This window comes from Flavobacterium eburneipallidum, from assembly GCF_027111355.2.
Taxonomy (GTDB): Bacteria; Bacteroidota; Bacteroidia; order Flavobacteriales; family Flavobacteriaceae; genus Flavobacterium; species Flavobacterium eburneipallidum.
Window position 1 is genome coordinate 1,903,158 of record NZ_CP114291.2, and the last position, 115,343, is coordinate 2,018,500.

99 protein-coding genes and 2 other RNA genes (2 of these 101 cut by a window edge) are annotated in these 115,343 nt (G+C 33.5%); 45 read left to right on the top strand and 56 right to left on the bottom strand.

Annotated elements, in window-relative coordinates:
- The 3 genes from lon to cmk all read left to right on the top strand — a co-directional run.
- Positions 1-1,688 carry the 3' portion of an endopeptidase La gene (gene lon / locus OZP15_RS07825; RefSeq protein ID WP_281337460.1) on the top strand. The gene continues 760 nt to the left of window position 1, outside the view, so the window shows 1,688 of its 2,448 coding nt (coding positions 761-2,448); its start codon lies off the left edge, out of view; its stop codon occupies positions 1,686-1,688.
- 153 nt (positions 1,689-1,841) lie between these two features.
- On the top strand, positions 1,842-2,861 hold the full coding sequence (gene porQ, locus OZP15_RS07830; protein WP_269224964.1) for a type IX secretion system protein PorQ: 1,020 nt from the start codon (positions 1,842-1,844) through the stop codon (positions 2,859-2,861).
- Between the two features lie 7 nt (positions 2,862-2,868).
- Positions 2,869-3,549, top strand: coding sequence for a (d)CMP kinase (cmk, locus tag OZP15_RS07835; RefSeq protein ID WP_269224965.1), 681 nt, complete (start codon positions 2,869-2,871; stop codon positions 3,547-3,549).
- A gap of 3 nt (positions 3,550-3,552) precedes the next feature.
- Here the strand turns inward: cmk and OZP15_RS07840 are convergent, their stop codons facing one another.
- The 7 genes from OZP15_RS07840 to OZP15_RS07870 all read right to left on the bottom strand — a co-directional run bounded on the left by OZP15_RS07840 (position 3,553) and on the right by OZP15_RS07870 (position 7,226).
- On the bottom strand, positions 3,553-3,966 hold the full coding sequence (locus OZP15_RS07840; protein WP_269224966.1) for a thiol-disulfide oxidoreductase DCC family protein: 414 nt from the start codon (positions 3,964-3,966) through the stop codon (positions 3,553-3,555).
- A 149-nt stretch (positions 3,967-4,115) separates the two neighbouring features.
- Positions 4,116-4,496: a PH domain-containing protein gene (locus tag OZP15_RS07845; RefSeq protein WP_281337461.1), complete on the bottom strand. Its 381-nt coding sequence runs from the start codon at positions 4,494-4,496 to the stop codon at positions 4,116-4,118.
- 55 nt (positions 4,497-4,551) lie between these two features.
- Positions 4,552-5,058, bottom strand: a complete 507-nt coding sequence (locus OZP15_RS07850) for a DinB family protein (protein WP_269224968.1) — start codon at positions 5,056-5,058, stop codon at positions 4,552-4,554.
- Positions 5,051-5,629, bottom strand: coding sequence for a DUF1572 domain-containing protein (locus tag OZP15_RS07855; RefSeq protein WP_269224969.1), 579 nt, complete (start codon positions 5,627-5,629; stop codon positions 5,051-5,053). Before OZP15_RS07855 ends, OZP15_RS07850 begins: the two co-directional genes overlap by 8 nt.
- A gap of 22 nt (positions 5,630-5,651) precedes the next feature.
- Positions 5,652-5,933, bottom strand: coding sequence for an antibiotic biosynthesis monooxygenase (locus tag OZP15_RS07860; RefSeq protein ID WP_269224970.1), 282 nt, complete (start codon positions 5,931-5,933; stop codon positions 5,652-5,654).
- 50 nt (positions 5,934-5,983) lie between these two features.
- A complete protein-coding gene (locus tag OZP15_RS07865) occupies positions 5,984-6,574 on the bottom strand; it encodes a TetR/AcrR family transcriptional regulator (RefSeq protein WP_281337462.1) in 591 nt (196 codons plus the stop codon).
- Positions 6,575-6,662: 88 nt separating this feature from the next.
- Positions 6,663-7,226, bottom strand: a complete 564-nt coding sequence (locus tag OZP15_RS07870; protein ID WP_269224972.1) for a DUF6642 family protein — start codon at positions 7,224-7,226, stop codon at positions 6,663-6,665.
- Between the two features lie 164 nt (positions 7,227-7,390).
- Here OZP15_RS07870 and corA point away from each other — a divergent pair, with 164 nt between their 5' ends.
- The 4 genes from corA (at position 7,391) to OZP15_RS07890 (ending at position 12,533) form a co-directional block, all read left to right on the top strand.
- Positions 7,391-8,461: a magnesium/cobalt transporter CorA gene (gene corA, locus OZP15_RS07875; protein WP_281337463.1), complete on the top strand. Its 1,071-nt coding sequence runs from the start codon at positions 7,391-7,393 to the stop codon at positions 8,459-8,461.
- Between the two features lie 37 nt (positions 8,462-8,498).
- The gene (gene pta, locus OZP15_RS07880) at positions 8,499-10,592 is read left to right on the top strand and encodes a phosphate acetyltransferase (RefSeq protein WP_281337464.1); all 2,094 of its coding nucleotides are present in this window, start codon (positions 8,499-8,501) and stop codon (positions 10,590-10,592) included.
- 85 nt (positions 10,593-10,677) lie between these two features.
- On the top strand, positions 10,678-11,862 hold the full coding sequence (locus OZP15_RS07885) for an acetate/propionate family kinase (protein WP_269224973.1): 1,185 nt from the start codon (positions 10,678-10,680) through the stop codon (positions 11,860-11,862).
- 14 nt (positions 11,863-11,876) lie between these two features.
- Positions 11,877-12,533 (top strand): M15 family metallopeptidase, encoded by a 657-nt coding sequence (locus OZP15_RS07890; protein ID WP_281337465.1) that lies wholly within the window; start codon positions 11,877-11,879, stop codon positions 12,531-12,533.
- Here the strand turns inward: OZP15_RS07890 and OZP15_RS07895 are convergent.
- The 6 genes from OZP15_RS07895 to tsaD are packed head-to-tail and all read right to left on the bottom strand — an operon-like array spanning position 12,530 to position 17,855.
- A complete protein-coding gene (locus OZP15_RS07895) occupies positions 12,530-13,099 on the bottom strand; it encodes a hypothetical protein (RefSeq protein ID WP_269224974.1) in 570 nt (189 codons plus the stop codon). The genes OZP15_RS07890 and OZP15_RS07895 overlap by 4 nt on opposite strands.
- Complete coding sequence (locus OZP15_RS07900; RefSeq protein ID WP_269227893.1) at positions 13,092-14,282, bottom strand: class I SAM-dependent methyltransferase; 1,191 nt, start codon at positions 14,280-14,282, stop codon at positions 13,092-13,094. The genes OZP15_RS07895 and OZP15_RS07900 overlap by 8 nt, the downstream gene beginning before the upstream one ends.
- 2 nt (positions 14,283-14,284) lie before the next feature.
- On the bottom strand, positions 14,285-15,376 hold the full coding sequence (locus tag OZP15_RS07905; RefSeq protein WP_281337477.1) for an AI-2E family transporter: 1,092 nt from the start codon (positions 15,374-15,376) through the stop codon (positions 14,285-14,287).
- A 52-nt stretch (positions 15,377-15,428) separates the two neighbouring features.
- The gene (locus tag OZP15_RS07910; RefSeq protein ID WP_281337466.1) at positions 15,429-16,067 is read right to left on the bottom strand and encodes a DUF4159 domain-containing protein; all 639 of its coding nucleotides are present in this window, start codon (positions 16,065-16,067) and stop codon (positions 15,429-15,431) included.
- A 57-nt stretch (positions 16,068-16,124) separates the two neighbouring features.
- On the bottom strand, positions 16,125-16,829 hold the full coding sequence (locus tag OZP15_RS07915; RefSeq protein ID WP_269224975.1) for a 16S rRNA (uracil(1498)-N(3))-methyltransferase: 705 nt from the start codon (positions 16,827-16,829) through the stop codon (positions 16,125-16,127).
- 3 nt (positions 16,830-16,832) lie between these two features.
- Entirely contained in the window at positions 16,833-17,855 is a 1,023-nt protein-coding gene (gene tsaD / locus OZP15_RS07920; protein ID WP_281337467.1) for a tRNA (adenosine(37)-N6)-threonylcarbamoyltransferase complex transferase subunit TsaD, read from the bottom strand.
- Positions 17,856-18,033: 178 nt separating this feature from the next.
- Between tsaD and OZP15_RS07925 the strand changes: the two genes are divergently transcribed.
- The 4 genes from OZP15_RS07925 (at position 18,034) to OZP15_RS07940 (ending at position 25,836) form a co-directional block, all read left to right on the top strand.
- Complete coding sequence (locus OZP15_RS07925) at positions 18,034-22,488, top strand: translocation/assembly module TamB domain-containing protein (RefSeq protein ID WP_349293295.1); 4,455 nt, start codon at positions 18,034-18,036, stop codon at positions 22,486-22,488.
- A 193-nt stretch (positions 22,489-22,681) separates the two neighbouring features.
- Entirely contained in the window at positions 22,682-23,668 is a 987-nt protein-coding gene (pfkA, locus tag OZP15_RS07930) for a 6-phosphofructokinase (protein ID WP_281335812.1), read from the top strand.
- A gap of 78 nt (positions 23,669-23,746) precedes the next feature.
- A complete protein-coding gene (gene gap / locus OZP15_RS07935) occupies positions 23,747-24,751 on the top strand; it encodes a type I glyceraldehyde-3-phosphate dehydrogenase (RefSeq protein WP_110345282.1) in 1,005 nt (334 codons plus the stop codon).
- A gap of 233 nt (positions 24,752-24,984) precedes the next feature.
- The gene (locus OZP15_RS07940) at positions 24,985-25,836 is read left to right on the top strand and encodes an N-acetylglucosamine kinase (RefSeq protein WP_269224977.1); all 852 of its coding nucleotides are present in this window, start codon (positions 24,985-24,987) and stop codon (positions 25,834-25,836) included.
- Between the two features lie 82 nt (positions 25,837-25,918).
- Here the strand turns inward: OZP15_RS07940 and rimK are convergent, their stop codons facing one another.
- The 6 genes from rimK to OZP15_RS07970 all read right to left on the bottom strand — a co-directional run bounded on the left by rimK (position 25,919) and on the right by OZP15_RS07970 (position 33,843).
- On the bottom strand, positions 25,919-27,325 hold the full coding sequence (gene rimK, locus OZP15_RS07945) for a 30S ribosomal protein S6--L-glutamate ligase (protein ID WP_281335813.1): 1,407 nt from the start codon (positions 27,323-27,325) through the stop codon (positions 25,919-25,921).
- Positions 27,326-27,673: 348 nt separating this feature from the next.
- Entirely contained in the window at positions 27,674-28,543 is an 870-nt protein-coding gene (locus tag OZP15_RS07950) for a DUF808 domain-containing protein (protein ID WP_281335814.1), read from the bottom strand.
- A 62-nt stretch (positions 28,544-28,605) separates the two neighbouring features.
- The gene (locus OZP15_RS07955) at positions 28,606-30,030 is read right to left on the bottom strand and encodes a glycoside hydrolase family 88 protein (protein WP_281335815.1); all 1,425 of its coding nucleotides are present in this window, start codon (positions 30,028-30,030) and stop codon (positions 28,606-28,608) included.
- Positions 30,031-30,117: 87 nt separating this feature from the next.
- The gene (locus tag OZP15_RS07960) at positions 30,118-30,495 is read right to left on the bottom strand and encodes a lysozyme inhibitor LprI family protein (RefSeq protein WP_281335816.1); all 378 of its coding nucleotides are present in this window, start codon (positions 30,493-30,495) and stop codon (positions 30,118-30,120) included.
- Positions 30,496-30,636: 141 nt separating this feature from the next.
- Positions 30,637-31,749, bottom strand: a complete 1,113-nt coding sequence (locus OZP15_RS07965) for a hypothetical protein (RefSeq protein ID WP_269224980.1) — start codon at positions 31,747-31,749, stop codon at positions 30,637-30,639.
- Positions 31,750-31,980: 231 nt separating this feature from the next.
- Entirely contained in the window at positions 31,981-33,843 is a 1,863-nt protein-coding gene (locus OZP15_RS07970; RefSeq protein WP_269224981.1) for an ABC-F family ATP-binding cassette domain-containing protein, read from the bottom strand.
- 163 nt (positions 33,844-34,006) lie between these two features.
- Here OZP15_RS07970 and OZP15_RS07975 point away from each other — a divergent pair, with 163 nt between their 5' ends.
- The 6 genes from OZP15_RS07975 (at position 34,007) to OZP15_RS08000 (ending at position 40,908) form a co-directional block, all read left to right on the top strand.
- Positions 34,007-35,428 (top strand): ATP-dependent DNA helicase, encoded by a 1,422-nt coding sequence (locus OZP15_RS07975; RefSeq protein ID WP_269224982.1) that lies wholly within the window; start codon positions 34,007-34,009, stop codon positions 35,426-35,428.
- A 145-nt stretch (positions 35,429-35,573) separates the two neighbouring features.
- The gene (ygiD, locus tag OZP15_RS07980) at positions 35,574-36,404 is read left to right on the top strand and encodes a 4,5-DOPA-extradiol-dioxygenase (RefSeq protein WP_269224983.1); all 831 of its coding nucleotides are present in this window, start codon (positions 35,574-35,576) and stop codon (positions 36,402-36,404) included.
- 67 nt (positions 36,405-36,471) lie between these two features.
- Positions 36,472-37,401, top strand: coding sequence for a restriction endonuclease (locus tag OZP15_RS07985; RefSeq protein WP_269224984.1), 930 nt, complete (start codon positions 36,472-36,474; stop codon positions 37,399-37,401).
- Between the two features lie 56 nt (positions 37,402-37,457).
- Positions 37,458-38,183 carry a 3-deoxy-manno-octulosonate cytidylyltransferase gene (gene kdsB / locus OZP15_RS07990; RefSeq protein ID WP_269224985.1) on the top strand — a complete coding sequence of 242 codons (726 nt, stop codon included), beginning with the start codon at positions 37,458-37,460 and terminating at the stop codon, positions 38,181-38,183.
- Between the two features lie 10 nt (positions 38,184-38,193).
- Positions 38,194-39,507: a M16 family metallopeptidase gene (locus tag OZP15_RS07995; RefSeq protein ID WP_281335817.1), complete on the top strand. Its 1,314-nt coding sequence runs from the start codon at positions 38,194-38,196 to the stop codon at positions 39,505-39,507.
- A gap of 3 nt (positions 39,508-39,510) precedes the next feature.
- On the top strand, positions 39,511-40,908 hold the full coding sequence (locus tag OZP15_RS08000) for a M16 family metallopeptidase (RefSeq protein WP_269224988.1): 1,398 nt from the start codon (positions 39,511-39,513) through the stop codon (positions 40,906-40,908).
- Positions 40,909-41,128: 220 nt separating this feature from the next.
- Here OZP15_RS08000 and pheT read toward each other — a convergent pair whose 3' ends face one another.
- The 6 genes from pheT to OZP15_RS08030 all read right to left on the bottom strand — a co-directional run bounded on the left by pheT (position 41,129) and on the right by OZP15_RS08030 (position 51,039).
- Entirely contained in the window at positions 41,129-43,549 is a 2,421-nt protein-coding gene (pheT, locus tag OZP15_RS08005; protein WP_281335818.1) for a phenylalanine--tRNA ligase subunit beta, read from the bottom strand.
- 396 nt (positions 43,550-43,945) lie between these two features.
- Positions 43,946-44,467 carry a MepB family protein gene (locus OZP15_RS08010; RefSeq protein WP_281335819.1) on the bottom strand — a complete coding sequence of 174 codons (522 nt, stop codon included), beginning with the start codon at positions 44,465-44,467 and terminating at the stop codon, positions 43,946-43,948.
- Between the two features lie 10 nt (positions 44,468-44,477).
- Positions 44,478-45,341 carry a bestrophin family protein gene (locus OZP15_RS08015; RefSeq protein WP_281335820.1) on the bottom strand — a complete coding sequence of 288 codons (864 nt, stop codon included), beginning with the start codon at positions 45,339-45,341 and terminating at the stop codon, positions 44,478-44,480.
- A 26-nt stretch (positions 45,342-45,367) separates the two neighbouring features.
- Positions 45,368-46,678, bottom strand: a complete 1,311-nt coding sequence (locus OZP15_RS08020) for a TolC family protein (protein WP_269224989.1) — start codon at positions 46,676-46,678, stop codon at positions 45,368-45,370.
- 122 nt (positions 46,679-46,800) lie between these two features.
- Positions 46,801-49,896: an efflux RND transporter permease subunit gene (locus OZP15_RS08025; protein WP_281335821.1), complete on the bottom strand. Its 3,096-nt coding sequence runs from the start codon at positions 49,894-49,896 to the stop codon at positions 46,801-46,803.
- Positions 49,897-49,983: 87 nt separating this feature from the next.
- Positions 49,984-51,039: an efflux RND transporter periplasmic adaptor subunit gene (locus OZP15_RS08030; RefSeq protein WP_281335822.1), complete on the bottom strand. Its 1,056-nt coding sequence runs from the start codon at positions 51,037-51,039 to the stop codon at positions 49,984-49,986.
- Positions 51,040-51,419: 380 nt separating this feature from the next.
- On the opposite strand from OZP15_RS08030, the gene OZP15_RS08035 reads away from it, so the two are divergent.
- The 3 genes from OZP15_RS08035 to OZP15_RS08045 all read left to right on the top strand — a co-directional run bounded on the left by OZP15_RS08035 (position 51,420) and on the right by OZP15_RS08045 (position 53,130).
- A complete protein-coding gene (locus OZP15_RS08035; RefSeq protein WP_269224990.1) occupies positions 51,420-52,469 on the top strand; it encodes a DUF2806 domain-containing protein in 1,050 nt (349 codons plus the stop codon).
- 147 nt (positions 52,470-52,616) lie between these two features.
- A complete protein-coding gene (locus tag OZP15_RS08040) occupies positions 52,617-52,871 on the top strand; it encodes a type II toxin-antitoxin system Phd/YefM family antitoxin (RefSeq protein WP_269224991.1) in 255 nt (84 codons plus the stop codon).
- A 1-nt stretch (position 52,872) separates the two neighbouring features.
- Positions 52,873-53,130: a Txe/YoeB family addiction module toxin gene (locus tag OZP15_RS08045; protein WP_125014257.1), complete on the top strand. Its 258-nt coding sequence runs from the start codon at positions 52,873-52,875 to the stop codon at positions 53,128-53,130.
- Positions 53,131-53,388: 258 nt separating this feature from the next.
- On the opposite strand, the gene recG is transcribed toward OZP15_RS08045, so the two are convergent.
- Together recG and OZP15_RS08055 are read right to left on the bottom strand one after the other, a co-directional pair.
- Positions 53,389-55,497, bottom strand: coding sequence for an ATP-dependent DNA helicase RecG (recG, locus tag OZP15_RS08050; protein ID WP_281335823.1), 2,109 nt, complete (start codon positions 55,495-55,497; stop codon positions 53,389-53,391).
- 229 nt (positions 55,498-55,726) lie between these two features.
- Positions 55,727-56,140, bottom strand: a complete 414-nt coding sequence (locus tag OZP15_RS08055; protein ID WP_281335824.1) for a DUF4293 domain-containing protein — start codon at positions 56,138-56,140, stop codon at positions 55,727-55,729.
- A 182-nt stretch (positions 56,141-56,322) separates the two neighbouring features.
- Between OZP15_RS08055 and rho the strand changes: the two genes are divergently transcribed.
- Positions 56,323-58,134: a transcription termination factor Rho gene (gene rho / locus OZP15_RS08060; RefSeq protein WP_281335825.1), complete on the top strand. Its 1,812-nt coding sequence runs from the start codon at positions 56,323-56,325 to the stop codon at positions 58,132-58,134.
- Positions 58,135-58,209: 75 nt separating this feature from the next.
- On the opposite strand, the gene OZP15_RS08065 is transcribed toward rho, so the two are convergent.
- From OZP15_RS08065 to OZP15_RS08075, 3 genes are all read right to left on the bottom strand, one after another.
- Positions 58,210-61,284: a PAS domain S-box protein gene (locus OZP15_RS08065; protein ID WP_281335826.1), complete on the bottom strand. Its 3,075-nt coding sequence runs from the start codon at positions 61,282-61,284 to the stop codon at positions 58,210-58,212.
- Positions 61,285-61,503: 219 nt separating this feature from the next.
- Positions 61,504-61,965, bottom strand: coding sequence for a nuclear transport factor 2 family protein (locus OZP15_RS08070; RefSeq protein ID WP_269224996.1), 462 nt, complete (start codon positions 61,963-61,965; stop codon positions 61,504-61,506).
- A gap of 226 nt (positions 61,966-62,191) precedes the next feature.
- A complete protein-coding gene (locus tag OZP15_RS08075; RefSeq protein WP_269224997.1) occupies positions 62,192-62,719 on the bottom strand; it encodes a superoxide dismutase family protein in 528 nt (175 codons plus the stop codon).
- Between the two features lie 187 nt (positions 62,720-62,906).
- On the opposite strand from OZP15_RS08075, the gene rnpB reads away from it, so the two are divergent.
- Positions 62,907-63,218: RNase P RNA component class A (gene rnpB / locus OZP15_RS08080), an RNA gene on the top strand.
- Positions 63,219-63,238: 20 nt separating this feature from the next.
- Positions 63,239-63,772: a DUF3575 domain-containing protein gene (locus OZP15_RS08085; protein WP_269224998.1), complete on the top strand. Its 534-nt coding sequence runs from the start codon at positions 63,239-63,241 to the stop codon at positions 63,770-63,772.
- Between the two features lie 13 nt (positions 63,773-63,785).
- Here the strand turns inward: OZP15_RS08085 and OZP15_RS08090 are convergent, their stop codons facing one another.
- Positions 63,786-64,382 carry an RsmD family RNA methyltransferase gene (locus OZP15_RS08090; protein WP_269224999.1) on the bottom strand — a complete coding sequence of 199 codons (597 nt, stop codon included), beginning with the start codon at positions 64,380-64,382 and terminating at the stop codon, positions 63,786-63,788.
- Positions 64,379-65,197 carry a DUF3822 family protein gene (locus OZP15_RS08095; RefSeq protein ID WP_269227897.1) on the bottom strand — a complete coding sequence of 273 codons (819 nt, stop codon included), beginning with the start codon at positions 65,195-65,197 and terminating at the stop codon, positions 64,379-64,381. The genes OZP15_RS08090 and OZP15_RS08095 overlap by 4 nt, the downstream gene beginning before the upstream one ends.
- A 169-nt stretch (positions 65,198-65,366) precedes the next feature.
- On the opposite strand from OZP15_RS08095, the gene OZP15_RS08100 reads away from it, so the two are divergent.
- The 3 genes from OZP15_RS08100 to OZP15_RS08110 are packed head-to-tail and all read left to right on the top strand — an operon-like array spanning position 65,367 to position 66,559.
- Entirely contained in the window at positions 65,367-65,684 is a 318-nt protein-coding gene (locus tag OZP15_RS08100; protein ID WP_269225000.1) for an ArsR/SmtB family transcription factor, read from the top strand.
- Positions 65,681-66,172, top strand: a complete 492-nt coding sequence (locus OZP15_RS08105; RefSeq protein WP_269225001.1) for an SRPBCC family protein — start codon at positions 65,681-65,683, stop codon at positions 66,170-66,172. The genes OZP15_RS08100 and OZP15_RS08105 overlap by 4 nt, the downstream gene beginning before the upstream one ends.
- A 12-nt stretch (positions 66,173-66,184) precedes the next feature.
- Positions 66,185-66,559: a DoxX family protein gene (locus OZP15_RS08110; protein ID WP_269225002.1), complete on the top strand. Its 375-nt coding sequence runs from the start codon at positions 66,185-66,187 to the stop codon at positions 66,557-66,559.
- A gap of 54 nt (positions 66,560-66,613) precedes the next feature.
- On the opposite strand, the gene pelA is transcribed toward OZP15_RS08110, so the two are convergent.
- Positions 66,614-67,822 carry a pectate lyase gene (pelA, locus tag OZP15_RS08115; RefSeq protein WP_281335827.1) on the bottom strand — a complete coding sequence of 403 codons (1,209 nt, stop codon included), beginning with the start codon at positions 67,820-67,822 and terminating at the stop codon, positions 66,614-66,616.
- 157 nt (positions 67,823-67,979) lie between these two features.
- On the opposite strand from pelA, the gene OZP15_RS08120 reads away from it, so the two are divergent.
- Positions 67,980-68,984 (top strand): LLM class flavin-dependent oxidoreductase, encoded by a 1,005-nt coding sequence (locus OZP15_RS08120; protein WP_269225005.1) that lies wholly within the window; start codon positions 67,980-67,982, stop codon positions 68,982-68,984.
- Between the two features lie 170 nt (positions 68,985-69,154).
- On the opposite strand, the gene OZP15_RS08125 is transcribed toward OZP15_RS08120, so the two are convergent.
- The 3 genes from OZP15_RS08125 to OZP15_RS08135 form a co-directional block, all read right to left on the bottom strand.
- Complete coding sequence (locus OZP15_RS08125) at positions 69,155-70,015, bottom strand: L,D-transpeptidase (RefSeq protein ID WP_269225006.1); 861 nt, start codon at positions 70,013-70,015, stop codon at positions 69,155-69,157.
- Positions 70,016-70,169: 154 nt separating this feature from the next.
- Positions 70,170-71,852 carry a glycoside hydrolase family 28 protein gene (locus OZP15_RS08130; RefSeq protein WP_281335828.1) on the bottom strand — a complete coding sequence of 561 codons (1,683 nt, stop codon included), beginning with the start codon at positions 71,850-71,852 and terminating at the stop codon, positions 70,170-70,172.
- Between the two features lie 231 nt (positions 71,853-72,083).
- Positions 72,084-74,627 carry an ATP-dependent Clp protease ATP-binding subunit gene (locus OZP15_RS08135; protein ID WP_281335829.1) on the bottom strand — a complete coding sequence of 848 codons (2,544 nt, stop codon included), beginning with the start codon at positions 74,625-74,627 and terminating at the stop codon, positions 72,084-72,086.
- A gap of 263 nt (positions 74,628-74,890) precedes the next feature.
- Here OZP15_RS08135 and gyrA point away from each other — a divergent pair, with 263 nt between their 5' ends.
- The 3 genes from gyrA to lpdA all read left to right on the top strand — a co-directional run bounded on the left by gyrA (position 74,891) and on the right by lpdA (position 80,928).
- Positions 74,891-77,542 carry a DNA gyrase subunit A gene (gene gyrA / locus OZP15_RS08140; RefSeq protein ID WP_281335830.1) on the top strand — a complete coding sequence of 884 codons (2,652 nt, stop codon included), beginning with the start codon at positions 74,891-74,893 and terminating at the stop codon, positions 77,540-77,542.
- A 40-nt stretch (positions 77,543-77,582) separates the two neighbouring features.
- On the top strand, positions 77,583-78,881 hold the full coding sequence (locus OZP15_RS08145; RefSeq protein WP_269225008.1) for a tetratricopeptide repeat protein: 1,299 nt from the start codon (positions 77,583-77,585) through the stop codon (positions 78,879-78,881).
- Between the two features lie 643 nt (positions 78,882-79,524).
- Positions 79,525-80,928 carry a dihydrolipoyl dehydrogenase gene (gene lpdA, locus OZP15_RS08150; RefSeq protein ID WP_281335831.1) on the top strand — a complete coding sequence of 468 codons (1,404 nt, stop codon included), beginning with the start codon at positions 79,525-79,527 and terminating at the stop codon, positions 80,926-80,928.
- Between the two features lie 208 nt (positions 80,929-81,136).
- Here lpdA and OZP15_RS08155 read toward each other — a convergent pair whose 3' ends face one another.
- Both OZP15_RS08155 and bcp read right to left on the bottom strand, forming a co-directional pair.
- Positions 81,137-81,604 (bottom strand): OsmC family protein, encoded by a 468-nt coding sequence (locus OZP15_RS08155; RefSeq protein ID WP_269225009.1) that lies wholly within the window; start codon positions 81,602-81,604, stop codon positions 81,137-81,139.
- A gap of 241 nt (positions 81,605-81,845) precedes the next feature.
- The gene (gene bcp / locus OZP15_RS08160; protein WP_281335832.1) at positions 81,846-82,298 is read right to left on the bottom strand and encodes a thioredoxin-dependent thiol peroxidase; all 453 of its coding nucleotides are present in this window, start codon (positions 82,296-82,298) and stop codon (positions 81,846-81,848) included.
- 334 nt (positions 82,299-82,632) lie between these two features.
- On the opposite strand from bcp, the gene OZP15_RS08165 reads away from it, so the two are divergent.
- Complete coding sequence (locus tag OZP15_RS08165) at positions 82,633-83,292, top strand: endonuclease III domain-containing protein (RefSeq protein WP_281335833.1); 660 nt, start codon at positions 82,633-82,635, stop codon at positions 83,290-83,292.
- Positions 83,293-83,307: 15 nt separating this feature from the next.
- Here the strand turns inward: OZP15_RS08165 and OZP15_RS08170 are convergent, their stop codons facing one another.
- On the bottom strand, positions 83,308-83,451 hold the full coding sequence (locus tag OZP15_RS08170) for a hypothetical protein (RefSeq protein WP_281335834.1): 144 nt from the start codon (positions 83,449-83,451) through the stop codon (positions 83,308-83,310).
- 53 nt (positions 83,452-83,504) lie between these two features.
- Positions 83,505-84,089, bottom strand: coding sequence for an RNA polymerase sigma factor (locus OZP15_RS08175; RefSeq protein WP_269225011.1), 585 nt, complete (start codon positions 84,087-84,089; stop codon positions 83,505-83,507).
- A 530-nt stretch (positions 84,090-84,619) separates the two neighbouring features.
- On the opposite strand from OZP15_RS08175, the gene uvrA reads away from it, so the two are divergent.
- Entirely contained in the window at positions 84,620-87,406 is a 2,787-nt protein-coding gene (uvrA, locus tag OZP15_RS08180; RefSeq protein WP_281337479.1) for an excinuclease ABC subunit UvrA, read from the top strand.
- 66 nt (positions 87,407-87,472) lie between these two features.
- Here uvrA and yajC read toward each other — a convergent pair whose 3' ends face one another.
- A complete protein-coding gene (yajC, locus tag OZP15_RS08185) occupies positions 87,473-87,748 on the bottom strand; it encodes a preprotein translocase subunit YajC (protein WP_269225012.1) in 276 nt (91 codons plus the stop codon).
- Positions 87,749-87,816: 68 nt separating this feature from the next.
- Complete coding sequence (nusB, locus tag OZP15_RS08190) at positions 87,817-88,728, bottom strand: transcription antitermination factor NusB (protein ID WP_281337480.1); 912 nt, start codon at positions 88,726-88,728, stop codon at positions 87,817-87,819.
- A gap of 433 nt (positions 88,729-89,161) precedes the next feature.
- On the opposite strand from nusB, the gene OZP15_RS08195 reads away from it, so the two are divergent.
- From OZP15_RS08195 to OZP15_RS08205, 3 genes are all read left to right on the top strand, one after another.
- The gene (locus OZP15_RS08195; protein WP_281335835.1) at positions 89,162-90,922 is read left to right on the top strand and encodes an ABC transporter ATP-binding protein; all 1,761 of its coding nucleotides are present in this window, start codon (positions 89,162-89,164) and stop codon (positions 90,920-90,922) included.
- A 70-nt stretch (positions 90,923-90,992) separates the two neighbouring features.
- Positions 90,993-91,367, top strand: coding sequence for a PUR family DNA/RNA-binding protein (locus OZP15_RS08200; RefSeq protein ID WP_281335836.1), 375 nt, complete (start codon positions 90,993-90,995; stop codon positions 91,365-91,367).
- 106 nt (positions 91,368-91,473) lie between these two features.
- Complete coding sequence (locus OZP15_RS08205; RefSeq protein ID WP_281335837.1) at positions 91,474-92,295, top strand: sulfurtransferase; 822 nt, start codon at positions 91,474-91,476, stop codon at positions 92,293-92,295.
- Between the two features lie 88 nt (positions 92,296-92,383).
- Here OZP15_RS08205 and OZP15_RS08210 read toward each other — a convergent pair whose 3' ends face one another.
- Positions 92,384-93,847 carry an aminoacyl-histidine dipeptidase gene (locus OZP15_RS08210; RefSeq protein ID WP_269225014.1) on the bottom strand — a complete coding sequence of 488 codons (1,464 nt, stop codon included), beginning with the start codon at positions 93,845-93,847 and terminating at the stop codon, positions 92,384-92,386.
- 93 nt (positions 93,848-93,940) lie between these two features.
- Between OZP15_RS08210 and OZP15_RS08215 the strand changes: the two genes are divergently transcribed.
- From OZP15_RS08215 to OZP15_RS08225, 3 genes are read left to right on the top strand one after another with little or no spacing between them, the layout of a single operon-like run.
- Complete coding sequence (locus tag OZP15_RS08215; RefSeq protein WP_281335838.1) at positions 93,941-95,002, top strand: DUF3810 domain-containing protein; 1,062 nt, start codon at positions 93,941-93,943, stop codon at positions 95,000-95,002.
- Positions 95,003-95,049: 47 nt separating this feature from the next.
- Complete coding sequence (locus OZP15_RS08220) at positions 95,050-95,544, top strand: RNA polymerase sigma factor (RefSeq protein WP_281337481.1); 495 nt, start codon at positions 95,050-95,052, stop codon at positions 95,542-95,544.
- Between the two features lie 6 nt (positions 95,545-95,550).
- On the top strand, positions 95,551-96,180 hold the full coding sequence (locus OZP15_RS08225) for a DUF8845 family protein (protein WP_269225016.1): 630 nt from the start codon (positions 95,551-95,553) through the stop codon (positions 96,178-96,180).
- A 6-nt stretch (positions 96,181-96,186) separates the two neighbouring features.
- On the opposite strand, the gene OZP15_RS08230 is transcribed toward OZP15_RS08225, so the two are convergent.
- Both OZP15_RS08230 and OZP15_RS08235 read right to left on the bottom strand, forming a co-directional pair.
- The gene (locus OZP15_RS08230) at positions 96,187-96,990 is read right to left on the bottom strand and encodes a lysophospholipid acyltransferase family protein (RefSeq protein ID WP_269227899.1); all 804 of its coding nucleotides are present in this window, start codon (positions 96,988-96,990) and stop codon (positions 96,187-96,189) included.
- A 56-nt stretch (positions 96,991-97,046) separates the two neighbouring features.
- The gene (locus OZP15_RS08235; protein WP_281335839.1) at positions 97,047-97,685 is read right to left on the bottom strand and encodes an NUDIX hydrolase; all 639 of its coding nucleotides are present in this window, start codon (positions 97,683-97,685) and stop codon (positions 97,047-97,049) included.
- A 285-nt stretch (positions 97,686-97,970) separates the two neighbouring features.
- Between OZP15_RS08235 and OZP15_RS08240 the strand changes: the two genes are divergently transcribed.
- The 5 genes from OZP15_RS08240 to OZP15_RS08260 all read left to right on the top strand — a co-directional run bounded on the left by OZP15_RS08240 (position 97,971) and on the right by OZP15_RS08260 (position 103,604).
- Positions 97,971-98,414, top strand: a complete 444-nt coding sequence (locus OZP15_RS08240; protein ID WP_269225017.1) for a DUF4268 domain-containing protein — start codon at positions 97,971-97,973, stop codon at positions 98,412-98,414.
- 64 nt (positions 98,415-98,478) lie between these two features.
- Entirely contained in the window at positions 98,479-100,392 is a 1,914-nt protein-coding gene (locus OZP15_RS08245) for a DUF3857 domain-containing protein (RefSeq protein WP_281335840.1), read from the top strand.
- The gene (locus tag OZP15_RS08250) at positions 100,392-102,362 is read left to right on the top strand and encodes a DUF3857 domain-containing protein (RefSeq protein ID WP_269225021.1); all 1,971 of its coding nucleotides are present in this window, start codon (positions 100,392-100,394) and stop codon (positions 102,360-102,362) included. The genes OZP15_RS08245 and OZP15_RS08250 overlap by 1 nt, the downstream gene beginning before the upstream one ends.
- Before the next feature lie 647 nt (positions 102,363-103,009).
- Positions 103,010-103,162 (top strand): hypothetical protein, encoded by a 153-nt coding sequence (locus tag OZP15_RS08255; RefSeq protein WP_269225022.1) that lies wholly within the window; start codon positions 103,010-103,012, stop codon positions 103,160-103,162.
- Positions 103,163-103,418: 256 nt separating this feature from the next.
- Complete coding sequence (locus OZP15_RS08260) at positions 103,419-103,604, top strand: hypothetical protein (RefSeq protein ID WP_269225023.1); 186 nt, start codon at positions 103,419-103,421, stop codon at positions 103,602-103,604.
- Positions 103,605-104,153: 549 nt separating this feature from the next.
- On the opposite strand, the gene ssrA is transcribed toward OZP15_RS08260, so the two are convergent.
- Positions 104,154-104,550, bottom strand: a transfer-messenger RNA (tmRNA) gene (ssrA, locus tag OZP15_RS08265).
- Between the two features lie 153 nt (positions 104,551-104,703).
- Entirely contained in the window at positions 104,704-105,912 is a 1,209-nt protein-coding gene (locus tag OZP15_RS08270; protein ID WP_269225024.1) for a serine hydrolase domain-containing protein, read from the bottom strand.
- 190 nt (positions 105,913-106,102) lie between these two features.
- Here OZP15_RS08270 and OZP15_RS08275 point away from each other — a divergent pair, with 190 nt between their 5' ends.
- Positions 106,103-107,305: an NAD(P)-dependent oxidoreductase gene (locus OZP15_RS08275; RefSeq protein ID WP_281335841.1), complete on the top strand. Its 1,203-nt coding sequence runs from the start codon at positions 106,103-106,105 to the stop codon at positions 107,303-107,305.
- A 25-nt stretch (positions 107,306-107,330) separates the two neighbouring features.
- Here OZP15_RS08275 and OZP15_RS08280 read toward each other — a convergent pair whose 3' ends face one another.
- From OZP15_RS08280 to OZP15_RS08320, 9 genes are all read right to left on the bottom strand, one after another.
- On the bottom strand, positions 107,331-107,984 hold the full coding sequence (locus OZP15_RS08280) for a 3'-5' exonuclease (protein WP_281335842.1): 654 nt from the start codon (positions 107,982-107,984) through the stop codon (positions 107,331-107,333).
- Complete coding sequence (locus OZP15_RS08285) at positions 107,981-109,891, bottom strand: DUF294 nucleotidyltransferase-like domain-containing protein (protein WP_281335843.1); 1,911 nt, start codon at positions 109,889-109,891, stop codon at positions 107,981-107,983. Before OZP15_RS08285 ends, OZP15_RS08280 begins: the two co-directional genes overlap by 4 nt.
- A 78-nt stretch (positions 109,892-109,969) precedes the next feature.
- Positions 109,970-110,743, bottom strand: coding sequence for a TerC family protein (locus OZP15_RS08290; protein WP_281335844.1), 774 nt, complete (start codon positions 110,741-110,743; stop codon positions 109,970-109,972).
- Positions 110,744-110,820: 77 nt separating this feature from the next.
- Entirely contained in the window at positions 110,821-111,189 is a 369-nt protein-coding gene (locus OZP15_RS08295; protein ID WP_269225026.1) for a DNA topoisomerase IV, read from the bottom strand.
- A gap of 79 nt (positions 111,190-111,268) precedes the next feature.
- Positions 111,269-111,841, bottom strand: a complete 573-nt coding sequence (locus OZP15_RS08300) for a pentapeptide repeat-containing protein (RefSeq protein ID WP_269225027.1) — start codon at positions 111,839-111,841, stop codon at positions 111,269-111,271.
- Positions 111,841-112,062 (bottom strand): DUF6095 family protein, encoded by a 222-nt coding sequence (locus OZP15_RS08305; RefSeq protein ID WP_269225028.1) that lies wholly within the window; start codon positions 112,060-112,062, stop codon positions 111,841-111,843. Before OZP15_RS08305 ends, OZP15_RS08300 begins: the two co-directional genes overlap by 1 nt.
- Position 112,063: 1 nt before the next feature.
- Entirely contained in the window at positions 112,064-112,882 is an 819-nt protein-coding gene (murQ, locus tag OZP15_RS08310; RefSeq protein ID WP_281335845.1) for an N-acetylmuramic acid 6-phosphate etherase, read from the bottom strand.
- Between the two features lie 46 nt (positions 112,883-112,928).
- Positions 112,929-113,597, bottom strand: a complete 669-nt coding sequence (locus OZP15_RS08315) for a ZIP family metal transporter (RefSeq protein ID WP_269225029.1) — start codon at positions 113,595-113,597, stop codon at positions 112,929-112,931.
- A gap of 96 nt (positions 113,598-113,693) precedes the next feature.
- Entirely contained in the window at positions 113,694-114,437 is a 744-nt protein-coding gene (locus tag OZP15_RS08320) for a class I SAM-dependent methyltransferase (protein ID WP_269225030.1), read from the bottom strand.
- A gap of 68 nt (positions 114,438-114,505) precedes the next feature.
- Here OZP15_RS08320 and OZP15_RS08325 point away from each other — a divergent pair, with 68 nt between their 5' ends.
- A protein-coding gene (locus OZP15_RS08325; protein WP_269225031.1) for a THUMP domain-containing class I SAM-dependent RNA methyltransferase crosses the window boundary here: on the top strand, positions 114,506-115,343 show its 5' portion. The gene runs 368 nt beyond the window's last position; the window shows 838 of its 1,206 coding nt (coding positions 1-838); it begins with the start codon at positions 114,506-114,508; its stop codon lies beyond the right edge, outside the window.

Genomic DNA, 115,343 nt, shown 5'->3' on the forward strand with positions numbered 1-115,343 from the left:
TTGATTTAGACCAACAACAACGCGAATATTTCTTGCATCAGCAAATAAAAACCATTCAGGAAGAACTAGGTGGTGTTTCGCAGGAAGAGGAAATGGACGAAATGAGCGTCAAAGCTAAAACCAAAAAATGGGACGAAAAAACGCAAAAACATTTCGAAAAAGAATTGTCAAAAATGCGCCGAATGAATCCACAAGCACCTGATTTTGGTATTCAAAGAAATTATTTAGAATTGTTTTTAGAATTGCCTTGGAACGAATTTTCAAAAGATAATTTCGATTTAAAGCGAGCACAGAAAATCCTTGACAAAGACCACTTTGGACTAGATGATGTCAAGAAAAGAATGATCGAACATTTGGCCGTTTTGAAATTGCGAAATGATATGAAATCACCCATTATTTGTTTGACAGGACCTCCGGGAGTGGGTAAAACTTCTATTGGAAGATCGGTGGCTCAAGCTTTAGGAAGAGAATATGTACGTATTTCTCTTGGTGGTTTGCGTGATGAAGCCGAGATTCGTGGACATAGAAAAACATACATTGGTGCTTTGCCAGGAAGAATCATTCAAAGTTTGAAAAAGGCTGGTACCTCAAATCCCGTTTTTGTTTTGGACGAAATTGATAAATTATCCAATAGTCATAATGGCGATCCATCTTCGGCTTTGTTAGAAGTTTTAGATCCAGAACAAAACAGTGCTTTCTATGATAATTTCTTGGAAATGGGTTATGATTTGTCCAAAGTGATGTTTATTGCAACGTCTAATAATATGTCAGCCATTCAACCGGCTTTGCAAGACCGAATGGAAATCATCAAAATGTCGGGTTATACGATTGAAGAAAAAGTAGAAATTGCCCGTCAGCATTTGTTTCCAAAACAATTAAAAGAACATGGTTTAACGACCAAGGATTTGACTATTGGTAAAAAGCAATTAGAAAAAATTGTAGAAGGTTATACTCGTGAATCGGGCGTTCGTGGACTGGAAGCTAAAATTGCTCAAGTCATTCGAAATGCTGCCAAATCTATTGCGATGGAGGAGGAGTACAACAAAAAAGTAACTGATGAAGATGTGGTAAAAGTGCTTGGAATTCCGAGATTAGAAAGAGATAAATACGAAAGTAATGATGTAGCTGGTGTAGTTACAGGATTGGCTTGGACTAGTGTTGGTGGTGATATTCTTTTTATCGAATCCTTGATTTCTCCAGGAAAAGGGACGATGAGCATTACAGGAAATTTAGGTAATGTAATGAAAGAATCCGCAACGATTGCTTTGGAATATATAAAAGCCAATGCGGAATTATTGGGATTAAATCCTGAAACATTGACCAAATACAACATTCACCTACACGTTCCAGAAGGAGCAACGCCAAAAGATGGACCAAGTGCTGGAATTGCGATGTTGACTTCTTTGGTTTCGGTATTGACGCAAAAGAAAGTGAAAAAAGGACTAGCAATGACTGGCGAAATCACGTTGCGTGGAAAAGTATTGCCTGTGGGTGGCATCAAAGAAAAAATCTTGGCGGCCAAAAGAGCTAATATCAAAGAAATTATTTTGTGCCACGAAAACAAAAGCGATATCGACGAAATAAAACCAGAATATATAGATGGACTGACCTTTCATTATGTAAAAGAAATGAGCGAAGTCTTGAAAATAGCAGTTACCGATCAAAAAGTAAAAAACGCGAAAGTGTAATTTATAAACTTTATCAACTAAATTCCATCCTCTAAATCGGATGGAATTTTTTTTTAAATTCCTCTCGAAACTTCGCAAGCAAAATAAGAATTTATGCCATTATAATTTTATCTTCGCAATTGCGTTTTACACTAGTCAATAGTCTTTTGAAGTATGCCTAAAAAACTTTTATTATTTCTTTTATTTTCCTTTTGCACTGTGGTTTACGGTCAAATAGGAGGAAAATCTACTTATCAGTTTTTGAACTTGGTTACTTCGCCAAGACAAGCCGCTTTAGGCGGAAAATCGATTACTATTTATGATAACGATGTCAATCAAGCGCATTTTAATCCAGCGACTATCAATCCAGAAATGGACAATCAACTGGCATTAAATTACGGAAGTTATTTTGGTGAAGTTACCTACGGAACGGCTTCTTATGCTTATACGTACGACCGTCATTTGCAAACTTTTCAGGTAGGCGTGAATTATGTAAACTACGGAAAATTTGATGGTTATGACGAAAACGGAACAGCCACTTCTCAATTTACAGGTAATGAAGTAGCGCTTTCTTTTGGCTATTCGTATAATGTTCCTTACACTGATTTGCATATTGGCGCCAGCGGAAAATTAATTTCTTCTACTTTAGAAAATTACAATTCTATTGGAGGTGCTGTCGATATTGGTGCTGTTTATATCGATGAACCTAATGATGTGAATTGGGCTTTGGTTGTTCGAAATATTGGAACGCAATTCACTACTTATTCGGGTACAAATGAAAAATTACCTTTAGAAATTTTAGCTGGAGTTTCCCAAGAATTAGAAAATGTGCCTTTGCGTTGGCATCTTACTTTAGAAAATTTACAGCAATGGAATATTTCGTTTTCGAATCCTAATCAAGCCGAAAATTCACTTGATGGCAGTTCTAGTGATAAAAAAGTATCTTTCCTAGGAAACGCCATGCGTCACGTGATTATTGGAGCGGAACTTTTTCCGAAGAAATCTTTTAATATTAGACTAGGATATAATTTCAGAAGAGCCGAAGAATTACTAATTTTGGAGCAACGAAATTTTTCTGGAATTTCGATAGGGTTTGGTTTGAAAATCAATAAATTGAAATTCAACTATTCGTATTCGAGATATACATTGGCAGCCAACACGAGTTTGTTTGGCTTGACCGTAAACTTACAATAACACTATTTTGGACAAAAAAATTATCATAGCAATAGACGGATTTTCATCAACTGGCAAGAGTACTTTGGCCAAAGAATTAGCCAAACATTTAGGCTACGTTTATGTAGATACGGGAGCTATGTATCGTGCCGTATCTTTATTTGCGATGCAAAACGGTTATATTGGTGCGGCATTTTTTGATGTAGAATCCTTAATCAATAGTTTACCTTTTATCAAATTAGTGTTTAAATTCAATCCCGATTTAGGTTTTGCCGAAATGTATTTGAATGGAGTTAATGTCGAAAAAGAAATTCGTACGCTGGAAGTTTCTTCTTATGTGAGCAAAGTAGCCGAAATTCATGAAGTTCGAGTAAAACTAGTCGAGCAACAACAAGAAATGGGCAAAAATAAAGGCATCGTAATGGACGGAAGAGATATTGGAACGGTAGTTTTTCCAAATGCTGAACTTAAAATTTTTATGACAGCCAGTCCGCAAACTCGAGCCGAAAGAAGATTTAAAGAATTGACAAGAAACGGTGCTGATGTAACCTTTGAAGAAGTTTTTAAAAATGTTGAAGAGCGCGATTACATTGATACGCATCGAGAAGATTCACCACTGATTAAAGCTAAAGATGCTGTAGAATTTGATAATTCGAATGTTACCAAACAAGAACAATTCGAAAAAGTGTTGCAATTAGTAAAATTGTAATTTTTACAAAAATTTAGCTTTCAATTCAGGAGTTGGAATCATGCAACTTTCTTTTTTGCCATACCATTTGTATCGGTTTTTAGCAATGTAATCGTAGAGGGAGTTTCTAATTCCTGTTGGGATAATTCTGAAAATGGTTCCCAAATGCCAAAAACCACCCAAACTTTTCGCAATTTCAATAGCTGCCGACGATTTGTAATAATAAGCAACACCAGGTTCATACAAAATAATACTGTCAATATTTTTTGGATTTATGCCAATGTGATTTAGAATTTCCTGCCCCAAATCGGATTGTAAGGCTACAAATCGAAATATATCTTTAGAGTCGTGTTGAATCACAAATTGCACTGCCGAATTGCACAAATTACAAATGCCATCAAAGAGAATTATTTTTTTGTTTTGTGGAAGGTTGAGCATGGTTTTAATTCACTTTTTTTGAATAACTTATTTTTTCTAATTTCCTGCAAGGTCTTTTTTTTGACCTTGTAGGTATTTAGGAATTGACAACATACCTACAAGGTTTTGAAAACCTTGCAGGAAATCGAAAGGTTTTAAAAAATAAATGTCTAACTCAAAACATGCGAAGCCAAAACCATGTGAACATCATAAACATTCACCGATTTGTTGAATTGTTTTCTAATACTCGGCTGTAATTCACTAGAAACCCATATTTTAAGTTCTGCATCAAGATCAAAAGTTCCTGCAGTTTCGATACTGAATCTGGAAATGCTTTTGTAAGTAATTGATTTGTATTCTACTTTACTAGCCGTTAATCCTTGTTTTTCTACCAAAATCAAGCGTTTGGTAGTGAAAATGAATACATCACGAATGAGTTTGAAACCCAATTCGATTTCTTCTCCTTGAATTAATAATTGACCGTAGTCTTTCATTAAACTTTCTTGACTAACTGCTCCTGCATTGCCTAATAAGGCTGAAAAAAATCCCATAATTGTACGTGTTTGTTAATTTCAAAAGTAATCTTTTCAAATTAAATTTTACGACTTACCTATTAATAATTTGATGATGGTATTGAACGTGAAAAATAGTAAAATAAAGCATTTCTTTCACGGTAATTTTCCCAAGTGCAGGATGAGGACATTGGTATCGATCTAATTCTTCTTCCGACCAGTTTTGCAAATTGTAAATAAACTTTTCTATTGTTTGTTTTCCTGTGGCAATTAATTCTTCAATATTAGAATCTAAATGAAGTTCTGGAATAAATGGAGCGGGCGATTTCACACCATTTGTCAAAGCATTTTGATAGGTTTTAACAAATTCAGCATAACTTATAGAAGCTCTTTTTGATAAGCCAAAATTGGTCTCGATATCCGTTTTTGGAAGTGATAAAAATTGACTAGGTCGAGATAAAGTCAAATTGATGTACTCTACGTTTTGTGCTACTGACCATTTATCATTTTTGGAAATAGTGGGATTAGGCAATTGTATTGCTGAATTCCAAAAAGATTCATGTGACACATTCAGTTGGTTTATTATTTCAGACTTATTCATCTTTAGGTTTGTTCTTTAAATATTCTTCGGTAAAGTGTTCACGATGTTTGGGTTTTGCAAACTTTTCTGCATTATAAGTACTCGAATTTCCTCTTGGAATAGAGAGTGAAATCCAATTAGTATCACAAATCATTTTACCAATAAATACCATTTGTCCCACATGATAAGGATAATGCGCCAATTGCCTGTTGATAGCTTCTGCAATGGAATGTCCTTGGTTTCGAATATAAATTGTTTTAGTGAAATCTTCTTCTGTTAAAGAATTTAAAGCATTGAAAAGACAATCCCAACCTTCGTTCCATTTTTGAATTAAAACTTCTTTTGAATCAATATCATTGTCAAATTCAGCATCTCGTTGTCGCCATTCTTTCTCTCCATCAGCAGTCAAAAAATCAGTCCAGCGGGAAAGCATATTGCCGTGAAGGTGTTTCACGATAATGGCTACACTATTGCTCTCTTCGTTGTATTGCCAGAATAATTTTTCATCAGGCAATTGGGCAATGGTTTTATCACCTAGCATTTTGTAATACTCAAATTGTTTTTTGGCACTTTCTAAATAATCGGTATCCATAATTTTTGGTTTTAATGGTTAATCATAATATTCCTGTTTCCAGTTGTTCCAAATAAATAAATTCAGGCGATTCAACTCCTGCCTCTTTTCTAATCTGAATTAATTCAGGCGATTCGAAAAATTTTTTAGCATTTTCAAGTGAAGACCAACTGGAAAAATGAACAATTTTGTTGGCTTCATTTTCATATTTTAATACTTGATAACTTATTTCTCCAGCTTCTTTTCTGATTGTAGAAGCGTTATCGAATATTATTTTCCAAGCAGTATAGTCTTGTACTTCGTGGATAATTAATACATATTTCATTGTTTTTATTTTTACAATATACCAATCAGTATATTTTTGTTCAAATTTTTTTAAGCTTTTAAATCTTGAATCATTCTTTCCAGAAAACCCATTGTGATGTGCAATACGGTTGGATTGCCATTGACTTTAGCCTGCATCACAGCACCTTCAATAAGTGACATCAAAACGGCTGAAAATTCTTCAACATTTGTATTGGCTTTGATTTCATTAGAAGCAATTCCATTTTGAATGTGTTTTTCAATAGCATTTTTCCATAAAAACAAGGCATTAATTGCTTTTTTTCTCAACAATGGATGGGTATCGTCTGCTTCGATAGCCGTATTGAGTACAGGACAACCAGCTTCTAGAAAAGGCAATTCCAAAAAATTGCGGTAGGTTTCTGGATAAACCAAAAGTTTGTCAATTGTACTTGAACGTTGTTGTATTTTTTGTTTCAAATGGTTTACAATTAAACTAAAATTATGATCAAAAGCTGCCAAAGCGACTTCGTCTTTATTTTCGAAATTGCCATAAATACTCCCTTTTGTCAAACCTGTTGCGGTAATCATGTCATTCAAAGAAGTACCTGTATAACCTTTTGCGTTAAAGATTGGTGCTGTTTTTTCGATTATAAATTGTTTGGTTCGTTCTGCTTTTGACATTTTGCTGAATTGGTTTTCGAATACAAATATAATAAAATATACCAATCGGTATAATAAAAATCAAAAAAAATATTTTGTAGCGTGAAATTTAATAATACAATCTGAAATCTAAAAGTTTACAAGCTGCAAAATACTTTTGGTGCAATTCTTCTACAATTTCAATTACATCATCAATTTCCTGACACAAACTAAAAAAAGCTTTGTCGATAGTATTGCTGCTGGAAATTTTAGTATGAGTAGTACCATAACCTGAAATAGCGTAAGCTCCCGTAATATCCAGGAAATATTGGGCTTCGTCGGGAGTTAAGTCCAACACTTTGGTATTGGCAAAATGAATGATTTTGCCTTTCATTTTACCTTCAAAAATTTCGGCAATTTCTTGAAAACTGTAGTAATAATTATTCAGACAAATCGAATTGGCTTCGCCTGGCATAACCAAATAAATAATTTCATAATCAGTAAAATTATGGTCGTGATAGAGCAGCGTGTTTAAGCTTTCTTCTAGACCTTCAATGGTGTCACAGGTTTTATATATACTCGAAATGCCATAATCTGTTACTAATTGTTCCAAATCTTTGACAACTTGAGTTATTTCGTTGATTTCTACATCGGCTACAGCTTCGAGGCAGAAAATGAATTTGTCGTTATTCATTGTTTTTAGCTTGTGGTCTATTTTTAGAAGTAAATCGCTGGTTCTAAATTTGGAAATTCAAAACAAGACAAAATACTTTTTTTGCAAATTTATAGTTACCAAATGATAAATATCAGTATTCATCTTAAAAGTTTTTCGTAATATTACTACATAAAACAGTTGGAATGAGAAAGATTAAATACAAGAAAAGCAAAAAGAATCAACCTTACAATTTAGAGTACACAGGAATCCATAAAAATACCAATTCAGAAATGCAATTGTTTGTGTATGATGACTTAAATGTATCTGAATTTGAGTGTTTTACTGTGTATGATTTAGAAAAATGTATCGATTTTCAAAAAACAAATTGGTTGAATATTCATGGTTTAAACGATCTTGATTTACTGCAAACTATTAGCGCTCATTTCAAAATAGATAATTTTATGCTTGCCGATATTTTGAATACCACAAAACGAACCAAAATCGAAGAGCAACAAGATATTTTATTTTTTAATATCAAATCATTATTACCAGTAGAAGATTCGGATGGTATTCGAGTAGAGCAAATTAGTTTTTTGATGAAGGAAGGAATTTTGATTTCGTTTCAAGAAAAACGTTCTGACTTTTTTACGCACATTAGAGAACGAATCAGGACTCATTCAGGTATTGTCAGGACAAAAAAAGCGGATTATTTGCTTTACATTCTTTTGGATGCAATTATGGAAAATTTCTATGTTACGCTAGAAAATGAAGAAGATAAAATAGAAAATTTAATCGATATGACTAAAAATAATATCGATCCTATAATTCTTGAAAAGATTGAGCAACATCGTGATAATTTTAATTTCTTGAAACGATCTATCATTCCGCTTCGGGATTCTTTGTATGAAATTAAGAATATTAAAGACGATACAGTTTTCAACGGTATTGAAGCTGGAAATTTTACTTTTTTCTCCAGATTGTATCAAAAAAGTTTAGAACTTCTAGAACAAATAGAGTCTGATATGGGTTCATTAGAAAGTGCTTCTAATTTCTTTTTTTCGGCTCAAACGCATAAGATGAACGAGATTATGAAAACCTTGACTATTATTTCGGTCATATTTATTCCACTTACTTTTATTGTGGGTGTCTATGGAATGAATTTCGATAATATGCCAGAATTACGTATGGAAAATGGCTATTTTGTTGTGGTAGGATTTATGTTTTTGATTGTTTTAGGAATGATTTATTATTTCAAAAGACGCCGTTGGTTTTGATTATTAAAGTGATATAAAATAGTTTAAAAGAGATAACATGAAAAAAGCGATCTACATAGCTACCAGTGAAGAAAGTAGTGGAAAATCGATAGTCACCTTGGGTTTGATGAGTATGCTAATGAGTAAAACGGCCAAAGTAGGCTATTTTAGACCTATAGTAGAAGATTTTGAAGAAGGAAAAATGGATAATCATACTGAAACGGTTATTACTCATTTTGGATTGGATATTGAATTTGAAGATGCTTATGCCATTACAAAAAGTAGGTTAATCAAAAAGAAAAACAAAGGAAAAATTGGCGAAGTAATCGATTTGATTATCGACAAATACAAACGCCTTGAAGAACGATTTGATTTTGTTTTGGTAGAAGGCACCAGTTTCATGGGTGAAGGAACAGCTATCGAATTGGATATGAATGTTTTGATTGCCAAAAACCTTGGAATTCCTGCCATTATTGTAGGTTCTGGCGTTGGAAAAACATTAGACGAATTGGTAGATAGTCTTTATTTGGCTTACGATTCTTTCAAAGTGAAAGATGTAGAAGTTTTGGCAATTATTGGTAACAAAGTACAGCCCGAAAATATTAGTTTAGTTACCGAAGGCTTGAAAAAAAGCTTGCCAAAAGACGTTTTAATTAATGCAATTCCTATTATTTCTAGTTTGAATAATCCAACGATTCAAGAAATTGTCAAGGTTTTGAATGCCAAAGTTTTATTTGGAGAAGCGTTTTTGAACAATCAAATTGGTAGTTTTAGTGTAGGAGCGATGCAACTCCGAAATTATTTATTGAACCTAAAAGAAAATGGTTTAGTGATAACTCCAGGCGATCGAGCTGATATTATTTTAGGAGCTTTACAAGCCAACGAATCGGTTAATTATCCCACCATTTCTGGAATTGTTTTAACTGGAAATATCATCCCCGAAGATAGTATTTTGAAGTTAATCGAAGGACTTTCTACAGTTGTACCCATAATTGCGGTAGAAGAAGGTACGTATCATATTACCAACAGAATAGGTTCTATTAAATCTAAAATTTATGCCAATAATAAAGAGAAGATTTTAACTTCCATAAATGCGTTCGAAAATTATGTTGATTTAGAAAGCCTGACCGAAAAATTCATCAAGTTTGAATCTGCTGGAATGACACCAAAAATGTTTCAGTACAATATGGTCAAAAGAGCCAAAAAACATCGCAAACATATTGTTTTGCCCGAAGGAAATGACGACCGAATCATCATTGCGGCTTCTAGATTATTGGCTATGGATGTGGTAGATATTTCGATTATTGGCAACAAAAAACAAATCGAAAATAAGATTACCGAATTAGGTTTGGCTTTTGATTTTTCTAAAGTGAATATCATAAGTCCAAGAAAAGATTCTCACTATGATGATTATGTAAATACTTATTATGAGTTACGAAAAGCAAAGAAAATGACTCTTGAAGTAGCACGAGATTTAATGGAAGATGGTGCCTATTTCGGAACCATGATGGTTTATAAAGGTCACGCAGATGGTATGGTTTCTGGAGCGGCTCATACGACGCAACATACGATTTTGCCTGCTTTGCAGTTCATTAAAACCAAACAGAATTGTTCCATAGTTTCCTCCGTATTTTTTATGTGCTTGGAAGATCGGGTTTCTATTTTTGGGGATTGTGCCATCAATCCAAATCCTACCGCAGAACAATTGGCAGAAATCGCTATATCATCTGCAGAATCGAGTTTGGCTTTTGGTATTGAACCCAAAATTGCAATGCTTTCCTATTCATCAGGTTCGTCTGGTAAAGGCGATGAAGTAGATAAAGTAAGAGAAGCCACGGAAATTGTTCGTCAAAAACGTCCTGATTTAAAAATTGAAGGACCAATTCAATACGATGCAGCTGTTGATCCAATTGTAGGTCAAAGTAAAATGCCCAATTCCGAAGTAGCAGGACATGCCAGCGTTTTGATTTTCCCTGATTTGAACACTGGAAATAATACCTACAAAGCCGTTCAAAGAGAAACTGGAGCATTAGCCATTGGACCAATGTTGCAAGGATTAAACAAACCCGTAAACGATTTAAGCCGTGGTTGTACGGTGGATGATATTATAAATACAGTCGTAATTACAGCCATTCAAGCGCAAGGATTTTAATTTCAGATTTCAGAATGCAGATTTCAGATTAAAAAATAATAATAAACTTTGCGTCTTCGCGGTAAAAAATAAAGCAAAAAAGAATATGAAAATAGTAATAATAAATTCAGGAAGTTCATCTATAAAATACCAGTTAATCGAAATGCCAACACAAGCAGTCATTTGTTCAGGAATGATTGATCGAATAGGCTTGGAATCGTCTAATTTTAGTTATGCAACCGATACTAATAAAATAGAGGAGATTTTACCAATTGCCAATCATAAAATTGGATTGGAAAAAATTGCCCAACTATTAATGGATGAAAAAGTAGGTGTGATTAAAAGTACCAGCGAAATAAAAGCTGTCGGTCATCGTGTGGTGCATGGTGGAAGTTATTTTTCGAATACGACGATTATTAATGAAGAAGTTAAAGATAAAATAAAAGAACTTTCAGAACTCGCTCCATTGCACAATCCAGCACATTTAGTTGGTATAAATGTAGCGGAACAAATTTTTGCCTCGGCTACACAAATTGCCGTTTTTGACACCGCTTTTCATCAAACGATTCCTGTTGAAGCTTATAAATACGCCATTCCGAATTATCTTTTAACGGAAAATAAAATTCGGGTTTATGGTTTTCATGGCACCAGTCATAAATATGTTTCGGAAAAAGCTATTGATTATTTAAAAGATAGTTCTAAAATCATCACTATACATTTAGGAAATGGCTGTAGCATCACTGCAATAAAAGATGGAAAAAGTATCGATCATTCGATGGGATTTTCGCCTGCTAATGGTTTAATAATGGGAACAAGAGCTGGAGATATTGATCAATCCGTGATTTTTTATTTGGTAAAAACATTAGGATATACTCCAGATGAAGTCAATGCTATTTTGCTAAAACAGAGCGGAATGCTTGGGCTTACAGGTTATAGTGATTTAAGAGATATTGAATCGAATGCAGGACAAGGCAACAAGGATTGTCAATTGGCTTTAGCCATGAATGCCTATCGAATTAAGAAATATATTGGTGCTTATGCCGCTGCTCTAAACGGTTTGGACGCTATTGTTTTTACTGCTGGAATTGGAGAAAACTCATCCTATATGCGAGAGCTAGTTTGTATCGATATGGAGTTTTTTGGATTAGCATTAGATAAATTTAAAAATGAAATTCGTTCGAAAGAAATTAGAGAAATCAATTTGCCAGAGTCTAAAACCAAAATTTTAGTGATTCCAACCAATGAAGAATTAGAAATTGCCAATCAGGTGTATGATTTGATAGTGGGTTAAATAAAAAATAAATTATGAATTTTTATACTAAATCTTTATTGCTTTTTTGTTCATTATTGTCTGCGATTTCCTGTAAATCACAAACAGTAATTTTTAATGCGGTTGAAAATAAAACTATAGTTAGCGACACTACTTTTGTCAATATAAAAGACTACAGTCAAGATTTTGTCTTTGATATGAAATACGCTACTTCGGATAATTTTCTGAAAGCCAAAGTCTATGATTGTGCCGAATGTTTTTTGCGATTCAAAACCGTTAAAGCCATTATTAAAGCCAACACCATTTTTATGAAAAAAGGCTATCGAATCAAGTTTTTTGATTGTTATCGTCCTTTGGATATTCAGAAAAAAATGTGGGCAATTGTATCCAATCCGTCTTATGTGGCTGATCCTAAAAAAGGTTCGATTCACAATAGAGGAGGAGCAGTCGATATTACTTTGGTAGATGCTAACGGGAAAGAACTCGACATGGGAACTGCTTTCGATTTTTTTGGTATCGAAGCCAGTCACAATTATGCTAAAATTTCGAAAGAGGTAAAAGCCAATAGAAAATTATTGAAAAAGATAATGATTCAAAATGGCTTTAATTCCTTTGATTCCGAATGGTGGCATTACAATTTGAAATCTGCTTTGACAGATAAAGTATCGAACGAAAAATGGAAATGCGATTAGTTTTCTACACAATGTAGGTAATCCATAAAATACGTTTCAGGATTGTAAATTTGGTTGTTCATTTCGGATTGAAATTGTTTTTTCAAAACGTAATCTTCAGTATTGGTTAGCGATTTTATCCGCATCAAATTCACAGGTGAACTTTTTAAATCTTCCATAGAACCTTTCATAAACATAAAAGTTCCTGACAAAACTCTGTTGTCAAAACCATTGTTATCTCGAATCATTGTACCACAATTTTCCTGATCAATATGAAGCAGCGTTACTATTTTTCCGTTATTCAATTGAAGAAATAATTTAGAGTTTTTGTCAAAACAATTGGCTCTCAAAAAATCTTTACTTTTTTGAATCAGTTGCAAATTAAGTGTTGGAGTTCCATCGGTCAACGAAAATGAACAGAAGATGTAACTGTTGTTTCCAGCAAAATTTTTCTCATACATCATACATTCCTTGGTCGATTTATAAGTGCCAATAGAATCAGTAACATTGCTGCTATATTCGCAAGGTTTTTGAGCAAATAGTGTAGCACTTATGAAACATATAATTAAAAGGAAAGCTTTATTCATTTTGGTTTATTTTTTTGCAAATTAAAACTATTTTGTTGTTATTTTCATCGGTTGTGAAAAAACAATATTTTTTCCCACCATCTTTTATTTTCCATTTTTTTCGAATGTTTTCTACAGTTTCTGGAAAATTTCGAGTTGTGATGTTAAGTTGTTGATTTTCAATATGTTTTTTGATTTCGTTTTTAGCATAAGCAAATGAATGTTCAATCTCGAAAACCCTTCCTGGAAAATCAATTAAAGTTGCATTAGTGTATAAATGCGAATGTTTGTGTAATTTATTAAGCTCAAAAAAAGTACTCACTTCGTCAAACCCACCCGATTTCATGATGGCACTGTTGGGTTCGTAAATGTATTTTTGTGGTAAACTATAATTTGGAATTTCATTGGTTTCGTCCAAAAGAAATTCGAAAGTATCTATTTTATCTTTTAGAATATTAGCCGTTTTGATGTTTATTTTACCTGAAAAATCTTTTTGTAATTCCCATAGTAGTTCTTTGACTTCGTTCTCTAAAGCCACAATATGAATGGTTTTTACGTTTTGGAGTTCTAATAATCCTGCTGAAATATCCAAAAGTGGAGCTGTTTTAATCAGGATAGAATTTGAATATTCAAATAAGAAATCCAAATTTTCAGGAACATTGGGCAAACAATCTTCGAGCATGAAAACTTTTCCTTTGGCATTGTTTCTTCGGGAAGGATCAATGTAAATCCAATCCCATTTTGTTTTTAATTCCTCTAAAATAGTCAAACTATCGCCTAAATAACAACTGATGTTTTTCTCATTCAATTGTTCTAAATTGTGTTGAACGATTTCTGAAAGTTCAGGATTGATTTCGCAATGCGCAACTGTTTTCATTTTTTGAGCAAAATAAAAATCATCCACACTAAAACCACCTGTTAAATCAATTAGACTTTCTCCAGAAATTAGAGAAGCTTTGTATGAAGCAGTTTGTTCAGAAGAAGTTTGTTCTATCGAAATCTTGTTGGGATAAATGATGTTTTCTGTGGCAAACCAAGTCGGCAATTTAAGTTTTGCTTTGGTTTTGGCCTCAATTTGATTTAAAATAGTAATCCATTCTACCTCTGGAAACGGATTTTTTTGCAAAGCTAGTTTTGAGATATTTGTATCAATGTTTTTATTGATAAATAACTGTATATTAGGATTTAGTATTGGTAAAGGCAACATCAAATGTCTTTAGTGAGTAGTTTAATAATGGTGTTTTCTGGAAAGAATTCTTTTCCAATGACTTTTAAAATAGTGTATAAAGGAACAGCAACCACCATTCCTAAAATGCCAGAAAGAAAGCCTGCTATTAAGGTTACCAAAAATATTTCTAATGGATGTGAACTTACACTTTTAGAAAAAATAATAGGTTGTGAAAAGTTATTATCAATAACTTGAACCAACCAAAAACCTATCAATACATAAATAGTTGTAGGTAAAATTTCGGTTTGAAAATCACTTCCAATATTGCTCAACATGGTTAAAACAGCCGCCAAAACCGAAGCAATTAACGGCCCAATGTAAGGGACAATATTCAATACGGCACACAAAAAAGCAATAATCAATAAATTAGGAATTCCGAAAATTAATAAAACAATAACATACAAAACGAACACTATCGATAATTGTAGTAATAAGCCCAAGAAATAGCGAGAAAGTAAATGATTGGTTTTGTGCAAAGAATTTAATATTTGTTCTTCATGGCTATCTGGAATTAATTTTTTGACACTAACAATAAACATTAATCTGTCTTTCAAAAAGAAAAAAGTAATAAACAAGACCGATGCTAAACCCATTCCAAAACTACCTATGGTTCCAATTATAGCATTCAAAAAATTAGGAATAAAGTTGAAATTAATTTTAGATGTCAAATTCGATTCTTTGAGCATTTGTTCTGAATCGATATTGTGACTTTCTAAAAACGTAGTGACTTTAACGGTTAATTCAGCAATACTTTTTTCTATTTCGGCTGTTTTCAAAAGAGACAAATTTTGTCCTTGAGAGGAAATTAAAGGAATAACCATCAAAATAAAACCAGCAATGAATAGGACAAAAATTAAAAGTGTAGCAATAGTGGCAAGGGTATGCTTGAATTTTAATTTATTTTTGAAGAAATCAAGAATAGGATTTCCAATTAGGGTAAGAATTAAAGAAACCAGTAAATAAATTAAAACGGACTGAATCAAGTATAAAAAATACAAGGCTATTGCAATCAAAACCAAAAAACCTATCGCTCTTAAAATGCCGTTTGCTATTGTTTTTGATGTCATGATGAGTTTTTTTTTGTTAAAGATACTAAAACTAGCGTGTATTTACTCTTGAAAATTAATTGGTAAAAACATAATTGATAATATTAGCTCCCATTTTCAATGCTTTTTCGCGAACTATAATTGGGTCATTGTTGACTTCGGCATCTTCCCAACCATCACCCAAATCGCATTCAAAGGTGTAAAGTAAAACTAATCTATTTTCTACAAAAATCCCAAAAGCTTGAGGGCGTTTGCCATCGTGTTCGTGAATTTTAGGCAATCCCCCAGCAAAAACAAATGGTTTTTGGAAAATAGAATGTGTAGCTGGAATTTCAACCAAATCTGTATTAGGGAATATTTTTTTGATTTCTTTTCGAATGTATTGGTCTAATCCGTAATTGTCGTCAATGTGCAAAAATCCTCCTGAGTTCAAATACTTTTTCAAATTACTGATATCAGAATCACTGAAAACCACATTTCCGTGGCCTGTAAGATGGACAAATGGATACGAAAATAAGTCAGGACTACTAGGTTCAACTGTAGCTGGCTTGGTTTTTATTCGAGTATTGATATTAGCGTTGCAATATTTTATCAAATTCGGCAATGAAGTTGGATTTGCATACCAATCGCCACCACCACTGTATTTTAGCAAGGCAATTTCTTGGGAAAAAGAGGAAAGAGAAAATAAAAGGAAAAAGAGAATTACTTTTTTCATAAATGATACATTATCTGAAAGCCTTAAATTTTTAGAAAAACTATTAGTCTATATTGATCATTCATTCACAAAAACCACACTATGACAAGCTACAATTGCTGCCGTTTCGGTTCGTAATCTGGTGTTGCCCAAAGATACAGGAAGGAATTTGTTTTCGACTGCCAATGCAATTTCTTTTTCTGAAAAATCACCTTCTGGACCAATTAATATCGTTACATTTTCGTTTGGTTTTAAAATTGATTTCAATGATTTTTTATCCGTTTCTTCGCAGTGGGCAATCAATTGTAAACCATCATTTTTCTGTTTTATAAACTCTTTAAAAGTGACAGCTTCGTTCAGTTTTGGCAGAAACAAAACGTTGGATTGTTTCATGGCTGTCAACAGTATTTTTTCAAAACGTTCTTTATTGATTACTTTTCTTTCAGAGCGATCACAGATAATTGGTGTGATTTCGTGAATTCCAATTTCGGTTGCCTTTTCCAAAAACCATTCGTAACGATCATTCATTTTGGTTGGAGCAACGGCTAAATGCAATTGAAATTTAGAAGGCTCAATTTTTTCAACAGAAAGAATTTGAACCGTACATTTATTGTCCGAAGCTAAAGTGATTTCAGTTTTAAATAGCAATCCTAAACCATTGGTTACAAATAAAATATCGGTGTCTTTCTTGCGTAATACTTTAATGATGTGTTTGCTTTCTTCTTTGTCAAAAGAAAAGCTTTCGGTAGTTTCGTTGATGGTTGGATTGTAGAATAATTGCATAGTTTAGAATTGAATTCGTGCTTTGGAAACCACAGCTGAAGTTTCGAAATTTTGAGATAAAAACTTTTGATAACCTACAATTCCAATCATGGCAGCATTATCCGTGGTGTATTCAAATTTGGGAACAAATGTTTTCCAACCGTATTTGGTTTCGGCTTCTTTTAGTGTATTTCGGATTCCGGAATTGGCAGAAACGCCTCCGCCAATTGCGATTTGTTTGATACCTGTTTCTTTCACGGCTAGTTTCAATTTATCCATCAAAATTTCGATGATTGTATCTTGAATAGAAGCACAAATATCGTCTCGATGTTCTTCGATGAAATTCGGATTTTCGAGTTTGTTTTTTTGGATAAAATACAAAATAGCGGTTTTCAATCCAGAAAAACTGAAGTCCAATCCAGGAACTTTTGGTTTGGTAAAAGTAAAAGCCTTTGGATTTCCTTCTTTTGCATATTTATCAATCAACGGGCCGCCAGGATAGGGAAGACCAAGTATTTTGGCACTTTTATCGAATGCTTCTCCCACAGCGTCATCGGTAGTTTCGCCAATGATTTCCATATCAAAAAAGTCATTTACCTTTACGATTTGAGTGTGACCACCTGAAATAGTTAAGGCTATAAAAGGAAATGTGGGTTTGTCAAAACCTTCTTCGTCAATAAAGTGGGCCAAAATATGAGCTTGCATGTGATTGACTGCAATTAATGGAATTTCTAGCGCCAATGACAACGATTTGGCAAAAGAACTTCCTACTAAAAGAGAACCCATCAAGCCTGGCCCCTGTGTAAACGCAATGGCAGATAATTGTTCTTTTGTTATATTTGCTTTTTTGAGCGCAGCATCAATAACGGGAACTATATTTTGTTGGTGAGCACGAGAAGCAAGTTCAGGAACTACACCTCCATATTGGTTGTGAATCAGTTGATTGGCAACAACATTCGATAATACTTTGTCGTTATGTAAAACCGCTGCAGCAGTATCATCACAAGAACTTTCGATGGCTAAAATAAAAACCTCGGAATTTTGCATAAAAAGGCGTAATTTTTGAATTATATTTGACAAACCGTTTGAAAGGGTTTCGGCGAAGCCAAAATTAAAGAATTTTTATTAAAGCTACTGTCGTTTATCTAGTCAAAATGAAATTTTAAAAAAAATTAAAACGACTCTCCATATCAAAAAAGTATTAAAAATAGTATATCGTTCTATTTTGGGACTGATACTGCTATTGTTAGTACTTGGTATTGCGTTGACTTTACCTTTTGTTCAAACTAAAATTGGACAATATGTTACTACAGAACTTAACAAAAAGTACAAGATAAATATCCATGTAGAACAGGTTTCATTAACTGTTTTTGGTGGTGTAAAACTCAAGCAAGTTATGATTAAGGATCATCATAAAGATACCTTGATTTATGCAAATAGACTTAAAACCAATATTTTAGATTTTAAAAAAATAACAGAAGGCGATTTAATTTTTGGCGATGTTGCTCTTGATGGTGTTTTTTTTAATATGAAAACTTATAAAAAAGAAAAAGGTACTAATCTGGATAAATTTGTAGCTGCTTTTAAAACAAATGCTCCTCCATCTAAAAAGCATTTTTTATTGACTGCTTCGAATGTGAAGATTACCAATGGTCATTATTCTTTGATAGATGAAAATCGAACCAATCCAAAAGATGTTGATTTTACCAAATTAAACATATCGGCAAATGATCTTAAAATTTTTGGTTCCGAAGTGGATGTTGTTATCTATAAAATGGCGTTCAAGGATCATCGAGGCATTGTAGTAAAGGATTTGAAAACGAAATTCAGCTACACCAAAAAGAAAATTAAGCTAGAAGATTTAGATTTATTGACTACGGAATCTATGGTCAAAGGACAAGTGGCTATGCTTTATGATGTTAGTAAAGGTGATTTTTCTCATTTTACTGATAAAGTAGTTTTTGATATTAAACTCGAAGAATCCTCATTAGGCTCTAATGATATTCGCTGTTTTTATAATGAATTAGGCAAAAAACAATATTTTAACGTAAGAGGCCGAATTAAAGGGCCTTTGAATAACTTGAAATTGACTAATTTGAAATTAATTGATACTAAAAACTCTCAAATAATTGGTACGATACATTTTAAAAATCTTTTTCCAAGCGAAGGGAAACAGTTTTATATGAATGGAAAATTTGCTAAATTATCAGTTAATTATGATAATTTAGTTGCTATTTTGCCTAATGTTTTAGGAAAAAGACTTCCAGTTATTTTGAAAAAATTAGGAACTATCAATTTGATAGGAACAACACAACTTACCACTACTGCGATTGATGCTAATTTTGCGATGACTACCCAATTAGGAGGTGTAAAATCCAAATTGAGTATTGTGAACATGAATCAAACGGACAAAGCGGCTTATGTAGGAAATGTTATTTTGGATAATTTTGATTTAGGACAATTATTAGATCAAAATAAACTTGGAAAGACTAGTCTAAATCTAGATGTAAAGGGTAGTGGTTTTTCTGAAAAATATTTGAATACAACACTAAAAGGAGTTGTTTCTGGAATTAATTTCAATAATTACAATTATACTAATATTGATTTAGATGGTTATTTTGATAAAGGATTGTATGAGGGTAAAATTGCCATAAATGATCCAAATTTGACAATGAAATATGATGGATTAGTCGATTTGAGCAGAAAAAATTCGCTGTATGATTTTCATATCAATGTTGAAAATGCTGATTTACACCAGTTGAAATTATCCAAAGATGCTATTGCAAAATTCAATGGTGATGTAGTTGTAAAAGTTTCAGGAACTTCAATAGACAATTTGCAAGGCGATGTGTTTGTGAATCAAACTACCTATCAAAATGCAAAAGCAACCTATGTTTTTGATGATTTTTATATCAATTCTAGTTTTGATAAAGACAGAGTTCGAACCATAACTGTCAATTCTCCAGATATATTTCAAGGACAGGTTGTTGGTAAATATGAATTCAAGCAATTAGAGAGTTTAGTAAAAAACTCATTGGGAAGTCTTTATACCAATTACAAACCTTTGAAAGTCAAAAAAGGGCAGTTTTTGAAATTTGATTTTACCATCAATAATAAAATTATTGAAATATTATATCCAGAAGTTACTATTGCTGAAAATACCATTGTCAAAGGAAATATAAAATCCGACAATCAGGAATTTAAGCTTAATTTTAATTCTCCAAAAATTCAAGCAGCGAGCAACACTTTTGATAATATTAGAATCAAAATAGACAATAAAAACCCACTTTATAATGCTTATATCGAGTTGGATAGCATTAAAACTAAATATTATAAAATTCGAGATTTTAGTTTGATAAATGTGACTATGAAAGACACTTTGTTTTTTCGCACAGAATTCAAAGGAGGAACAAAAGGCAAGGATTATTTTAATTTGAATTTGTATCATACCATAAATAAATCAAATAATAATGTGGTAGGAATCAATAAATCTGAATTGAAATTGAAAGACTACTTATGGTATTTGAATGAAAATGAAGCACCAAACAATCAAATAGTATTTGATAAATCTTTTCAAAATTTTAATTTCGATAACATTATATTATCTCATGAAAATCAAGAAATTACTTTTATGGGAGATATAAGAGGGGACACCTACAAAGATTTAAAATTAACGGTCAAGGATGTTGATTTAAACCAAATCACACCTACAGATCCTAAATTTGTTTTTAATGGAAATGTCAATGGAGTTGTCAATTACAAACAAGATAAAGCTGTGTTTCAACCCACGGCTTCTGTCCAAATAGACCATTTAAACATTAACAAAATTGATTTGGGATTTTTGAATTTTGATATTGATGGAGACGAAAATTTGAAGAAATTTAACTTGGATGCCAATATTGAAAATGAAAATGTAGAATCGTTTAATGCTAGTGGAAATTTCGAAATCATAGACAAGCAAACTGTTCTAGATTTGAATTTAAAATTAAACAAATTCAATTTAGGAGTTTTGGGAGCTTTAGGAGGCGAAGTATTATCCAATATAAGAGGGTTTGCTTCTGGAAATGCCAGTATAGCAGGAAATGTTAACAAACCAGAAATCAACGGACGATTGTATGTAGATAGTGCTGGATTAACTATTCCGTATTTGGGAGTCGATTATGCGCTCGGAAATAGAACTATTGTTGATTTGACTGACGAGAAGTTTATACTAAAAAACAACGCCCTAACGGATACTAAATACAACACCAAAGGAACCTTGAACGGAACTATTGAGCATGATAATTTTTCGGATTGGAAATTAGATTTGGCTATTAATTCTAAGAGATTACTGATTTTAGATACTAAAGATAGTGAAGATGCAGCCTATTATGGCGAGGCCTATATTGATGGTAGAGCCACAATCAAAGGACCTACTGACGGACTTTTTATAAAAGTGGATGCCAAATCAGAAAAAGGAACTTCAGTAAAAATCCCTATCAATAATGCTGAAAGTGTAAGCGAAAATAATTTCATTCATTTTTTGACCGAAAAAGAAAAATTCAATATCAAAAAAGGAATTGTTGATAATTCAAGAAACTATAAAGGACTCGAATTAGAATTTGATTTAGACATCACGCCCAATGCCGAAGTCGAAGTTATTTTGGACAGGAATTCAGGTCACGGAATGAAAGGCAGAGGAAACGGAACCTTGTTATTTCAAATCAATACCTTGGGTAAATTCAATATGTTTGGTGATTTTCAGGCTTACGACGGAACCTATAATTTTAAGTATGGTGGAATTATCGACAAGAAGTTTACAGTAAAAAAAGGCGGTTATATTTCTTGGGAAGGTAATCCAATGAAAGCTAGATTGAATTTAGAAGCGGTTTATAAAACTTCGGCAAATCCAGCATTATTGTTAGAAAATTCTTCTTTTAATAAAAAAGTAGATGTCAATGTAGTTATAGGAGTTCGAGGCGATTTGGCCAGTCCAGAACCCGATTTTAATTTTGAATTTCCAACAGTAAGTAGTGTGCTTAAATCGGAAATAGAGTATAAGTTAAATGATAAAGATGTAAGGCAAACCCAAGCTTTGTACTTGTTATCTACAGGTAGTTTTTTGAGTGCCGAAGGAGTTAATAATTCTGCTTTATCTCAAAACGCTTATGAAACGGCTACTAATTTGTTGAGTAGTATGATTCAATCTAATGATGAAAAATTTCAAGTGAATCTGAATATTATTGGAGGAGACAATTCAATAGGCAATGAATCGGATGGAAGATTTGTAGCTACGATTTCTTCTAAAATTAATGACCGAATAACAATCAATGGAAAAGTAGGTGTCCCTTTTGGCGGAGTTAGTGAAACTGCAGTGGTGGGCGATGTTGAAGTTTTGTATAAAGTCAATGAGGACGGAACAGTAAATCTGCGCTTTTTTAATAGAGAAAACGACATTAGTTACATAGGAGAAGGAATAGGCTATACACAAGGAGTCGGGGTTTCTTATGAAGTCGATTTTGATACTTTTACAGAATTGGTCAATAAGATTTTTAAAAGCAAAAAAATAGAAAAAGCGACTAATACTATTGATGAAGATTCTACAATAGATCTACAAAGAAATGATAACTCTAAACCTAAAAAGAGCAATACTACAGATCAGAATAACAATCAAGAAGGAATTATTCCTGACGAAGATTAATTAGAAAACGACATTAAAACAAAATCAAATTGTGATAAAAAATAAGATTTTGAAGCAAAATATTATTTTTTGGACAATAAATAAGCAACTTATCAACGATAACGTTTGAATTTGAGATGGTTTGCTAAATTATTGAAAACAGAACTTTAAAAGTGATAGATGTTTATTAAATTTACACTTTAATACTTAAATAATGCTAAAAACAATAAAAAAAATAGGCGTTCTAACATCTGGTGGAGATTCCCCAGGAATGAATGCCGCTATCCGATCTGTTGTTCGAACTTGTGCCTTTCATAATATAGAGTGTGTTGGAATTTACAGAGGATACCAAGGAATGATAGAAGGCGACTTCGAAGAAATGGGACCTCGAAGTGTAAATAACATTATCAACAAAGGAGGAACAATCTTAAAGTCGGCACGTTCGTCTGAATTTAGAACTCCCGAAGGAAGAAAAAAAGCTTACGATAACTTGGTTAAAGAAGGAATTGAAGCATTAGTGGTTATTGGAGGAGACGGTACATTTACTGGAGCACTAATTTTTAATTCAGAATATAAATTTCCAGTAATGGGAATTCCAGGAACTATCGATAACGATATTTACGGAACCAGTCATACATTAGGATATGACACTGCCCTAAATACAGTTGTAGATTGTATCGACAAAATTAGAGATACAGCTAGCTCCCACAACCGTTTATTCTTTGTAGAGGTAATGGGTAGAGATGCTGGACATATTGCTTTGAATGCAGGAATAGGAGCAGGAGCAGAGGAAATCTTAATTCCAGAAGAAGATTTAGGATTAGAACGTTTGTTAGAATCACTTCAAAAAAGTAAGGCTTCAGGAAAATCATCAAGTATAGTGGTTATTGCCGAAGGAGATAAAATCGGTAAAAACGTATTTGAATTAAAAGATTATGTTGAGACCAATTTACCAGAATATGATGTTCGTGTATCTGTATTAGGACACATGCAACGTGGAGGTTCACCATCTTGTTTTGATAGAGTTTTAGCAAGCCGTCTAGGTGTCAAAGCAGTAGAATCTTTATTAGATGGAGTATCTAATTTTATGGTAGGTTTAAAAAATGATTCTGTAAATCTTACTCCTTTATCATTGGCCATAAAAGGAAAATCAGAAATTGATAGAGAACTATTGAGAGTTTCTGATATTATAACAACTTAATAAAAATTGTATTTAATTTAATTATTAAATTTGCTAAAATTTTTTCAAATCAAATAACAAACAATAAATAAATAAAAAATGTCAAAAGTAAAATTAGGAATTAACGGTTTCGGTAGAATCGGAAGAATTGTTTTTAGAGAGTCTTTCAACAGAGACAATGTAGAAGTTGTTGCAATCAACGACTTATTAGATGTAGATCACTTGGCTTACTTATTAAAATATGATTCAGTTCACGGTCGTTTTGATGGCGATGTTGAAGTGAAAGAAGGAAAATTATACGTAAACGGAAGAAACATCCGCATCACTGCTGAAAGAAATCCAGCTGATTTGAAATGGAACGAAGTTGATGTTGATGTAGTAGCTGAATGTACTGGTATCTTTACCACTATCGAAACTGCAAATGAGCACATTAAAGGTGGTGCTAAAAAAGTTATCATTTCTGCTCCTTCTGCTGATGCTCCAATGTTTGTAATGGGAGTAAACCACGAAACAGCAAAAGCTTCTGACTTGATTGTTTCTAATGCTTCTTGTACTACAAACTGTTTAGCTCCTTTAGCTAAAGTTATTAATGATAACTTTGGAATTGTTGAAGCTTTAATGACAACTGTTCACGCTACAACTTCAACTCAAATGACATCTGACGGCCCTTCTAGAAAAGACTGGAGAGGTGGACGTGCTGCTGCAATAAACATCATTCCTTCTTCAACAGGTGCTGCAAAAGCGGTTGGAAAAGTTATTCCAGAATTGAATGGAAAATTAACAGGTATGGCTTTCCGTGTTCCTACTGCTGACGTTTCTACAGTAGATTTAACTGTAAAAGTAGCTAAAGAAACTTCTTATGAAGAAATTATGGCTGTTTTGAAAAAAGCTTCTGAAAATGAATTGAAAGGTATTTTAGGATATACTGAAGATGCTGTTGTTTCTCAAGATTTTATCTCTGACAAAAGAACTTCTATCATTGATGCTACTGCTGGAATTGGGTTGAACTCTACTTTCTTCAAATTAGTATCTTGGTACGATAACGAATACGGATATTCAAGCAAATTAATTGATTTATCAGTTCACATTGCTGGGTTGAAATAATCCTAGAATCAATTCACAAAATCCCGTTACTTTAAAACTAACGGGATTTTTTTTAATTAAATTTTTAGTTTTTAGTTAATACCATTTCGATATACAAAATGGTCTTATTGTCAGTTCGAGCGCAGTCGAGAACCATAATTGAATCTCGACTACGCTCGATTTGACAAAATAATTGGACTTCTCTATATCAAAATGGTATTAACTAAAATCTAAAATCTAAACTCCAAAACCTTATGAGATTATTAGTAGATAGTGGCTCAACCAAAGCCGATTGGATAGCAATAGATGATGATGGTAAAATATTATTTACCACACAAACTTTAGGATTGAATCCTGAAATTCTTCATGGTGATGAAATAATCGAAAGATTGAATGATAGATTCGATATCTTACAGAACAAAACCGAAGCAACCCATCTATTTTTTTACGGGGCAGGTTGCGGAACCGATAGAATGAAAATTGAACTTACAAAAGTTTTTCAAGAGTATTTTCCAAATGCGGCTATTACCGTTCACGAAGATACTTATGCTGCTGTATATGCTACAACTCCAAAAGGTGAAGCTGCTATTGTAAGTATTCTTGGAACAGGTTCTAATTGCAGTTTTTTTGATGGGAAAATTTTACATCAAAAAGTGCAGTCACTAGGCTATATCGTTATGGATGATTGCAGTGGAAATGTTTTTGGGAAAGAATTAATAAGAAAATATTATTTCAATAAAATGCCAAAAGAATTGGCAACTGAATTTGAAAAAGAATACAACGTAGATCCAGATTTCATTAAAAGTAAGTTATACAAAGAGCCGAATCCTAATGCGTATTTAGCCACTTTTGCTAAATTTTTAATCAAGCACAAAGACACCGAATTTTGTCAAAAAATCATCTTTAAAGGGATGAAATCTTTTGTAAAAAATTACATCAAACAATATGATAATCACAAAGAAGTGCCAATTCATTTTGTAGGCTCTATCGCTTTTTATCTAAAAGATGAATTGCAAATTACTTTTGATAAATACGAATTGCAATTGGGTAATGTGTTAAGAAGACCTATCGATGGTTTGATTGCTTATCATATTGCTAATAAATAAAATTTTATTTATAAAGTAAACCGCTCATTCGAAGATGTTAACCAATCTTCGAATGAGCGGTTTTTTATTGGTAAAAATGCAATTATGATTTAGAAGATAAAACATTGTTTTTAGGATTATTATCCAATTTGAAATGTTTTTCGATGGCAATAAACATTTCGCCTGCAATATCTTTATTGGTGGCACTTTCTATTCCTTCGAGTCCCGGAGATGAATTGACTTCCAGCAACAAAGGCCCTTTTGAGGAACGAATAATATCCACACCAGCTACTTTCAAATCCATAGCTTTGGCAGCACGAATGGCAATTTTTTTCTCTTCGGGTGTTGGTTTTATTACCGAAGCCGTTCCGCCAAGGTGAATGTTGGCTCTGAATTCGCCAGGCAAAGCTTCCCGCTGAATTGCCGCTACTACTTTTCCGTCAATCACAAACAAACGAAGGTCTTTTCCGTCCGCTTCTTTGATGAATTCCTGTACCAAAATATTAGCATTCAGACTTTTGAAAGCATTGATAACACTTTCAGCCGCTTTTTTGGTTTCGGCAAGAACAACTCCTTTTCCTTGTGTTCCTTCTAATAATTTTACGATTAAGGGTGAACCGCCCACCATTTTTATCAAATCATCGGTGTCTAAAGGCGAATTGGCAAAACCCGTTGTTGGAATTTCGATGCCACTTTGTAATAATAATTGCAACGAAAATAATTTATCTCTGGACTGTGTGATAGCTGTTGAGGAGTTTAAACAAAACACATTCATGGCTTCAAATTGTCGGGTCAAGGCACAACCATAAAAGGTTATACTCGGGCGAATTCTTGGAATTACTGCATCAAATTGATTGAGAATTAATCCGCCACGGTAATGAATTTCGGGCGTTTTAGCATCCATTTTCATATAACATTCTTTGATGTTTAGAAAGTGCATTTCGTGTCCACGCATTTCGCCCGATTCCATAATTCTTTTGTTGCTGTACAATTCGGGATTGCTGGCTAACAATCCGATTCGTAAACCTGAACTCGCTTTTTCCGAATTTTTATAGGCTTCTTTTAAACTATCGCTGGTGGGTTGTCCCAAAAGATATTGTTGTTCGGGATCAACCAAAACTCTTCCGCTCATGGCTTCACGTCCCAACAACATTCGAAAACCCATAGAATCGCGATTGGTCAACGTCAATTCGATAACCCATTTGGATTCTCCAATTTCCAAAGAAGTTTGAATTACATAGCGTTCTTCTCGAAAGCCACTCGAACTTTTTACGACTCTTTTGTCCACCAAAGGTGCCTCGCAATGCAAAATCGTTTTGACATTATTTTGAATAGGATTGATGTCAAACTTAACCCAATTTTGACCTTCCTTTTTAAACGGAGCAATATTGATGGCGTGCAAAGCCGAGGTTTTGGCACCAGAATCCACTCGAGCCTTAATAGTTGGAATTCCTAATTCAGGAAACGAACACCATTCCTCACTACCCAATATGATTTTGCTTTGTAACATAAAATAGATTTCTGCTATGAATAATTCTGTCGTAAAAGTATATCGAAATAAAGGCTTGTAATATTAAATTACTGTTAATAATAAGTGTCAATTACGAATTAAAAATTACGACCCGAGCGATAGCGAACAGGCGAAGCAATTACGCTTAAAATCGATGTTTTGGATATTGAAAACATATAGTTAAACAGTTTTAAATCAATTAACTAATAGTGAATAGCGTTATTGATTTAAAGATTTTATCTTTTCGTCAGAATTGCGAATTTTATCTCGATTAAGAATTTGTGCTAATTTACTTCGTCCGTTCGCTATCGCTCGGGTGTGTAATTTCTGGTCACATTTTTAATCGATTTACCCTTTATGGAATATCTTCTTGATCAGATTTACGATTCCTAAAACGATAAATCCAAAAACTAATCCAATACCAAACTCTTTGATAACAGAAGGAATTTGTGGTAATAAATGGTGTAGAAAGTCAATATTGTGAACAAAGATTCCGCCAGCAACCATCAGTAAAGCAATCGTACCAATAACAGCTAAACTTTTAATCACTTTGGGCAAAGCTTGAACCAGCAAAGTACCGATAGTTTTAGTGAAACTACTTTCCTTTTTGCTCAATCCAATAAGTTTATAGCCTAGTTCATCCATTCTGACGATTAGAGCAACAATTCCATAAACGCCGACAGTTGCAAGTATTGCAATGACAGAAACCACCGCAATTTGAGTAGTAAGTGATTCTTTTAAAACGGTTCCTAATGCTATAATCACAATTTCTACCGATAAGATGAAATCCGTTACAACAGCTGATTTTATTTTGTCTTTTTCAAGAGCTAGAATTTCGGTTTCTGTATATTCTTTGACTTCAACTTCAGCCGATTTAGGATGATGAGGAAAAAAATATTCATGTATTTTTTCGGCACCCTCGTAGGCTAAAAAAAGACCTCCTAATACTAAAATAATAATGATCGCCAATGGAAAAAAAGCACTCAACAAAAAAGCGATTGGTAAAATAATTAATTTGTTAAGAAAAGAACCTTTTGCAATAGCCCACAACACAGGGATTTCTCTTGAAGAAACAAATCCAGAAGCTTTTTCGGCATTTACAGCCAAATCGTCGCCTAAAATTCCTGCTGTTTTTTTCGCTGCCACTTTGCTCATTACGGCAACATCATCCATAAGTGCTGCGATATCATCTAATAGTACAAAAAAACCTGATGCCATTGTAGTTGTTTTATAAACTTCGTTTCAGTTGAACGAGTTTGGGTTTTGCTGTTGCGAATCTACTACTTTTTAATAAATTTTTCAGTAGTTATTTTGCCTTCTTTTTCAATCGAACAAACATAAATTCCTTGAGGTAATCCAGCAATGTTTATGCTAAAATTTTGCTCCGTAGATGATGTAGCAATTACATTTTTTCCATTCAAATCATAGATTTTTACAGTTGTTGTACCTGATTTTCTATCAGCAATGGCGATAGTTATTTGAATTTCAGTATTAAAAAATTGAATGTTATTTTCTTTGAAATTCTCTGTTTTGAGCCAATTGTATTCCATCAAAGCACTCGCCATCAAAACAGCACAATAGCCATGAGGATGCGCACTTCCCGGACAACTCGTTGGCGTAATATTGATGTAATTATTATAGGTTGCCAAAACGCCCATAGCTGGTGCAAAACTGTTTATTTTAGGTTTGTTATCTGTATGAGTTGTTATGTAAGTTTTAAATCCTGTCCAAGCACTATTGACAACAGGCGTATAAATGGTAGCATCAATAAGTCGGTTGTTGATGGCTTTTTTCATAGCATAAATAAACATACCGCTACCAGTGGTTTCAATCCAGTTACCAGCTCCGGTTGGGTTTTGAAGCACTTGATACCAAAGTCCGTTAGTTGCGTTTTGATAGTTTTTCAATCCTTCGCAAAGATTTTGCAATGCCGTTTTCATTTCAGGATAACGTGCATGAGTTGTTGGCAAATATTCCAAAATATCAACCAAAGCCATCATGTACCAACCCATTCCTCGTGACCAAACTTGAGAAGAAACTCCCGTTGTGGTATTCGACCAATTGTAAGTCGTTTTGTCATAATTCCAAGCGTGATACACTAATTTATTAGAAGCGTTATACACATGCGAATAGATAATCATCGTCTGAAAAGCCGCTTCATCAATAGCAACAGCATCATTGAAAAGTGCACCATATTTTGCCAAGAAAGGCGAAGCCATATAAATGCCGTCCACCATCATAACGTTGGTGTAAGCAGTCGTATTTTTGTGCCAAAATCCATTTTCAGGCGTGCGAGGATAAGCAGCTGTTCCGGTTTGCAAGAGATAATTTCGAATGGCTGTAGCGGCTGTTTTGTATTTTAAAGTTCCTGTTTTTTCATACAACCACAAACACAGCAAACCAGGGTGAATTTTATCTAAATTTTGAGCTAACGAACTAGTGACTCCTGTACCATCTGTGCCAATGTAACCATCGACGTAGGTTTTGATGTAAGTAAGATAATCTGTATCGTTTGTTTTTTCGTAAACATTTGCCATTCCTAACAGTACAATACTATTGGAATATTCCCAACCTTTTCCCGTCATACTGTTAATTCCAGAAGGCCAGCGAGAGATAATAGCATCCGAAAATTGAATTCCATGAGTAGTTTGTGCCGAAGAAAATAGGGAGATCATTAGAAAAAGTAGGAGAGTGGTTTTTTTCATTTTTCTTGGTTTGGTTTTAACAAAGAAAGCTAAAAAAAATAATTAATTACATAAATTAAATGCGAATTCTGTATTTATATAGTTGATTTATAAATTTCTATCTTTTATACTCGCCTTAAGTTCTGCAATTCTTTTCTTGGTTGATTCTTCTAAACAATTGTAATAAATGAGTGGTTTAATACTTCCACCTTCATATTGTGAAGCTTCAAATTTGCAATGTGAATCTCGGAATTTTACCCAGTCTTTTTCTGCTTGAATTAATAAAGGTTTTTCGCTTTTAGTGACTATTCCCATCAATTGTTTATAGACTTTATTCAATTGGGCATCTGCTTTTTTATAATCTGCATAAGCTGTTGCATTCATTTCCATTTGTGTTTGAGCAAATGAATTGTTGCAAAAGCAGAACAGCAGTAGGGCGAGGAGAAGGTATTTTTTCATAGGGATAATATCGTAAGAAGGTTTCATTGATAGTATCATTTGATAGTATCAAAAGTAGTTTTTTTATTTGAAATAGCAATTGTTTGGGACTATTGTAATTTAAGAGATATTTGTTTGTGCGCACAAGCATAATGCTTCCGCCAGCTATGGAATCATTATTAGTAATATCTATATTTTTTTTAATTCTCGTTTTTCTAAAAAATATTCTAATCTTCCGAATGAGGTTTTTGAGTATGGACTTTTCAAATCTTCGATTAGTTCTATTTTTCTATCATCTGTTGACGCAGGTAAAAGATGTACTGTTCCAAATGGATTATATCTAATTTCCTCTAAATTTAGTGATGTTGGTTGGGTACAATGAAATGTATCTTTTAAAACATCGCAATAACCCTCTTGTTTGACGGTTTTTACAGGAAAAACATAATTATATGGACTCATATTATGTAATTTAGAATAATCAATTTTAGTTGAAGGAAATTTTAATCCGTCAATTTCTTTATCTTCACTTATATATTGTAGCAATAATTGGGGAATAATATATTCAGGCTTAAAATTACCTGAAGCATGTTTTACTTTTATTGAACTAGCAATAGTTAAAGGAAAAAAAGTAAAATATGTTAGAAGAAAAGGAATGTTTTCACTTTTGTTTTCAGTTAACTTACTTAACAAATCTTCAATTCTTAATAATTGTATAATTTTTAAAGGTCGAGTATTTTTGAACAAAGAAAAATTTAAATTTTTCAATTCGGGTTGATTAAATTCTTCCCAACAGATATATGAATTATCACCAAAATATAACGCAGGAAAACCTGGTATGCTATATCTATTTGTTGAAACAATATGACGTAAGTTAAAGTTAACATGAAATAAATCCGATCTGGTAAATTTTTTCTTTTCTCCAATTCTTGATCTGTAGAATTTTGTTTGTTCCTCAATTTTAGTTATTATATTCAATTCAGCCAAATCCTTAAAAAATACATCATCTAAACCTTTATTAAATGTCTGTGTAGCTCTTAATATATCTCCAGCATAAAAATATTCTACACTCTTGTTTATAGAATAACTTAAGGACCGAATTTTTGAAATAATGACATCTTTGTTACCACTGCTAAAATTAATTCCTTCATCAACGTGAGGTAAAAGTTTTTTTTCGTAGAATTCAATGAATTTTGACAATTGAGTTTTTAGGAAATCAGGAAAATAATCTTTTTCTTTTTGTAAAAGTGGAATACTAAAATCCTCTAAAACTATTTGGTCAATTATTCTGGAAAAAGGATTCATATAGATTTTGTTATTTTGATAGACGTTAAGTTGTATGTATTTATTTATGATTGAATTATACGAAATAGTTATTAATGAGTAAAGTCATTTATATTTGCTAAAATAACAATAAAAGGTTACAAAAAATAAAACCACAACAGAAATTAATTTCCATTGTGGCTTTATCAAAAATACTATTTATAAAATCGAGCACTAAATACTGCGACTGTACACTGAACACTGAATACTAATTTACCCTTCTATTTTAGCAGAAAGCTCAAACCATCGTTCCTCTTTCTCCTCCATTTTAGCAATAATGTTTTCCAGTTCTTTGGCTTTCTTTTCAATATCAGCATCGGCTACTTTTCCTTCTGAAAAAAGTTGTTCAATTTTGGCTTTTTCAATTTCCAAATCCTTGATATCTCGCTCAATTTTTTGGAATTCTTTTTGCTCGTTGAACGTCAGGTTTCCGGTTGGATTGTTTTGTTTCCAGTCTTTCTTTTCGGCTTTGTTTTCTTCTTTTTGGGCTACATCGGCACTGTCTTCATAGGCTCTGAAATCGGAATAATTGCCAGGAAAATTTTCTATTTCGCCTTGACCTCTAAACACGAATAAATGATCCACGATTTTGTCCATAAAATAACGGTCGTGTGAAACCACAAGCAAACAACCCGGATAATCCAAAAGGAAACTCTCCAAGACATTCAAAGTCACAATATCCAAATCATTGGTAGGCTCATCCAGAATCAGGAAGTTTGGGTTTTGAATTAAAACGGTACACAAATACAGTCGTTTCAACTCGCCACCACTCAATTTTTCGACATAATCGTATTGTTTTTTGGAGTCAAAAAGAAAACGCTCCAGCAATTGCGAAGCCGAGATAATACGTCCTTTCGACAAAGGAATAAATTCTCCGTATTCTTTGATGATATCAATTACTCTTTGTCCTGGTTTTGGATTGATGCCGCTTTGGGTGTAATAACCAATTTTTATGGTATCTCCAACCACTACTTTTCCGCCATCCAAAGGTAGAGTTCTGGTCAATAAATTTAGGAAAGTCGATTTTCCAGTTCCATTTTTACCAATAATACCAATGCGTTCGCCACGTTGAAAATCAAAACTGAAATTATCTAAAATTACGTGGTCTTTGAATTTTTTGGAAATCTTGTGAAGCTCGATAATTTTGCTTCCCATACGCTCCATATTAATTTCCAATTCGACTTTGTTTTCTTTTCGACGGCTTTGTGCTTTTTCCTTTATTACATAAAAATCATCCTGACGCGATTTCGATTTGGTCGTTCTTGCTTTCGGCTGACGGCGCATCCATTCCAATTCTTTAACGAAAAGGTTTTGCGCTTTGTCCACACTCGCATTTTCAGAAGCAATGCGCTCTTCTTTTTTCTCTAAATAATAGGAGTAATTTCCTTTGTATTGGTATATTTTTCCGTTGTCTAATTCAATGATTTCGTTGCAGACACGCTCCAGAAAGAAACGGTCGTGTGTTACCATAAACAGCGTAATGTTTTCTTTGGCAAAATAACTTTCCAGCCATTCAATCATCTCCAAATCCAGGTGATTCGTAGGCTCATCCAGAATTAATAAATCAGGACGATTAATCAAAATAATGGCTAATGACAAACGTTTTTTCTGTCCACCCGAAAGGTTTTTTACTTTCAGTTTGAAATCTTCTAATTTCAATTTGAACAAAATTTGCTTGTATTGGGTTTCAAAATCCCAAGCATTGTGCTGATCCATTCCGTCAAAAGCTTTTTGATAGGCTTCTTCATCTTCAGGATTTTCCAATGCTTTTTCGTAGGCTTCAATTATTTTCAAAGTTTCGTTATCCGAAGCAAAAATACTTTCCTCAATCGTCAATTCGTCTTGCAAATTGTTGTCTTGCGAAAGAAAAGCCATTCGGATGCTTTTGCGAAGTACAACCTGTCCAGTATCAGGTTCGTCAAAACCATTGATGATGTTCATGATGGTGGTTTTTCCAGAACCATTTTTGGCTATAAAGGCAATTTTTTGGTCTTTGTTGATTCCGAAGGATATGTCTTTAAAAAGCGTGCGCTCTCCAAAAGATTTTGAGATATTTTCTACTGATAAGTAATTCACGAGAGTAATTTTTTTGCAAAAGTAAACTATTATACGGCTATTAACGAATAGTTTGTTCATTCGATTCTAAAATTGAATTACTATTCCAAGATTTGTTCGAAAAGTCAATTTTATATCTTTTTGAAATGAAAACTTTCCTTACTTTGCAGTCAAATCACACCAAATGGAATCCTCCTTGTTTTATAGCCTTTTACAGAAAAAATTTCCCTTTCAACCCACCTACAAACAGGATGTTTTTTTTCAAAAAATCGCTATTTTCCTGACTGAAAAAGAAAACAACACGATTTTTGTCTTGAAAGGATACGCAGGAACAGGAAAAACAACGGTGATTTCGACAATTGTCAACAACCTGATTGATATTAATAAAAAATATGTTTTGCTTGCACCAACAGGTCGTGCGGCAAAAGTAATTGCCAATTATTCTAACAAACCGGCTTTTACCATTCACAAGAAAATCTACTTTCCCAAGAAATCTTCCGGAGGAGGTGTTTCGTTCACTTTGCAGCCTAATAAACACACCAATACCATTTTTATAGTCGATGAAGCTTCGATGATTTCGGATACCAATTCCGATTCTAAATTGTATGAAAACGGTTCTTTGCTTGACGATTTGATTTCTTATGTGTATTCGGGTGTGAATTGTAAAATGATTCTTTTGGGAGATACCGCCCAGTTACCACCAGTGAATTTGGATATTAGCCCCGCTTTGGACATTCGGACTTTAGGGATGAATTACAACAAAGAAATCGAACATATCGAATTGGACGAAGTAATGCGTCAGGAAGAAAACTCTGGAATTTTGTATAATGCCACGGAACTTCGGGAATTATTGAAGGATTCTTTTATTGATGAATTCAAATTTGATTTGCAGAAATTCAAAGACATTGTTCGCTTGACTGATGGTTACGATATTCAGGACGCTATCAATTCGGCTTACAGTAATTACAGCATTGAAGACACGGCTTTTATCGTTCGTTCGAATAAAAGAGCCAATCAATACAACGAGCAAATTCGAACCAAAATCCTCGATAAAGAAAGTGAATTGTCAACAGGCGATTTTTTGATGGTGGTAAAAAACAATTATTTTTGGTTGAAAGATTCCGATCACGCTGGCTTTATTGCCAATGGCGATATCATCGAAGTATTGGAAATATTCAATATCAAGGAATTGTATAGTTTTAAGTTTGCCAATGTAAAAATACGAATGGTCGATTATCCCGATCAAAAACCGTTTGAAACTGTCCTTTTATTAGATACCATAAAAAGTGAATCACCATCCTTAACTTATGAAGAATCCAACAGATTGTATCAGGAAGTTTTGAAAGATTACGAAGGCGAAACCAAGTTCAAACAATTCCAAAAAGTGAAAGCAAATGAATATTTCAATGGCTTGCAGGTTAAGTTTTCCTATGCTATTACCTGTCATAAATCGCAGGGTGGACAGTGGAATACCGTTTTTATCGAACAGCCTTATTTACCCGATGGCATCAACAGAGATTATATTCGATGGCTGTACACGGCTATGACAAGAGCCAAAAATAAGTTATATTTGATAGGATTTAAGGATGAGAGTTTCGTGGAGTAATTTTGAAAAATAACCGCAGATTCGCAGATTTTTAATCTAAAGAAATGCAACAACAAATTACACAAATTAATTAGTGAAAATTTGTGCAATTTGTGGTTAAAAAAATAAAAAAAATCTGCGAATCTGCGGTAAAAGGGTAATAACTATGAACACACTAAACGATTTACATAAAATTTCAGGCACTTTTTCGAATACTGAAAAAATGCCTGTTTTATTTCTAGGACACGGCAGTCCGATGAATGCTATTGAGGAAAATCAGTTTGTGGCTGGCTTTCGGAATTTGGCTAAAACTTTGCCTCAACCTAATGCTATTTTATGTATTTCGGCGCATTGGTTTACCAATGGAACGAAAGTTACTGCGATGGAAATGCCACGAACAATTCATGATTTTGGAGGTTTTCCGCAAGCCTTGTTTGAAGTGCAATATCCAGCAAAAGGAAATCCTGAATTAGCCCAAGAAACGGCAAAATTATTACAACCAATTGAAGTAGAATTAGACGAACATTGGGGTTTAGATCATGGAGCTTGGAGTGTAATTAAACATTTATATCCCGAAGCCAATGTTCCTGTAATTCAGTTGAGTATTGATTTTACCAAATCACCACAATATCATTTTGAGTTGGCTCAAAAATTAAGCGATTTACGCCGAAAAGGAATCCTGATAATTGGTAGCGGAAACATCGTTCATAATTTGAGATTGGTTGATTTTCCGAATTTCAATAAAGATAATTACGGTTTTGATTGGGCGATTGAGGCTCGAGAAACGATTAACAATTATTTGTTGGACGGCAATTTTCAACCACTTATTGATTACGAAAAACAATGCAAAGCATTTCAATTAGCTATTCCCACACCTGACCATTATTTGCCTTTGATTTATACTTTGGGATTAAAAGACAAAATTGAAGAATTGAGCTTGTTCAATGACAAATTAGTAGCAGGTTCGTTGAGTATGACTTCGGTGAAGATTATGTAGGATGGTTTTGTGGGAAAATGGTATATTTGGGGAGTTGAATTAAATTGAATTGAAAAAGATAAAATAAATGGCTATACCCAAACACGATGAAATTAGAGTTCCTGCAATGGAATTATTATCCAAGAATAGTGAAATGAAACTTAGAGATTTTATTGAACCACTTTCAAAACATTTTAAACTTACAGAAGAGGAAATTAACGAAATGTACCCTTCTGGTAACGGACATATTTTTTATGATAGAATTTCTTGGGCATTAAGTTATTTGAATATGAGTGGTCTTTTAGATAAACCAAAACGAGGGATATATAAAATTAACCAAAAGGGCATTGATTTACTTAAGATGCCAGAAAATATCAATTTATTTATAGAGAAAGAATTAGAAAAAAGAGAGCCGAACAGAACAAAAAAGAAGTCAACTGAAGAACAAATAAATATTGAAGAAGTTGCCTCTGAATTAACACCTCAAGAAAGATTATACTCTTCTTTTTCTAATATACGCAATTCTGTTTATTCGGATATTTTAAATACAATTTTGACAAAAACACCAACTTCGTTTGAAAAATTAGTAGTTATGCTTTTGCAAAAAATGGGATATGGTGGAGAAATTGAAAATTCAGGTTTAGTAACTAAAGTTTCCAATGATGGTGGAATTGATGGTATCATCAAAGAAGATGTTCTTGGACTCGGTCGAATACATATTCAAGCTAAAAGATATAAAACAGATAATTGTATTGGAAGAGAAGAAATTCAAAAATTTGTTGGTGCTTTAGCTGTAGCTCAATCAAATAAAGGTGTATTCATTACAACTTCTTATTATTCAAAAGGAGCAATGGAATACGTGAATAATTTGAATGGTTCAACAACAATAGTTTTAATTGATGGTAAACAACTAGCAGAATATATTTATGATTATAGTCTTGGAATGCAGGTTGAACAAACAATTGAAATCAAAAAACTTGATGCTGATTTTTGGGATTCTATGAAAGATGAAAATTAACATAAACCTTTGAGTCTTCGAGGTAAAAAAACACCGCAGTAAAATAAAAAATATAAATGAAAATAATAGCAGTCATTCCCGCACGTTACGCTTCGACTAGATTTCACGCCAAATTAATGGAAGATCTAGGAGGAAAAACCGTGATTTTAAGAACCTATGAAGCCGCAAAAAAGTCCAATTTATTTGATGCTGTTTTTGTGGTAACCGATTCTGATTTGATATATGACGAAATAACTTCCAATGGTGGAAAAGCCATTATGAGTATCAAAGAACACGAATCAGGAAGCGACCGAATTGCCGAAGCCGTAGAAAATATGGACGTAGATATTGTGGTCAATGTGCAAGGTGACGAACCTTTTATTGATACAGCCGCTTTAGAAAAACTGATTGAAGTCTATAAAAACGATACGGAAAAGAAAGTAGATTTGGCTTCCTTGATGTTTGAAATAAAAGACGAGCAAGAAATCAATAACCCTAATAATGTGAAAGTGGTTGTGAATCAAAACGGGTTTGCTTTGTACTTTTCCCGTTCGGTTATTCCGTATCCAAGAGAAGCAAATGTGGGCGTTCGGTATATGAAACACATTGGGATTTACGCTTTTCGCAAACAGGCTTTGATGGATTTTTATAATCTGCCGATGAAATCATTAGAAGCTTCCGAAAAACTAGAGCAATTACGCTACTTAGAATTTGGAAAAAGCATCAAAATGGTGGAAACTTCTCATGCAGGAATTGGAATAGACACTAAAGAAGACTTGGACAAGGCAAGAAAAATGGTTTAAATTAATATTTATGAAAAAGACACTATCAGTTCTAATGCTTTTCTTGATGATTTCAGGACAGGCACAAATCAAAGCAGATGATGTAAAAACATTTACTTTATCTAACGGAATGAAATTTCTGGTGGTCGAAGATTTTTCGATTCCCAATGCCAATATGTATTTTTTCTACAAAGTAGGAAGCCGAAATGAGCATCAGGGAATTACAGGACTTTCTCATTTTTTTGAACACATGATGTTCAACGGAGCTAAAAAATATGGTCCTAAAGAATTTGATAGAACAATGGAATTCAACGGTGGAGCCAACAATGCTTATACTTCTGAGGATGTAACTGTTTATACCGATTGGTTTCCTGCATCTTCGGCAGAAATTATATTTGACCTCGAAAGTGATCGAATTGCCAGTTTGAGTATTGATCCTAAAATGGTCGAAAGTGAAAGGGGAGTAGTCTTGAGCGAACGACGCACAGGTCTTGAAAATTCGCCTTGGCGTCCTTTATCCGAGGCTTTGCAGGCTACTGCTTTTCAGGAACATTCCTATCATTGGCCAGTTATTGGTTATGAAGATGATATGAAAAACTGGACACAACAAGATTTAGAGCTTTATTTCAAAACCTATTATGCGCCAAATAATTGTGTAGTTGTAGTTTCGGGTGCTATGAAAATGGAAAAAGTGAAAGAGCTTGCTCAGAAATATTTAGAACCCATTCCAGCGCAACCTGCACCGCCAAAAGTACACATTGTTGAACCAGCGCAAACAGGAGAAAGAAGAATTACCATCAAAAAAGAAGTGGAAACACCTTATATGATGATGGGTTACCACACACCAGAATCTAAACATGAGGATTTTTACGCTTTAAATATTTTGAGTTCGGTGCTTTCTAGCGGTAATTCTTCTCGATTGTATGCTTCATTAGTAGATCAAAAAGAATTGGCTACCGATGTAGGCACTGCTATATCAGAGAGTTTAAATCCTTTTCTTTTTAATATTTATGTTATTGCTAATCAAAATGTTAAAGAAAATGATTTAGAGCAAGCAGTTTACACAGAAATCGAAAAAATAAAAAATGAAGGAATCACCGAAAAAGAACTTCAAAAAATAAAAAACCAGAAATTAATGGAGTTTTACAATCAAATAGAAACCATTAATGGTAAGTCCAATAACATAGGAACCTATGAAGTCTTTTTTGGAGATTATCGAAAAATGTTTGACGCTCCGGCCAATTATAATAAAGTTTCGGTAGCAGATATTCAGAGGGTCGCCAAAAAATATCTAATCAAAAGCAACCGAACTGTAGCCGTATTAAAAACTAATGTAGAAGAATAAGTTATGAGAAAAAATATTCAAAAACTCCTATTGTGTTTGCTGTTTGTTGGTTTTAATCTTTCGGCTCAAAGCTTTAAATTACCTAATTATATCACTTTTAAATTAGCGAATGGACTCACGATTAATTTGATGGAACAACACGAAGTTCCTGTGATTAGTGTAGATGTAATTCTACCAGCTGGTGCTATTTATGATAATGAAAAAGCAGGATTAGCCTCCTTGACCGCTGTTTCCTTAAAACACGGAACCAAGAATTTTCCAAAGATAAAATTAGACGAAGAACTAGACTTTCTGGGAGCCAATGTTGATACTTATGCCACCAAGGAATTTGCTGGATTATCATCCAATTTTGCCTCTAAAGACAAAGAAAAAGTATTGAATATTGTCAAAGAAATTCTACTGAATCCTATTTTTGATACAGCCGAATTCGAAAAAGAAAAAAACAGATTATTGGTTAATTTAGGACAACAAAAAGAAAGTCCTCGTTCTGTAATTGGGGCTTATTTCGAAACTTTGTTGTACGGGAATCATGTGTATGCCAACGTAAAAAATGGAAACAAAACCACTGTTGGTAATCTTACGATTGAAGAGGTTAAGGATTTCTATAAAAACAATTATAAACCCAATGAAGCAGCCATTTCTATAGTTGGTGATTTTAAAACCAAGGAAATGAAAGCAATCCTGACCAAGTTGTTTTCAGGTTGGGAAAAAGCTACAAATAAAATAGAAAATTTAGCTTCAAAGCCAATTGTGACACCAACCGAAAATCGAATTTTATTAGTGAATAAAGTGGATGCCAATGAAACTACTTTTTACATAGGATCGCCTGGAGTGAGCAGAAATAATCCTGATTATGTGGCAATCGAAGTGGTCAATACACTTTTTGGAGGGCGTTTTACTTCGATGTTAAATGACGAACTTCGCGTAAATTCGGGTTTAACTTATGGAGCAACCAGTCAATTCAATAGTTATAAAAACGGAGGTTCTTTTTTGATTAGCACCTTTACAGCCTCAAAAACTTCCGAGGCAGCTATTGATAAAGCATTGGAAGTACTAAATAAATTGCACACCAACGGAATTGATCAAAAAGCATTGACTTCAGCTAAAAATTATGTCAAAGGACAATTTCCTCCAAAATATGAAACTGCCGAGCAATTAGCGGGTTTGCTATCAGAAATGTTTTGGAATAATTTCGATAAATCATTTATTAATAATTTTGAAAAAAACGTTAATGATTTGGATTTAACCAAAGCCAATCAAATTATTTCGAACTATTTTCCAAAAGCTAAATTGCAGTTTGTACTAATAGGAAAATCGGAAGAAATAAAGAAAGTTGCTGAAAAATACGGTAAAGTTTCCGAAGTTGAAATTAGCGCTGATATTCAAAAGAAAAAACAATAAAAAAGTACAATCAGAAGTGATTCAACTTAAGGGTAAAATAAAAAATGACCAATTTTTTGATTTTTATAATTGGTCATTTTTTTGAAGTTTTAAAAGATTTTTATAGTCTTTTGATAATATAATTGTTTAAGATTTCTGGATGCAATTAGTTTTTGATATTAAATTGAAATAGTAAAATAACAGTTAATATTTTTTTCATTTTAAATTGTTTAGAAACTATTTACCTCAAACTAGCACCTAATTCAGCCTCTAAATTCTTTTGCAATTTGTCCATGATTTTGTCAATTTGAACATCGGTCAATGTTTTTGTGGCGTCTTGAATGGTAAAACTTACTGCGTAGGATTTTTTGCCTTCAGGAAGATTTTTTCCTTGATATACATCAAATAAACTGATGTCTTTTAGCAATGATTTTTCCGTTTGCCTCGCAAGATTATAAATAGAATCGAATGTCACACTGTCATCTAATAATAAAGATAAATCCCTGCGAACTTCAGGATATTTTGGAATTTCAACAAATTTGATTTTATTCGAAAGTAATTTCAAAATCAGAGCCCAATTAAAATCGGCGAATAAAACTTCTTGCTTGATGTCGAAATGTTTCAATATTGATTTTTTGACTACACCAAATTCTACTAGAATATCATTGCCAAAACCAATTGCTGTTCCTTCTGAAAAAACATCGGAAACTACTGGTTTGGTTTGTGTTTTTTGAATGCCTAATCTTGCAAGCACTCCGTTTACATAGCCTTTAAACAAAAAGAAATCTGTAGTTTTCTGTGCGTTTGTCCAGCTTTCTTGATTTCTGTTTCCTGTGATGAACATCGTTAAATGCTTGTGTTCTTCATAACCAGCTAAGTATTTATGATAGGTTTTTCCGAATTCGAAAAATTTCAAATCAGCATTTCTACGATTGATGTTGTATGAGATAGCTTCTAATCCTGAAAACAATAAGGATTGACGCATAGCTGCCAAATCATTACTCAAAGGATTTAACATCATCACATTATGCTCCTCTTTCAGCATTTCAGACAACTGAACATAAGAAGCAGTAGTCAATGAATTAGCCATCATTTCATGAAATCCTTGCGAATTCAATTGAGTGGCTATAACGTTTTGCACTTTATAATCTTCGGTTCTTGGCGCAATAGAAACCGTTGCATTTAGTTTATCCGAAAATTTGATATTATTGTAACCATACACACGAAGAATCTCTTCGATAACGTCTATTTCTCGTTGTACATCCACACGATAAGCAGGAATTGTCAAACCTAAACCAGCATCAGAAACACTATTCACTTTGATCTCTAGCGAAGCCAAGATGTTTTTAATGGTTTCTTTAGGCAATTCTTGACCAATAACTTTTTTTACGTTGTTGAAATTTAAAACCACTGGAAAATCAGCAATTTTCTTTGGATAAATATCAACAATATCTGATGTGATTTCTCCACCTGCTACTTCTTGAATCAATAATGCCGCACGTTTCAAAGCATATTCAGTTATGGCTGGATTTATTCCTCTTTCAAAACGGAATGAAGCATCGGTGTTCAATTGGTGACGTTTAGCACTTTTTCGAATACTTACGGGATTAAAATAAGCACTTTCCAAGAAAATGGAAGTAGTTTTTTCAGTAACTCCTGAATTTTTTCCTCCAAAAACACCTGCGAGACACAAAGGTTCTTTTTCGTCACAAATCATTAAATCTTCTTCGTGCAAAGTTCTTTCGATGTCATCCAGCGTTGTAAATTTAGTTCCAGCAGGAAGTGTTTTTACAATTATTTTCCCATTGATTTTTGAAGCATCAAAGGCGTGAAGTGGTTGTCCTAATTCGTGTAAAACATAATTAGTAACATCCACAATATTATTTTTTGGATTTAATCCAATAGATTTTAAGCGGTTTTGCAACCAGTCTGGAGAAGGTTTTACCGTTATTCCAGAAATAGTAACACCACAATATCTTGGTGCCAAAAGTGGTTTTTCGACATTAACGTCAATTTTTAAAATTCGTTTATCGACTCTAAAATTACTAACCGATGGTGAAATTAATTCAACTTTTACCCCATTTTGTAACAATCCAGCTCTTAAGTCTCTGGCTGTTCCAAAGTGGCTCATAGCATCAGCACGATTAGGAGTTAATCCAATTTCGAATATTTCGTCATTTTCAATTTTGAAAACACTAGCGGCTGTGGTTCCAGGTTTTATAGCATCGTCCAAGACCATAATCCCATCATGACCTTCGCCAAGTCCTAGTTCATCTTCGGCACAAATCATTCCGTGGCTTTCTTGCCCGCGAATTTTTCCTTTTTTAATTTGAAAAGCAACGCCTTCTTTGTCGTATAAAGTCGTTCCGATGGTAGCAACAGGAACTTTTTGACCTGTAGCAACATTGGCAGCACCACACACGATTTGAACAGGAACACCATCGCCTAAATCTACGGTAGTCACTTTCAATCTGTCGGCATCAGGATGTTGAACGCAAGTAAGCACGTGACCTACAACAATACCTTCTAATCCACCTTTTACGGATTGGTATTTTTCTACTACTTCTACTTCCAGACCTAAATCAGTCAATAAAGCTGCAGTTTCTTCCGATTTCCAGTCTATTTTTATGAATTGTTTTAACCAGTTGTATGATATTTTCATATGAAGATAATATTTGTTTTTTAGCGGAATATGGTATCGCCATTCTTTATTTCCATTTGTGATTTGGAATCATGGCGATTTCATTTGAAATTTTTAATGAGGTTGCAAATATAAGGATTGCAGTTTGGAGTAAGCAACAATTTATTTGGTTTTTTGAATGGATTTTGTTTATTAAAAATAACCCGTTGGGTGCAATTACTAAAACTTAAAAAAAACAAATTTTAAACATATAGAATCATAGAAAAAAAGAGTTAGATAGACCAATTCTTGGATTCACATAGCTATGATTTACTTAAAAATAGTGAAACGTCTTGATTTTAAAATTAAAAACTATGTTTCAATGTGTTTAAAAAATAGAAAATTTGAATTACACCCAACGGGTTAAAAATAGAATTTTTAATAGTTAGTTTCTAATAATTTTTTAGCCAATTCAAGGTCGGTTGAATTATCGGTTTTAATAATCAGAAAATAATTGAGTTGCCAGTTTTGTGTTTTTAATGCTTGTTTGTTATTCGGAATATCCCAAGATGGATAAACCCGAATGCCTCGCTTGCCTGATTTGCCATTTTGAGATAGAATTCCTTTTTCGGCTAAAACTTTTTTCGGAAAAATAAATTGTCCCAATTTATTACCACTTCTGGTAGTTATGATGATAAAATCAATTTCGTCTGATGCGTCAAAAGGCTTGGTTATTCCTTCATGGTTTCTTTTCCAGATGGTTACAAATTGTCCAATTTTAGTGGGCGTAATTTTAGCAAAACGATATTGTATTTTTTTTTCGTTTATTTCAAAAGTACAAGCCCCATATTCTTGACTTTCAGGACTTATTTTTAGATTGCTTATTTCGAAATTGCAACAATTGTAAATAAATTTTTCAGCTGTTTTTAAATCGAAATCAAAGGAGATTGAACTTACCATTTTCTTAAAACTACAGTATTTCTTCGATGTGTTTTTTGATGTTTTCTGCGATTTTTTTGGTTGGTAAATCATTGGCATCAGTACCAAAAGGATCTTCAATCTCTTCGGCAATTAATTCCAAACTCGCCAATACATAAAAAATAAAAACCACAACAGGAATTACAAAATACCCTAAAATAAACACATAAGCAAATGGTAAAGTAAGAACATAAATAAAGATAAATTTTTTTATAAAAGCACTGTAAGAGTAGGGAATAGGCGTGTTTTTGATTCGTTCACAAGCTCCGCAAATGTCTGTAAAAGATTGTAGTTCGTTATTGATAATTATGAGTTGATCGCCCGTTATTTTTTTGGAAATATACAAATCATTCACTTTTTGAAACAACATTTTAGCAACCTGATTGGGTTTGTGTTTGTGATGGTCAATTTCTAAATCGACATCGTCAAACAATTGTTTTGCGGTATCGTTATCATTCAAATGTTTTTGCAAAATGGAAGCATAACTAGGAATCATTTTTCTAAAAAAAGCCAAGTCACTTTCAGTGGTTAAAATAGCCGATAATTTTAGGGCTAAATTCCTGCTACTGTTGACTAAACTGCCCCACATTTTTCGTCCTTCCCACCACCGATCATAGGCTGTGTTAGTTCTGTAAGCTAGTAATAAGGAAATTACAAATCCTAACATACTGTGCATTACAGAGATATTTTTGACATGACTGTCTTCTGGTAAGTGCCAATATTCAATTTCTAGATAACCAATTCCGGCTGAATATAAGCCAATGAAAATCATCACTGGAATTAATTTTCGAAAGGTATCGGCTTTATTCATATTAAAAATAAAGCTAAACCAATCTTTTGGGTTGTAAGATGTCATTTGAGAAAATTTTGAACAAAAATAAACTAAAAACCTATAGTTCCAGCTAATTCTTTTAAAGCAATTTCAGATAGTTTTGCTTGAAATTGAGCATTACTATTGCGTACTTTGGCATTGATATAGTTCAATTGTGCCGTTCTAAATTCTAATGTGGTAATGGTTCCAATTCTAAATTTATCCAATGTAATCGAAAGATTTTGTTTGGCTATGGCTTCGTTTTCTTCCTCTAAACCAATTAATTCCAGATTGGTCAAATAGGTTTGAAAGGCTGTACTCAATTGGGTGTTCAAAATCATATTTTGCTGTTCGATAACAATTTGAGTATTTTCAATATCCAGTTTAGCCACTTTTTCGTTTCTATTTTGGTTTAAACCATCAAATAAGTTTAGTAAAGCACTAAATCCATAATTCAAACCTCTTGACGATGCCTGACTGGTAAATCCTAAACTCGATTGACTATCGGCAAAATTGTAACCTGTATTCAGTTTTACAGTAGGATAGCGGTCGGCTTTCACTTGCTTGAGTTGCAATTCGGCAATGCGTTTGTTGATGATTTGTGCTTCTAATGTTGGGTTTTGTTTTTGGGCTAAAGTCAATAAATCAGCAAAAATTAAGTTGCTGTCAACGGCAATTAAATCGGCTACTTTGAATTCTGTTTTAGGATCACGAGCCAAATGTTGATTCAATAAAATCTTGGAATTTGCATAGGTTTCCTTTTGTCTTAACAAGGCTACTTGATCTGAATTTAAGTCCACTTGGGCATTTAAAACTTCTAATTTAGAAGCTTTTCCAATTGTAAATCGGTTTTTTGCCAATGCTAACCTTTGATTCGATATAACAATGGTAGTGTCCAAAGCGGCTAACTGCTGCTGTTGTTGAACCAAATCATAATAAGCGGAATTTACCTGTCCAATTTTGACCAAAATAGTTCTTTTCAATTCAGCATCGCCTAGTTTTTGAAGTTCTTTCAATTGATCTAATTTGGCAAACATTTTCATTCCGTCAAAAATAGTCCAATCTAGACTTACTCCATAGTTCAAGCTGTTGTTTTTCGCATTATCTAGTGAAACAGAAGTTCCATCTTGGCGTGTTTGAGAAGAGTTTTGGATGCTGTTGTTGTCCACCACAGAAGCTGTTGCTGTAGGTAACATTCCAGCATTTCCAATCGTTACATTAGTCTCATTGATTTTAGAATTGTTTTTGGCAATTTTTATTTCAAAGTTGTTCTCTAACGCAATTTTTATTGCATTTTCTATAGTTAAAACTTCTTGAGCATTCGTTTTTAATACGAAAATGAAGAATACAATTAAACTACGGATTACTATTTTGGTATTCATATTTTGTTTTTTTTTACAACCAATTCTCTTTGATTATTTCAACACGAATGATAACGAATTGATTTGTGTAATTTTAAAAGTATAAAATTTGTGAAAATCCGTGAAATTCGTGTCGTCTTTTTTTATTTACTCTCTTTTTCATATTCCTCAATATGATCAAACTCTGGATAATGTTTTCTAGCTTTTGACCACATCAAATAAATAGCAGGAATAACAAAAAGGGTCAATGCCAATGAGAAAATGGTACCTCCAACAATAACCACTCCCATTCCAATTCTACTCGTAGAAGCAGCTCCAAGCGACATTGCAATAGGTAAAGCACCCAACGCAATGGCTAAACTGGTCATCAAAATTGGTCGCAAACGGGCTTCGGATGCTTCCATAATGGCATCGTATTTCGATTTTCCTTGTTCACGCAATTGATTCGCAAATTCGACAATCAAAATTCCGTTTTTGGTTACCAAACCGATAAGCATTACGGTTCCAATTTGGCTAAAAATATTCCAAGTTTGATTGAATAACCATAGCGAAAATAAAGCTCCAGCCACCGCCATTGGCACCGTTAGAATAATAATCAAAGGATCAATAAAACTTTCGAACTGTGCTGCCAAAATCAAGAAAATTAACAGTAATGCCAATCCAAATGCAAAAGAAGTATTCGAACTACTTTCGATAAAATCTCTAGATTCTCCTCCTAAATCGGTAGTAAAAGTATCGTCTAATACTTTGGTTTTAATTTCATTCATAGCATCGATTCCGTCTCCCATACTTTTGCCAGGAGCCAAACCTGCCGAAATCGTAGCCGACATATACCTATTGTTATGGTACAATTGTGGCGGATTACTTTGTTCTTCTACATTTACTACATTGTCCATTTGTATCAATTCGCCTTTGTTATTTTTGACAAACATCGAAGTTAAATCCAAAGGTTTTGAACGGTCTTTTTGGTCAAATTGTCCAATAACTTGGTATTGTTTACCATTTCTGATAAAGTAACCAAAACGCTGACCGCTCAATGAAAGTTGTAAGGTTTGTGCAATATCAAGAATAGAAATTCCTAAACTTTCGGCTTTTTCACGATCAATTGTTACGTTTATTTCGGGTTTGTTGAATTTTAAATTTACATCCGTAATAGAGAAAACATCGCTTTTGCCTACCTCTTCCATAAAAACAGGAATTTTTTCTCGTAGTTTTTCAAATGTTGGTGCTTGAATAATGTATTGTATAGGCAAGCCTCCACGTCTGTTTACTGCAATAGTGGGTTGCTGAATAACCGAGGTTTTGGCATTTGGAAAGTCTTTAGTCCATTTGGATAATTGGTCTGCTATTTCTTTTTGCGATGCTTTTCTTTCGCCTACATCTTTCAATGTTAGTCTAACAAATCCAGCATTGACAGAAGAAGTACTAAATCCTGGTGCAGTAATTACCAAACTTACTTTTTTTTCTTGGATAGAATCATCTACCAATTTGGAAATTTCTTGCATGAAGCGATCGGTGTATTCATAAGAAGAACCTTCGGGAGTGTTCATTCGCATCACTATGGAGCTTCGGTCGTCATAAGGAGCGGTTTCTTTTGGTAAAATGGTAAAGAACAAATAAATAATTCCAAAACAAGCAATTAGGATTGGAAAACTAATCCATTTTTTTGCCATAAAACTTTTTAAGGATTCTGCATAACCGCTGTTTAGTTTTTCGAAAAAGGGTTCTGTTTTAACATAGAACTTTGATTTTTTCTGTTCGCCACCTTTCATCAAATAAGCGTTTAACATTGGTGTTAAGGTCAAGGATACAAAGGCAGAAATTAATACCGCAGCACCAATAACGACACCAAACTCTCGAAACAATCGTCCGACGAAACCTTCTAGGAAAATTACAGGCAAAAATACCGCTGCCAAGGTTACTGAAATAGAAATCACGGCGTAGAAAATTTCGTTCGAACCTTTTATAGCTGCTTCAATTGGTGTCATTCCTTCTTCGACTTTTTTGAAGATGTTTTCGGTCACTACAATTCCGTCATCAACTACTAATCCTGTAGCTAAAACAATAGCTAACAGTGTCAAAACATTGATAGAAAAGCCAAAGAGCCACATGATAAAAAAGGTAGCAATCAGAGAAACAGGAATGTCAATTAAGGGTCTAAAAGCAATCGCCCAATCTCTAAAAAACAAATAAATGATAATGATTACTAATAGAATCGAAATACCTAAAGTTTCTGCTACCTCAAGCACCGATTTTTTTACGAAAACAGTATTGTCTAATGCAATATTGATTTTCATATCCTTTGGTAAATCCTTTTTTAGAGCATCATATTTTTTATAAAATTCTTTTGAAATATCTAAATAATTGGCTCCTGGCATGGGTACAATCGCCATACCAATCATTGGAAGCCCTGATGATGAAAGTTTGGTTTCGATGTTTTCAGCACCTAAACTAGCTGTTCCTACATCGCTAAAACGAATAATTTTGTCTCCTTCGGTACGAATAATAATATTGTTAAACTCTTCGGGAGTAGATAAGTTCCCAATAGTTTTTACCGTCAATTCAGTGTTGTTACCAGTTAACTTTCCGGAGGGTAATTCTACGTTTTGTGCATTTAGTGCAGTTCGAACTTCGGCCACTGTACAGCCATAAGCGGCTAATTTTATTGGGTCAATCCACAATCGCATGGCATAGCGCTTTTGTCCCCAAATTTGAACACCACTCACACCAGGAATAGTTTCCAATCGTTGTGAGATTACATTTTCGGCATAATCGCTTAATTCTAGTGCAGTTCTAGTATCACTTTGTAGCGTCATCGAAATAATAGACTCGCTATCGGCATCGGCTTTAGAAACCACAGGTGGTGCATCAATGTCTTGGGGTAAATTTCGAACCGCTTGCGAAACTTTATCTCGAACATCATTAGCAGCACTTTCAAGATCTTTGTCTAGATTAAATTCGATGGTTATGTTGCTACTTCCCTGATTACTTGTAGAGGTAATATTTCTGATACCATCAATAGCATTCACTGCTTTTTCGAGTGGTTCGGTAATTTGCGATTCTATAATATCAGCATTGGCTCCAGTATAATTGGTTCTAATAGAAACCTGTGCTGGGTCAATGGAAGGAAATTCTCTAACGCCTAAAAAAGTATAACCAATAAAACCGAATAATATGATGAGAAGGTTTAACACTATGGTTAAAACAGGTCTTCTTATGCTTGTAGTTGATAAACTCATTTTGTTGAATTATGAATTAGAAATTATGAATGATGAGTTACAAATTAGAGTCTTACATTAAAAGCTTCATAATTCGTAATTTCTAATTCATAATTTTATTTTAATTGGAGCATCGTTTTTCAATGACATTACGCCACTGGTTACTAAAGTATCTCCTGCTTTTAATCCAGATAGAATTAAGATTGAGGCATCCGTTCGGGTTGTGGCTTCTACCATCACTTCTTTGGCTTTACCCATATTTGAGATAAAAACTTTTTTACCATCTTGTACAGGAACAATGGCTTCTGTTGGCACAACAATCGCATCTTTAATAATATTCAAAGGCAATTTTACATCAGCAAAAGTGCCTGGGAAAAGTTTACCGTCAGTATTGTCTGCAATGGCTCGAATTTGTAGTGTACGAGTGGCAATGGCTACTTCGGGCTCAATAGCATATATTTTGGCAGTATAAGCTTTAGTCGATCCTGAAACGGTAAAATCTATCGTAGAACCTGATTTTACTTGCGTAGCATATTTTTCAGGAATAGAAAAGGTGATTTTTAATTTGCCTGTATTCACCAATTTTGCTACCAAAACAGTAGGGGTAATGTAGCTTCCTGGCGAAATAGAACGCAAACCAATTTTTCCTGAAAATGGCGCTTTTACAGCTGTTTTAGAAATTTGAGCTCGAATCAATTGGGTTTGAGCTTGTGCCGAAGCGTGATCGGCTCTGGCTACATCAAATTCTTCTTGACTGATGGCTTCTTTTTGAAGCAGTAATTTGGCTCTTCTTTCGTTTTCGGCAGTCAATCCTTCTTTGGTTGTGGCTTGTCTTAATTGGGCTTTCAACTCTATATCGTTTACTTTAAATAAAACCTGTCCTTTGTTGACAAAACTTCCTTCGGTAAAATAAATGCCTTCTACAATTCCTGAAACTTCACTCCGAATTTCTATTTGCTCATTGGCTTCAATAGAACCAGATAAAGACAAATTATTATCGAAAGTGCTGGTTTTTACTACCAGTCCAGTAACAACAGTTGGAGCTCCTTTGTCACCAAATTTTTTAGATTCTTCGTTTTTGCTTTTATTAGATACTATTCGGTAAGCTATAAAACCGCCAATTGAGATGATTAACAAGGCGTAGATTAGATTTTTTATTTTCATATAAGAGTTGAAAAAATGAGATTTAGTTTGTGTCTTTTGACTTTGAAAAACAAATTTAGGCGTTCAAATTTGTAAAAATGGGGCTTTTGGGTATAATTTAACAACTGATTAACAGTAGTATTTGTACTTGTTGTTTGAAGTGACAAAGTAAGACTGTATAAAAATAGGAAGGTTTAATTGGGGGCTAAAAAATAGATCGATAAATAAAGAATCCTTTTAATTAGTTGTAAGAAAAAATGAATACATTTGAAAAAACAAAAAGCGAAATAAACCTTTGCTAATCTAGCTGATTTTGGGTGTATATGCGAAGGTTTGTTTCTCCTATCTACAAGTTAGTTGCAACCCTATTAAGAAAGAAATGCTAATAAAAAATGAAAACAATGAATTTAAACGACATTTTAGGACTTGGAAAAGTATTACCAATTGACAAACTAATTGATATTGTTTCAAATTCAGTTGGGAAAATATCAAAACCATTCTTCGATAGAAAAGATGTTGATACTAAAGCATATGAAATCGAAAAACTTGCTGAAGCAAGGGCTAAAGAAATGAAAATTATGGCAACAGCTGTAAAAGAGAATTTTCAAATTACTGGAGGCATTGAATATAAGGATGAAAAAATAGCAATTAGTTCCCCAAAAGAACTACTGTTCGAAACACAACAAACAAATTTACTTACGCCTTCACTTGAAAATAGGACACAAGACAGAGTAAGTTTTCAAGAAGCAAAAAAGCAACTTAATATTGAAAATGTAACTGCATTTGCGGCTGAAGAATTAAGAAATGAAGAAGCAGTTACTGACGAATCTTTAGACGAAGACTGGACAACAAGATTTTTCAAAATTGCAGAGGAAGTTTCAAATGAAGAAATGCAAGCTTTATGGGGAAAAATTCTTGCTGGCGAAATAAAACAGCCTAAAACTTATTCATTGAGAACACTTGAACTTATACGTAATTTATCCAAAAAGGAAGCTGATATCTTTATGAAAGTAGCAAACTACGCAATTAATTCAAATGGTAAAAATTATCTATTTAAAGGCAATGATGATAATGTGATGAATGAAAAATTCAACATTAGTTATACTGACATTGCTCTTCTTACGGAGGTTGGCTTATTACAGACTGGCGATTATGTAAAACATCAATTATTACAACAGACTACAGAGAGACAAAAAATTTTTGTTGCAGGAAACATTATTCTTCTTGCAAATATTAAAGCAAACACACCGACAATTAAAATGCCAGTTAACGTATTCAGTAATTCAGGTAACGAACTTCTAAAGTTAATAAACACAACGCCACCAATTGACTACTTGACTTATTTTGCCAATTCAATTAAAAATGAAAATGTTGATATAAAATACGCATATATTTTAGCAAACGAAAATGACCAAATAACACATTCTCAACCTTTACTAGAATTCAAATAAAAGGGCCCAGCTTTGCGAAGTGTTCCTTTAAAAATAAACATTCTTAAAAGTTGGGTGTGCTGTGCGAAGATTGCTAGCGGTAATAATTTGACGAATATTGCATAAAATCAAAATATTGTACATACATTTGTACAAAATATAATAATTATGGTAGTAGCAAATATTTCAGATTTCAGAAAAGATATTAAATCTTACTTTGATAGAGTAGCAATAAACTTTGAAACTCTAATTATAAATCGTGGAAAAGATTCAGGGATTGTTGTTATTTCACTTGAAGAATACAATTCACTCATTGCAACAAATTATGAATTATCAAACAGAACTAACGAAAGTAGGTTAGATGCTGCTATTGATAAATTTAAGAAAGGGAAGTCATTTTCTAAAGACTTAATTGAGGAATAAAATGAAATATGTATTTGTTGATGAATCTTGGGAAGATTATTTGTATTGGCAAAAAATAGACAAGAAGAAAGTTAAAAAAATAAATGATCTACTCAAAGATATTTCGAGAAATCCTTTTGAAGGAATAGGAAAGCCAGAACCATTGAAACACAAATATGCGGGATTTTGGTCAAGAAGAATTGATGATGAACATAGATTGATTTACAGGTTTATCGATGATGAAATTCAAATTTTGAAATGTAGACATCATTACGACTAATAGTACTACCCCAGCTTTGCGAAGTGTTCCTTTAAAAATAAACATTCTTAAAAGTTGGGTGTGCTGTGCGAAGTCTCCCGACTTCGTACCCATTCCAATAGTCAACTTAACGGGAGTAATAAATACAAGTCCTAAAATAGTTGTAACGGCATATAATATTGGGTACGAAGTCGGGAGACTTCGCACAGCGAAGAACTACTAATAACATTCATATTTTTTAGAATACCCAGCTAGTATGAATATTTCGCTTGTAAACCCTTAACTAATATAATTCCAGATATTTTTCTTCTTGGTCAATTCGATATAAGTAGCTCTCAAAATAGCATTTTCTGGTTTTTGCATCGGGGCATCTTCTTTTAAAATTTGTAGAGCATAATTCCGTGCCAATTGTAAAATATCCCTGTCCCGAACAATATCGGCAATTTGTAAATTCAAAACCCCACTTTGCTGTGTTCCCATCAAGTCGCCTGGCCCACGAAGTTTGAGATCGACTTCGGCAATTTCGAAACCATCATTGGTTCCTGTCATGGTTTCCATTCGGGTTTTGCTGTCGGCACTCAATTTGTGGCTCGTCATCAGAATGCAGTAGCTTTGCTCTGCACCACGACCCACACGTCCCCGAAGCTGGTGGAGTTGCGACAATCCAAAACGTTCGGCACTTTCGATAATCATTACACTCGCATTTGGGATGTTTACGCCGACTTCAATCACGGTGGTGGCGACCATAATGTTGGTTTTTCCTTCGGCAAAGCGTTTCATTTCGGCATCTTTATCGGCTGGTTTCATTTTGCCATGCAGAATAGAAATAGCGTATTGTGGTAACGGAAAATCACGAGAAATACTTTCGTAGCCGTCCATTAAATCTTTGAAATCCATATTTTTAGACTCTTCAATCAACGGATATACGATATAAATTTGTCTTCCTTTGGCAATTTCGTCCCGAATAAATTTCCAAACCTTTAAGCGATTGCTGTCAAATCGGTGTACCGTCTGAATGGGTTTTCGACCAGGAGGTAATTCGTCAATAACTGAAATATCCAAATCGCCATACAAACTCATCGCCAAAGTTCTCGGAATAGGAGTAGCGGTCATGACCAAAACGTGTGGCGGAATTTCGTTCTTTTTCCAAAGCTTGGAACGTTGTTCTACACCAAAACGATGCTGTTCATCAATCACTGCCAAACCTAAATTTTGGAATTTCACTTTGTCTTCCAATAAAGCGTGTGTGCCAATAAGGATGTGCAAACTGCCATTTTCGAGTTCTTCGTGAATGATTCTTCTAGTTGCAACTTTGGTTGAACCTGTTAAGATTTTTATGTTGATATTCAGGTCTTTGGCTAATTCGCTTAAACCATTAAAATGTTGATTAGCGAGGATTTCTGTTGGCGCCATCAAACAAGCCTGAAAGCCATTGTCCAAAGCAATGAGCATACTCATCAAAGCCACAATTGTTTTTCCTGAACCAACGTCACCTTGTAATAATCGGTTCATTTGAGCATTGCTTCCCATATCAATTCGGATTTCTTTGATGACTCTTTTTTGGGCATTGGTCAGTTCAAAAGGTAAATGGTTTTTATAAAAATCATTAAAATATTCGCCCACTTTATTAAACGGATGTCCTTTTATTTTGTGCTTCCGAATGAGGTTTTTGCTGATTAATTGCAATTGTATATAGAACAATTCTTCGAATTTCAATCGGAATTGGGCTTTCGCCAAAGCTTCGGCACTTTTAGGAAAATGGATATTGAATAAGGCAGCGTTTTTTGGAATCAGTTTTAATTCGGAAATCAAATATTCAGGCAAGGTTTCAGAGAAAACAGCTTGTGTTTCTAGAAACAGTTGTTGCATCATTTTATTAATTGCCCGATTCGAAATTCCACGATTGGATAAAGTTTCTGTCGATGGATAAACAGGTTGCATCGCCGAACGAAGGCTTTGTTCATGTTCTTTTAGCAACTCGATTTCAGGATGCGCCATATTGAAAGTATTACCAAAAGAAGTGCATTTTCCGAAAATAACACAGATTTCATTTAGCTTCAGACTTTCCCGAATCCATTTGTGACCCTGAAACCAAACGAGTTCCATTTGTCCTGTATCGTCTGTAAAAGTAGCAACTAATCGTTTTTGATTTTTGCCAAATTCAACGGTTTTGATATTGATGATTTTACCAATGATTTGAACCTCGGCTATATTATTTTGGAGTTCGTTTATCTTGTAATAACGGGTTCTATCAATATATCTATTTGGAAAAAAATTAAGCAAATGTCCGTACTTGTGAATTCCCAATTCCTTGCGCAGCAAAGTTCCTCTGTTAGGACCAACGCCTTTGAGGTATTCGATGGGAGTTTCTAGTAGATTATTGGACATTAGTAATTTTAGAGTTTAGAGTTTAGAGTTCTGATTTTAGATTTTAGAAAAAAGAATATAGAACATAGAACATAGAGAATGGAACATGGATTTTTTAGTCTGTATTCTTTGTTCTCTTCTCTTTTATCTTTTAAAAGCGAAGATAGTTTTTTGTTTGTAAATTTAAAAACACAAAAAAACCCGAACTTTCATTCGGGTTTCCTTCGCACATAAACTTAAGATTATAGGATTATCTCAATCTGTCCACAGATTTTACAAGATCTTCATCCTTCTTGATGGCCTTATTAGCTAACACTAATAATACGATAGACGCAATAGGTAGAAACATCCCAATACCTTTCTCTGAAACAGCAATTGTTTCTCCAGATAGATTTAGTGAACGATAAACAAATAAGCCTAACAAAATTAAATTTAATATTATATTCAATCTGCCTAATACAAATTGAGTTTGTCTTTTTTTGAAGATGATAATACTGTAAACACTCAAAGCAGTACTTAATCCAAATAGGATAGTGTATATTTGGTTTTCGCTGGCCAAATATTCTTTACCATTCGTTAAAGTCCATAGCGGTAAAAAAAGCGATAAAATACCTGTTACCACAAAGGAAAGAAATAAATATACCGTTTGAATTCTTTGTATCATGTTTGAGATTTGTTTGACAAAAATATATTTTCTTTTTAATAAATACTATTGTATCCTAAAATTTATTTCGTATTATTGCATAACAAATCCGTAAGTACTTCATTCTTCGGTATATTCAATCATCAAATTTTACTACACACTTTTATAGTAATCCCCAACTTATTTAAAATCATAGAACATTTATGTTTGACATTTCTGTATTAAAAGAAATGAAGCTTTCCGAGCTTCAAGAAATAGCTAAAGCTGCTAAAACAATAAAATTTAACGGAGTAAAAAAAGAGGTTTTGATTAACCAAATTTTGGAACTTCAATCTGCAAGTTCTGATACTACACCAAAAAATAAAAAAGTAGAAAACAAAACAGAAGACGATAAACCTAAAAGAGTTCGAATTGTTGCGGAGAAGAAAACACCCGTACAGAAACCTTCTACTGCTTCCCTTTTTACTGATGAAAATGCTTCTGTAGAAACAGTTGTTGCACCATTTCAAGAAACAATTACTACAGATGAGGTTGTGCCTGTTACAGAAGAAAAAAAAGTAGGTAAGATTATTAAATTTAATAAATCAGCCTACGAAAAGAAAATGGCTTTGCAAAAGCAAAAGGAAGAAGCCAAATTAGCGAGTAACGAAACAGAATCAACAGAAGGGAATGAGGTAAATTCAACTGTTGAAACTCCTGAAAATACAGAAAATCAAGAAGCAACTGCTCCTATAAAAAAAATAAACCCAAACCAATTGCGTAAGCAAAATCAAAATCCGAATCAAAACGGATCAGAGGCGCAAACGAACAGAGTGCAACCTAATGGAAATGGGAACGGGAATGCAAATCCAAATTTTAAGAACAAGAAAAACAATAATTTTAGAGATTCTGATTTTGAATTTGATGGTATTATAGAAAGTGAAGGCGTTCTAGAAATGATGCCTGATGGTTACGGATTTCTTCGTTCTTCGGATTATAATTATTTGGCTTCACCAGATGATATTTATTTATCGACTTCCCAAATTAGATTGTTTGGACTAAAAACTGGAGATACTGTAAAAGGGGTGGTTCGTCCTCCAAAAGAGGGCGAAAAATTCTTTCCATTGGTTCGTGTTTTAAAGATTAATGGACACGATCCACAAGTGGTTCGTGACAGAGTATCATTCGAACATTTGACTCCAGTTTTTCCTTCTGAAAAATTCAAATTAGCCGAAAGACAAAGTACAATTTCTACTCGTATCATCGATTTATTCTCTCCAATAGGAAAAGGACAGCGTGGTATGATTGTGGCGCAACCCAAAACGGGTAAAACCATGTTGTTGAAAGACATTGCCAATGCTATTGCAGCCAATCATCCCGAGGTTTATTTAATCGTTTTATTGATTGACGAGCGTCCAGAAGAGGTAACTGATATGCAAAGAAGTGTCCGTGGTGAAGTAATTGCTTCTACTTTTGACAGAGAGCCACAAGAGCATGTAAAAATTGCGAATATTGTTCTTGAAAAAGCAAAACGTTTGGTAGAATGTGGTCACGATGTTGTGATTTTATTGGATTCGATTACCCGTCTAGCCAGAGCATACAATACAGTACAACCCGCATCTGGTAAAGTATTGAGTGGTGGAGTAGATGCAAATGCGTTGCAAAAACCAAAACGTTTCTTTGGAGCAGCGAGAAATGTGGAGAATGGAGGTTCGTTAAGTATCATTGCCACAGCATTGACTGAAACAGGTTCTAAAATGGATGAAGTTATTTTTGAAGAATTCAAAGGAACGGGTAATATGGAATTACAATTGGATCGCAAAATTGCCAACAAACGTATTTTTCCAGCTATTGATTTAACTTCTTCAAGTACCAGAAGAGACGATTTGCTTCTTGACAAAGATACCTTACAAAGAATGTGGATTATGAGAAAATACCTTTCGGATATGAATCCTGTTGAGGCAATGGACTTCATCAACGATCGCTTCAAGAAGACCAGGAATAATGAAGAGTTTTTGATTTCGATGAATGATTAAAATATAATACCGCAAATTAGAGATAATTTGCGGTTTTTTTTGAAGTTCTAAATCATAACAAATAACTCAATAGTTTCATATAAAATACTTTTCTATTAGTTCATTTAAGATAGTAATATTTACAGGTTTTGAAATATAATCTGTGCAGCCAGCAGCAATGGCATCATCTCTATCGCTTTGCATACCATTTGCAGTTTGTGCAATGATGATTAAATCTTTATTGAATTCTCGAATTGCTTTCGTAGCATCATGACCACTCATTTCAGGCATATTGATGTCCATCATTACCAAATCAATATCGGTGTTGTTTTTACAAATTTCAATGGCTTCAATACCTGTGCTTATTTTTAATATTTCTTTGGCAAAAGGCTTTAAGGCAATAGCAATTAGTAATTGTGAAATAGCATCATCTTCAACCACTAAAACCTTTAAATTCTTGGTTATGCTCGTTGTTTTTACTTCTGTTGTTACTGTTTCGTAAAAAGGAATTTCTTTTGTTTTAGAAATTGCATCAAACGGAATGGTAAAATAGAATGTACTGCCTTTGCCTTCTTCACTTGTAACCCATATTTTGCCGCCCAGTTTTTCTACATAAGCTTTGGAAATGGCTAGTCCTAAACCAGATCCCTCGTGCGAACGACTTATAGTGTCATTGGCTTGTCGGAATCTTTCGAATATAATTTTTTGTTGCGAACTTGAAATTCCTAATCCACTGTCTTTTACATAAAATTCTAGGAATTTTTCTTTTTTGCGGTAGCCAAATTCGATTGTACCAGAATCGGTAAATTTTATGGCATTTTTGACAAGATTGGTTAAAATAGCATATAGCTTTTCTTTATCAGTAAGCAAAATAGCTTCTTTTGTTTCTAATAAAGTATTGGTATATAATTTAATTCCTTTTTGAGTGGCTTCAGGTTTAAAAAAATGATACAGATAATCTATCTGTTCGTTGATATTAGTTTCAGATAATGAGACTTCAATTTGACCGGATTCTACTTTTGAAATACTAATAATATCATTGATGATATTAAGCATTCTCACGCCACTTTTTTCGATAATTGTTATGTATTCTTGTTGTTCTTTTCCAGCTAAATTAGGAGCTTTTAAAAGTTCGGTAAAACCTAGAATTCCGTTCATAGGTGTTCGAATTTCGTGACTCATATTAGCCAAAAAAGCTAATTTTAATCGGTCGCTTTCCTCTGCTTTTTCTTTGGCATTGATGAGTTGTTTTTCAACCTTTTTGCGTTCGGTAATATCTTCATTAATGGCAATATAATGGGTTGTTTTTCCTTCGACGTTTAATATTGGTGATATTGAGGATGATTCCCAGTAGAGTTCTCCGTTTTTTCGAACATTGTGAAACTCACCGTGCCAAGCATTTCCTGACGAAATGGTTTTCCATAGCTGTTCATAATCGTCAGGAGAGGTATGATTGGATTTTAATATTCTTGGGTTTTTTCCTATTATTTCTTCAAAAGAATAGCCTGTGGTTGCAGTAAATTTAGGATTTACATATTCAATTTCACCATACGTATTGGTAATGATTATGGTAACAGGACTTTGTTCTACTGCTTGCGAAAGCTGTTTGATTTTTTCTTGATTTTGTTTTGTTTGAGTAATATCATGAATGATGACCTGAACTGCTGGCTTTTTTTCAAAAACAGTTGGTATGGCTTTTATCTCAACAAAAATAGGTTTTCCGTTTAGGTCGATGAATTTTTCTTCAATTATTTTGGATGCTTTTTCGTCTCTTGTTACTTCTTCCATTCTTTGCAGTACGCTATCTATACTATCTGGGTGAATAAAGTCGAGAACAGGTTTTCCAATGATGTCATCTTTGGATTTTCCGCCTACCATTCTAATGCCTTCATCATTTGTAAATACAATGATACCATCTCTATAAATTACTACAGTATCGGGAGAGTTTTCAATAAGTCCACGGTATTTTTCTTCACTTTCCCGAAGGGATTCTTCAATAACTTTTTTGTCGGTGATATCCGTAATAAATCCATGCCACAGTACTGATCCGTCTTCTTCTAATTGTGGTGTTGCCGTTCCAAATACGTTTCTAACGGTTTTGTTTTTTAGAATAACTCGATACTCTTGATTCCATTGTGTTAAGTTTTTTGCTGACTCTAAAATAGAATCCATAATTTGAGAAAAATCATCGGGATGAATAATATCGGTTATTATAGAAGCATCTTTTTTTACATCTTTAGGTTCTACTCCGTAGATTTGCTTCATACCATCACTGGCATAAGGAAAACAGGAACTTCCGTCAGGATGTAATTTATACTGATAAACGATCCCTGGTACTCGGCTTGTAATGTTTTGAAGCAAATCTAGTGCATCTGATTGTACTTTTTCGGCTTCTTTTCTTTGTGTAATATCTCTGGCTAGTAGGATAAAATGGGTTTCTTTATCCGCATCTTCATTAATGCGTGATACTGATATTTCAAACCAAGATTTACCATTGGGTAAATCTAATGAATATTGTGCTCCACCAGACCATCCTTTTTGGTTAGCTTCTGATATGGCTTTTTGGCAAATAGCAGATACATCAGGAGGCAAAATATCATAAAAAAATTTATTAATAAACTCTTCTTCTGGAACAGCTAGTAAATCATTACGACCCGAGTGATAATGATGAATTTTACCATCTAATCCTATTTCAAATAATAAATCTGGGATGGCGTCAATAAGGGTAACTAAATTTTGATGTGCTTTTTTATAGCTAATTTCCATTTGTTTGCGTTCCGTAATATCCCTTGTGATATTCATAAAAGCAGGTTGATTTTCGTGGTTTATCAAAAAAGTTTCTACTTCAACCTCTCTATTTTTTCCAGCTTTATTTTTGATTTTTGTAGTAAAAATAATTTTACCATTTGCCAGTAAATCTTCGATTCTTTTTTTTCTTTCTTCATCTGACAGGTTTTCGATATCTCGAACACTCATAGTTAATAATTCTTTTCTAGAGTAACCAAGAAGTGCTATTGTGGCTGGATTTACATCTATAAAATTACCTGGAGTATTGTCATCATTTAGCCTGAATATGGTTATGCTATCTCTATTTGAATCGAAAATAGTTTTATATTTATTATCGATTTCTTGAGCAAATTTTGATGGTATTTTTGATGCGTTCTCTTTCATTTTTGAATGAATGCTGTTCTACTTATTATGATGTGGTGTGGTTTTACTTTGATGGTATTTTATAAATTTAGTTATAAAATCTTGAAGTTAAGCAATAAAAATAAGGGTAAATTTTAGTTTTTTTATTAAAATAATTGTGTATGAAGTCAACGAAATATTATTTTTAAGATAGGATTTATTATTATTTAGTTGAATTACTTTCTTTTTAAATTAAAAATTTCAAGAATATTTATGGAGTGATTTTAGTGCTTTTTGTTGAATTTTATTTTGCATAAATCCAGTCCATCCAAAAAGTCTTCCTTTCCATCCCAAAGCTTGTTTTGCCCATTTCCATATATCAAAATCATCAGTATGTTTGATTATCAAACCATCTTCAAATAAAAATTGAGACCTAATATTATTTACTACCTTTCTGTTGGTTTGACTAAAGGTGTAAGTAGCTATCCAATGTGCAGATCCCGTGTTTTCGTCAGCTATTATTTCAGAAAAAATAATTTCGATACTATTTTTATTTTTTTTCAATAACATATTCCACATTTTACACACATCATCTCCTTTCAACAATCCAAATGCTGGGTCTCTAAATTTGATTTTAGGGTGATAACATTCACACATTTCTACAGGATTTCCTTTTGAAAATGCAGTATAAAATTTAGTGAGTGTTATTTCGTTTGAAGTCATTAGTGTGTAAGTTAGAAGTAAAAATAATGTTTTTTTTTGGTTTTTTAATGCGAAATTTTGTTTTTTATACCTTGAATTTTATTGAAATCTCATATAATGCTTGTTTTTGAGCTGATTGAGTTTTTTTACATTAATATTTAGAAATTATTTCAAACAAAAAAACCAGTTCAATACAAACTGGTTTTATAAATTTAAAATAAAAATTTAAAGAATTTTCTGTTTTTAATTATTTTATAATTGCAGAACAAGCTACTCTGGCTCCAGCATTTCCAGCGGGTTGCGATGTAAAATCGTCTGTTCCTTGATGTACAATCAATCCTTTCCCAAGAATGTCTTTTGTAGTGTCTTCACAGCCAATGCACCATTCATTGGTAGTTAGTGTGATTGTTCCATTCCCTTTTTGATCAGCAGTAAAATTACCAATATCTCCTTTGTGGTGTTCAGCTACGCCCCATTTTCCGTGTTTTTTAAAAGTTGGATTCCAATGCCCTCCAGCCGAAGTACCGTCAGCAGCCGAGCAATCTGATTTTTCGTGAATATGAATAGCATGAATTCCTGGTGATAATCCTGATAGTTTTGCCACAAAAGTTACTTGTCCCTTTTTTTCTGTAAATGTAGCAGTTCCGCTTACAGAGCTGTTGCTTTTAGATTCAAAGGCTAAATTCAGTTTTTTTGAATCATCTGGATTTGTTTTTGTTTTGCATCCAATTATTATAGCTGTAATTAGTGCTGCCGAAAAGATTATTTTTTTCATATCGAGAATTTTAATTTAGGATATACAAATGTAAGTATTAGTAGTCGTAAGGTTTGATTTGAACTTGTTAAATTATTATTTATTCATTAATATAAAGATAATTATCTTATAATTAACTATTTGTAAAAGACTTGTTAAAGTGAAAGGATTAAAAAATTGAAAACAATTTTAATTGTATTAAATTTGCACCGCAGACCGCCTTATCGCCTCGATATATAGGGGAGGAAAGTCCGGACACCACAGAGAAGCATAGCGGGTAACGCCCGTCGGTTCGAGCAATCGGATTAGGACAAGTGCAACAGAAAGTATGTACAGGTAATGCTGTAGTGAAACCAGGTAAACTCTATGCGGTGAAATTTCAAGTATATCGGCATTTAAGGGTTTCTCGCCCGTTGTCGAAGGGTAGAAAGATAGAGCACACGAGTAATTTTGTGCCTAGATAAATGATAAGGCTCCAATATATTGGAGACAGAATCCGGCTTATAGGTCTGCTTTTTTATTATTTTTAAATAAACTTTTATGAGATTTTCTAAATCGCTAGTCTTTTTATTGCTTTTATCTTCTTTTGTTCAATCGCAAAATTCCCCTTCGGTAGAAAAGTCTCAATTTAAAATTAATGTATTGTTACCTGGATTGGTTTTTGAATATGGTTTAAATAATAAAAATACACTTTTCTCTGAAATATCTGCGGGTTACGGTTATACAAATAATAGCTTGGGCGAGAATTGGACTATTTATCCTTATGTTCAAGAACAATTTCGTCATTATTATAATTTAGAAAAAAGAGCTGCCAAAGGAAAAGTAACTTCTTATAATTCAGGCGGATTTATTGCTATGGCGGCGTATTATAATTTTAGGTCAATTACAACTCATGATTCGTATGAATCATCACATTCATCGGTTACAATTGCTCCTGTTTGGGGTTTTCAAAGGACGTATAAACACAAATTCAATTTAGATTTGAATTTAGGAGCAGGCTATGTATTTTCCAAAGAGGATTATGGTTTTTCTCCAGTTGTGAACTTTACATTAGGTTGGGTAATTGGAAAATAGCGATAGCTTAATTTTATTCCTCTTCAGAATCCTCGAATAAATCTTCATCATCATTTTCTTCGTCATTCGACTTTTCAAATTCGAAAAAGCTAAAGATAGAACCACCATAACTTTTCTTGAATGAAAAATTTTCCAAATGCTCCAGTTTGGTGTATTTAGAATGTTCAATAATCATCATTCCTTCTTTATGTAAAATGTCTTTTTCGAAAACGCTCAAGACTACTTTTTCAAAAGTTTTCTGGTCTAAACCATAAGGAGGATCGGCAAAAATAATATTATAAGTCGCTTTGTTTCTCTCTAAAAACGTGAAAACATCACTTTTGGTAGCCGCAATATTAAAATCATATTCGGCAGCCACTTGCTTAATGAATTTTACACAACCAAAATCAGCATCTACAGAAGTGATAGGTGTACTGCCACGAGAAGCAAATTCGAAACTGATATTTCCTGTTCCGGAGAATAAATCCAAAACTTTTAAGCCTTCAAAACTGAAATGATTGTTCAAAACATTGAATAATGCTTCTTTAGACATATCGGTTGTGGGGCGAACGGGAAGTCCTTTGGGCGGAAAAATACGTCTTCCTTTATATTTACCTGAAATGATTCTCACGATTGGAATAAAATAAAATGTTTCTGATTTTGGGCAGTTGAAAATGAGTTGTTTTTTTGCAAATTTGATACATCAAACAAGGATACGTTTCGAATGTATTTGTAAGCCAATTGATAAAAATCATCTTCCTCGGCAATGGTTCCCAATAATTCTAGTTTAAAATTCTCGGGATTCATATTCAATTGTTCGGCAGTGAAAAGCAAATAATACAGAAAATCTTCTGGCGTTTGATAATCGAAAGAATTGAACAACAATAATTTTTGATTTTGAACTACAACAACTTCAAAATGTCCAGGATTGAAATTCACAATCATTTTTTTGTCGTCATTGTTTTTAGATAAATCCAATAATTTGCTAACCAAGATACTATTGGCATGTTTATAATCAAAAGTGCCAAATTGATCAATAAAAAAATTATTGATGTTCACATACGGAATGTAAACCGCATTCATTTGGTAATGCTGGATTTCGTCAAAAGCAAAAAAATCGGTTTCAAAAACCTTGGTATTGTATTGTAAATAGCTTCCTAAAAAATTTTCGTCAAAAAGTGGTTCAGGTACAAATGTTGAAAGATTGTTGTTGTGAATCACCATTATTTCATCATAAGAATCTTTTAATTCTGAATTTTCTCTAAAAGCATCTCCAAATAATTCTTCGATTTTAGTGGCTTTATGGAAGGTGTCAAAATGAATTTCTTTGACAGAGATAATCGTGTTACTTAAAGTGTCAAAAACACAAAAAGAAAGTCCCGTCAACGAAACCTGAAGCGAGAGTTTTTTGTATTTTTTATCGGTAATGGTTGCGGTAATCGACATAGTTGCAAACTTACAAATTAAAAATTCAATAGCAATATCTAAAATCATTTTCGAGGGATATAAAATGAGATTGATGAATTTTGTTTATTAAAAAATCCTTGAAACAAATGCGAAACCAAAAAGTTGCATATATTTGTAGTCAAATGTTTTTTTAATAGTAAGGAAAAAAATGAGAAGAGATATTTTTCAAGCCATTGCAGATCCAACACGAAGAGCTATTATCACGCTCATTGCCATGCAAGCGATGACACCAAATGCTATTGCGGAACATTTTGATACTACCAGACAAGCAGTTTCAAAACATTTGAAAATACTAACGGAATGTGAGTTAGTCAAACAAAATTATAAAGGAAGAGAAATTTATTACAGCCTTGAAATTGATAAAATGAAAGAAATTGATAAATGGCTCGAACAATTCAAGGTCATTTGGGAAACTCGCTTCGATCAACTAGACGATTTATTAATAACCTTAAAAAAACAACTATGAATTTACCATTCGATTTTATTGTAAACAAAGAAACGAGTACAGTACATGTAAAAAAAGAATTTGCAGCAAAAGCTGATTTGGTTTGGGATGCGTACACAAAACCTGAACTATTAGATCAATGGTGGGCGCCAAAACCTTGGTTGTCTAAAACCAAATCAATGGAATTCAAAGAAGGTGGTCGAAGACTCTATGCGATGTGTGGTCCAGAAGGCGAGGAACACTGGGCATTGGCAGACTACACTTCAATCACGCCTAAAACTAATTTCAAATTTTTGGATGCTTTTTGTGATGAAAATGGAAATCTAAATGATGAAATGCCACGTTCCGATTGGAATATCGATTTTATGGATAATGGAAATACAACTGTAGTCCATATTGTTATTAAACATAAAACTTTGGCAGATTTAGAAACTATAATTAGCTTTGGCTTCAAAGAAGGATTTACCATGGCATTAAATAATTTGGATGAAATATTCGCTAACTCTTAAATCAATTATACTATGAAAAACAAAATCACATTCGTTTTAAGCCTTTTATTTGGTCTCTTGTTTATCAATGGAGGATTAAATAAGTTTTTGAATTACATGCCCATGCCTGAAAATTTACCTGAAAAAATGCTAAAAGCAATGGCTGCCTTTACAGAAATTGGCTGGTTGATGCCGCTTGTTGGAATTGTAGAAGTCGTGGGTGGTTTATTGATAATTATACCAAGAACACGAGCATTAGGAGCATTAGTAATTTTTCCTATTATGGTTGGAATTGTCTTGACTAATATAGTACAAGATTCTAGTGGTTTGCCTTTTGCAGGTGTTTTAAGTGTTATATTAATTTGGATAATGCTTCAAAATAAGGAAAAGTACGCTCCCTTATTTTAATAAAAAATGAATCCAAAAAAAAGCGTGAATTACAAAATTCACGCTTTTTTGTATCTATTTAGAACTTAAAACATCAGTTGTTGGAGCCCATCTTTTTTGCCATTTGGGATATTTTTTCAACACTGATTCTGGATTGTAGGTGTACCAAGAATAACCCACACGTCTTTCTCTACTGACTTCTGCCAAGGAATACAAATATTTACTATCTCTGTCGCAAAATAAAGGTTTTCCTGTTCCTAATTCATAATAACGAGTCCAAATAGGTGGTGCGGTAGAATCAATTACGACTTTATTATCTTTAGTAACCGTCATGTATTTAGATTCAAATTGTGGTGCGTCAAAGTTTTCAATTCGGGTGTTGTATATTTTCGAATCCGAAAACCATTTGACAGCAGCTTGCACCGATTTAATTATTTCCTCATTCGGATTATCAATTGTCATCAAGAAAGAAACGATTCCGGCACTTTCGCCATTGCAAATGCTTGGTGGTTCAAAGGCTCTTGCCCAAGCTGGAGCTAAAGTGATTTCGTTATGTTGTTGGCACCATGCGGTCAATTTTCCTTGATCTACAATTTGCATTTTCAAGATGCAATCAATTCCTTTTTGGTAAGATTTGGTCAATTTTGCTTTTGTTTTAGTGTCAATAAAAGTAAAATTAGGATCGTCAGAAATTATTTTTTTCAAGAGATTCATAATGCCCATATAAGCACCATCATTGAAAGTAATGTGGCGACTGTATCCTTTTTCTAGCGGGAAATATTGTGGCCAACCACCATTAGCATATTGTGCATCCAGAATAAAATCGATTCCTTTCAAGCAGGCTGTTTTGTATTTTTCTATGTTGGTAAGTGTATAAACTTGAGCTAAATAATCGATGTGGGTATAAGTTGTAGCATTATCAAATGTAGTGTGCGTACTTGATTTTGTAGAAACAACTGCCTCAATTTGTTCTGGTGTCAAAATCGCTCTCATGTCGTAATTCTTGGGCCAACCTCCATTATTTCGTTGAAAATAGATGATATTGTCGGCTATATTGGTATAATCGGTTTCAGCATATTGCGGTTGATTCGGAATTGGATTTACAATATTGGTTTTGTCTTTAATATGATACCAATGATTAACTCCATCTTGAAAAGGTTTGGTACTAATTATGGTTTTGTTTTCTCCAGAAGTTTGTGCGGTTGAGTAATAAAATGAAGATGCTGTTAGTAACATTGTTAGCAGAACAGTATTTCTTTTGATTGGTTTATTAAATAATTTCATGGTTAAAAATAGGTTTTTGGTTTAGTTATTTTCAAAGATATTGATTTAATAGTTTTGTTTTCTGTTTAGAGTTTCACACAAACATTATAATTCAATTAACATCTCAAAATAAAGTGTAGCAATCTTAATGCCTAATTTTGCAAAAAATAAAATAGTTATGAAAAATTCTATTCCTTTATCTTTATTAGAGTTAGCAATAATTAATCAAGATAGTAATGCCAGTGAAACTATGGATAAAACCAAAGAATTGGCTCAATTGGTTGATAACTTGGGTTACAGTCGGTTTTGGTTGGCAGAGCATCATAATATGGCGCATGTGGCTAGTACAGCTACAGTGGTTTTGATTGGTTTTATTGCGAGTCAAACTCAAAATATTCGAGTAGGTTCTGGAGGGATTATGTTGCCCAATCATTCGCCATTGATTATTGCCGAACAATTTGGAACCTTGGCTACTTTATATCCCAATCGAATTGATTTAGGTTTAGGAAGAGCGCCAGGAACGGATACTTTTACTGCACAAGCCATACGAAAAGATTTTTTTGAAGAAGCACAACAGTTTCCAAGAAATGTAGCTAAACTACAAAGATATTTTTCTGAAGAAAATGCTATTGCAAAAGTACGAGCCTTTCCTGCAGAAGGAATGGATGTTCCCATTTGGATTTTAGGCTCTAGTATGGATAGCGCAAAACTGGCAGCTGAATATGGTTTGCCGTATGCTTTTGCAGGACATTTTGCACCCAAACAAATGATTCAAGCATTCGAATTTTACAGAGAAAATTTTCAACCATCGGCTTTTTTAATTGAACCCAAAACGATGGCTTGTGTCAACGTAATTGCTGCCGATTCTGATGAAGAAGCTCAATTTTTATCGACTAGTTTGTATCAAATGTTTTTGAATTTAATTCGGAATGATCGCAAAGGATTGCAACCACCTGTTGACTCTTTAGAAGAAATTATGAATGAAGAAGAACGCTTTCATGTGAATCAAATGACGGCTTGTACTTTTGCAGGAAACAAAGAAAGTTTAGTCAAAAGTCTAAAAGAATTCATCAATTACACTCGTATAAATGAGCTTATGATTACTAGTCCGATTTTTAATCATCAAGATAAATTGAAAAGTTTAAAGATTACCAAAGCGGTTGTTGATGCTATTAATGAATAATATATCGATTTGATTAATAATATCAATTCAATATTAATATTTATTTGTCATTCTGAAGAAGGAGGAATCTCGTTTTAGTTGCTCACGTTTGTTGGGATTCTTCCTTCGTCAGAATGACAAAATCATTGACAAAATTCCTTAATTTAATAACAATGAATATCAATTTTAAATTATTCATTTTTTGACGTTTCAACTCTCTTTTTCTGTTCAGACAAAATGCTATTGAGATGTGGTTTTGTAATATTTTTTATTTCTGCAATCGAAATATCAAGTGCTTTAGTATTTTTAACTAATGCCAACCACGGTTTTGGCGAACCAAAAGGATAGCTTCCAAAAACGATTACAGGAGTTCCTTTCAAAAGTACTGTTTCATCATCTTGCAAAACCCATTGATCTGCCCAATTATAAAGATATTTAGCATCTTTCTCTTGAAGACGCAAACAAGAATGCGAGGCTGGATAACCCGGTAATTCGTATTGATGCCAACCCACACCTAGTTTATTGGCAATATTAAAATTCCAACGCAAATCCCATTCGTCATTGAAAGTGCTGGTGGTTTGCTCGGCTTTCCAGTTGGTAAAGAAAAGTCCAGTAGGAGTAGGGTCTTTTTTTCGTCCCATATTCGTTGGTCCAGTGTAAATCAATTCACCATTTTCATAAGCAGCGAAAGTTTGTGTTGGATAGGAGAAAAAGATGATTTTCGAAATGTCTTTCAAATAAGGAACTTCCAACGGAAAAGGCAAATAAAATTCTCTATCACCTGCCAAGTCTGTAGGAACAAGGATAGAATCCATTTTAGAAATATTGGCTTTATCGGTTCTATTTACTGCGAGAACAATTTCAATTTGTGTACTGTCCGAATGAGTTGAAAGCCATTGTTTAGAACTTTCCAATTGGTACGAAATATTTTTTGGTTTTTGTCTAACAATTGTTTTTTTGGCAACAACAATTGTTTCTGTGGTATTGTTTTCTTCTTTTTTACAAGATTGAAAAACAAAAATAAGGCTTACAATAAAAAGGTACTTTTTCATAACTGAATTTCTTTGATGTAAAATTGAACATTTCAGCTATGATTCTTGTTACATAATTTAGGTAAATTGTTATTATATTATTCACTTTTGAATACAAAAAAAGCCAACAATGAAGTTGGCTTTTTGATGCTGTGATTACAAAATTTTATTTGGTTTATAATTTTACTGCTTTTTTAGGAACAGTTTCACCAATGGTAGTTTTTTTAGAAAAACTAGAAGTTTTTGAAATAGTTAAATCGATGTTTTCAGAAGCAGCTCCATTAATAGTAATGGCTTTTGGAGAAGTCGAATTGAATTCAATATTTTTGAATGTAACATTTTTACCATTGTAAATGTCAAAGTTGTTCTCTTCTTTAATATCTAATTTTACGTTGCTAATTTTAATTCCTTTGGCATCAATAATAGAAAAACCTTTATCCGCTTTGGCAATCAAATTAGAGATTTCAATGTTCTCTAAATTCATTTCTGGTAAACCTTGCAAAAATACCGCTTGATAAGCACCTGCAATAGTGATGTTTTTGATGGTAATATTTTTGAACTGTGGTGTTTTTTCATCCACAGGAACTATTTTTGTACTTATTTTATTTCCGCCATCGGCTAAAGTTTCTGCAATAGATTTTCCGCCATAATACAAGTCAAAAGAAATCGCTTGTGATGGAATATCAGTCATGAAAATATCCGAAATAAAGATATTTTCTACCACACCGCCACGTCCACGGTTACTTTTGAAACGCAATCCAACGTCTGTTCCCATAAAAGAACAATTGGATACGTGCATATTTTTCACACCACTCGACATTTCGCTACCTACGGTAACTCCGCCATGTCCGTGATACACAATATTATTTCTTACGATGATATTTTCGCATGGAACGCCACGATCACGACCATCTTTGTCTTTTCCAGATTTGATACAAATCGCATCGTCACCCACATCAAAAGTAGAATTTTCAACCAATACATTTTTGCATGATTCTACATCAAGTCCGTCACCATTTTGAGAAAACCAAGGATTACGAATGGATACATTTCTGATAATTAAATCTTCAATCATCAAAGGGTGAACGTTCCAAGCTGGAGAATTTTGGAAAACTGGTCCGTCAAACATGACTCTTTTACTGTTTTGGATACTTACCAATACTGGACGAAGAAAATCGTGAATGGGTTCAAAATCTTCTTTGGTTTTTAAATCCAAACGCACATTTTGGTCAGCACCTTCCGATGCTTTCATAAAAACTTCCGATGGATACCAACTGGTTTTTGCAGCATTAACGACACCACCTGAAGTAACAAATTTTTTCCATTGTCCTTCGGTTACTTTTGCTTTTTTCACTTGTCTCCAAACTTCACCTGAACCGTCCCAAACCCCTTTTCCAGTGAAAGCAATGTTTTCTAAATTTTTTCCGTAAATAGGAGAGATACAACGCCAGGTGTTTAATCCTTCAAAACTGGTTTCGATAATTGGATACAAACTTTTGTCAGTTGAGAATTTGATTAAAGCACCTGATTGAGCATGTAATTCAAGGTTACTTTTTAAAATAATTGGTCCAGTTAACCAAATTCCAGGAGGAATAATTACTTTTCCACCGCCTTTTTTAGAAACCGCTTCAATGGCATCGGCAAAAGCTTTGGTGTTTAAAACATAACCACCATTTACCGCACCAAAATCTTTAATGTTTACGCTATTGTTTGGAATTATAGGTTCTTTGACTTTTGCCATTTTGAATTCAAGACCTGGATAGGCTTCTTCGGCTGAATTTTGTGCCATAATTGGGTTCGGACAGCTCATTATTAAAACTGTCAAAGCGATACATAATGCGTGAATTGGTTTTTTCATTACTTGGTTTTAATTTTTTTGGTTTGTTGAATGAGTAACATTTTAACAGACAAAAGTAATCAATAAGTATTTTGATACCATAGTTAAAATCTTGATTTTATTTTCGAAAAAATAATTAATCAAATACTATACCGATTATGATTTGAGATATTAACTTATTACGGTCAAAAAAAAGCGATTGAGAATATTTCATTCAACAATCGCTTTTTAAAATTTAAGAAGGAAAAAAATCTAATTCGTAGGATTTTCTTCTTTGTGAACATTAACTATCAATTCTTGAGTTTCTTCGTTCAAGTCCATGAAAATTTCGTCTCCAGCAGCTACTTTCGAAGTGATGATTTCTTCTGCCAATGCGTCTTCTACATATTTTTGAATCGCTCTTTTTAATGGTCTAGCACCAAATTGTTTGTCAAAACCTTTGTCGGCAATAAAGGCTTTCGCTTTATCCGAAAGGTTTAAGTTATAACCTAAATCTTTTATACGAGCGTATAATTTTTTCAATTCGATTTCGATAATCAAATCAATATCATGTTTTTCTAATGCGTTAAACACAATAACATCGTCAATTCTATTCAAGAATTCTGGAGCAAAAGTTTTTTTCAAAGCATTTTCGATAATACTTTTCGAATTATCATCTGCTTGAGCTACTTTGGCAGCTGTACCAAAACCAACACCTTGACCAAAATCCTTCAACTGGCGTGCACCAATATTAGAAGTCATAATAATAATCGTATTCTTGAAATCGATTTTACGACCCAAACTATCTGTCAAGAAACCGTCATCTAATACTTGAAGCATCATATTGAATACGTCTGGATGTGCTTTCTCAATCTCATCTAACAGCACCACACAATACGGTTTGCGACGCACTTTCTCGGTTAATTGTCCGCCTTCTTCGTAACCAACGTATCCTGGAGGTGCACCTACTAATCTTGAAATGGCAAATTTTTCCATATACTCGCTCATGTCAATTCGGATTAGCGCCTCTTCAGAATCGAATAATTCTTTAGCCAAAACTTTGGCTAATTGAGTTTTACCAACACCAGTTTGTCCCAAGAAAATAAACGAACCGATTGGTCTATTTGGATCTTTCAATCCCGCACGATTTCTTTGAATGGAGCGAGCAATTTTAAGTACGGCTTCTTTTTGACCAATAACTTTATTTTCAATCAGTTCTGGCAATTGAGCTAATTTATTGCTTTCCGTTTGTGCGATACGATTTACTGGAATACCAGTCATCATAGAAACAACATCCGCAACATTATCTTCGGTTACTTGGATCCTATTGTTTTTAGAATCTTCGTCCCATTGTTCTTGTGCAATAGCTAAATCTTTTTCGATTCGTTTTTCGTCATCACGAAGTTTGGCTGCTTCTTCATATTTCTGTTTTTTGACAACAGAATTTTTCAGTTCACGTACGTCTTCTAATTGTTTTTCCAGTTCCAAAATTTGTTTCGGAACATCAATATTTACAATGTGAACACGAGAACCTGCTTCGTCCAAAGCATCAATAGCTTTGTCTGGCAAGAAACGCTCTGACATATATCGGTCAGTTAATTTCACACAGGCTTCAATAGCTTCTGGTGTATAAGTTACGTTATGGTGATCTTCGTATTTGTCTTTGATATTATTCAAAATAGTAACGGTTTCTTCAACAGAAGTTGGTTCTACAATTACTTTTTGAAAACGTCTTTCAAGAGCACCGTCTTTCTCGATATATTGTCTGTACTCATCAAGAGTCGTTGCTCCAATACATTGAATTTCTCCTCTTGCTAAAGCTGGTTTGAACATATTTGAAGCGTCCAATGAACCTGTTGCTCCACCAGCACCAACAATAGTATGAATTTCGTCAATAAAAAGAATGATGTCGTCATTTTTTTCCAATTCGTTCATCACGGCTTTCATACGTTCTTCAAACTGTCCACGGTATTTTGTTCCAGCAACAAGGCTAGCCAAATCCAGTGTTACTACACGTTTGTTGAATAAAATACGAGATACTTTCTTTTGAATAATACGCAAAGCCAATCCTTCGGCAATTGCTGATTTTCCCACTCCAGGTTCTCCAATTAGTAATGGGTTATTCTTTTTACGACGGCTTAAAATTTGAGAAACACGTTCAATTTCTTTTTCGCGTCCTACGACAGGGTCTAATTTTCCTTCTTCCGCCATTTCTGTTAAATCTCTCCCAAAATTATCCAAAACTGGAGTCTTGGATTTCTTGTTCGATTTGTTAGCGGGATTATTAAAATTCCCTTCTTTTAGGCTGTCATCTTGTCCTGAATCATCGTTATAGGATTCGTTTTTTGGCAAGTTATCGATAAAATCGTCTTCGTTTGGTGTCATATTTAGATATTGTTCTTTGGCTATATCATAATCGATTTTCATTTTATTCAATAGCTTGGTTGTAGGATCGTTTTCGTTTCTTAAAATGCACAATAATAAATGTGCAGTACTAATTGAGGTGCTATGAAACACTTTTGCCTCTAGAAAAGTTGTTTTCAAAGCGCGTTCTGCTTGACGCGTCAGATGAAGATTCTTCTTCTCGTTATTGATTTCAAGATTAGGACTTGCAGGACTCAAGATTTCTACTTTTCTGCGCAGGTGGTCTAAATCAATAGACAAAGTGTTTAATATGTTAATCGCTTTTCCATTACCATCCCTTAAAATGCCAAGTATCAAATGCTCGGTGCCAATAAAATCGTGTCCTAGTCGCAAAGCTTCTTCTTTGCTATACGTAATAACGTCTTTTACTCTTGGTGAAAAATTATCATCCATAATGTAGTGTTGTAATTGTATGCGTAAATTTAGTGAATTAGTGTCTTAAAAACAAAAAACATTCCTTTTAAGAACTTCTGTCAGCTAATTGACAAAAAAAGAATGTAAAAAACGTTAAAATTCACTTAATTTATTAACTAAAAAATAACCGAAATTTGTTAATAAATCATTGAAATAAGAATGGTAAAAAGGCTTTGAGAAAATCAAAAAGATGTATATTAGCACGTTTTGAAATTAAATAAATTTATTAAATATAACAACTTATGTCTGAAGGAGAAAAGTTAATTCCTATTAACATTGAAGATGAAATGAAATCAGCTTACATCGATTATTCGATGTCAGTAATTGTATCAAGAGCACTTCCTGATGTTAGAGATGGCTTGAAACCAGTACACCGAAGAGTACTTTACGGGATGTATGATTTGGGAGTTAACTCCAGATCTGCCCACAAAAAATCGGCGAGAATAGTCGGAGAAGTTTTAGGAAAGTATCACCCACACGGAGATACCTCGGTTTATGATGCCATGGTTCGTATGGCTCAAGAGTGGAGCATGCGTTATCTTTTGGTTGACGGACAAGGTAACTTTGGTTCTGTCGATGGAGATAGTCCAGCAGCCATGCGTTATACCGAGGCTAGAATGAAAAAGATTTCGGAAGAAATCATGGCGGATATCGAAAAAGAAACTGTTGACTTTCAATTGAACTTTGACGACACTTTATACGAGCCAAAAGTAATGCCAACCAGAGTTCCTACTTTATTAATTAATGGAGCAACAGGAATTGCAGTAGGTATGGCTACCAATATGCCTCCTCACAATTTAACTGAAGTTATCAATGGTACTTTAGCGTATCTTGATAATAATGATATAGAGATAGATGAATTAATGAACCATATCAAAGCTCCAGATTTTCCAACTGGAGGTGTAATATATGGTTATGAAGGTGTTCGTGAAGCTTTCAAAACGGGTAGAGGACGTATTGTGATGCGTGCTAAAGTTGGTTTTGAAGAAGTGGACGGAAGAGAATCTATCATCGTTACTGAAATTCCATACCAAGTCAATAAAGCGGATATGATTAAACGTACTGCTGATTTGGTAAACGATAAAAAAATAGAAGGGATTGCTAATATCCGTGACGAATCGGATAGAAATGGTATGCGTATCGTTTATATACTGAAACGTGATGCAACGCCAAATGTGGTTTTGAATACCTTATATAAATTTACACAATTACAATCTTCTTTTAGTGTAAACAATATCGCATTGGTTAACGGTCGTCCACAAATGTTGAATCTAAAAGATATGATTCATTATTTTATTGAGCACCGCCATGATGTTGTAGTTCGTAGAACACAATTCGAATTACGTAAAGCCGAAGAAAGAGCACATATTTTAGAAGGTTTGATTATTGCTTCGGATAATATTGATGAAGTAATTGCGTTAATTAGAGGTTCTAAAAATACAGAAGAAGCTCGTGATAAATTAATTGAAAGGTTCCAATTATCAGATATTCAAGCTCGTGCTATTGTTGAAATGCGTTTGCGTCAATTGACAGGTCTGGAACAAGACAAGTTAAGAGCAGAGTATGAAGAATTAATGAAATTGATTGAGCATTTGAAAGCCTTATTAGCTGATGTAGATTTAAGAACGGCTTTGATCAAAGAAGAGCTCGTTGAAATCCGCGATAAATACGGAGATGAGCGTCGTTCTCAAATAGAATATTCAGGTGGAGATGTAAGTATCGAAGATTTAATTGCTGATGAGAATGTGGTTATTACCATTTCGCATGCAGGGTATATTAAACGTACTAATTTGACAGAATACAAAACCCAGAATAGAGGAGGAGTAGGACAAAAAAGTGCAGGAACAAGAGATCAAGATTTCTTGGAACACATGTTTGTGGCAACAAATCATCAATACATGATGTTCTTTACCCAAAAAGGAAAATGTTTCTGGATGCGTGTATATGAAATCCCAGAAGGAAGTAAAACTGCCAAAGGTAGGGCTATTCAGAATTTGATTAACATTGAAAGTGATGACAAGGTAAAAGCATTTATCTGTACACAAGATTTAAAAGATCAAAACTATATAAAAACCCATAATTTAGTTATGGTAACCAAGCAAGGACAAGTTAAGAAAACCTCTTTAGAGAAGTATTCAAAACCTCGTGTAAACGGTGTGGCTGCTATTACCATTAAAGAAGGAGATGAGTTATTAGGAGCTGAATTAACCAATGGGGAGAGCCAAATTATTTTAGCAGTTAAGTCTGGTAAATTAGTTCGTTTTGAAGAAACAAAGACTCGTCCAATGGGAAGAACTGCTTCTGGAGTTCGTGGAATTACTTTAAAAGATGCTACCGATGAAGTGATAAGCATGGTTACAGTTGATAAAGATAATATTAACGATACTCAAATTCTTGTAGTAACTGAAAAAGGGTATGGAAAACGTACTAAATTAGTTGACGATGATGGTGAAGACGTTTACAGAATTACCAATCGTGGTGGAAAAGGAGTAAAAACCTTGAATATTACCGAGAAAACAGGAAACTTAATTTCGATAAGCGCCGTTACAGATGCCGATGATTTGATGATTATCAACAAATCTGGATTGACTATCAGAATGGCTATCGAAGATTTACGAGTAATGGGACGTGCTACACAAGGAGTTAAGTTAATTAACTTGAAAGGAAATGATTCTATTGCTGCTGTTGCCAAGGTTATGAAAGATGATGTCGAAGAAGTAATAGTTGACGAAGACGGAAATGTAATAGAAGCAGCTACAATCGAAAGAGTCAAGCCAGTACTTGAAGTACTAGAAGATGATACTATTGTTGATGACGAAGAGGAGGATGATACAGACGAAGAATTAGAAGATGACGATTCCGAAGACGAAGACGACTCTGATGATGAAGCTTAAAAACAAAAAATAATTATTAAAAATAAAAAAACAAAATGTTATGAAAAGTAAATATGTAATACTAGCATCAGCATTATTGATATCAGTAGCTACTTTTGCTCAAAAAGATCAATTAAAAGCTGCTGAAAAAGCGATGAAAGCAGGCGATGCAAAAACCGCAATAACTATTTTAGAAGGAGCAGAATCAGTTATGGCAAATGCCAGCGATGCTGAAAAAGCACAGTTTTTGTATGCAAAAGGAAATGCTTATTTAGATTTAGCAAATAAAAAAGTAGATGAAGCAAAAAATCTTTCTTTAGCAGCTAAATCTTATCAAGATTTGATTGCTGCAGAAAAAACTTCAGGGAAATTGAAATTTTCTTCATTAGCATCAACTTCAATCACTCAAATTAAAGGAATGTTAGTAAATAGTGCTATTGTTGATACTAAAACCAATAAAGATTTGGATGGTGCCAATAAACTATATGATGCTTATTTGTTAGACAAGAAAGATACTATCAATTTGTATTATGCTGCTTCTACTTATGTAAGTGCTAAAGAATATGTAACGGCTCTAAAAATGTATGAAGAGTTAAAAACATTAAACTATTCAGGAAAAGGAATGAACTATTTAGCAATGAATAAAGTATCAGGTCAAGAAGATTTATTCAATACCGCCAAAGAAAGAGATGCTGCTTTAAAATTAACTCACGAAAAACCAAAAGATGAGGTAATTCCATCAAAAAGAGGCGAGATTTATAAAAACATTGCTTTGATCTTACAAGATCAAGGAAAAGTTGATGAGGCTAAAAAAGCACTATCAGATGCTAGAAAAGCAAATCCTGAAGACACTTCTTTAACGTTGTCAGAAGCAAATTTGTATTTGCAAACTAAAGATTTTGAAACATACAAAAAATTAATTGCAGAAGTATTAGAAAAAAATCCAAACGATGCGGATTTAATTTTTAACCTAGGAGTCATTAGTGCTAATGCTAAAAATGCAGTTGATGCTGAAAAGTATTACAAAAAAGCAATAGAAATAAAACCTGATTACATTAATGCTTACATCAATATGGCTGCTTTAAAATTAGAAGATGAAAAAGTTATTATTGAAGAAATGAACAAACTAGGAACTACTTCTGCTAAAGATATAAAACGCTATGATGTGTTAAAAGTAAAGAGAGAGAATTTATTTAAAAGTACCATTCCTTATCTTCAAAAAGCTCATGAACTTGAACCAACAAATCGAGATGTAGCAAAAACACTTTTAAACGTATATAGCGCTCTAGAAATGCCAGAATACAAAGCTATGAAAATAAAAGTAAAAGAATTAGATGCGGCAGCCGCAGCAAAAAAATAATTCTTATAAATTACAGAAAGAGTATATTAAAACTATGAAGTAATTTAGGCATTTATTTTATTAATTTTTTAGGTTTAATAGCCAAAAATAGTTGGTAAAAACGCTGTAAGGCATTATAAAATATGATGTTTCTAAAAGTTTATTGAAATTCGTTTCAATAAACTTTTTTTATTTATGAAAAACTCAAAAAAAAAGCGTTGTACAAGCTGCAAAAGTCTTCAAACTTATAAATGTGTTTTTTTTTATTAACTCATTAGTTCAAAAAGATTCTTTTCAAATAATATCTGAATTTCTTTCTAGACCTTCGGTCTCGTGTCACATAGCTATAGATTTGCTAAAATCAAGCGAAGTGTCTTGGAGAAACTAAAAAAAACTAAATGGAAATACACCCAACTGGTTTTGCTTTAGTGTTTTACAATTTGCGACTCTCATATTATTACATACAGCAACTGGAAAAGAATCTATGATATATGTTCAAAATGGAATATTTTCCTTTTTTATTTACAAAATAAAATTTTCTTTGTAAATATTCAAGAAATCCAACAAATAAGCCATAATTTGAATAAAATTGGCATTGATAATCAAATTGTCATTGCGATTTTATTTCTTATTTTTGTACCACTAAAATTTAAAAACACATACTATGAGTTCATTTGACGTAGTCATTATAGGTTCTGGTCCGGGCGGATATGTTTCGGCTATTCGTTGCGCACAGTTAGGTTTCAAAACTGCTATTATAGAAAAATATTCCACTCTTGGAGGAACCTGTCTTAATGTAGGTTGTATTCCGTCCAAAGCATTGTTGTCTTCTTCACATCATTATAGTGAAATTGCTCATTTTGCAGATCACGGAATTGAGCTTTCTGGAGAAGTAAAAGTGAATTTAGAGAAAATGATTGCTCGCAAACAAGCAGTTGTAGATCAAACTTCAGGAGGAATCAACTACTTGATGGATAAAAATAAAGTAACTGTTTTTAATGGTTTAGGATCATTTGTAGATGCTACTCATGTTGCCATTGCAAAAGCAGATGGAACATCTGAAACTATCGAAGCTAAAAATATAATTATAGCAACAGGTTCAAAACCATCTTCGTTGCCATTTATCAAAATAGATAAAGAGAGAATCATTACTTCAACAGAGGCTTTGGCTTTAAAAGAAGTGCCAAAACATCTTGTAATCATTGGTGGTGGTGTTATCGGAATCGAATTAGGGCAAGTGTATTTACGTTTGGGAGCTCAAGTATCTGTAGTAGAATTTATGGACAGAATCATTCCAGGAATGGATGGAGCTTTGTCTAAAGAATTGACTAAAGTGTTGAAAAAACAAGGAATGAAATTCTATACTTCTCACAAAGTACAATCAGTAGAGCGTAAAGGTGATGCTGTAATTGTTCAAGCTGAAAATGCAAAAGGTGAAGTAATTACTTTAGAGGGAGATTATTCATTAGTTTCTGTAGGTCGTCGTCCTTATACTGATGGATTAAATGCCGATAAAGCTGGTGTTAAAATTTCGGATAGAGGACAAGTAGAAGTAAACGACCATTTGCAAACTTCAACTCCAAATATCTACGCTATTGGTGATGTAGTTCGTGGCGCAATGTTAGCGCACAAAGCCGAAGAAGAAGGAACTATGGTTGCTGAAATTTTAGCGGGTCAAAAACCGCATATTGATTATAATTTAATTCCTGGTGTTGTTTACACATGGCCAGAAGTGGCAGCTGTGGGTCAAACAGAAGAACAACTAAAAACAGCTGGAACAAAATACAAAGTAGGTAGTTTTCCTTTCAAAGCATTAGGAAGAGCTCGTGCGAGTGGAGATTTAGACGGATTTGTAAAAATTCTTGCTGACGAAAAAACTGACGAAGTTTTAGGAGTTCACATGATTGGTGCCAGAACTGCGGATTTAATTGCTGAAGCAGTAACGGCAATGGAATATAAAGCATCTGCCGAAGATATTTCAAGAATGTCTCACGCTCATCCAACATTTGCAGAAGCTATAAAAGAAGCAGCTTTAGCAGCTACAGATAATAGAGCATTACACGTTTAGTATTGTAGAAAAATTATTTCAAAAAACCCGTTCGCTAGAGCGGGTTTTATTTTTTTGGCAATGTTGCAAAACGCTTTATATGAATTCTGCTAATGAAAGTATAACTATAACTCTGGAAAATAATTCAGTTGTTAGAAATAGCAAAACTTTGATATATAGTCATTTATATTAGAAGTATAGGCAGTATTTCCAATTTCTTGAATAGTAATCAAATCCGAGTTTTTGGATGATGCCTGACCGTAAAATTCACAGAATTGGCAATAAAACACAATTGATTCGCTTCAGTATGTAGTTCATTGGCTTTGGTTAATTGTGATTCGTCGGTAATGGTTACAATAGGATTTAAGTTTACTTCAATAAAACGTCCTGAACCATCAGCATTTACTACCATAATTCCTGTGGCATTATCAACATAATCGGTCACTACAATTCCAGCTTTGACACAAACGTGCAAATACGACATCATGTGACAAGAAGATAGCGAAGCTAATAGTAAATCTTCGGGATTATGCACCGTTTTGTCTCCATGAAACGTTGGATCGGCAGAGCCTAACAAAGTCGTTTTTCCTTCAATTATAATTTCATGGTTTCGGTCATAGGCTCGGTAACCAGAAGTTCCAGTTCCTTTATTTCCAGTCCATTTTAAAGTCAGTTTGTAGTTGTGATTGGGGAGCATTTGCGGTCGATTTTTAATAAGTATTCCTTTTAGGCTTTAAACTTACTATGATTTACTAATTTGTTTTTTGCGTCAGTTCGTTTTATTTAAAAATGCAATAGCTTTTAAAAAAAAATGTATCGATAACAGTTATTTGAAAAGGCTTCTCGATACAATTTTTAATAGTAAAGCTGTCGCAATACTATTAAAAATCACTCGAAGAGACGTTTTTTAGCGCAGTAAAATCAAAATAAAAAGGATGTTATTTTAAAATCTGGGCAGCATGGGCTTTGGTTTTTACATCGGAAATTACTTCGTCGATGATGCCGTTTTCATCAATGACAAAAGTAATTCTGTTAATTCCATCATATTCTCTTCCCATAAACTTTTTAGGACCCCAAACTTCAAAGGCTTCAATAACCGATTTTTCTTCGTCTGCCAATAATGGAAACGGAAAGTTATATTTTTCTTTGAACTTGGCTTGTGCTTTTGCAGGATCAGCACTAACGCCTAACAAGGCATAATTATTGGCTTGAAAACGTTCAAAATTATCTCTTAAATCACACGCTTCGGCTGTACAACCTGGCGTACTTGCTTTTGGATAAAAGAAAACGACTAATTTTTTGCCTTTATAATCTTCTAATTGATGTGGTTTTCCGTCTTGATCTACCCCAAAAAAATCTGGAGCTTTGTCGCCTTTTTGTAATGTTGTCATATTTTTATTTTAGAATTTAGATTACAGATTTTAGAATAAAGAGCAAAGAAGAAAGATTATACTAGTTTACATCCTTGTATTACTTGAATATAATTAATTATTAAAATTTAAACCACATAAATTTTTTTAAATATAAAGACACTTTGTTTATCCTAGATTTTATAGCTATGTGTAAATAAAATATCTATGGGAATCCTTAAAATTATATCATTCAATAATCTATGTGGTTAAAAATTAGTAATCAAAATCAATTTATTATTTTTATTGCAATTGATTTTTGATATTGCCATTGCTATTGAAATTCCTTTTCTTTACCATTCAAAAATAAACTAAAATGACCAAACAAGAACGGGTAACATTTGTTATAAATACGTTAAAAGAATTGTATCCCGAGATTCCAATTCCTTTGGATCACAAAGATCCTTATACTTTGTTGATAGCGGTTTTGCTTTCGGCTCAATGCACAGATGTTCGGGTCAATCAGATTACGCCTTTGCTTTTTGCCAAAGCCGATAATCCGTATGATATGGTCAAAATGTCTATCGAAGAAATTAAGGAAATCATTCGCCCTTGTGGTTTATCGCCAATGAAATCAAAAGGAATTCATGGTTTATCACAAATTTTGATTGACAAACACGGTGGGAAAGTGCCTCAAAGTTTTGAATATTTAGAAGAATTGCCAGCCGTTGGGCATAAAACAGCAAGTGTTGTGATGTCGCAAGCCTTTGGAGTTCCTGCTTTTCCTGTTGATACACACATTCACCGATTGATGTACCGATGGAATTTATCCAATGGAAAAAATGTTGTGCAAACCGAAAAAGATGCCAAACGCATTTTTCCTGAAGAAACCTGGAACGATTTGCACCTGCAAATGATTTGGTACGGAAGAGAATATTCGCCAGCTAGAGGTTGGGATTTAGAGAAAGACATCATCACCCGAACGGTTGGAAAAAAATCAGTTTTGGACGAATACCATAAAAAAACGTCCCGATAATTTCGGGACGTTTCCTCAATTAGCTATAATTTCGAAACTTTCATTGTTTACTTTAATCACGTTCAACGCTTTGGAGTAATTCAATAAAAAAGAAATAGTTTCTTTTTTGGGTTTCATTGAATTGATAGCTACAGTTTTTTTAGAGTAAATTTTTGCCATACAGTAATAAAATTTTTGTTTTTTATTACAACGCAAGAGTTTACAATTTAGTATCAATTCGTTAAAATAATTTGATGTTTATCAATCACTTTTCTCATATTCATCAAAGCATATCGCATTCTTCCCAAAGCGGTGTTGATGCTAACCCCTGTTATTTCTGATATTTCTTTGAAACTCATATCTTGATACATTCGCATGACCAATACTTCTTTTTGGTCGGCAGGAAGTTCTTCAATTAATTTTTTCAAATCTACTTCCACTTGATCTTGAATGATTTTGTTTTCGACTGTCAAAGAATCATCAGACATAATCGAGAAAATAGAAAACTCTTCTGTTTCTCTGAACATTGGCATTTTTTTGTTTCTTCGGAAATGATCGATAATCAAGTTATGAGCAATTCGCATCACCCAAGGTAAAAATTTACCTTCTTCGTTATAGGAATTGGATTTTAAAGTTCGTATAACTTTAATAAATGTGTCTTGAAATATATCATCCGAAATATCTCTATCAGCAATCTTTGAATAAATGAATCCAAAAATTTTCGATTGATGTCTATTGATTAATATTGTTAAAGCGTTTTCATCGCCATCAATATATTTCTTTACCAATAAAGCGTCTGGAAGTTGAATACTAGCCATAGTTATACTTTTTAGTTTTCTTAATGAAATTGGAACAATTGTCTCTAAAAAGTAGTTTTATACTATACGCTGTTTTTTTTGTAGTTAATTATATGTCAAATTTAACTAATAATTATCTTAAATAACAAACGAAACCAGAAAAATTAACATCTTGCAGTCAAATAAATAGAAACGACCGATACTTTCGAGCCAATTCAGCCGTTATAATTGGTTCGAAATGGTGGATTTTAAATGGATTTAAAAAGTTAAAAAATCAAGTTCCGAATTCAAAATTTGAACTTCATTCGATACCTAGGGCATTCACTTTTAAAAACGAAGAAATTCTAAATAAAAAAACACTGCAGTTTCGCTGATTTTCCCAACATAAATTAGAGAAAATTAACGCTAATTTTTGAATTAGTGCAATGAAACTAGTTCTGATTTATTTTAAAATCAGCGAAACTGCGGTAATTTTTTTAGAAACGAATGCCTTGATTCGATACCAATTCTCATTTTAAAATTGATTACTTTTGTGGAAATTCGATTTTCCCATGCCAATTGACCTTTCTACACTCGATCCAAAAAAGAATATCATCATAAAAGGAGCTCAAGTTCACAACTTAAAAAATTTGGACGTGGCTATTCCTAGAAACAAATTAGTAGTAATTACAGGACTTTCGGGTTCTGGAAAATCCAGTTTGGCTTTCGATACTTTGTATGCCGAAGGACAACGGCGTTATGTGGAAAGTTTGTCATCTTATGCTCGTCAGTTTTTAGGAAGACTGGATAAACCAAAAGTGGAATACATCAAGGGAATTGCGCCTGCGATTGCGATTGAGCAAAAAGTAAATACGACCAATGCTCGTTCTACCGTTGGGACTTCGACCGAGATTTACGATTATATGAAATTGTTGTATGCCAGAATTGGAAGAACTTTTTCGCCAATTTCGGGACAAGAAGTCAAAAAAAACACCGTTTCGGATGTTATTAAGGATGTAAAAGACTTTGGAGCTGACAGCAAATGGTTGCTTCTTGCTCCGATTCATTTGGAAGAGGGAAGAGCTTTGGAAGACAAATTGAAAGCGTTATTAAATCAAGGTTTTTCAAGAATATTGGTCAATAATGAAACTGTTCGTCTGGACGGAATTGAAGCTCATACTTTAGATAATAAAGATATTCTTCTAATCATCGACCGAATCGTGGTCAAAGACGAGGAAGAATTCTACAACCGTCTTGCCGATGCTGTGCAAACTGCCTTTTATGAAGGAAAAGGAATTTGTCATTTGCAGGAATTAAATACTAATAAACGCTTTTCGTACAGTAATAATTTCGAATTGGATGGTATTAGTTTCCTGGAACCAAATGTTCATTTGTTTAGTTTCAATAATCCGTATGGTGCTTGTCCTGTTTGTGAAGGCTACGGAAACATCATCGGAATTGACGAAGAATTAGTGGTTCCAAATACGGCCTTATCTGTTTTTGAAAATGCTATTTACCCTTGGCGTGGCGAAAGTATGAGCTGGTTTCGGGACGAATTGGTCAATCACGCTTATAAATTTGATTTCCCGATTCACAAGCCTTTTTTCGAACTTTCAGAGCAACAGAAAGATTTGGTTTGGACAGGAAACAGTTATTTTCAGGGTTTGAATGCTTTCTTCAAGGAATTAGAAGATAAAAATTATAAAATACAAAATAGAGTCATGCTTTCGCGTTATCGTGGCAAAACCAAATGTAATTCCTGTAAAGGAAAACGATTGAGAATCGAAGCTTCTTATGTGAAAATCAATTCTAAAACCGTTTCGGATTTGGTTGATTTGCCGATTAAACATTTGGTTACTTTTTTCAAAAACATCGATTTGGATGTATATGAACAACAAATTGCGAAACGATTATTATTGGAAATCAATAATCGTTTATCCTTTCTGACCGAAGTTGGTTTGGATTATTTGACACTCAATAGAAATTCAGCAACCCTTTCGGGTGGAGAATCACAACGTATCAATTTGGCAACTTCACTTGGAAGCAGTTTGGTGGGTTCTATGTATATTTTGGACGAACCAAGCATTGGCTTGCATCCAAAAGACACCGAACGTTTAATCAAAGTTTTGTTGTCTTTGCGTGATTTAGGCAACACCGTTATTGTGGTAGAGCACGACGAAGATATTATGAAAGCCGCCGATATGATTATTGATATTGGTCCAGAAGCAGGAACTTTTGGTGGCGAATTGGTCGCTCAAGGAACTTTCAAAGAAATTCTGAAATCTACTTCATTAACAGCAAAATACCTCAACGGAGAACTAGAAATTAAAACACCTCGCATTCGCAGAAAATGGAGCAATTACATTGAAATTCTGGGCGCGAGAGAGAATAATTTACAAAATATAGACGTCAAATTTCCTTTGGAATGCCTGACCGTGATTACCGGAGTTTCAGGAAGTGGTAAAAGTACTTTGGTCAAAAAAATCTTGTTTCCAGCTATGCAGAAAAAACTGGATGGCGTTGGCGAAAAAGCAGGGCAGTTTACCGAAATGCGGGGCTATTATCACAAAATTCAGCATATCGAATATGTTGATCAAAACCCAATTGGAAGAAGTTCCCGTTCGAATCCTGTGACTTATATCAAAGCCTATGACGATATTCGGGATTTGTTTGCCAAAGAAAAACTATCGAAAATCAGAGGCTATCAAGCCAAACATTTCTCATTCAATGTCGATGGCGGAAGATGTGAAACCTGTAAAGGCGAAGGAACCATAAACGTGGAAATGGTTTTTATGGCGGATGTGCAATTGCATTGCGAAACCTGCAACGGCAAACGATTCAAAAAAGAAGTTCTGGAAGTTGCTTTTGACGGCAAGAATATTCACGACATTCTGACGATGACTGTTGATGATTCTATTTCGTTTTTTACTGCCAATAAACAAACTAAAATCATTCAAAAATTGCAACCGCTTCAAGATGTTGGTTTGGGGTATGTGCAATTAGGACAATCGTCTTCTACGCTTTCTGGTGGCGAGGCACAACGTATCAAACTGGCTTCGTTTCTAGTCAAAGGTGCTACGAAAGAAAAAGCACTTTTTGTTTTTGACGAACCTACAACAGGATTGCATTTTCACGATATTAAAAAACTATTGGCATCGTTTGACGCTTTGATTGATAAAGGGCATTCCATATTGGTTATTGAACACAATCTCGACCTGATAAAATGTGCCGACTGGATTATTGATTTAGGTCCAGAAGGTGGCGAAAATGGCGGACAATTACTCGCCGAAGGAACTCCAGAAGAAATCGTGAAAATGAAAAAATCGGTTACGGCAAAGTATTTGAAAGAGAAGTTGTAAAACAAAAAATCCCAAATTCCATATTTTCAACGGAATTTGGGATTTTTAAATTATTGTAATTTTTAACTATGCCTTTTTATTCAAAGCAGCACTCATTTCCATTGAAATAGCAGAACGCTCCATTTTTAATTTTCCAGCCATAGTTTCGATAACCACTGTTCCTTCTGAAAGTTCAGCTACTTTTCCGTGAAGTCCGCTTTTAGTGATAATTTTGTCACCAACTTTCAAAGCACTTTCAAATTCTTTTTCTTGTTTGGCTCTTTTTTGTTGTGGTTTAATCATGAAGAAATAGATCACGACAAACATTAATAAAAACGGTGCAAATTGAGTTAATTGATCCATAATTTTAAATTCTTTTTATTATTTAATTTTTAATTTTTAATTTTTAATTTTTAATTTTTAATTTTTTTCTACATTAACCCACGACCAATTTTTTTGATTCTGTCGTTGGCTTCTAGTTCTTTGACTAAATTGTCTAAAATTCCGTTGATGAAAATACTACTTTTTGGAGTAGAATATTCTTTGGCTAATTCCAAATATTCATTCAAAGTTACTTTAACTGGAATGGATGGAAATTTCAAGAATTCGCAAATTGCCATTTTTAGGATGATAGTGTCAATTTCGGCAATTCTTTCGCTGTCCCAGTTTGGCGTTTTATCATCGTATTCTTTAGCCAATTCCTTTTCGTTCAAAACGGTTTTTCGAAACAAATCTCTAACAAAATCTTTGTCTTCGTTGTCTTTGAAAATTTTAGGTACTCTTAAACCGCCTTCTTCCACATTTTTTATCGCTTTCAATTGCTTGATAATTTCCGTGTTTACCACAGGGATATCGTCAATCCAGGTCAGTTTGTTGTCTTCCAGATAGTCGTATAATTTTTCATTTGGAACAATTACTTCCATAAACAAATTCACGATAAAGTCTTTGTCTTCTTCAAATGTATTGGTGGCATTGCTCATGTAATTTTGATACAATTTACTTTGCTTAATGTCATTGAGAAGCAACAAAATGTAATCATCGTTCAATGTCCAATTGTCTATTTTACGATTTTCTAAAGCGATGCTCAACGAATTATTTTCAGCAAGTATTTGAAAAATAGCGTTTTTTATAAACTTTTCGTTGGGTTTACGCTCTTGCGGAGTAGCCAAATGTTTTTGACTGGATAGGTGCAAAAAGATAGTTTCTTTTTTGCAAATTTCTATCAAAGCGGATAGCATGATAAGGTATAAATCCTGAATGGCATCAATGCTATAATAAAGGAATTTTTCTTCTTTTTCTAAATTATCTGAACCATTTTGATGCATCGCATAAATAGATTGCATCACCTTAACACGAATATGTCGTCTGTTTACCACCTTGTAAGAACTTTTATTAATTAGGGTGCAAAAATAAGTATTTCATTTTTTAAAAAATAATTAAACTTGAAAAATGTGACTTCCGATGAATTAAAAAAGAATGAATACGAATTAAAAGTAGATGCCTATTTTAGAAATTTAAGTTTTTGAAATTGCCGCAGATTCGCAGATTTTATCTTCTAAACTTTATTTTTATGATTTTAAACCCAGTTTTAAGTAAATCCTCAAAATCAATTTAAAATTGAAGTGTTTATTAAAATCTGCGAATCTGCGGTAAAACAATAACGCATTTGACAGTATATTTTTTATCTAAATAGTTACAATAATTTTAACGTATGTAACCCTAATAAATATCTCAATTTCATCTTACCTTTGGATTTCTTAAGAATCATTTATTACTATGAAAGAATTACGTTATCTCAATAAATATTTCGTCCAATATAAATTCAGCTTTTTGCTGGGCATCATTATTACCATCGTTGCACAAATATTTTCGTTGTTTACTCCAAAATTAATCAGTAAATCGTTTGCAGCTATTGAGGATTTTTCGAAAAATACAACACTTTCTAAATCTTTTATTCAACAGGAATTAATTACTGATATTCTCTTAATCATTGGTACCACAATCATTGCAGGTTTTTTAACTTTCTTGATGCGACAAACGCTTATAGTAATGTCGCGCCACATCGAATTTGATTTGAAAAATGAAGTGTTCAGACAGTATGAAAATCTTTCGCAGAATTTCTACAAACAAAATCGTACAGGTGATTTGATGAACCGCATTAGCGAGGATGTTTCCAAAGTTAGAATGTATGTTGGTCCAGCGGTAATGTACACTATCAATACCGTTATTCGTTTTGCTATTGTAATTATGTATATGTATAATGTGTCGCCACGATTGACTTTATATACTTTACTTCCGTTACCGATTTTATCCTATGCCATCTTCAAAATCAGTTCCGAAATCAATATTAGAAGTACGGTCTTTCAGCAATATTTATCGAAAGTTTCTAGTTTTACACAAGAAATATTTTCAGGAATCCGAGTGATAAAAGCCTATTCACTGGAAGAGCAACATCAAAATAATTTGGTAGCCTTGGCTGACGAAAGCAAAAGCAAGAGTTTGAGTTTGGCTAGAATTCAAGCTTTATTTGGCCCTTTGATGATGGCTCTTATCGGAATTAGCAACTTGGTTGTGATTTATTTTGGTGGATTAATGTACATCGAAGGTACTATCAAAAGCATTGGAACTATTGCCGAATTTATTTTGTATGTCAATATGTTGACTTGGCCAGTGGCTTCATTGGGTTGGGTTTCGTCGATGGTTCAGGAGGCAGAAGCGTCTCAAAAACGCATCAACGAGTTTATGAAAATTGAACCCGAAATTCAAAACAACAATCCCGAAAGATCAATTATTGAAGGTACTATTACTTTCGAAAACGTGAGTTATACGTATGAAGATACAAATATCAAGGCTTTGGAAAATGTGAGTTTCACAGTTCACAAGGGCGAAACGATAGCTATTCTCGGAAAAACAGGTTCAGGAAAATCAACTGTTATTTCATTAGTTTCCCGTTTGTATGATGCTACAGAAGGACACATTACTATTGATGGAAAAGAAATTAGTGCCGTTAATTTATATGATTTGCGAAATAGTATTGGAATTGTACCTCAAGATGCTTTTTTGTTTTCGGATACTATTAAAAATAATATCAAATTTGGAAAAGAAAAAGCCACGGATGAAGAGGTAGAAGCAGCGGCTAAAAGTGCTGTGGTTCACAATAATATTATAGGTTTCAAGAAACAATATGAAACAGTTTTAGGCGAAAGAGGTATCACTCTTTCTGGAGGACAAAAGCAACGAGTTTCTATCGCCAGAGCCATTATCAAAAATCCCAAAATTTTGCTTTTTGACGATTGTTTATCCGCTGTTGATACCGAAACGGAAGAAGCCATTTTGAACAACTTACAGGAAATTTGCAAGGACAAAACAACTATCATTGTTAGTCATAGAGTATCTTCTGCCAAGAATGCGGATCGAATAATAATACTTGACGAAGGACGAATAATCGAACAAGGTTCTCATAATCAATTAATAAGTCAAAATGGCTATTATGCTGCCTTGTATTTGAAACAACTTTCTGAAAAAGAATTACAATAATTGTTGTGTAATAGATATATTTTTTAGATTTTTGGTTTCTACTGAACAACCATAAATAGACAGAAAGATTATGAGAGAAAATGATATGTTAGAAAAAGAAGAAATCTTTTCTAAAGTTTTGAGAGCTGGAAGAAGAACTTATTTCTTTGATGTAAGAGCTACAAAAGCTGATGATTATTACATTACCATTACCGAAAGCAAAAAATTTACCGAGGCAGATGGTTCGTTTCATTTTAAGAAACATAAAATATATTTGTATAAAGAAGATTTTGCCGCTTTTGCTGAAATTTTAGAAGAGATGACTTCTTATGTTTTAAATCACAAAGGCGAAGAGGTAATCTCTGAAAGACATCAAAAAGATTTCAAAAAAGAGTATGCTACTGATGAAGAAGTAGCATTACCCTCAACATCAAGTTTTACAGATATTGATTTTGATGACATTTAGTTATCAAATGAAAAACCTAACCAAAGTAGAACTTTTAAATCCGAAAATCGAGAGGTTTTCGGATTTTTTATTTGAAAGTATGGTACTTTTATAAAAAAGTAAAAAAATGAAAACAACTATCGTATCTCCAAATTGGCTTTACCATCATTTAGATGATTTAGATTTAGTCATTTTAGAGGCTCAATTAGAGCACAATCAATTAAATTTAGACAATCAATTTCAGAATTTCCAAATCAAAGGCAGTCGGGTCTTTGATATAAAAAATAGTTTTAGCGACACCGAAAATCCTTTACCTAATACCTTTCCAAATGCAGCTCAATTTACTGCTGAATGTCAAAAATTGGGTATTAATAAAAACAGTACAATTGTAGTTTATGATACTTTTGGAATTTATTCAAGTCCAAGAGTTTGGTGGATGTTTAATGCGATGGGACATTCTACTGTTTATGTCTTAAATGGTGGGCTTCCGCAATGGATAAAAGAAGGTTTTCCAACTGAAATTAAAAAAGAAAGTATATTTAGTAAGGGAGATTTTGAAGCTAAATTGCAACCCGAATTAATTAAAAGCAAAGAACAAATTCTAGAAAACATCAATTCAAAAGAAGCGGTTTTAATTGATGCTAGATCTCCAGAACGCTTTCACGCAACAATAGAAGAAACTAGAGTTGGCATCAGAAACGGTCACATTCCGGGTTCGATTAATGTTCCTTTTGACACTTTATTGGAAGATGGAAAATACAAATCAGAAGCTGAATTGTCTGAAATTTTCAACTTAAATGATAAACCTTTGTATTTTACATGCGGGTCAGGAATAACGGCTTGTATTCTTTTATTGGCAACGGAACTTATTTCAGATAACCCAAAAGCAGTGTATGATGGTTCTTGGACAGAGTGGGGGCATTCGACAAATTTGCCAATTGATAAATAATATTAGAATCAAATAAAGCGTCCGAAAACCTCATTATTTTCGGATGCTTTATTTGAAAGATTTAAGTATTTTCACTACTTAATAAAACCTATTTTAAAGGTATGTTTTGTAAAATTTCCAAAACAAATTTCCAAAATTTTTGTGACGATTTTATTGAAGCTCTTTCATCTGGAGAATGCGCACCGTGGATGGTTGGTCCAAAAGAAATCATGTCCATATCAGGATAATTCGTTCCTAGAATTCCACATTCTAAACCTGCGTGACAAGCTACTACTTTTGGTTTTTCATTATTTTGTTTCTCATAAATATGGACTAAAACATCCAAGATTTCAGATTGCACATTGGGTGTCCAACCGGGATAAGAACCTGATAATTCTACTTGAAAACCACACAATTCAAAGGCAGAACGCAAGGCATTTGCCAAATCAAACTTCGAACTTTCTACCGATGAGCGTGTTAAACAACCAATAGAAATTTCACCCTCTTTGACAATTACTCTAGCAATATTATTGGATGTTTCTACCAAGTCTTCCATATCGGCAGACATTCTGTAAACGCCATTATGAGCCGCATAAATCGAACGAAGCACCCCTTCTTGGGTTCCTAAATCCATTACCATTTCTGGCGTAACTTCGCTTTTAGTGATTTCGATAACCAAATTTGGTTCGGTAGTTTTATATTCGTTTTTGATGTCTTTGATAATGGGTTGCATGTCGAAAATATATGCTTCGCTATACATGCCTGCTACAATTACTTTGGCAACACTTTCTCTGGGAATCGCATTGCGTAAACTACCTCCATTGATTTCGGCAATTTGCAATCCAAAATTTTCGAAAGCACCAAACAACAATCGATTCATTATTTTGTTGGCATTTCCCAAACCTTTATGAATATCCATTCCCGAATGTCCACCGTTCAACCCTTTGACAGTAATCGTGTAACCTACAGCATCTTCTGGAGTTTCCTCTTCAAAATATTCTCTTGTTGCCGTAACATCAATTCCACCTGCGCAACCAATGTCGATTTCATCATCTTCTTCGGTGTCCATATTCAGTAGGATTTCTCCTTTTAAGATACCGCCTTTCAGGTTCAAAGCGCCTGTCATTCCAGTTTCTTCGTCAATGGTAAACAAAGCTTCGATAGCTGGATGCGGAATGTCTTTGCTTTCCAGAATCGCCATCATGGCAGCAACTCCCAATCCATTATCCGCACCAAGTGTAGTTCCTCTGGCACGAACCCAGTCACCATCGACATACATATCAATTCCTTGGGTTTCGAAATCAAAAACGGTATCTGCATTTTTTTGATGCACCATATCCAAATGTCCTTGCAAGACAACTGCTTTACGATTTTCCATTCCAACGGTGGCTGGTTTGCGGATAATCACGTTTCGAATTTCGTCTTCAAAAGTTTCTAATCCTAATGAATTTCCAAATTTTTTGATAAACTCAATTACTTTTTCTTCTTTTTTAGAAGGACGAGGAACAGCATTCAAATCGGCAAATTTGTTCCAAAGTGCTTTGGGTTCCAGATTTCTTATTTCTTGGCTCATTGTATTTTTGTGTTATAACTGAAAGTTCAAAGTTAGAATAATGTATTTTAAAAGTCATTTATTTTATGCTAATTTTACAGAAACTCGTATTCAATGCAGCGCCAATACATTCTCCCTCTATTTTTCCTAATACAAATAGTATTTCTGAAAATAATTGCCTTTTTTCCTGAAGTAGTAGAACGATTTTACAGCAACGGGCTGTATCTTTTTATTTCTAAAATTTCAAGAATTACTCTGGGCAAAATCCCTTTTTCGGTGGGAGATGTTATTTACGGAATTCTGATTGTACTTTTAGTTCGATGGTTATGGAAAACTAGAAAAAGTTGGAAGCTGGAGTGGAAAGATAATCTTCTGAAAATGATAAGCTGTCTTTCGCTATTCTATTTTTTTTTTCATTTTTTGTGGGCAATGAATTATTACCGTGAACCCCTTTTTGAAAAAATGAAAATCGAAAAAGATTATACAGATGCCGATTTGTTGGACTTTACTAAAAAACTGATTGCTAAAACCAATGAAATTCAACTTCAACTTACTAAAAATGATAGCTTGAAAGTAGTTTTCCCTTATTCGCAAGAACAGGTTTTTGATATGAACTTAAATGGTTATAAAACACTTTCTAATCAATATTCTTTCTTTACATACACAAACCCAAGCATCAAAAAATCGCTTTTTAGTTTGCCGCTAACTTATATGGGATTTAGCGGTTACCTCAATCCGTTTACCAATGAAGCACAGGTAAATGACTTAATGCCGATGTATAATTTTCCTGTAACAGCTTGTCATGAAATGGCACACCAAATGGGTTTTGCCAGCGAAAGCGAATGCAATTTTATTGGATTTTTGGCTTCGGTTAAAAATAAAGATTTATACTTTCAATATTCGGGATACAGCTTTGCTCTACGCTATTGTTTGAACAATTGGTACGTTCGTGATGAAAAAGTTTTTAAACAGTTAAAGAAAACAGTTCATCCCGGAATTTTTAAAAACTATAAAGAAAGTGAGATTTTCTGGAAACAATACGACACTTTTATAGACAAAGGTTTTCATTATTTTTATGATAATTTCCTGAAATTGAACCAGCAAAAAGACGGAATGGAAGGCTATAGCAAATTCGTTAATTTGGCTGTCAATCATTATAAAGGGAAAGAATTTTAAAACACTTAATCTGTAACAAAATCTATTTTTTGTTTACTAATACCACCATGAGCCACGATTTAGAACAATCTTTTGTGCAACAATTGAAAACCAATCAGAATATAATCCACAAGATTTGTAGATTATATACGAATGGCGAGGATGCGCACAAGGATTTGTTTCAGGAGATTACAATTCAGTTGTGGAAGGCTTTCCCGAAGTTTCGTGGAGAAAGTAAATTCTCTACTTGGGCCTATCGGGTGGCATTGAATACTGCCATTACTTTGTACCGAAAAAGTACTCGTTCCGTGAAAACGGTCGATTATGAAAACCATTCTTATTTTATCAGCCAAGAAGATTACAATTTCGAAGAAGAAGAGCAATTAAAACTAATGTATCAGGCAGTTTACCAATTAAATGATATTGAAAAGGCCTTAATATTCTTGTATCTGGAAGATAAAGATTATGCCGAAATATCAGCAACTTTAGGGATTAGTGAAGTGAATGCTAGAGTAAAAATGAATAGAATTAAAGGGAAATTGAAAAAAATATTAAATCCATAGGATGATATGAAAGAGCTGGATTTATTAAAAAGAGATTGGCAAAAAAACGATGCCTTTAAGCAAGTTTCCGAAGTGGAAATTTACAAGATGCTACACACCAAATCGTCTTCGATTGTGAAGTGGATATTTATTATCAGCATTTTGGAGATTTTGTTATGGACACTAATTAGTGTATTTTTTAATACTGACGAATATTTAAAAAATTTGAATTTTAAAAAACTTGAGGTTTATTTTCAAGTTTTGACGGTTTTTAATTATGCTGTGATTTTGGTTTTTATTTATTTGTTTTACAAAAACTATGTTGCCATTTCTACTACAGTCTCTATAAAACAGTTGATGAAAGATATTCTAAAAACCCGAAAAACGGTACAATATTATGTTTGGTACAATCTTGGAATGATGTTTTTAGGACTGATTCTTGGATTTTATATGGCGTTTGCCTACAACCCAGACACTGCCGCTTTAGCTGAAAAAATGCACAATGATCCCAAAATTCTAGTCTTTACCATTGGTATTCTCATTTTGACTATGGTGGTTTTTCTTTCGCTGTTTTGGTTGTTTTACCGCCTTATTTACGGTATTTTGCTCAAACGTTTGTATGCGAATTATAAAGAATTAAAGAAAATAGATTTGTAGAAAAAATTAAAACTCTCTCAATCGATTCAGTTCTTCTTGAGCTTGCAATTCTTCGGCAGGAATTACTTTTAGGAATGATGGATGTTGTTCGATGGCGTATTCTACTTTCTCAACGATTTGTTCGATAGTATCGTTTTCATAATCAATTTCTAATGGTGATTTGATGATGAATGACTGTAAAATCCCTTTCTTTTTCATTCGCAGTCCTTTTTTATCGAACGAACGGCGAAAACCGTCAATCACTATTGGAATTACAATGGGTTTGTATTGCTTGATAATATGCGCAGTTCCTTTTCGAACGGGTTTGAATGATTTTGTAGTTCCTTGTGGAAATGTAATAACCCAACCGTCTTTTAGAGCTATTTTGATATTTTCGGTATCATTAGGATTTACTTCTCTTTTTTCGGTTACATCTTTGCCACACGAACGCCAAGTTCTTTCTACAGTAATCGCTCCTGCATAAGCCAAAATTCTAGGTAACAATCCCGCTTGCATGGTTTCTTTGGCAGCAACATAATAAATATTCAACTTGGGTTGCCAGATGTAGCCTATGTTTTTTATAGAATCCTGACGACCGCTCAAACTGGCATTAAAAACATGAAACATTGCCACAACATCGGCAAAATAAGTTTGGTGATTGGATATAAAAAGGACATTGGTTTGAGGTAAATTTCTAATAATTTCAGAGCCTTCTATTTGCAAACTATTAAAACCACGGTAGCGTCGGTGAGTCAAACACGCAAAAACTCGTATTAAATTCTTCTTTATAAATAGGATATGTCCAAACGGATTTCTCTTCAATAATCCCATGTAAAATTGTGTTTTGTATTTTTTTTTCCTGACAAATTTACAAAAACTTATAAACTTCAAAGAACCTTTTTCAATACTTCTTTCAGTTCGCTCAACATCATAGCGGTGGCTCCCCAAACAATGTGCTCCTCAATTTTGAAGGCTGGAACTGCAATATTTTCAGCATAAGAAGTAGATAAATGAGTCGTTACAATTATTTCATCGCTCAAAAAAACTGACAATGGCAACTCGATAATAGCACTTACTTCTTTAGCATCAGGAGTAAAAACAAGTTCCTCACTGGAAATACCTAAAAACGGATACACCATAAAATTACTTGGCGGAATATACAAACGAGTAAACGCTTTTTTTATTTCGATACTAGCGGGAGCAATCCCAATTTCTTCGTGGGTTTCCCGTAAAGCAGTATTTTCAAATTGTTGATCTCGTGGTTCGTATTTTCCTCCAGGAAAAGCAATTTGAGCCGAATGAACGCCTTGATAAGAATTCCGAACAATCAATACCAAATGTGTTTTTCTATTTTTGGGATAAAACAACATCATTACGGCTGCTGTTTTTGGATTTTTTGTTGCTGTGTTTATGTTTTCTAAACTAACAATACGTTCTAAAGGAGCCATTTTAAAATGGGCTTCTTCTGCTGGAAGTTCAATTGCTATTAATTTTGGAACATATTCTAAAAAATCTTGAAAATCCATAATCAAAGTCTATTTTTGTAATCTGAAAAGGTTTTGTAAATATACCTCTTTTCTATGGCAATTTCAACTTAAAACAGGGTATTCGCTTTTAAAAAAATTACCGCTAATTCGCAGATTTTAAAAATAAATCAGAACTGTTTCATTGCACTAATTTAAAAATTAGTGTTAATTTCATCTCATTTGTGTTATGAAAATCAGCGAATCAGCGGTGTTTTATTTAGAATGTCTTTAGCTTCAAAAGGGAATGCCCTGACTTAAGACTCACAACTTATAACTTATAACTAAATGTACAGCAAAGAAGAAAACCAACGATTAAAACGAGAATTTTGGATTGCATTTGCCGAAAAGTATCCTCGCAAATGGATTTTGTATGATACAAAAATCAAGGATTTCTCTTTTAAATTTTTTGTGGATAATAAAAAAGCCCAAGTTTTAATCGATATCGAACACCGAAGTGACGAAAAAAGAACCATTTATTTCGAAAAAATAGAGTCTTTAAAAACGATTTTAGAAGAAGATCATATCAAAGATGTAGTCTTTGAGAAAAACTTTGTCCTCGAAAGTAGCAAAACCATCAGCCGCATTTGGGTAGAAAAAACAGGCGTTAGTGTTAGCAATAGAAACTATTGGGACGAAATATTCGATTTCTTTTTCGAAAAAATGAATGCTTTGGAAATGTTTTATTTTGAATATGAAGACTACATCAAGGATTTAGAAATTAATACTTAAAAAATACTTAAATTCTTATACTCTTATCGCAAAACCTTTATATTTGGGAAAATTTTAATTGATAATGAAAAAACTATTTTTACCACTTTATATTGTGTTTTTTACTTTTTCAGCCCATGCTCAAAAAACCTTTGAAGAGTACAAAAAACAATATCCTGATTTTAATGAATTGGTAGTAGAGCATTCCCAATCCTATGATTTTTCGATAGAAAAAAGTAAAATAAAAATCATTCAAGACAATCATTATGAGTCTATAATTCTGACTGAAAACGGTATTCTTCACAATAGCGAATCCTTTACTTATTCTGAATTATCCAAACTTATTGGTTATGAAGCCTATACTGTTATTACTGCAAATGGTAAGGAAAAAAAGATAAAAGTTACCCAGACTAACGAGTCAGCTTCACGCCAAAGTGGTGTTTTTTATGATGATACAAAAGAGCGTCAACTTATTTTTCCGAACCTTGAAGCGGGTGCTAGAAAAGTCTATAATCATCAAATTGATTTTGTAGATCCCACTTTACTTCACAAATTTGCTTTTGGTGGTAATGTACCTGTAATGAGTACTTTTTTAGAAATTAAAACGGACAAAAATATTCATATTGGATACAAAGTATTCAATGATCCATCCAATACTATCGAATTTTCTAAAACAGAAAAAAAAGGAAAATGGATTTATAAATGGAGTTTAAAAGATATGAAACCCTTGAAGTTTGAGGGAAATTCTCAAGGCTATTTGCATATTGCTCCTCACATTACTATTTATCTTGAAGATTATACCATCAATGGTAAAAAAACAGAAGTCTTTGGAAATCTTGATAAATTATATGCTTACAACAAAAACTTTTTAAAAAACCTAAACCAAACTGAAGACCCAACATTAAAAGCAATCACGTTAGACCTTATAGCTAATAAAACTACCGAGGAGGAAAAAGTAAAAAGTATTTTCTATTGGGTAAAAGACAACATCAAATACATTGCTTTCGGCGATGGATACGAGGGTTTAATTCCCCGACAAGCCAGTGTAATTTGCGAAAGAAAATTTGGCGATTGCAAAGATATGTCTAGCATTATTACAGCCATGGCTAAATATGCTAATGTTGATAATGTGTATATGGCTTGGATCGGAACAAGAGAAATTCCTTATTTACATAACGAATTAGCGTTACCAGCCTTGTACGATCACATGATTGCGGTTTACAAAAAAGGAGAGGAATACATTTTCTTGGATGCTACAGACAAAGAAACGCTGTATGGAATTCCAACTGGTTTTATCCAAGGAAAAGAAGCCTTGTTGAGCATGGGCGATACCTATAAAATTGTTCCTGTTCCAATTGTAGCTCCAGAGAAAAATGAAATAAAAGAACGGGTTAATTTGAAAATAGAAAAAGACAAACTTATAGGTTCAGGTCAAATTGAATTTAATGGTTACAACAGAAGTCGTCTTTTGTCACGCATTGGTGATGCCACCAACAAAACCCGATTCGAAATGATAAAGGGGCTGGTTCTCAAAGGCAATAACAAATTCAATTTAAAAGATTATACCGAAGCCAATATCAAAGACAGAGACAAGCCTTATCAAATCAACTACAATTTTGATTTAGGAAATTATATTATAAAAGTAGATAAAGAAGTTTATGTCAGTATGTTTCTGGACAAACCACTAGAAAAAATGATTATCGAAAAAGACCGTTCCGCCAAGTTTGAATTCGAGCATTTGAACTACTTCAATAGCCAGTACGAAATGGAAATTCCTCAAAATTGTTCGGTAAAATATGTACCAAAAAACGTTAATTTGGATAATGATTACCTAAAAGCATCTATCGTTTATGAAGTAAAAAACAATAAAATTATCTTGCATTTCGAATTGAAACAAAAGAAAATATTGTTAGACAAAACCGACTTTGAGCCCTGGAATTCAACCATCAAAGAACTGAAAAACAATTACACAGATACACTAATTTTATTAGAAAAATAATGAAAACAAATCGTCTAAAAAACACCCTTAACCTATTAGTTCTTTTAAGTTCATCCGTGATTTTTGCACAGGATTATTCCTTTAAAAACTACGATTGGAACGAAAAAGAAACCAAAGTTGAAATTCCAGAACAATACAAAAACGAGAAGGAAGTTATTCTAGAACGTACTATCAAAATAGAGATTGTAGTTTCAGGCAAAACCGCCAAACAATATCATTTGTTACACGAAAAAGTATTAATCAATTCTGATGATGCTATTGAGCGCAACAACAAAATCTACATTCCTTTTAGTCTAGACGAAAGTGTTTTGGTCAATAAAGCACGTGCTATCCTCAAAAATGGTACAGTAATTCAATTAGACAAAAAAGACATCAAAGAAGATGTAGATCAGGAAAAGGGAATGAAGTACAACTATTTTGCCGTGAATGGATTAGACAAAGGAGCTGTGATTGAAAAAATTTATGTGCTTGAAGAAGGACCTGAATTGACTGGAAATACCATCAAAATGCAAGACGATTATCCAATTGGTAAATTGAACTTCGAACTGATTCATCCGAATTATTTGGTTTTCAAAACCAAATCTTACAACGGATTGGGCGAACCAAAACTAGACGACAAAACCATTGCAAACACCGTTATTGTTAGTGTAAACGAACAAAACATTCCTGCATTAGACAATGACGAAAACTATTCGAATTGGAATTTACAGCTAAAATTATTTCGCTACAAACTGGACGAAAATATAATGAACGGCGGAAGAAATTTGAATAATTTTAAAGATTTTTCAAATAATTTATACCAAAGGTTGACTGCTGAATTGGATAAGAAAACGCAAAAAATAGTAGATGATTTTTGCAAAACCATTCCAAAATCAAACGACTTGCAAGAACAAATTTGGAACATCGAAAACAAAATAAAAAAGACCATAACTTATGATAGATACATTGATTCAAAAGAAAGTGTAGCAGGAATAATTGAAAGCAAACAAGCCAATCAAACGGATGTTTTAAGAATATATTTGGCAGTTTTCAAGAATTTCAATATCGAAAACAATATGGTTTTTACCTCTAATCGATATAAAATTCCATTCGACAAAGATTTTGAAAGTTTTGAAAACTTAAGCGAATTATTGTTTTATTTTCCAAGTATTAAAAAGTATTTAACACCTACTGAAGTACAATACCGCATTCCGTTATTTCCTGCGGCTATCGCTAATAACAACGGATTATTCATCAAAGAAAAAACCTTTGCTGGAGTAAAAATGGGTATTGGCGAAATTGATTTTATCGAAATTCCTGGAAGCGAAATCACCCATGATATCATGAACATCACGGTCGATTTTACTAAAGATTTAGAAAACCCATTAGTAACAAGTAATCTTACTTTTGGCGGATATTCAGGATTAAATTTTCAGCCTATCAAAGATTTTGCTTCGGCTGAACAATACAAAACTTTCTTGAAAAACGTTGCCGAAAATTACACCGTAGAAGCCGAATATAAAACCTTGACGACCGAGAATGATGGAATCGATTTTATAGGCAAAAAACCTTTTGTGTTGAATGTTTCTTATGAAGGAAAAGATTTGACTAAAAAAGCAGGAGAAAATTATTTATTTTCTGTAGGCGAAACCATTGGCAAACAAATGGAGTTTTATCAAGAAAACAAAAGAACCTTACCAGTAGAGATTGATTACCCACATTATTACACTCGAAAAATTAAAATTTTGTTGCCAAAAGGAGCTACAATCAAAAACCTAGATAAATTTAATTTGGATTTCAAAACCGTAATCGACGGAAAAACACAAGCCGAATTTGTTAGTAAATACACTCAAAAAGGCGATGAAATTACTGTAGATAATGTTGAGTATTACAAAATTATAAACTATCCGCTGAATAAATTTGATGATTACAAAGCCGTCATCAACGCTGCTGCCGACTTTAATAAAATAGTTATTATTGTGACAAAATAGAATCAGGCTAAAATTTAAAAGACCGCAAATTGACTAATTTGCGGTCTTTTTTTTGGGGTTATGGTTTTGATGTGTTTCTTTGAAATCCATATAGTTAACAAAATACTTTAATAGTTCAATTACTTTGAATTTTACGAGAAAATCAATATCACTATAAATCCTCGTGCTATTCTCTCAATAATTTTTACGATAAGTACATAGGTTGACGGACGTGTAATCGGTTCCGTTCAACAGGAGTTTCATTGTTCGTGCTGCGCACGCAACGAAACTCTAGCTGTTAGCCGTCGTTATTTTAGCCTTTAGTTTGTTTTCTGCTTATTGTTCGTCGGAATTGTGTGTTTGTTCGGGAAAGTTTTGTTAAATTCTCTTTGTAGTCTCAAAATTTTTACATATTTTTGCAAACTATCTGTCTAAAATAATTATGCCTATGAAAATAAAATGAGGAGTGATACTCAAATACCTGAAGCTACGGGAGTAGTATGGTATAATACGGAGGTTTTCAAATTCTTTGCTATGGAGGCGGTGAAATTTGGAATAACCTTGCTAATCGAAAGATATAGCTAAATTAAGAGGTCGGAAGTGTTAGCGCACTTTCGGCTTTCTTTTATTGTTCTTTAATTTATTGCATAACCTTAATTTAAAATTGTATGAAAAATCGTGACGGATTATCAGACAACCGAATGGGCAAAGGTTTAATTGTAGCCCCTAACATAATTTTAGATTTATGGATTCACATCCGAAGCCCTGGTGGCATAAACTTGAAGTCATTATTCCTGCAATTGGAACGGCAGTGGAAATAGTGAAATTAATTTTACCTTACGTAGGGTAGAGTTGAAGAAGACTTGGTAGTTGAACCTATCGGGTCTTTCTTTTTTCTCTCTTTAAGAGCCTTATCAGTTGTAATACTAATAATATCTCTTTAAACGACTTTGCAAATGTAATAACATAATTTCATATATTCAATAATTTTATTGAATAATTTAATAAAAATTTTTCATTTACTCAAACACACAATTTCAAAGAACTTAATTTAACCTTTAATAACAAACAATAATTATGAAATTCATCGATGTTACAGAAAACGGCTCAAACATTATTAAAACAATAGCAACCGATAAAATTAAAACTTTAGAGTCTTTCCAATTTAAAAGTGGAATAGATGGTTGTATTATTTATTTTACCGACAAAACTGAACTTTGGGTTAATCAAAGTAAAACTGAAATTATAAAACTAGTTGGTTAACTTAATATTAATACTCTTTCTAAATCTCGTTGAACATATTCAAGTGTCTGCATTGCGTTTGCGTATGTTAGACCTTTTAGTTTTTCAGTTATCTCTTCAATTAGCTTCTTATTTTCGGAAGTTTCCATTTTCAGTTATTCTTTATCCTAGTTGCTCATAATGACGGCTAACTTGTATATAACCGAAACAAACCTTCGTATATACACCCAAAATCGGGTAGATTGGCGAAGGTTTGTTTTGCTTTTTGTTTTTTCAAATATATTAATTTTTTCTTACAAATCATTAAATAGACTTTTATTTATTAAATACTTTTCGCACTAATTTTTGAGTCAATTTACTCACTATTCATTGTTTTTTTTAAGGTGTTAGTAATTCTTCGGTTTCGGAGGTTTTGCTGTTATTCTGTTTTAATAATTTTTGTATCCAATACAAATAGGGAGTTTGTCCTAAAATTATGCTTTTTTTCTTCTAGTCAAGAACTTAACTTTTTCATTGTTAAGATTTTAAAAAAACAAAATAGCCTGCAAACATATTGTTTACAGGCTATTTTTGTGGAATCGCCGGGAATCGAACCCGGGTCCAAACAAGCAATTCAAGAGCTTTCTACACGTTTATTTCCTGATTAGATTTTCGACTTTGTGCTCGGCCAGAAACAGCCACACATTGCTTATCTTCTTTAGCTTCAATATTCATCCGAAGATTATGAACATCTAGGTTTAAATTTACGATTTACCTTGACCGACCGCTATAAACCAGAGCTTTCGAGGTAAATCCTGCTTTCCTACCTGGTAGGACGAGGCTAATCTTACTATGATTCAGATTATGCAGCAAGAGCGTAGTTTCCTTCGCCGTGTAAAATGTTTGAAACCTTTTATTTACGAGAATTGTCCCAGTTCTCGACGTGCTTACTTTTCAATTCGACTTGCTGTCAAAACCAGTCGACCCCTTTTTTTTAGTAATCAGTGTTCAGTGTTCAGTGTTCAGTGTTAAACTGGATTTTTAAAAAACTAAACAATTACTATTATGCAAATGTACACTAATCTACTTCAATTTGCAATGCTCACAACTGAATACTAAAAACTGAACACTGATTACTTTCCTATTCGTCGCTTAACTTAAAAGGATATTCTCCAAAGATTGACGATAATTTTCGAACAGCATAAGTGTTTTTAGTGTATTTGTTAGATAAGGCAATGATGGTTACGCTCTCATCTGTAAGAGTAATGTATGAAGAAGTAAATCCGTGCCACCAACCGTTGTGGAAATAAAAATTCTTACCACTAGGCCAATTGACCATTCGAATTCCCAATCCATAATTTTTTGTTCCTGGATGTTCGTTGCTGTAGCCTACATATACTTGTTTTAATAACTTTGGCTCTAAAAAAGAAGGCGAATTTCTGGCTCGGTCAAATTTTAGTAAATCTCGAGGAGTAGAGTAGATGTTTTTGTCGCCATAGACTTTATCTAAATAATCAATGCCAATTTCTACTTTATTGCCTTTGTAGGATGGAGCAACATTGTGTTTGTCTTTGTCAAAATCCAAAACAAAAGTATTTTTCATTCCTAATGGTTTGAAGATCATCTGGCTCATGGCTTCTCGGTAAGACTTTTTAGTTACTTTTTCGATAATCAAAGCCAACATTGCATAATTAGTATTGCAATAAGCAAAGCGTGTTCCTGTTTTCTGTTCCAATCCAATGTTTTTGGTTCCCATTATGGTCAAAATATCCTGATTGGTCAAAGTGTTGTGTCTGTCCCAAACATTTTTATCACGATCGGTAAAATAAGCGTAACTACGCATGCCACTTCGGTGACTCAATAACATTCGAACGGTAACATCTGGATATGGAAACTCTTTTAAATAATGGGTTACTTTTTGGTCTAAATCGATTCTTTTAGCATTGACTAATTTTAAAATGGCAGTAGCCGTAAGTACTTTGCTTACTGATGCAATATGAATAGGAGTGTCGCTTGTAATGGGCGTTTTATCTCTAAAATTAGCAAAACCTTCGTATTTTTCGAAAATAATCTGACCATTTTTGGCAACCAGAAAACCGCCATTCATACTATTGTTAGGCCAGTTTCTGTTGTAGAACGATTGTACTTTAGTTTTCTTTTCTTCTAAATAAGCAGTTGTTAGTTTTGGCGATTCATTTTCTAAAGGTTTCATTTTAGGTAATGTACCTTCGGGCAATTCATAATCTTTTAATTCGGGTGCTGCATTTTCCTTTGCTTCGTTTTTACAAGAACTCATCACTACCATCAGGAGCAGTATTTGTAGTATATTTGCGCTTTTGATAATATTCATTTTTAAATTAGTAGATTCACAAATATATTGAATCCAACTCTTTTGCTCGTTTTTTTATTGAAAACTTAACAGTGTTTTTTCAACATTTTTAGTTAGTAGTATTCATTATATTGGTTATCAGTTTTTAAAGTTTTTTGATACCCAATAAAAAAGTGCAATTAGTTGTAATAATATTCAAAGCATCCAAGATATGAAATTCGGAATTATAAAAGAGCGCAAAACCCCAACCGACAAAAGAGTGCTGTTTTCGCCTAATGCTTTAGTGCAATTAAAGAAACTTCAGCCTGACTGTGAGGTAAAAATAGAAAGTTCGGCTGTTCGTATTTTTAGCGATGACGAATATAAATTCAAAGGAATTGAGGTAACAAATGACATCAGCGATTGCGATTTTTTATTTGGTATAAAAGAAATTCCTGTTCAGGATTTGATTCCTAATAAATCGTATTTCTTTTTTTCGCATACCATTAAGAAACAGCCTCATAATCGAAAGTTGCTACAAGCTATTTTAGAAAAAAATATTGATTTATATGATTATGAAACCATTGTAGATGCCGAAAATCATCGATTAATTGGTTTTGGAAAATATGCTGGAATTGTTGGAACTTATAATGCTATCCGTGCTTTCGGACTAAAGTTCGAATTGTTTAAATTGCCAAAAGCAGAAACCCTTTCGGGCAAAGAGGCAATAATTGCTCATTTGAAGCGATTGGTTTTGCCTCCCTTAAAATTTGTAGTTACCGGAAATGGAAAAGTGGGTAAAAGCGTTAAAGAAGTATTGAAAGCCATAAAAGTAAAAGAGGTTACGATTGAAAATTATTTGACTAAAAAATACACCCAAGCCGTTTTTACCCAAATTGATGTTTTGGATTACAACCGCAGAATTGACGGAAAGCTTTTAGATAGAAATGATTTTTTTGAAAACCCACAAGAATATACTTCCGATTTTGAGCGTTTTACCAAAGTTTCGGATATTTATATTACCGCACATTTTCATGCCAATGAATCTCCAAATATTCTGACTCGTGAAATGCTTCAAGCCAATGATTGCAATATAAGAGTGGTTGCTGATATTGCTTGCGATGCCAATGGTTCTGTTGCTTCAACCTTGAGATCATCTACTATTGCTGAACCTTTGTATGGTTATTTACCCTCTGAAAATAAGGAAGTAGATGTTTTTCATCCCGCAGCTATTGTGGTTATGGCAGTTGATAATTTGCCGTGCGAATTGCCCAAAGATTCCAGCGAAGGTTTTGGCGAAATGTTTATAGACCACGTTATTCCTGCTTTTTTTAATAATGACAAAGACCGAATTCTAGAACGAGCTAAAATTACAGAAAATGGAAAATTAACACCTAGATTTAGCTACTTACAGGATTATGTGGATGGGGAATAAGTGTTCAGTAATCAGTATTCTAAACCTACTTAAACAACCGTTTCCAAGTAACATCGCCTTTTTCTTTTAGTTTTTTTAGAATTTTTAGAAATGCAATAGCAGTAATATAGGCATCTCCCAAGGCGGTATGGCGGTCTTTTTTAGAAATATCAAACTTATCGGCAAGATCGTCTAAAGTGTAATGGTCTTTTCTCTCAAGGAGATAGGAATTAATAAGCGTTTTTTTGTATAGAATGGCGGTGTCTAATGACCTGTTTTTCAATTCGGGTAAACCATTTCTTTCCAATGCTTTGTTAAGCATTTTCATATCAAATGCAGTATGATGAGCAATGATAATCGAATCTCCCAAAAAAGCTAAAAACTGTTGCAAAGCTTCTAATTCCTTCGGGCGATCTAGTACAAAATCTTTCAGGATTCCGTGAATTTGGGCTGTGGCTTGGTTGTAATGTTCTTGTTCTATATAAATTTCAAAACTATCTTGAATATGGATAGTATTGTTCTGCAAAGCAATAGCTCCGATAGAGAGAATGCGGTCTTTTTCATAATCAAACCCTGTAGTTTCAGTGTCTAAAACTACAAATCGAGTGGTGTTGATGTCACCAAATGCACTTTCGTCAAATACTTCTTCCGTATCCCAAAAAGGAAAAAAAGCTTTTATTTTTTCAAGTAAATTCATCATACTAGGTTGGATACATTAAAACGGATGGTAATGAGTTCTTGCAATTCCTTGATGGTTTTGAAAGTGCTTTTTAACTTAATTCGTTCAGCTTTAGACAAGGATTCCAAAGCGATATATTGCCCCGAATCATTGTGCAAAAGTCCTTGTTTGGTTCGGAATTTCAATAACACTTTATGAGCATAAGCACAAGCCAAATACAATTCTCCATTTTGAGGTTCTAGTTCTGCTAATTTTTCAAAACGTTCGGATGTATTACTTATTGATTTTACGGAATGAGACAAAATCAAAACCCTAGCTGCATCTGCCAGTGGCATCAAAGCTCTGTTTTTTATATCGAAAAAATCTTTGTTGACTCCGTTTTGTTCCAATAAAAATTGTCTAAAAAATCCAGTAGGCGAGGGGCTTTGCAAAGCACCGCTGACCAAATGTGTATAAAAAATAGGATTGGCTTTGATGTCTTCAAAAATAAAATCGGATAAATTATTGGCCAGTTCGCTATCACCATAAGACAAACTATAATCAAAAAATATAAAAGACAATAAGACTTCTGTTTTTCCAGTATTAGTAATCCAATGGTGAATCATATTTTTCCATTGTTCGAGATTCAAACACCATTTAGGATTGGATGCCATCATCTCGGCAGGACAATAATCATAACCAATTTCAAAAAGTCCTTTATTGACATGAGTAGCCAATGTTATAAAGTATTGTTTGGTTTCAGCAGCCAATTCTTCTGGCACATCTTCATAAATCAAGGCATTATCCTGATCGGTATGCAAAAGTTGCTCACTTCGTCCTTGACTTCCTAATGCCAACCAAGAGAATTTTACTGGTGGAGGCGTTGCCATTTTATCTAATGCTAATGTAATGACCTGTTTGATACAGGCATCATTCAATTCGGTGATGATTTTCGAAGTTAGCGTCATCGGGATATTTTGATCTAAATAGCCTTGTAACAACAACATGATTCGAGAGCGAATGGGTTTGATATTTTTGAACTTCTTGGCTCTTTTGATTGCTTTTATTAAAACCGCTGGATTGTTTCCTAAAGATACCATTACATCGTGTTTGGATAACATTCCAACCGCTTTCGAGTTGACAGTTCCATCTTTGGTAATACACAAATGGCTTATATCGCTTTTCATCATCGCCATTTGAGCTTGGGTTATGCTCATTTTTTTGGGATAAGTAATCACGGGAGTTGTCATTATTTCGGAGGCAGCTGCTGTAATTGGAAAAATTCCAGTTACGATTTTGTTTCGCAAATCTTTGTCGGTAATAATTCCTATAGGCATTGTGTTTTCTTCTACAACTAGAATGGCTCCTACATTTTTTTTAGTCATTATCTCGGCAATTTCCTTAACAGTTGTTGCTGCTGAACAGCTCACTATTTTTTTGGAATATTTGATAGGTTGTAAATCCAATAAATTAATATCGGCATCTAGAGCTTCTTCACCGTATAACTTTCCACGATGGCTTTTGGAATAGGGATTTAGCGTGTTGGCAGCAAAACTTTCTATCAAAAAATTTCCCACGGCTCTATTTTCTTGTGCATAGGGTTTAAAAACAGCAATCGGAATGGCATAAAGAATTGTTTCTTCAAATGCTTTTGCTTCCATTTTATAATTCTCGTTGGCCAAAAGGGGTCTTAACCCAAAAATATCGCCTTCGTCACACATGTCTAAAATATCATTCTGAAAACTGGTTCGAAGCGCCACAGCTCCTTTGTGAACCACATAAAAACAGTCGTGTGTTTCTTCGTTTTCGGCAAAAACAACGCTTTCTTTCTCTTTATAAATTATGGATATTTGTTCGGATATAATTTCGAGTTCACGAGGTTTTAAAAAACTAAAGGGCGGGTAGTTTTTCAAAAAATCAGCAACTCTATGGGAAATGGTATTTTTCATGATGCAAGTTTGTAAAAAACGAAGTTAAAATTTTTTGGCATAAAAAAAGCTCCGTTATGGAGCTTTTATCAGAATATTTTATTTCTTTTTCTTATCGACTTTCATATTCAAAAACTCTACGAATAAGGAGAAGGAAATAGCAAAATACAAATAACCTTTTTGTACTGGTGTAACGTGACTACCAAAGATGAGAGCATTAGATAAATGCGCACTTTCGGTAATTAACATAAAGCCAATGAGGATTAAAAACGACAAACCTAATATCTGGATAGATGGGTGTTTGTTGACAAATGCTCCAACAGGAACGGCAAATTGCATCATAATCAAAACCGAAATTACCACAGCTGTAATCATAATATAAAGTGCTCCTTCAACACCATTTGTCATTCCCACAGCGGTAAGAATACTATCAAAAGAGAAAACTAAATCAATCATGATAATTTGTAAAAGGACTCCTTGAAAGGATTTGGCAGCCGATTTACCAATTTCTTTTTCTTCTTCGCCTTTTTCATCTACTTTTTCGTGAATTTCTTTGGTACTTTTATAAATCAGGAATAAGCCACCTAATAATAAAATAAGACTTTGACCCGTAACTCCTGCTGAAAACCAGCTAAAGTCAATATAAAACCAAGGCTTTTTCATTCGAATCAAAAAACTGATTCCAAACAACAAAGCAATTCTCATAAACATAGCCAAGAACATTCCAATTTTGGTAGCTTTTTTTCGTTTTTCGGGCGGTAATTTTCCTGTTACAATCGAAATGAAAATAATGTTGTCAATTCCTAGTATGATTTCTAGAAAAGTTAAAGTTAATAGCGCAATCCAAGCATCAGGATTTAAAAATACTTCCATTTTAAGTATGAATTATAAGTTATGAATTATGAGTTTTTGTAGCTTAAAATCTGTAAACTGCAACTGAACACTGAATACTAGAGTTTAATTGCAGTTCCACGTTGTTTTTCGTCCTGACCCACAATTCCGAATTCAAAGGTATAGGAATTCTTGGTAGTAGTCAAGATTCTAATCGAAATAGCATTTTTTTCAGCCATCGATTTTGGGTTCAATTTTCGCAAAACGTATTCGCAATCGTTAATCCAATGAACCGAAGCCGTATCGGTTTTGCCTTTATAGGTTTCGATGACTAGATTTTCAGTTCGTATTGATGTGGTTTGTTCTTTGACACCATTAATAATAATTTCGGATTTGAATTTTCCAGTTTTGAAATCCTTACAATTGCGTTCCGCTTCATAACATGATAGTAAAGACAGTAATGGAAGTAGAAGGAATATTTTTTTCATAATTAATTACTTTGTGACTATTTAAAAAATTCAACTTTGTGAACTTTGCGAAATCCTTTGTGCCCTTCGTGGTTAAACTTTATTCGATTTTAATATCATATTTATCCAATAGTCCAACAATTCCCTGTGTAGAAAATTTGGCTTTTCGCATCGGATTGAATTCGGGATCAATTTTAAAATTGGTAGCCGTTCTAAAATCGACTCCTGCTAATTGAGTGTCATTAAAAATAGCGTTGTCTAAATTACAGTTCTCAAAAGTGGAATTAGTCAAATTCGTTCCAATAAAAGAAACTTCTTTCATCGAACAGGAATGGAATTTAGTTTTCGGCATTTTCTTATTAGAAAAAGACGAATAGTCTAAAACACAATCCTGAAAACTCACGCCAAACATAAAATCGGCGCAGGCATTAAATTGAATTCCTAGTAATTTACAATTTTTGAAATCTACAGTTTTTAAACTTGTTCCGTCCAATTGCGTCATCGAAAGATTGCAGTCAATAAACTCGCAATCCATAAAAGTGTTATTAGAAAAATTACTATTCGAAAAATCACAATTTTTGAAAACGCAATCTTCAAATTCCCGATTGTTGACTTTTTTGTCAATAAAAGATACTTTTTCGAAGGTTTTATGGGTGTGTATGAGGTTTTCCATTAGTCGTTAAATAAACTTTGCATCATTGTTTTTAAACCTTTAAACATAAAATAAACCGCTGCTAAACAAACGGCAATTCCAATTCCTAAAACCAGATAATGCCAAACATTTTGCTTGTTGATGAACGCATTGTAAATCAAGGAGGGACCAATAAATAGTAAAGGCAAAGCCCAAGCTAAATATTTTATAGATTTGGATAAAAGTTCTTTGTTAGTTGCCATTTTAGAGTTTGTTATTATAAAAATCTACTGCTTTTCGAACACTTCCATATTTTGCCAATAATTCGGCGGCTTTTTCATACGAAACAGGAATTTCTCCCATAATCATTTTTACGCCACGATCTACTAGTTTGCTGTTGCTCAATTGCATATCGACCATTTTATTGCCTTTCACTTTCCCCAATTGAATCATAGTGGCTGTCGAAATCATATTGAGCACTAATTTTTGTGCCGTACCAGCTTTCATTCGAGAGCTTCCAGTAACAAATTCGGGACCAACAATGACTTCTATCGGGAATTTTGCCGTTTGCGAAAGCGGACTTCCAGCATTACACGAAATACTTCCCGTTGTAATTTTATTTTCGTTACAAGCTTTCAAACCACCAATGACATAAGGAGTTGTTCCCGAAGCAGCAATTCCAATCACAACGTCATTTTCGTTGATGTTTTGTTCTTTCAAATCAATCCAGGCTTGTTTGGCATCGTCTTCGGCATTTTCTACGGCACGGCGAATGGCATTGTCGCCTCCAGCAATTATTCCGTTCACCAAGTCAAAAGGAACGCCAAATGTTGGCGGGCATTCCGAGGCATCCACAACGCCCAAACGTCCTGAAGTTCCTGCACCAATGTAGAATAATCGTCCACCCAGTTTCATTTGGCTAACTATTTGAGCTACCAAAGTTTCAATTTGTGGCAAGGCTTTTTCTACCGCAAGAGGTACAGTTTTGTCTTCCTGATTGATATTGGACAGTAATTCTTGAACCGACATTTTTTCTAAATGTTCGTATTTCGAGGATTGTTCGGTGGTTTTAGTGAAGGTCATAAGTTTTAATTTGTATTCCTTAATATATGATTTTTAACTGCAAAATTTATATAAAATACGCCAACACCACCCCAAAAATAATCATCGAAACTTTGGCAACATTGAATTTATGTCCTTCACTGCTTTCGAAAATAATAGTTGACGAAATATGGAATAAAATCCCAATTACTACTGCAGTTATTTCCGTGTAATATTCATTTAATATTGGTAAATAATCTGAAATTATGGTTCCTAGCGGAGTCATAATAGCAAAGGTGAGCATAAAAGCAAAAATGGCTTTGGAATTCAGTTTCGCATTGACAAAGAAAACCGTCAAAATGATGGCTATCGGTAAATGATGAATGGCAATTCCAACGGCTAAATTGTGATGGTGACTTACAGGAAATCCTTCTAAAAAAGCATGGATGCAAAGGCTGATAAAAAGCAACCAAGGAATATGTTCCATTTTTTCGTGTCCGTGAACGTGTCCATGTTCGGCACCTTTGGAGAAAAATTCTAATATAATTTGGAATAAAATTCCGGCCATAATGAAAATTCCAATGTTATGATTATGACTTTCATACACTTCCGGTAACAAGTGCATCACTGTTAGCGAAAGTAAAAATGAACCACTAAAAGCCAAGAGTAATTTTAGATTACTTTTGCTTTTCGGTTTTAAAAACAAGGCAATAACATAACCTAGTAGAACTGAAAATAAGGGTAAAAGGTAATTCATTTTTTTTGTTTACTTGTTCTAATGTTTAATGTTGTTTAAAAGTTTAAAGTTGTTTGAGGGTTTAAACAATCTTAAACTTTTAAACAATTTTAAACCCTACTTGAATATCATAATTAATCGTTCGCTTTCGGTTTTGTGAAATTTTTTTAATTTGTAATCTCCAAAAATATCCAGCAAATAAATTCCAGCTTCTTCCATCATTTCTTCAAAATCCTTGAGGGTTAATGCTTTAACTTTTTCGGTAAAATTGTATTTCTCGCCTTGATCTTCAAAATCGATTTCTTTGAAAATATGTCCATCTTTTACATAACGTTTGATGTGGAAATCAATGTCATCAACCGTTTTTACTTCTTCAGGAACCAAATTATTGATTACTTGATTGACGTTCATAAAGTCGATTACGGCAAAACCATGTTCGGTTAAGCTTTCTTGCATCGCTTTTAAAGTCGTTAGATTGTCTTCGTCATTTTCGAAATAACCAAAACTGGTAAACAAATTGAAAATAGCATCAAATTTATCTTCGAAAGAATCTCGCATATCATGAACTTGAAAATGGAGGTTCTTATTTTGGTTTTTATTGGCTTCGGCAATACTATTTTCAGACAAATCCGCACCAATAACATCGAAGCCTAATTGATTCAGGTAAATAGCGTGTCGCCCTTTGCCACAGCATAAATCCAGCACTTTTGCTTTTTCGGGAAGGTTCAAATAATGGGTTAAATTGTCCATGAAAATCTGTGCTTCTCTATAATTTCTTTCTTTATAAAGGATGTGGTAATATGGGGTGTCAAACCAAGAGGCGAACCAATTTTTTGTTGATGGTTGTTGGGAATTCGGCATTTATTCTTTTTCTATTAATTCAAGTCTGCAAATTTAGTGTATTTTTGCACCGAATACTTGATTTTACAATGGAAAATAATTTTAGAATGATTGCCAAAACCTTTTTTGGTTTTGAAGAAATACTGGCAGAGGAGTTGAAAAAGCTAGGCGCACAAGAGGTCGAGCAGGGGGTGAGAATGGTTAGTTTCAAAGGAGATAAGGGGTTTATGTACAAAGCCAATTTGTCTTTGAGAACAGCTTTGAAAATTCTGAAACCTATTTATTCTTTTAAGGCAACCAATGAACAAGCTTTGTACAAAGGTGTTTCTGGAATAAACTGGTCAAAATATCTGAACGCTAATCAGACTTTTGTGATTGATGCTACAGTACATTCTACGAATTTTAATCATACTGAATTTGTTTCCCAGAAATGTAAAGATGCAATCGTGGATCAGTTTCGCGAAAGAACAGGACAACGTCCAAGCATTGAGAAAATTCATCCTGATTTAAGAATTAATATTCATATTGACAAAGATCAGGTTTCGGTAGCATTAGATACTTCCGGAAATTCTTTGCACCAGCGTGGTTATCGATTGGCAACGAATATTGCTCCAATTAACGAAGTATTGGCAGCAGGAATTCTGTTGCTTTCAGGTTGGGATGGTCAAACGGATTTCTTGGATCCGATGTGTGGTTCGGGAACTTTCTTGGCAGAAGCAGCGATGATTGCTTGTAATATTCCGGCAAACATCAACCGTAAAGAATTTGCTTTCGAAAAATGGAAAGATTGGGACAATGATTTATTCGACCAAATTATGGATTCTTTGTTGAAAAAAGTTCGTGAGTTTCATCACACCATAAAAGGCTATGATAAAGCACCATCGGCTGTTCAAAAAGCGAAAGACAATATCAGAAATGCTAATTTGG

Coding starts and splice junctions, on each gene's coding strand:
- OZP15_RS08165 (WP_281335833.1), top strand. CDS start 82,633: ATGACCAAACAAGAACGGGTAACATTTGTTATAAATACGTTAAAAGAA.
- OZP15_RS08285 (WP_281335843.1), bottom strand. CDS start 109,891: ATGAAAAATACCATTTCCCATAGAGTTGCTGATTTTTTGAAAAACTAC.
- recG (WP_281335823.1), bottom strand. CDS start 55,497: ATGTCCAATAATCTACTAGAAACTCCCATCGAATACCTCAAAGGCGTT.
- OZP15_RS08295 (WP_269225026.1), bottom strand. CDS start 111,189: ATGAAAAAAATATTCCTTCTACTTCCATTACTGTCTTTACTATCATGT.
- OZP15_RS08075 (WP_269224997.1), bottom strand. CDS start 62,719: ATGAAAAAAATAATCTTTTCGGCAGCACTAATTACAGCTATAATAATT.
- OZP15_RS07940 (WP_269224977.1), top strand. CDS start 24,985: ATGAGATTATTAGTAGATAGTGGCTCAACCAAAGCCGATTGGATAGCA.
- OZP15_RS08215 (WP_281335838.1), top strand. CDS start 93,941: ATGCAGCGCCAATACATTCTCCCTCTATTTTTCCTAATACAAATAGTA.
- OZP15_RS08085 (WP_269224998.1), top strand. CDS start 63,239: ATGAGATTTTCTAAATCGCTAGTCTTTTTATTGCTTTTATCTTCTTTT.
- OZP15_RS08270 (WP_269225024.1), bottom strand. CDS start 105,912: ATGAATATTATCAAAAGCGCAAATATACTACAAATACTGCTCCTGATG.
- OZP15_RS07910 (WP_281337466.1), bottom strand. CDS start 16,067: ATGAAAAAAGTAATTCTCTTTTTCCTTTTATTTTCTCTTTCCTCTTTT.
- OZP15_RS08015 (WP_281335820.1), bottom strand. CDS start 45,341: ATGACATCTTACAACCCAAAAGATTGGTTTAGCTTTATTTTTAATATG.
- OZP15_RS08055 (WP_281335824.1), bottom strand. CDS start 56,140: ATGATACAAAGAATTCAAACGGTATATTTATTTCTTTCCTTTGTGGTA.
- OZP15_RS08235 (WP_281335839.1), bottom strand. CDS start 97,685: ATGGATTTTCAAGATTTTTTAGAATATGTTCCAAAATTAATAGCAATT.
- OZP15_RS08225 (WP_269225016.1), top strand. CDS start 95,551: ATGAAAGAGCTGGATTTATTAAAAAGAGATTGGCAAAAAAACGATGCC.
- OZP15_RS07895 (WP_269224974.1), bottom strand. CDS start 13,099: ATGAATAAAGCTTTCCTTTTAATTATATGTTTCATAAGTGCTACACTA.
- OZP15_RS07860 (WP_269224970.1), bottom strand. CDS start 5,933: ATGAAATATGTATTAATTATCCACGAAGTACAAGACTATACTGCTTGG.
- OZP15_RS08100 (WP_269225000.1), top strand. CDS start 65,367: ATGAGAAGAGATATTTTTCAAGCCATTGCAGATCCAACACGAAGAGCT.
- OZP15_RS08195 (WP_281335835.1), top strand. CDS start 89,162: ATGAAAGAATTACGTTATCTCAATAAATATTTCGTCCAATATAAATTC.
- OZP15_RS07885 (WP_269224973.1), top strand. CDS start 10,678: ATGAAAATAGTAATAATAAATTCAGGAAGTTCATCTATAAAATACCAG.
- OZP15_RS08010 (WP_281335819.1), bottom strand. CDS start 44,467: ATGGTAAGTTCAATCTCCTTTGATTTCGATTTAAAAACAGCTGAAAAA.
- bcp (WP_281335832.1), bottom strand. CDS start 82,298: ATGACAACATTACAAAAAGGCGACAAAGCTCCAGATTTTTTTGGGGTA.
- OZP15_RS08220 (WP_281337481.1), top strand. CDS start 95,050: ATGAGCCACGATTTAGAACAATCTTTTGTGCAACAATTGAAAACCAAT.
- OZP15_RS08040 (WP_269224991.1), top strand. CDS start 52,617: ATGGTAGTAGCAAATATTTCAGATTTCAGAAAAGATATTAAATCTTAC.
- OZP15_RS08105 (WP_269225001.1), top strand. CDS start 65,681: ATGAATTTACCATTCGATTTTATTGTAAACAAAGAAACGAGTACAGTA.
- uvrA (WP_281337479.1), top strand. CDS start 84,620: ATGCCAATTGACCTTTCTACACTCGATCCAAAAAAGAATATCATCATA.
- pta (WP_281337464.1), top strand. CDS start 8,499: ATGAAAAAAGCGATCTACATAGCTACCAGTGAAGAAAGTAGTGGAAAA.
- pfkA (WP_281335812.1), top strand. CDS start 22,682: ATGCTAAAAACAATAAAAAAAATAGGCGTTCTAACATCTGGTGGAGAT.
- OZP15_RS08230 (WP_269227899.1), bottom strand. CDS start 96,990: ATGGGATTATTGAAGAGAAATCCGTTTGGACATATCCTATTTATAAAG.
- ygiD (WP_269224983.1), top strand. CDS start 35,574: ATGAACACACTAAACGATTTACATAAAATTTCAGGCACTTTTTCGAAT.
- OZP15_RS08070 (WP_269224996.1), bottom strand. CDS start 61,965: ATGACTTCAAACGAAATAACACTCACTAAATTTTATACTGCATTTTCA.
- OZP15_RS07975 (WP_269224982.1), top strand. CDS start 34,007: ATGGAATCCTCCTTGTTTTATAGCCTTTTACAGAAAAAATTTCCCTTT.
- OZP15_RS07840 (WP_269224966.1), bottom strand. CDS start 3,966: ATGCTCAACCTTCCACAAAACAAAAAAATAATTCTCTTTGATGGCATT.
- OZP15_RS07995 (WP_281335817.1), top strand. CDS start 38,194: ATGAAAAAGACACTATCAGTTCTAATGCTTTTCTTGATGATTTCAGGA.
- OZP15_RS08290 (WP_281335844.1), bottom strand. CDS start 110,743: ATGGAAGTATTTTTAAATCCTGATGCTTGGATTGCGCTATTAACTTTA.
- OZP15_RS07950 (WP_281335814.1), bottom strand. CDS start 28,543: ATGGCATCAGGTTTTTTTGTACTATTAGATGATATCGCAGCACTTATG.
- OZP15_RS07870 (WP_269224972.1), bottom strand. CDS start 7,226: ATGAATAACGACAAATTCATTTTCTGCCTCGAAGCTGTAGCCGATGTA.
- OZP15_RS07915 (WP_269224975.1), bottom strand. CDS start 16,829: ATGCAATTATTCTACAATCCAACCATCAACGAAACTACCGAAAGCTTT.
- OZP15_RS08065 (WP_281335826.1), bottom strand. CDS start 61,284: ATGAAAGAGAACGCATCAAAAATACCATCAAAATTTGCTCAAGAAATC.
- OZP15_RS07985 (WP_269224984.1), top strand. CDS start 36,472: ATGGCTATACCCAAACACGATGAAATTAGAGTTCCTGCAATGGAATTA.
- OZP15_RS08275 (WP_281335841.1), top strand. CDS start 106,103: ATGAAATTCGGAATTATAAAAGAGCGCAAAACCCCAACCGACAAAAGA.
- OZP15_RS07865 (WP_281337462.1), bottom strand. CDS start 6,574: ATGTCAAAAGCAGAACGAACCAAACAATTTATAATCGAAAAAACAGCA.
- OZP15_RS08000 (WP_269224988.1), top strand. CDS start 39,511: ATGAGAAAAAATATTCAAAAACTCCTATTGTGTTTGCTGTTTGTTGGT.
- OZP15_RS07855 (WP_269224969.1), bottom strand. CDS start 5,629: ATGGATACCGATTATTTAGAAAGTGCCAAAAAACAATTTGAGTATTAC.
- OZP15_RS07960 (WP_281335816.1), bottom strand. CDS start 30,495: ATGAAACCTTCTTACGATATTATCCCTATGAAAAAATACCTTCTCCTC.
- OZP15_RS08320 (WP_269225030.1), bottom strand. CDS start 114,437: ATGCCGAATTCCCAACAACCATCAACAAAAAATTGGTTCGCCTCTTGG.
- OZP15_RS08130 (WP_281335828.1), bottom strand. CDS start 71,852: ATGAAAAAACCAATTCACGCATTATGTATCGCTTTGACAGTTTTAATA.
- OZP15_RS08170 (WP_281335834.1), bottom strand. CDS start 83,451: ATGGCAAAAATTTACTCTAAAAAAACTGTAGCTATCAATTCAATGAAA.
- OZP15_RS08250 (WP_269225021.1), top strand. CDS start 100,392: ATGAAAACAAATCGTCTAAAAAACACCCTTAACCTATTAGTTCTTTTA.
- OZP15_RS08255 (WP_269225022.1), top strand. CDS start 103,010: ATGAAAAATCGTGACGGATTATCAGACAACCGAATGGGCAAAGGTTTA.
- rho (WP_281335825.1), top strand. CDS start 56,323: ATGTTTGACATTTCTGTATTAAAAGAAATGAAGCTTTCCGAGCTTCAA.
- yajC (WP_269225012.1), bottom strand. CDS start 87,748: ATGGATCAATTAACTCAATTTGCACCGTTTTTATTAATGTTTGTCGTG.
- OZP15_RS08205 (WP_281335837.1), top strand. CDS start 91,474: ATGAAAACAACTATCGTATCTCCAAATTGGCTTTACCATCATTTAGAT.
- nusB (WP_281337480.1), bottom strand. CDS start 88,728: ATGCAATCTATTTATGCGATGCATCAAAATGGTTCAGATAATTTAGAA.
- OZP15_RS08020 (WP_269224989.1), bottom strand. CDS start 46,678: ATGAATACCAAAATAGTAATCCGTAGTTTAATTGTATTCTTCATTTTC.
- OZP15_RS08260 (WP_269225023.1), top strand. CDS start 103,419: ATGAAATTCATCGATGTTACAGAAAACGGCTCAAACATTATTAAAACA.
- OZP15_RS08045 (WP_125014257.1), top strand. CDS start 52,873: ATGAAATATGTATTTGTTGATGAATCTTGGGAAGATTATTTGTATTGG.
- OZP15_RS08200 (WP_281335836.1), top strand. CDS start 90,993: ATGAGAGAAAATGATATGTTAGAAAAAGAAGAAATCTTTTCTAAAGTT.
- gyrA (WP_281335830.1), top strand. CDS start 74,891: ATGTCTGAAGGAGAAAAGTTAATTCCTATTAACATTGAAGATGAAATG.
- pelA (WP_281335827.1), bottom strand. CDS start 67,822: ATGAAATTATTTAATAAACCAATCAAAAGAAATACTGTTCTGCTAACA.
- kdsB (WP_269224985.1), top strand. CDS start 37,458: ATGAAAATAATAGCAGTCATTCCCGCACGTTACGCTTCGACTAGATTT.
- OZP15_RS08175 (WP_269225011.1), bottom strand. CDS start 84,089: ATGGCTAGTATTCAACTTCCAGACGCTTTATTGGTAAAGAAATATATT.
- rimK (WP_281335813.1), bottom strand. CDS start 27,325: ATGTTACAAAGCAAAATCATATTGGGTAGTGAGGAATGGTGTTCGTTT.
- OZP15_RS08095 (WP_269227897.1), bottom strand. CDS start 65,197: ATGTCGATTACCGCAACCATTACCGATAAAAAATACAAAAAACTCTCG.
- OZP15_RS08120 (WP_269225005.1), top strand. CDS start 67,980: ATGAAAAATTCTATTCCTTTATCTTTATTAGAGTTAGCAATAATTAAT.
- OZP15_RS08280 (WP_281335842.1), bottom strand. CDS start 107,984: ATGATGAATTTACTTGAAAAAATAAAAGCTTTTTTTCCTTTTTGGGAT.
- lpdA (WP_281335831.1), top strand. CDS start 79,525: ATGAGTTCATTTGACGTAGTCATTATAGGTTCTGGTCCGGGCGGATAT.
- OZP15_RS08025 (WP_281335821.1), bottom strand. CDS start 49,896: ATGAGTTTATCAACTACAAGCATAAGAAGACCTGTTTTAACCATAGTG.
- OZP15_RS08300 (WP_269225027.1), bottom strand. CDS start 111,841: ATGGAAAACCTCATACACACCCATAAAACCTTCGAAAAAGTATCTTTT.
- OZP15_RS08030 (WP_281335822.1), bottom strand. CDS start 51,039: ATGAAAATAAAAAATCTAATCTACGCCTTGTTAATCATCTCAATTGGC.
- OZP15_RS07850 (WP_269224968.1), bottom strand. CDS start 5,058: ATGAATAAGTCTGAAATAATAAACCAACTGAATGTGTCACATGAATCT.
- gap (WP_110345282.1), top strand. CDS start 23,747: ATGTCAAAAGTAAAATTAGGAATTAACGGTTTCGGTAGAATCGGAAGA.
- OZP15_RS07965 (WP_269224980.1), bottom strand. CDS start 31,749: ATGAATCCTTTTTCCAGAATAATTGACCAAATAGTTTTAGAGGATTTT.
- OZP15_RS08145 (WP_269225008.1), top strand. CDS start 77,583: ATGAAAAGTAAATATGTAATACTAGCATCAGCATTATTGATATCAGTA.
- OZP15_RS08125 (WP_269225006.1), bottom strand. CDS start 70,015: ATGAAAAAGTACCTTTTTATTGTAAGCCTTATTTTTGTTTTTCAATCT.
- OZP15_RS08240 (WP_269225017.1), top strand. CDS start 97,971: ATGTACAGCAAAGAAGAAAACCAACGATTAAAACGAGAATTTTGGATT.
- murQ (WP_281335845.1), bottom strand. CDS start 112,882: ATGACCTTCACTAAAACCACCGAACAATCCTCGAAATACGAACATTTA.
- OZP15_RS07890 (WP_281337465.1), top strand. CDS start 11,877: ATGAATTTTTATACTAAATCTTTATTGCTTTTTTGTTCATTATTGTCT.
- OZP15_RS08315 (WP_269225029.1), bottom strand. CDS start 113,597: ATGAATTACCTTTTACCCTTATTTTCAGTTCTACTAGGTTATGTTATT.
- porQ (WP_269224964.1), top strand. CDS start 1,842: ATGCCTAAAAAACTTTTATTATTTCTTTTATTTTCCTTTTGCACTGTG.
- OZP15_RS08210 (WP_269225014.1), bottom strand. CDS start 93,847: ATGAGCCAAGAAATAAGAAATCTGGAACCCAAAGCACTTTGGAACAAA.
- corA (WP_281337463.1), top strand. CDS start 7,391: ATGAGAAAGATTAAATACAAGAAAAGCAAAAAGAATCAACCTTACAAT.
- OZP15_RS07955 (WP_281335815.1), bottom strand. CDS start 30,030: ATGAAAAAAACCACTCTCCTACTTTTTCTAATGATCTCCCTATTTTCT.
- OZP15_RS07845 (WP_281337461.1), bottom strand. CDS start 4,496: ATGGGATTTTTTTCAGCCTTATTAGGCAATGCAGGAGCAGTTAGTCAA.
- tsaD (WP_281337467.1), bottom strand. CDS start 17,855: ATGCAAAATTCCGAGGTTTTTATTTTAGCCATCGAAAGTTCTTGTGAT.
- OZP15_RS08155 (WP_269225009.1), bottom strand. CDS start 81,604: ATGCTCCCCAATCACAACTACAAACTGACTTTAAAATGGACTGGAAAT.
- OZP15_RS08110 (WP_269225002.1), top strand. CDS start 66,185: ATGAAAAACAAAATCACATTCGTTTTAAGCCTTTTATTTGGTCTCTTG.
- pheT (WP_281335818.1), bottom strand. CDS start 43,549: ATGAAAATATCATACAACTGGTTAAAACAATTCATAAAAATAGACTGG.
- OZP15_RS08135 (WP_281335829.1), bottom strand. CDS start 74,627: ATGGATGATAATTTTTCACCAAGAGTAAAAGACGTTATTACGTATAGC.
- OZP15_RS08305 (WP_269225028.1), bottom strand. CDS start 112,062: ATGGCAACTAACAAAGAACTTTTATCCAAATCTATAAAATATTTAGCT.
- OZP15_RS08245 (WP_281335840.1), top strand. CDS start 98,479: ATGAAAAAACTATTTTTACCACTTTATATTGTGTTTTTTACTTTTTCA.
- OZP15_RS08035 (WP_269224990.1), top strand. CDS start 51,420: ATGAATTTAAACGACATTTTAGGACTTGGAAAAGTATTACCAATTGAC.